Annotated in this window: 112 protein-coding genes and 1 riboswitch; of the genes, 56 read left to right on the forward strand and 56 right to left on the reverse strand. The window is 64.3% G+C overall.

Annotated elements, in window-relative coordinates; genetic code table 11:
* From AC0L2J_RS18855 to flaF, 4 genes are all read left to right on the forward strand, one after another.
* Positions 1-396 (forward strand): flagellin (locus AC0L2J_RS18855; RefSeq protein WP_473393000.1); only part of this gene is annotated, 396 nt, incomplete at its 5' end.
* Between the two features lie 326 nt (positions 397-722).
* The gene (locus AC0L2J_RS18860; RefSeq protein ID WP_473393004.1) at positions 723-3,002 is read left to right on the forward strand and encodes a DUF1522 domain-containing protein; all 2,280 of its coding nucleotides are present in this window, start codon (positions 723-725) and stop codon (positions 3,000-3,002) included.
* 215 nt (positions 3,003-3,217) lie between these two features.
* Entirely contained in the window at positions 3,218-5,506 is a 2,289-nt protein-coding gene (locus AC0L2J_RS18865; protein ID WP_007612321.1) for a DUF1522 domain-containing protein, read from the forward strand.
* A 290-nt stretch (positions 5,507-5,796) separates the two neighbouring features.
* Entirely contained in the window at positions 5,797-6,165 is a 369-nt protein-coding gene (flaF, locus tag AC0L2J_RS18870) for a flagellar biosynthesis regulator FlaF (protein WP_007612319.1), read from the forward strand.
* Positions 6,166-6,308: 143 nt separating this feature from the next.
* Here the strand turns inward: flaF and AC0L2J_RS18875 are convergent, their stop codons facing one another.
* From AC0L2J_RS18875 to AC0L2J_RS18890, 4 genes are all read right to left on the reverse strand, one after another.
* Positions 6,309-6,668: a hypothetical protein gene (locus tag AC0L2J_RS18875; protein ID WP_027518930.1), complete on the reverse strand. Its 360-nt coding sequence runs from the start codon at positions 6,666-6,668 to the stop codon at positions 6,309-6,311.
* 159 nt (positions 6,669-6,827) lie between these two features.
* The gene (locus AC0L2J_RS18880; RefSeq protein WP_063995717.1) at positions 6,828-7,325 is read right to left on the reverse strand and encodes a hypothetical protein; all 498 of its coding nucleotides are present in this window, start codon (positions 7,323-7,325) and stop codon (positions 6,828-6,830) included.
* Between the two features lie 11 nt (positions 7,326-7,336).
* Positions 7,337-7,702: a flagellar assembly peptidoglycan hydrolase FlgJ gene (gene flgJ, locus AC0L2J_RS18885; protein WP_063995718.1), complete on the reverse strand. Its 366-nt coding sequence runs from the start codon at positions 7,700-7,702 to the stop codon at positions 7,337-7,339.
* Positions 7,702-8,826, reverse strand: coding sequence for a flagellar basal body P-ring protein FlgI (locus AC0L2J_RS18890; RefSeq protein ID WP_007602120.1), 1,125 nt, complete (start codon positions 8,824-8,826; stop codon positions 7,702-7,704). The genes flgJ and AC0L2J_RS18890 overlap by 1 nt, the downstream gene beginning before the upstream one ends.
* Before the next feature lie 270 nt (positions 8,827-9,096).
* Here AC0L2J_RS18890 and AC0L2J_RS18895 point away from each other — a divergent pair, with 270 nt between their 5' ends.
* A complete protein-coding gene (locus AC0L2J_RS18895) occupies positions 9,097-9,510 on the forward strand; it encodes a flagellar assembly protein FliX (protein ID WP_007612313.1) in 414 nt (137 codons plus the stop codon).
* A 4-nt stretch (positions 9,511-9,514) separates the two neighbouring features.
* Here AC0L2J_RS18895 and AC0L2J_RS18900 read toward each other — a convergent pair whose 3' ends face one another.
* Positions 9,515-9,886, reverse strand: coding sequence for a winged helix-turn-helix transcriptional regulator (locus AC0L2J_RS18900; protein WP_473393010.1), 372 nt, complete (start codon positions 9,884-9,886; stop codon positions 9,515-9,517).
* A gap of 148 nt (positions 9,887-10,034) precedes the next feature.
* On the opposite strand from AC0L2J_RS18900, the gene AC0L2J_RS18905 reads away from it, so the two are divergent.
* Both AC0L2J_RS18905 and dksA read left to right on the forward strand, forming a co-directional pair.
* The gene (locus AC0L2J_RS18905) at positions 10,035-10,646 is read left to right on the forward strand and encodes an NAD(P)-dependent oxidoreductase (RefSeq protein ID WP_473393015.1); all 612 of its coding nucleotides are present in this window, start codon (positions 10,035-10,037) and stop codon (positions 10,644-10,646) included.
* Between the two features lie 215 nt (positions 10,647-10,861).
* A complete protein-coding gene (gene dksA, locus AC0L2J_RS18910) occupies positions 10,862-11,227 on the forward strand; it encodes an RNA polymerase-binding protein DksA (RefSeq protein WP_008554760.1) in 366 nt (121 codons plus the stop codon).
* A 284-nt stretch (positions 11,228-11,511) separates the two neighbouring features.
* Here the strand turns inward: dksA and AC0L2J_RS18915 are convergent, their stop codons facing one another.
* A complete protein-coding gene (locus tag AC0L2J_RS18915) occupies positions 11,512-11,910 on the reverse strand; it encodes a winged helix-turn-helix transcriptional regulator (RefSeq protein WP_473393017.1) in 399 nt (132 codons plus the stop codon).
* Between the two features lie 95 nt (positions 11,911-12,005).
* On the opposite strand from AC0L2J_RS18915, the gene AC0L2J_RS18920 reads away from it, so the two are divergent.
* On the forward strand, positions 12,006-13,034 hold the full coding sequence (locus AC0L2J_RS18920; protein ID WP_473393019.1) for an SDR family oxidoreductase: 1,029 nt from the start codon (positions 12,006-12,008) through the stop codon (positions 13,032-13,034).
* A 95-nt stretch (positions 13,035-13,129) separates the two neighbouring features.
* On the forward strand, positions 13,130-13,909 hold the full coding sequence (locus AC0L2J_RS18925) for a 2-keto-4-pentenoate hydratase (RefSeq protein ID WP_007612306.1): 780 nt from the start codon (positions 13,130-13,132) through the stop codon (positions 13,907-13,909).
* Positions 13,910-14,204: 295 nt separating this feature from the next.
* Here the strand turns inward: AC0L2J_RS18925 and flgH are convergent, their stop codons facing one another.
* Genes flgH through flgF form a run of 4 tightly spaced genes read right to left on the reverse strand, consistent with a single transcriptional unit; the run spans position 14,205 to position 17,692 of the window.
* Positions 14,205-14,972 carry a flagellar basal body L-ring protein FlgH gene (gene flgH / locus AC0L2J_RS18930; protein WP_063995720.1) on the reverse strand — a complete coding sequence of 256 codons (768 nt, stop codon included), beginning with the start codon at positions 14,970-14,972 and terminating at the stop codon, positions 14,205-14,207.
* A 3-nt stretch (positions 14,973-14,975) separates the two neighbouring features.
* Positions 14,976-16,115 carry a flagellar basal body P-ring formation chaperone FlgA gene (gene flgA / locus AC0L2J_RS18935; RefSeq protein ID WP_473393025.1) on the reverse strand — a complete coding sequence of 380 codons (1,140 nt, stop codon included), beginning with the start codon at positions 16,113-16,115 and terminating at the stop codon, positions 14,976-14,978.
* A gap of 10 nt (positions 16,116-16,125) precedes the next feature.
* Positions 16,126-16,914: a flagellar basal-body rod protein FlgG gene (flgG, locus tag AC0L2J_RS18940; protein ID WP_007612302.1), complete on the reverse strand. Its 789-nt coding sequence runs from the start codon at positions 16,912-16,914 to the stop codon at positions 16,126-16,128.
* Positions 16,915-16,930: 16 nt separating this feature from the next.
* A complete protein-coding gene (flgF, locus tag AC0L2J_RS18945) occupies positions 16,931-17,692 on the reverse strand; it encodes a flagellar basal-body rod protein FlgF (protein WP_007612301.1) in 762 nt (253 codons plus the stop codon).
* 380 nt (positions 17,693-18,072) lie between these two features.
* On the opposite strand from flgF, the gene fliL reads away from it, so the two are divergent.
* The 5 genes from fliL to AC0L2J_RS18970 all read left to right on the forward strand — a co-directional run bounded on the left by fliL (position 18,073) and on the right by AC0L2J_RS18970 (position 24,870).
* Complete coding sequence (gene fliL, locus AC0L2J_RS18950) at positions 18,073-18,573, forward strand: flagellar basal body-associated protein FliL (RefSeq protein WP_473393034.1); 501 nt, start codon at positions 18,073-18,075, stop codon at positions 18,571-18,573.
* Positions 18,574-18,592: 19 nt separating this feature from the next.
* Complete coding sequence (gene fliM, locus AC0L2J_RS18955; RefSeq protein ID WP_007602134.1) at positions 18,593-19,795, forward strand: flagellar motor switch protein FliM; 1,203 nt, start codon at positions 18,593-18,595, stop codon at positions 19,793-19,795.
* On the forward strand, positions 19,792-20,238 hold the full coding sequence (locus tag AC0L2J_RS18960; protein ID WP_007612299.1) for a DUF6468 domain-containing protein: 447 nt from the start codon (positions 19,792-19,794) through the stop codon (positions 20,236-20,238). Before fliM ends, AC0L2J_RS18960 begins: the two co-directional genes overlap by 4 nt.
* 9 nt (positions 20,239-20,247) lie before the next feature.
* Entirely contained in the window at positions 20,248-21,006 is a 759-nt protein-coding gene (locus AC0L2J_RS18965; protein ID WP_007612293.1) for a MotE family protein, read from the forward strand.
* A gap of 102 nt (positions 21,007-21,108) precedes the next feature.
* The gene (locus tag AC0L2J_RS18970) at positions 21,109-24,870 is read left to right on the forward strand and encodes a tetratricopeptide repeat protein (RefSeq protein ID WP_473393039.1); all 3,762 of its coding nucleotides are present in this window, start codon (positions 21,109-21,111) and stop codon (positions 24,868-24,870) included.
* Between the two features lie 237 nt (positions 24,871-25,107).
* On the opposite strand, the gene AC0L2J_RS18975 is transcribed toward AC0L2J_RS18970, so the two are convergent.
* The 3 genes from AC0L2J_RS18975 to AC0L2J_RS18985 form a co-directional block, all read right to left on the reverse strand.
* Positions 25,108-26,313 carry a multidrug effflux MFS transporter gene (locus AC0L2J_RS18975; RefSeq protein ID WP_473393042.1) on the reverse strand — a complete coding sequence of 402 codons (1,206 nt, stop codon included), beginning with the start codon at positions 26,311-26,313 and terminating at the stop codon, positions 25,108-25,110.
* Between the two features lie 197 nt (positions 26,314-26,510).
* Positions 26,511-27,272, reverse strand: coding sequence for a flagellar type III secretion system pore protein FliP (gene fliP, locus AC0L2J_RS18980; protein WP_007612290.1), 762 nt, complete (start codon positions 27,270-27,272; stop codon positions 26,511-26,513).
* Positions 27,269-28,237, reverse strand: a complete 969-nt coding sequence (locus AC0L2J_RS18985) for a flagellar biosynthetic protein FliO (RefSeq protein WP_473393045.1) — start codon at positions 28,235-28,237, stop codon at positions 27,269-27,271. The genes fliP and AC0L2J_RS18985 overlap by 4 nt, the downstream gene beginning before the upstream one ends.
* Positions 28,238-28,589: 352 nt before the next feature.
* Here AC0L2J_RS18985 and flgB point away from each other — a divergent pair, with 352 nt between their 5' ends.
* The 9 genes from flgB (at position 28,590) to atzF (ending at position 37,579) form a co-directional block, all read left to right on the forward strand.
* Complete coding sequence (gene flgB / locus AC0L2J_RS18990) at positions 28,590-28,994, forward strand: flagellar basal body rod protein FlgB (protein WP_473393047.1); 405 nt, start codon at positions 28,590-28,592, stop codon at positions 28,992-28,994.
* A gap of 18 nt (positions 28,995-29,012) precedes the next feature.
* On the forward strand, positions 29,013-29,438 hold the full coding sequence (gene flgC / locus AC0L2J_RS18995; RefSeq protein WP_473393050.1) for a flagellar basal body rod protein FlgC: 426 nt from the start codon (positions 29,013-29,015) through the stop codon (positions 29,436-29,438).
* A gap of 16 nt (positions 29,439-29,454) precedes the next feature.
* A complete protein-coding gene (fliE, locus tag AC0L2J_RS19000; protein ID WP_007612285.1) occupies positions 29,455-29,763 on the forward strand; it encodes a flagellar hook-basal body complex protein FliE in 309 nt (102 codons plus the stop codon).
* Positions 29,764-29,936: 173 nt separating this feature from the next.
* Complete coding sequence (gene fliQ, locus AC0L2J_RS19005) at positions 29,937-30,200, forward strand: flagellar biosynthesis protein FliQ (RefSeq protein ID WP_007612284.1); 264 nt, start codon at positions 29,937-29,939, stop codon at positions 30,198-30,200.
* 17 nt (positions 30,201-30,217) lie between these two features.
* Positions 30,218-30,988: a flagellar biosynthetic protein FliR gene (fliR, locus tag AC0L2J_RS19010; RefSeq protein ID WP_007612283.1), complete on the forward strand. Its 771-nt coding sequence runs from the start codon at positions 30,218-30,220 to the stop codon at positions 30,986-30,988.
* Between the two features lie 11 nt (positions 30,989-30,999).
* Positions 31,000-32,079, forward strand: coding sequence for a flagellar biosynthesis protein FlhB (flhB, locus tag AC0L2J_RS19015; protein ID WP_473393054.1), 1,080 nt, complete (start codon positions 31,000-31,002; stop codon positions 32,077-32,079).
* 154 nt (positions 32,080-32,233) lie between these two features.
* On the forward strand, positions 32,234-34,816 hold the full coding sequence (cckA, locus tag AC0L2J_RS19020; protein WP_473393057.1) for a cell cycle histidine kinase CckA: 2,583 nt from the start codon (positions 32,234-32,236) through the stop codon (positions 34,814-34,816).
* Between the two features lie 205 nt (positions 34,817-35,021).
* Positions 35,022-36,026, forward strand: coding sequence for a Tim44 domain-containing protein (locus tag AC0L2J_RS19025; RefSeq protein ID WP_473393061.1), 1,005 nt, complete (start codon positions 35,022-35,024; stop codon positions 36,024-36,026).
* A 107-nt stretch (positions 36,027-36,133) separates the two neighbouring features.
* Positions 36,134-37,579 (forward strand): allophanate hydrolase, encoded by a 1,446-nt coding sequence (gene atzF, locus AC0L2J_RS19030; protein WP_473393065.1) that lies wholly within the window; start codon positions 36,134-36,136, stop codon positions 37,577-37,579.
* Positions 37,580-37,589: 10 nt separating this feature from the next.
* Here the strand turns inward: atzF and AC0L2J_RS19035 are convergent, their stop codons facing one another.
* The 5 genes from AC0L2J_RS19035 to AC0L2J_RS19055 form a co-directional block, all read right to left on the reverse strand.
* The gene (locus AC0L2J_RS19035; RefSeq protein ID WP_473393069.1) at positions 37,590-38,315 is read right to left on the reverse strand and encodes a Crp/Fnr family transcriptional regulator; all 726 of its coding nucleotides are present in this window, start codon (positions 38,313-38,315) and stop codon (positions 37,590-37,592) included.
* 90 nt (positions 38,316-38,405) lie between these two features.
* Complete coding sequence (locus tag AC0L2J_RS19040; RefSeq protein ID WP_473393073.1) at positions 38,406-39,245, reverse strand: ABC transporter ATP-binding protein; 840 nt, start codon at positions 39,243-39,245, stop codon at positions 38,406-38,408.
* 20 nt (positions 39,246-39,265) lie between these two features.
* The gene (locus tag AC0L2J_RS19045) at positions 39,266-40,114 is read right to left on the reverse strand and encodes an ABC transporter permease (RefSeq protein ID WP_063995726.1); all 849 of its coding nucleotides are present in this window, start codon (positions 40,112-40,114) and stop codon (positions 39,266-39,268) included.
* On the reverse strand, positions 40,105-41,259 hold the full coding sequence (locus tag AC0L2J_RS19050; protein ID WP_473393079.1) for an NrtA/SsuA/CpmA family ABC transporter substrate-binding protein: 1,155 nt from the start codon (positions 41,257-41,259) through the stop codon (positions 40,105-40,107). Before AC0L2J_RS19050 ends, AC0L2J_RS19045 begins: the two co-directional genes overlap by 10 nt.
* Complete coding sequence (locus AC0L2J_RS19055) at positions 41,259-41,489, reverse strand: hypothetical protein (RefSeq protein WP_157234093.1); 231 nt, start codon at positions 41,487-41,489, stop codon at positions 41,259-41,261. Before AC0L2J_RS19055 ends, AC0L2J_RS19050 begins: the two co-directional genes overlap by 1 nt.
* Here AC0L2J_RS19055 and AC0L2J_RS19060 point away from each other — a divergent pair.
* Positions 41,479-42,159, forward strand: coding sequence for a hypothetical protein (locus AC0L2J_RS19060; protein ID WP_007612263.1), 681 nt, complete (start codon positions 41,479-41,481; stop codon positions 42,157-42,159). The genes AC0L2J_RS19055 and AC0L2J_RS19060 overlap by 11 nt on opposite strands.
* Positions 42,160-42,238: 79 nt before the next feature.
* A complete protein-coding gene (locus AC0L2J_RS19065; protein WP_473393086.1) occupies positions 42,239-42,961 on the forward strand; it encodes a glutathione S-transferase in 723 nt (240 codons plus the stop codon).
* A gap of 82 nt (positions 42,962-43,043) precedes the next feature.
* Here AC0L2J_RS19065 and AC0L2J_RS19070 read toward each other — a convergent pair whose 3' ends face one another.
* Positions 43,044-43,217, reverse strand: a complete 174-nt coding sequence (locus AC0L2J_RS19070) for a hypothetical protein (RefSeq protein ID WP_007612258.1) — start codon at positions 43,215-43,217, stop codon at positions 43,044-43,046.
* Positions 43,218-43,454: 237 nt separating this feature from the next.
* Positions 43,455-43,928: a hypothetical protein gene (locus AC0L2J_RS19075; RefSeq protein ID WP_035975114.1), complete on the reverse strand. Its 474-nt coding sequence runs from the start codon at positions 43,926-43,928 to the stop codon at positions 43,455-43,457.
* Between the two features lie 246 nt (positions 43,929-44,174).
* Between AC0L2J_RS19075 and AC0L2J_RS19080 the strand changes: the two genes are divergently transcribed.
* Complete coding sequence (locus AC0L2J_RS19080; protein WP_473248551.1) at positions 44,175-45,830, forward strand: fumarate hydratase; 1,656 nt, start codon at positions 44,175-44,177, stop codon at positions 45,828-45,830.
* Positions 45,831-45,991: 161 nt separating this feature from the next.
* Here the strand turns inward: AC0L2J_RS19080 and AC0L2J_RS19085 are convergent, their stop codons facing one another.
* From AC0L2J_RS19085 to AC0L2J_RS19110, 6 genes are all read right to left on the reverse strand, one after another.
* A complete protein-coding gene (locus AC0L2J_RS19085) occupies positions 45,992-46,912 on the reverse strand; it encodes an SH3 domain-containing protein (RefSeq protein WP_473393090.1) in 921 nt (306 codons plus the stop codon).
* A 14-nt stretch (positions 46,913-46,926) separates the two neighbouring features.
* Entirely contained in the window at positions 46,927-47,223 is a 297-nt protein-coding gene (locus AC0L2J_RS19090) for a hypothetical protein (RefSeq protein ID WP_007612254.1), read from the reverse strand.
* 107 nt (positions 47,224-47,330) lie between these two features.
* A complete protein-coding gene (locus AC0L2J_RS19095) occupies positions 47,331-47,885 on the reverse strand; it encodes an inner membrane-spanning protein YciB (RefSeq protein WP_456769170.1) in 555 nt (184 codons plus the stop codon).
* 12 nt (positions 47,886-47,897) lie between these two features.
* Positions 47,898-48,473, reverse strand: coding sequence for a hypothetical protein (locus tag AC0L2J_RS19100; RefSeq protein ID WP_473393095.1), 576 nt, complete (start codon positions 48,471-48,473; stop codon positions 47,898-47,900).
* Between the two features lie 77 nt (positions 48,474-48,550).
* Positions 48,551-48,820: a hypothetical protein gene (locus AC0L2J_RS19105; RefSeq protein WP_473393098.1), complete on the reverse strand. Its 270-nt coding sequence runs from the start codon at positions 48,818-48,820 to the stop codon at positions 48,551-48,553.
* A gap of 41 nt (positions 48,821-48,861) precedes the next feature.
* Positions 48,862-50,259, reverse strand: coding sequence for a carotenoid oxygenase family protein (locus tag AC0L2J_RS19110; RefSeq protein WP_473393219.1), 1,398 nt, complete (start codon positions 50,257-50,259; stop codon positions 48,862-48,864).
* 106 nt (positions 50,260-50,365) lie between these two features.
* On the opposite strand from AC0L2J_RS19110, the gene AC0L2J_RS19115 reads away from it, so the two are divergent.
* Positions 50,366-51,091 (forward strand): TetR/AcrR family transcriptional regulator, encoded by a 726-nt coding sequence (locus tag AC0L2J_RS19115; protein ID WP_473393101.1) that lies wholly within the window; start codon positions 50,366-50,368, stop codon positions 51,089-51,091.
* Positions 51,092-51,141: 50 nt separating this feature from the next.
* On the opposite strand, the gene AC0L2J_RS19120 is transcribed toward AC0L2J_RS19115, so the two are convergent.
* A complete protein-coding gene (locus tag AC0L2J_RS19120; RefSeq protein ID WP_473393222.1) occupies positions 51,142-51,762 on the reverse strand; it encodes a hypothetical protein in 621 nt (206 codons plus the stop codon).
* A gap of 164 nt (positions 51,763-51,926) precedes the next feature.
* Between AC0L2J_RS19120 and AC0L2J_RS19125 the strand changes: the two genes are divergently transcribed.
* Complete coding sequence (locus tag AC0L2J_RS19125; protein ID WP_007612233.1) at positions 51,927-52,487, forward strand: SET domain-containing protein; 561 nt, start codon at positions 51,927-51,929, stop codon at positions 52,485-52,487.
* A 143-nt stretch (positions 52,488-52,630) separates the two neighbouring features.
* Here AC0L2J_RS19125 and AC0L2J_RS19130 read toward each other — a convergent pair whose 3' ends face one another.
* A complete protein-coding gene (locus tag AC0L2J_RS19130) occupies positions 52,631-53,029 on the reverse strand; it encodes a hypothetical protein (RefSeq protein ID WP_007612232.1) in 399 nt (132 codons plus the stop codon).
* A gap of 38 nt (positions 53,030-53,067) precedes the next feature.
* Entirely contained in the window at positions 53,068-53,298 is a 231-nt protein-coding gene (locus AC0L2J_RS19135) for a hypothetical protein (protein WP_007612230.1), read from the reverse strand.
* Between the two features lie 101 nt (positions 53,299-53,399).
* Here AC0L2J_RS19135 and AC0L2J_RS19140 point away from each other — a divergent pair, with 101 nt between their 5' ends.
* Both AC0L2J_RS19140 and AC0L2J_RS19145 read left to right on the forward strand, forming a co-directional pair.
* Positions 53,400-54,221, forward strand: coding sequence for a helix-turn-helix domain-containing protein (locus AC0L2J_RS19140; RefSeq protein WP_007612227.1), 822 nt, complete (start codon positions 53,400-53,402; stop codon positions 54,219-54,221).
* A gap of 67 nt (positions 54,222-54,288) precedes the next feature.
* On the forward strand, positions 54,289-54,954 hold the full coding sequence (locus tag AC0L2J_RS19145; RefSeq protein WP_007612225.1) for a DsbA family oxidoreductase: 666 nt from the start codon (positions 54,289-54,291) through the stop codon (positions 54,952-54,954).
* Between the two features lie 8 nt (positions 54,955-54,962).
* Here the strand turns inward: AC0L2J_RS19145 and AC0L2J_RS19150 are convergent, their stop codons facing one another.
* The 6 genes from AC0L2J_RS19150 to AC0L2J_RS19175 form a co-directional block, all read right to left on the reverse strand.
* Positions 54,963-56,126 carry a GNAT family N-acetyltransferase gene (locus tag AC0L2J_RS19150; RefSeq protein ID WP_473393108.1) on the reverse strand — a complete coding sequence of 388 codons (1,164 nt, stop codon included), beginning with the start codon at positions 56,124-56,126 and terminating at the stop codon, positions 54,963-54,965.
* A gap of 142 nt (positions 56,127-56,268) precedes the next feature.
* Positions 56,269-57,708, reverse strand: coding sequence for a cytochrome c oxidase accessory protein CcoG (gene ccoG / locus AC0L2J_RS19155; protein ID WP_473393112.1), 1,440 nt, complete (start codon positions 57,706-57,708; stop codon positions 56,269-56,271).
* A gap of 31 nt (positions 57,709-57,739) precedes the next feature.
* Entirely contained in the window at positions 57,740-58,129 is a 390-nt protein-coding gene (locus tag AC0L2J_RS19160) for a DUF302 domain-containing protein (protein WP_007612210.1), read from the reverse strand.
* Between the two features lie 42 nt (positions 58,130-58,171).
* Positions 58,172-58,375: a YgaP family membrane protein gene (locus AC0L2J_RS19165; protein WP_007612209.1), complete on the reverse strand. Its 204-nt coding sequence runs from the start codon at positions 58,373-58,375 to the stop codon at positions 58,172-58,174.
* Positions 58,376-58,404: 29 nt separating this feature from the next.
* Positions 58,405-58,848, reverse strand: a complete 444-nt coding sequence (locus tag AC0L2J_RS19170; RefSeq protein WP_007612208.1) for a thioredoxin family protein — start codon at positions 58,846-58,848, stop codon at positions 58,405-58,407.
* Entirely contained in the window at positions 58,845-60,131 is a 1,287-nt protein-coding gene (locus AC0L2J_RS19175) for an NAD(P)/FAD-dependent oxidoreductase (RefSeq protein ID WP_473393117.1), read from the reverse strand. The genes AC0L2J_RS19170 and AC0L2J_RS19175 overlap by 4 nt, the downstream gene beginning before the upstream one ends.
* Positions 60,132-60,240: 109 nt before the next feature.
* Between AC0L2J_RS19175 and AC0L2J_RS19180 the strand changes: the two genes are divergently transcribed.
* The 4 genes from AC0L2J_RS19180 (at position 60,241) to AC0L2J_RS19195 (ending at position 65,238) form a co-directional block, all read left to right on the forward strand.
* Positions 60,241-60,540 (forward strand): ArsR/SmtB family transcription factor, encoded by a 300-nt coding sequence (locus AC0L2J_RS19180; RefSeq protein ID WP_179950103.1) that lies wholly within the window; start codon positions 60,241-60,243, stop codon positions 60,538-60,540.
* Positions 60,541-60,664: 124 nt separating this feature from the next.
* Positions 60,665-61,654 carry an efflux RND transporter periplasmic adaptor subunit gene (locus tag AC0L2J_RS19185; RefSeq protein ID WP_473393121.1) on the forward strand — a complete coding sequence of 330 codons (990 nt, stop codon included), beginning with the start codon at positions 60,665-60,667 and terminating at the stop codon, positions 61,652-61,654.
* A complete protein-coding gene (locus AC0L2J_RS19190; protein ID WP_473393125.1) occupies positions 61,651-64,872 on the forward strand; it encodes an efflux RND transporter permease subunit in 3,222 nt (1,073 codons plus the stop codon). The genes AC0L2J_RS19185 and AC0L2J_RS19190 overlap by 4 nt, the downstream gene beginning before the upstream one ends.
* Positions 64,873-64,881: 9 nt before the next feature.
* Positions 64,882-65,238: a carboxymuconolactone decarboxylase family protein gene (locus AC0L2J_RS19195; protein ID WP_007612203.1), complete on the forward strand. Its 357-nt coding sequence runs from the start codon at positions 64,882-64,884 to the stop codon at positions 65,236-65,238.
* A gap of 75 nt (positions 65,239-65,313) precedes the next feature.
* On the opposite strand, the gene AC0L2J_RS19200 is transcribed toward AC0L2J_RS19195, so the two are convergent.
* Positions 65,314-65,646, reverse strand: coding sequence for a hypothetical protein (locus AC0L2J_RS19200; RefSeq protein ID WP_473248564.1), 333 nt, complete (start codon positions 65,644-65,646; stop codon positions 65,314-65,316).
* Between the two features lie 110 nt (positions 65,647-65,756).
* On the reverse strand, positions 65,757-66,161 hold the full coding sequence (locus AC0L2J_RS19205) for a hypothetical protein (protein WP_063995747.1): 405 nt from the start codon (positions 66,159-66,161) through the stop codon (positions 65,757-65,759).
* Between the two features lie 216 nt (positions 66,162-66,377).
* Between AC0L2J_RS19205 and AC0L2J_RS19210 the strand changes: the two genes are divergently transcribed.
* Positions 66,378-66,611: a hypothetical protein gene (locus tag AC0L2J_RS19210; RefSeq protein ID WP_473393131.1), complete on the forward strand. Its 234-nt coding sequence runs from the start codon at positions 66,378-66,380 to the stop codon at positions 66,609-66,611.
* Between the two features lie 254 nt (positions 66,612-66,865).
* Here the strand turns inward: AC0L2J_RS19210 and AC0L2J_RS19215 are convergent, their stop codons facing one another.
* Positions 66,866-67,108 (reverse strand): PilZ domain-containing protein, encoded by a 243-nt coding sequence (locus AC0L2J_RS19215; RefSeq protein ID WP_007612198.1) that lies wholly within the window; start codon positions 67,106-67,108, stop codon positions 66,866-66,868.
* A 180-nt stretch (positions 67,109-67,288) separates the two neighbouring features.
* On the opposite strand from AC0L2J_RS19215, the gene AC0L2J_RS19220 reads away from it, so the two are divergent.
* Positions 67,289-67,582 carry an HdeA/HdeB family chaperone gene (locus tag AC0L2J_RS19220; protein WP_007612197.1) on the forward strand — a complete coding sequence of 98 codons (294 nt, stop codon included), beginning with the start codon at positions 67,289-67,291 and terminating at the stop codon, positions 67,580-67,582.
* Between the two features lie 116 nt (positions 67,583-67,698).
* On the opposite strand, the gene AC0L2J_RS19225 is transcribed toward AC0L2J_RS19220, so the two are convergent.
* The gene (locus AC0L2J_RS19225; RefSeq protein ID WP_007612196.1) at positions 67,699-68,163 is read right to left on the reverse strand and encodes a PaaI family thioesterase; all 465 of its coding nucleotides are present in this window, start codon (positions 68,161-68,163) and stop codon (positions 67,699-67,701) included.
* A gap of 360 nt (positions 68,164-68,523) precedes the next feature.
* Between AC0L2J_RS19225 and AC0L2J_RS19230 the strand changes: the two genes are divergently transcribed.
* Positions 68,524-68,835, forward strand: coding sequence for a hypothetical protein (locus tag AC0L2J_RS19230; RefSeq protein ID WP_007612188.1), 312 nt, complete (start codon positions 68,524-68,526; stop codon positions 68,833-68,835).
* A gap of 105 nt (positions 68,836-68,940) precedes the next feature.
* The gene (locus AC0L2J_RS19235) at positions 68,941-69,195 is read left to right on the forward strand and encodes a hypothetical protein (protein ID WP_007612182.1); all 255 of its coding nucleotides are present in this window, start codon (positions 68,941-68,943) and stop codon (positions 69,193-69,195) included.
* Positions 69,196-69,204: 9 nt separating this feature from the next.
* Here AC0L2J_RS19235 and AC0L2J_RS19240 read toward each other — a convergent pair whose 3' ends face one another.
* The gene (locus tag AC0L2J_RS19240) at positions 69,205-69,438 is read right to left on the reverse strand and encodes a DUF6894 family protein (protein WP_007612180.1); all 234 of its coding nucleotides are present in this window, start codon (positions 69,436-69,438) and stop codon (positions 69,205-69,207) included.
* Between the two features lie 91 nt (positions 69,439-69,529).
* Positions 69,530-69,736 (reverse strand): hypothetical protein, encoded by a 207-nt coding sequence (locus AC0L2J_RS19245; RefSeq protein WP_007612179.1) that lies wholly within the window; start codon positions 69,734-69,736, stop codon positions 69,530-69,532.
* Positions 69,737-70,009: 273 nt separating this feature from the next.
* Here AC0L2J_RS19245 and AC0L2J_RS19250 point away from each other — a divergent pair, with 273 nt between their 5' ends.
* On the forward strand, positions 70,010-70,267 hold the full coding sequence (locus AC0L2J_RS19250) for a DUF2798 domain-containing protein (RefSeq protein ID WP_473393138.1): 258 nt from the start codon (positions 70,010-70,012) through the stop codon (positions 70,265-70,267).
* 719 nt (positions 70,268-70,986) lie between these two features.
* On the opposite strand, the gene AC0L2J_RS19255 is transcribed toward AC0L2J_RS19250, so the two are convergent.
* Positions 70,987-71,154 carry a hypothetical protein gene (locus AC0L2J_RS19255; protein WP_473248567.1) on the reverse strand — a complete coding sequence of 56 codons (168 nt, stop codon included), beginning with the start codon at positions 71,152-71,154 and terminating at the stop codon, positions 70,987-70,989.
* Between the two features lie 249 nt (positions 71,155-71,403).
* On the opposite strand from AC0L2J_RS19255, the gene recA reads away from it, so the two are divergent.
* Positions 71,404-72,492, forward strand: a complete 1,089-nt coding sequence (gene recA, locus AC0L2J_RS19260; protein WP_007602214.1) for a recombinase RecA — start codon at positions 71,404-71,406, stop codon at positions 72,490-72,492.
* A gap of 362 nt (positions 72,493-72,854) precedes the next feature.
* Here recA and gcvP read toward each other — a convergent pair whose 3' ends face one another.
* The 3 genes from gcvP to gcvT form a co-directional block, all read right to left on the reverse strand.
* On the reverse strand, positions 72,855-75,719 hold the full coding sequence (gene gcvP, locus AC0L2J_RS19265) for an aminomethyl-transferring glycine dehydrogenase (protein WP_473393224.1): 2,865 nt from the start codon (positions 75,717-75,719) through the stop codon (positions 72,855-72,857).
* Between the two features lie 274 nt (positions 75,720-75,993).
* Positions 75,994-76,362, reverse strand: a complete 369-nt coding sequence (gcvH, locus tag AC0L2J_RS19270; RefSeq protein ID WP_473393142.1) for a glycine cleavage system protein GcvH — start codon at positions 76,360-76,362, stop codon at positions 75,994-75,996.
* Between the two features lie 11 nt (positions 76,363-76,373).
* A complete protein-coding gene (gene gcvT / locus AC0L2J_RS19275; RefSeq protein WP_473393143.1) occupies positions 76,374-77,522 on the reverse strand; it encodes a glycine cleavage system aminomethyltransferase GcvT in 1,149 nt (382 codons plus the stop codon).
* 142 nt (positions 77,523-77,664) lie between these two features.
* A riboswitch (glycine riboswitch) is annotated at positions 77,665-77,754 on the reverse strand.
* Between the two features lie 233 nt (positions 77,755-77,987).
* Here gcvT and alaS point away from each other — a divergent pair.
* Entirely contained in the window at positions 77,988-80,681 is a 2,694-nt protein-coding gene (gene alaS / locus AC0L2J_RS19280; RefSeq protein WP_473393144.1) for an alanine--tRNA ligase, read from the forward strand.
* A gap of 4 nt (positions 80,682-80,685) precedes the next feature.
* Entirely contained in the window at positions 80,686-81,912 is a 1,227-nt protein-coding gene (locus AC0L2J_RS19285; protein WP_473393147.1) for a cyclic nucleotide-gated ion channel, read from the forward strand.
* A gap of 4 nt (positions 81,913-81,916) precedes the next feature.
* On the opposite strand, the gene AC0L2J_RS19290 is transcribed toward AC0L2J_RS19285, so the two are convergent.
* Complete coding sequence (locus tag AC0L2J_RS19290) at positions 81,917-82,411, reverse strand: DUF3455 domain-containing protein (RefSeq protein ID WP_473393149.1); 495 nt, start codon at positions 82,409-82,411, stop codon at positions 81,917-81,919.
* A 98-nt stretch (positions 82,412-82,509) separates the two neighbouring features.
* Positions 82,510-83,724, reverse strand: a complete 1,215-nt coding sequence (locus AC0L2J_RS19295) for an NADP-dependent isocitrate dehydrogenase (protein WP_007612164.1) — start codon at positions 83,722-83,724, stop codon at positions 82,510-82,512.
* Between the two features lie 369 nt (positions 83,725-84,093).
* Here AC0L2J_RS19295 and AC0L2J_RS19300 point away from each other — a divergent pair, with 369 nt between their 5' ends.
* Positions 84,094-85,293, forward strand: a complete 1,200-nt coding sequence (locus AC0L2J_RS19300; RefSeq protein WP_473393151.1) for a TrmJ/YjtD family RNA methyltransferase — start codon at positions 84,094-84,096, stop codon at positions 85,291-85,293.
* Between the two features lie 113 nt (positions 85,294-85,406).
* On the opposite strand, the gene AC0L2J_RS19305 is transcribed toward AC0L2J_RS19300, so the two are convergent.
* From AC0L2J_RS19305 to mddA, 3 genes are read right to left on the reverse strand one after another with little or no spacing between them, the layout of a single operon-like run.
* Complete coding sequence (locus AC0L2J_RS19305) at positions 85,407-86,156, reverse strand: hotdog family protein (protein WP_473393156.1); 750 nt, start codon at positions 86,154-86,156, stop codon at positions 85,407-85,409.
* A gap of 28 nt (positions 86,157-86,184) precedes the next feature.
* Positions 86,185-87,162 (reverse strand): NADPH:quinone oxidoreductase family protein, encoded by a 978-nt coding sequence (locus tag AC0L2J_RS19310; protein WP_473393158.1) that lies wholly within the window; start codon positions 87,160-87,162, stop codon positions 86,185-86,187.
* The gene (gene mddA, locus AC0L2J_RS19315; protein ID WP_473393160.1) at positions 87,159-87,932 is read right to left on the reverse strand and encodes a methanethiol S-methyltransferase; all 774 of its coding nucleotides are present in this window, start codon (positions 87,930-87,932) and stop codon (positions 87,159-87,161) included. The genes AC0L2J_RS19310 and mddA overlap by 4 nt, the downstream gene beginning before the upstream one ends.
* Before the next feature lie 148 nt (positions 87,933-88,080).
* Here mddA and AC0L2J_RS19320 point away from each other — a divergent pair, with 148 nt between their 5' ends.
* The gene (locus tag AC0L2J_RS19320; RefSeq protein WP_473393163.1) at positions 88,081-89,649 is read left to right on the forward strand and encodes a bifunctional AfsR/SARP family transcriptional regulator/alpha/beta hydrolase; all 1,569 of its coding nucleotides are present in this window, start codon (positions 88,081-88,083) and stop codon (positions 89,647-89,649) included.
* 83 nt (positions 89,650-89,732) lie between these two features.
* On the opposite strand, the gene AC0L2J_RS19325 is transcribed toward AC0L2J_RS19320, so the two are convergent.
* Positions 89,733-90,413, reverse strand: coding sequence for a TetR/AcrR family transcriptional regulator (locus AC0L2J_RS19325; RefSeq protein ID WP_007612157.1), 681 nt, complete (start codon positions 90,411-90,413; stop codon positions 89,733-89,735).
* Between the two features lie 246 nt (positions 90,414-90,659).
* Between AC0L2J_RS19325 and AC0L2J_RS19330 the strand changes: the two genes are divergently transcribed.
* The 3 genes from AC0L2J_RS19330 to AC0L2J_RS19340 are packed head-to-tail and all read left to right on the forward strand — an operon-like array spanning position 90,660 to position 93,294.
* Positions 90,660-91,202 (forward strand): OsmC family protein, encoded by a 543-nt coding sequence (locus AC0L2J_RS19330; RefSeq protein WP_007612153.1) that lies wholly within the window; start codon positions 90,660-90,662, stop codon positions 91,200-91,202.
* Positions 91,203-91,235: 33 nt separating this feature from the next.
* A complete protein-coding gene (locus AC0L2J_RS19335) occupies positions 91,236-92,369 on the forward strand; it encodes an acyl-CoA dehydrogenase family protein (protein WP_007612151.1) in 1,134 nt (377 codons plus the stop codon).
* Positions 92,370-92,415: 46 nt separating this feature from the next.
* On the forward strand, positions 92,416-93,294 hold the full coding sequence (locus AC0L2J_RS19340) for a sulfurtransferase (RefSeq protein WP_007612150.1): 879 nt from the start codon (positions 92,416-92,418) through the stop codon (positions 93,292-93,294).
* A 219-nt stretch (positions 93,295-93,513) separates the two neighbouring features.
* On the opposite strand, the gene AC0L2J_RS19345 is transcribed toward AC0L2J_RS19340, so the two are convergent.
* Positions 93,514-95,448 carry a sigma-54 interaction domain-containing protein gene (locus AC0L2J_RS19345; protein ID WP_473393170.1) on the reverse strand — a complete coding sequence of 645 codons (1,935 nt, stop codon included), beginning with the start codon at positions 95,446-95,448 and terminating at the stop codon, positions 93,514-93,516.
* 160 nt (positions 95,449-95,608) lie between these two features.
* On the opposite strand from AC0L2J_RS19345, the gene AC0L2J_RS19350 reads away from it, so the two are divergent.
* The 4 genes from AC0L2J_RS19350 (at position 95,609) to cynS (ending at position 99,425) form a co-directional block, all read left to right on the forward strand.
* On the forward strand, positions 95,609-96,988 hold the full coding sequence (locus AC0L2J_RS19350; protein WP_473393174.1) for a CmpA/NrtA family ABC transporter substrate-binding protein: 1,380 nt from the start codon (positions 95,609-95,611) through the stop codon (positions 96,986-96,988).
* Between the two features lie 166 nt (positions 96,989-97,154).
* On the forward strand, positions 97,155-97,997 hold the full coding sequence (gene ntrB / locus AC0L2J_RS19355) for a nitrate ABC transporter permease (RefSeq protein WP_007612145.1): 843 nt from the start codon (positions 97,155-97,157) through the stop codon (positions 97,995-97,997).
* A gap of 5 nt (positions 97,998-98,002) precedes the next feature.
* Entirely contained in the window at positions 98,003-98,926 is a 924-nt protein-coding gene (locus AC0L2J_RS19360) for an ABC transporter ATP-binding protein (protein ID WP_063995763.1), read from the forward strand.
* Between the two features lie 16 nt (positions 98,927-98,942).
* A complete protein-coding gene (gene cynS / locus AC0L2J_RS19365; protein ID WP_007612142.1) occupies positions 98,943-99,425 on the forward strand; it encodes a cyanase in 483 nt (160 codons plus the stop codon).
* A 55-nt stretch (positions 99,426-99,480) separates the two neighbouring features.
* Here cynS and AC0L2J_RS19370 read toward each other — a convergent pair whose 3' ends face one another.
* Positions 99,481-99,804, reverse strand: coding sequence for a DUF1476 domain-containing protein (locus AC0L2J_RS19370; protein WP_473393180.1), 324 nt, complete (start codon positions 99,802-99,804; stop codon positions 99,481-99,483).
* A gap of 309 nt (positions 99,805-100,113) precedes the next feature.
* Here AC0L2J_RS19370 and purC point away from each other — a divergent pair, with 309 nt between their 5' ends.
* The gene (gene purC, locus AC0L2J_RS19375; protein ID WP_171944915.1) at positions 100,114-100,881 is read left to right on the forward strand and encodes a phosphoribosylaminoimidazolesuccinocarboxamide synthase; all 768 of its coding nucleotides are present in this window, start codon (positions 100,114-100,116) and stop codon (positions 100,879-100,881) included.
* Between the two features lie 12 nt (positions 100,882-100,893).
* Entirely contained in the window at positions 100,894-101,136 is a 243-nt protein-coding gene (purS, locus tag AC0L2J_RS19380; protein ID WP_007602264.1) for a phosphoribosylformylglycinamidine synthase subunit PurS, read from the forward strand.
* 10 nt (positions 101,137-101,146) lie between these two features.
* On the opposite strand, the gene AC0L2J_RS19385 is transcribed toward purS, so the two are convergent.
* Positions 101,147-102,163 (reverse strand): magnesium and cobalt transport protein CorA, encoded by a 1,017-nt coding sequence (locus AC0L2J_RS19385; protein ID WP_007612140.1) that lies wholly within the window; start codon positions 102,161-102,163, stop codon positions 101,147-101,149.
* Between the two features lie 165 nt (positions 102,164-102,328).
* Between AC0L2J_RS19385 and purQ the strand changes: the two genes are divergently transcribed.
* Together purQ and AC0L2J_RS19395 are read left to right on the forward strand one after the other, a co-directional pair.
* Entirely contained in the window at positions 102,329-103,030 is a 702-nt protein-coding gene (purQ, locus tag AC0L2J_RS19390; RefSeq protein ID WP_007612139.1) for a phosphoribosylformylglycinamidine synthase subunit PurQ, read from the forward strand.
* Positions 103,027-104,016 (forward strand): tripartite tricarboxylate transporter substrate binding protein BugD, encoded by a 990-nt coding sequence (locus tag AC0L2J_RS19395; protein ID WP_007612137.1) that lies wholly within the window; start codon positions 103,027-103,029, stop codon positions 104,014-104,016. Before purQ ends, AC0L2J_RS19395 begins: the two co-directional genes overlap by 4 nt.
* Here the strand turns inward: AC0L2J_RS19395 and AC0L2J_RS19400 are convergent, their stop codons facing one another.
* Both AC0L2J_RS19400 and AC0L2J_RS19405 read right to left on the reverse strand, forming a co-directional pair.
* Positions 104,017-104,919, reverse strand: coding sequence for a DMT family transporter (locus tag AC0L2J_RS19400; RefSeq protein ID WP_473393185.1), 903 nt, complete (start codon positions 104,917-104,919; stop codon positions 104,017-104,019).
* A 129-nt stretch (positions 104,920-105,048) separates the two neighbouring features.
* A complete protein-coding gene (locus AC0L2J_RS19405) occupies positions 105,049-105,528 on the reverse strand; it encodes a PaaI family thioesterase (protein ID WP_007612134.1) in 480 nt (159 codons plus the stop codon).
* A gap of 183 nt (positions 105,529-105,711) precedes the next feature.
* Here AC0L2J_RS19405 and purL point away from each other — a divergent pair, with 183 nt between their 5' ends.
* Positions 105,712-107,922 (forward strand): phosphoribosylformylglycinamidine synthase subunit PurL, encoded by a 2,211-nt coding sequence (purL, locus tag AC0L2J_RS19410; RefSeq protein ID WP_473393189.1) that lies wholly within the window; start codon positions 105,712-105,714, stop codon positions 107,920-107,922.
* The last annotated feature ends 126 nt before the right edge of the window (positions 107,923-108,048 follow it).

Raw genomic sequence — 108,048 nt, forward strand, 5'->3', positions numbered from 1 at the left:
AAGCTGGTGTTCGACGAGACCGGCAAGTCGAACCTGAGCATCACGGGCGTGACCTACAACTCCAAGGGTCTCGGCCTGGCCTCGCTGACCAGCGGTGTCGATTTCATCGACAACGCCGCCACCAACAAGGTGCTGACCAATCTGAACTCGGCGTCGAGCACGCTGCGTTCGGAAGCGTCGAGCCTTGGTTCAAACCTCACGATCGTGCAGGTGCGTCAGGACTTCAACAAGAACCTGATCAACGTGCTGCAGACCGGTTCGTCGAACCTGACCCTGGCCGACACCAACGTCGAAGCCGCCAACAGCCAGGCGCTGTCGACCCGCCAGTCCATCGCGGTCTCCGCGCTGTCGCTGGCCAACCAGTCGCAGCAGAGCGTGCTGCAGCTGCTCCGCTAACAAGCGGACGACATCTTAAGACGACTATGGCGGCGGGGCTTCGGCCCCGCCGCTTTTTTTGTTTCGTCATTTGTCATTCGAGCAGCCACGCAGCGCTCCAAAAAGTAACCAGCGGTTATGGTTAATGGAGAGTAAGCGCGGATAAAAGCCAATGATTTCAGGCTGATTGCCGGCCGGGACCACGCCTTCCCCGCGCTTATGGTGAACCCGCGCTTAATGCGGGCGCGTGTCGTTTCACCCTTTGTTAGCCATGTCGCGGCACGCTGTCCCCGTCACTCGATCCGAAGCGATCGAACGAAGACGCGTAAACCAGAAGGGTAAGAGTCATGTCCGGTATTGTTCTCTCTGCGTCGGTTCGTCAGAACCTGCTGTCTCTCCAGTCCACCGCCGACCTCCTCGCCACCACACAGAACCGTCTGTCGACCGGCAAGAGCGTCAACTCGGCCCTGGACAATCCCACCAACTTCTTCACGGCACAGTCGCTCGACAACCGCGCCAGCGACATCAACAATCTGCTCGACGGTATCGCCAACGGCGTGCAGGTGCTGCAGGCCGCCAACACCGGCATCACCTCGCTGCAGAAGCTGATCGACTCTGCGAAGTCGATCGCCAACCAGGCGCTGCAGACCACCGTCGGCTACTCCACCAAGTCCAACGTCTCCACCACCATCGCGGGTGCGACGGCCGCCGACCTGCGCGGCACGACCTCCTTTGCCAGCGCGACCGCGAGCAGCAACGTGCTCTATAACGGCACGGCCGGCGGCACCACGGCCGCAACCGGCACCACGACGCTCGGCGCCACCATCGGCTCCTTCGCCAGCACCGGCGCAACGGCCGGCGACGGCACCACGGCGCTGACCGGCACCATCACGCTGATCGCGACCAACGGCACCACCGCAACCGGCCTGTCCGGCAACGCCCAGCCTGCCGACGGCGACACGCTGACCGTGAACGGCAAGACCATCACCTTCCGCTCGGGCTCGGCTCCGGCTTCGACCGCGGTTGCGTCCGGTTCGGGCGTCAGCGGCAATCTCGTCACCGACGGCAGCGGCAACACCACCGTCTATCTCGGCACCGCGGGCACCCCGGCTGCGAACGTCAACGATCTGTTGACCGCAATCGATCTGGCCAGCGGCGTGAAGACGGTGTCCATCACCGCGGGTGCAGCGACGTTCGCCACCAGCGTCGGCCAGACCGCCTCAACCGCTGCCGGCGGCGCCGTCACGCTGAAGAGCTCGACGGGTGCGGATCTGAGCGTCACCGGCAAGGCCGACCTGCTCAAGGCTCTCGCCCTGACGACATCTTCCGGTGCAGGCAATGCGAGCGTGTCCGTCAACCGAACCACGAGCGCGGCCTCGCTGGGTGCAACCCTTACGGACGGTTCGTCGCTCAACGTCGATGGTCACACCATCACCTTCAAGAACGCGCCGACCCCGGGTTCGACCGGTGCTCCGAGCGTTCCGAGCGGGTATGGTGCGAACGGTGCGGTCGTCACCGACGGTAACGGCAACTCGACCGTCTATCTGCAGTCCGGCACCGTTGCCGACGTACTGAAGGCGATCGACCTTGCCACCGGCGTGCAGACCGCGACGATCAACGCCAACGGCACGGCGACGCTTGCGACCGCAACAGGCCAGTCGAACTCGACGATCAATACGTCCGGTCAGCTCAAGCTCTCGACCGGCATCAACGCCGATCTGTCGATCACGGGCTCAGGCAACGCACTGAATGTATTCGGGCTGGCCGGCAACACCGGCAGCGCGTCGGCATTCACCGCGGCGCGCACCTCTGGTGTCGGCGGCATTGCCGGCAAGACCTTGACCTTCTCCGCCTTCAACGGCGGCACGGCGGTCAATGTCACCTTCGGCGACGGCACCAACGGCACGGTCAAGACGCTCGATCAGCTCAACACGCAGCTTCTGGCCAACAACCTGGCTGCCACGATCGACGCCAACGGCCGGCTGACCATCACCGCGTCCAACGACTACGCGTCTTCGACGATCGGTTCGACCGTCGCAGGCGGTGGCATCGGCGGCTCGCTGACTTCGGCGCTGACCTTCTCGACGGCTTCCAGCCCCGTCCAGGATGCGGTTGCACAGACGGCTCGTGCGAACCTGGTGTCTCAGTACAACAACATCCTGAACCAGATCGACACGACCTCGCAGGACTCCTCGTTCAACGGCGTCAACCTCTTGAACGGCGACCAGCTCAAGCTGGTGTTCGACGAGACCGGCAAGTCGAGCCTCAACATCACCGGCGTGACCTACAACTCCAAGGGTCTCGGCCTCGCTGCCTTGACCGTCGGTGTCGACTTCATCGACAACGCCGCGTCCAACCGCGTGCTGACCAACCTGAACGCCGCGTCGAGCACGCTGCGGTCGGAAGCCTCAGCGCTCGGTTCGAACCTCTCGGTGGTGCAGGTGCGTCAGGACTTCAACAAGAACCTGATCAACGTGCTGCAGACCGGTTCGTCCAACCTGACCCTGGCCGATACCAACGTCGAGGCGGCCAACAGCCAGGCGCTGTCGACCCGCCAGTCGATCGCGGTCTCCGCGCTGTCGCTGGCCAACACCTCGCAGCAGAGCGTGCTCCAGCTGCTCCGCTAAATAGCTGGTATCACTGAATAAAATAAGAGCGGCGGGGCCATTTGTCCCGCCGCTTTTTTGCGTCCGGAGGCGGGCAGGGACGTTCACCGCCCATTAACCCTATCCCTTAAACCGGCGTTAACCATACTTTAAAGGACAGCCTCTAAGACTGGACAAAAGCCCGCTTCCAAGACCGCGCGGCCGATTCGTACCTGGTTCAAGAGGAAGACTCGCCAATGTCCAACATCGTTCTCTCGGCGTCCGTTCGCCAGAACCTGTTGTCGCTGCAGTCGACGGCCGACTTGCTGGCCACGACGCAGGAGCGGCTGTCGACCGGTAAGAAGGTCAACACGGCGCTCGACAATCCCACCAACTTCTTCACGGCCCAGGGGTTGGACAACCGGGCGAGCGACATCGGCAACCTGCTGGATGGCATCAACAACGGTGTGCAGGTGCTCCAGGCCGCCAACACCGGCATCACCTCGCTGCAGAAGCTGATCGACAGCGCCAAGTCGATCGCCAACCAGGCGCTGCAGACCACGGTCGGCTATTCCACCAAATCGAACGTCTCCACCACGATTCCCGGTGCGACGCCCGCCGACCTCCGCGGCACGACCTCCTATGCGAGCGCGACCGCCAAGAGCAACGTGCTCTATACCGGCGCAGCCGGTGGCGTGACCCCGGTCACGGGAACCGCCGCGCTCGGCGCCTCGCTGGGCTCAAACGCAGGCACGAATGTCGGGTTTGCCGCGACCGCGGCCGACGGCACGACTGCACTCTCCGGTACCACTACGCTGGTCGGCACCACGGCATCCACCACCTTCGGCGCGGCGCCCGCGGACGGCGACACCATCACGGTCAACGGCAAGACCATTACCTTCCGCACCGGTGTTGCCCCGGCGACGCAGCCGACCGGCTGGGGCCTCAACCCCAGCGGGCACATCGCCACCGATGGTAACGGCAATTCGATCGTCTACGAGGGAACGCCGACTGCGCCCGGCGCGACTGTCAACGACGTCCTCAGCGCGATCGACCTCGCCAGCGGCGTCAAGACCGCGGCAATCAGTGCAGGCGCGGCAACCATCACGGTCAGCGGCTCGGCCGGTCCGGTCGGCACGCTGCAGGTGGCATCGTCCGTCACGGGCGGCCAGGTCACGCTGAAGAGTTCGACCGGCGCCGATCTGAGCCTGACGGGCAAGGCCGACTTTCTCAACAAGCTGGGTCTGACCGCGGCGACCGGCGCAGGCAATGCGAGCGTGACCGCGGACCGATCGACCACCGCGGGCTCGCTCGGCTCGCTCGTTCAGGACGGCTCGACGCTGAACATCGACGGCCACACCATCACGTTCAAAAACGCCCAGTCGCCCCAGTCGGCGTTGAGCGTGACCTCCGGCGGCGTCAACGGCAACATCGTCACCGACGGCAACGGCAATTCGACCGTCTACCTCCAGAGCGCGACCCTCACCGACCTGCTCAACTCGATCGACCTCGCCACCGGCGTCAAGACCGCCAGCATCTTCAACGGCGCGGCGACGCTGCAGACCACCGCGGGCCAGATCCCCTCGTCCGTCAACAGCAGCGGTCAGCTTGCGCTCTCCACCGGCATCAATGCCGACCTGTCGATCACCGGCACCGGCAACGCGCTCAACGCGTTCGGTCTCAGCGGCAATACGGGCACGGCGACCGCTTTCGCCGCGGCGCGCAACTCCGGTGTCGGCGGTGTCAGCGGCAAGACGCTGACCTTCACCTCCTTCAACGGCGGCACGCCGGTCAACGTCACCTTCGGCGACGGCACCAACGGCACGGTCAAGACGCTCGACCAGCTCAATGTGCAGCTTCAGGCCAACCACCTGACGGCGACGATCGACGCCAACGGCGTGCTGACGGTCACCACCGTCAACGAGTACGCATCCTCGACCCTCGGCTCGAGTACCGCCGGCGGTACGGTCGGCGGTACACTCACCGGCGTGCTGGCCTTTACCACCGCGCAGCCCCCGATTCAGGATCCCGTCGCGCAGACCGCGCGCTCCGGCCTGGTCAGTCAGTTCAACAACATCCTGGCGCAGATCGACACGACGTCGCAGGACTCGTCCTTCAACGGCGTCAACCTGCTCAACGGCGACACGCTGAAGCTGGTCTTCAACGAGAACGGCAGTTCGACGCTCGGCATCAACGGCGTCGTGTTCAACGCGGCCGGCCTCGGTCTCAGCAATCTCGTTCCGGGCACGGACTTCATCGACAACGGTGCCACCAACAAGGTGCTGGCCAGCCTGAATGCCGCCTCGAGCACGCTGCGCTCCGAGGGGTCTTCGCTCGGTTCGAATCTGTCGATCGTGCAGGTGCGTCAGGACTTCTCCAAGAACCTGATTAACGTTCTGCAGACCGGCTCGGCCAACCTGACGCTGGCCGACACCAACGAGGAAGCGGCGAACAGCCAGGCGCTGTCGACCCGCCAGTCGATCGCGGTCTCCGCGCTGTCGCTGGCCAACCAGTCGCAACAGAGCGTGTTGCAGCTGCTCCGCTAATTCGCGGCGCAAGATCACTCATCGATTTCGCGGCGGGGCTAACGCTCCGCCGTTCATTTTAGGGAGATCCCTAAGGCAGGATTAGCTGAGATCGACGCACACCACGCGTGACGTGTTTACAGCGTGCACATGCGCGTCTAGCTTCACGATGACGAAGAACTCCGAGACCCGTAATAATCCGGAGTGCTTCCAAGCACACATGTAAGCAAATCTTAAGCGGTGCTGCCTAGGGTCAGGAAAGAAATCCTTAAGCGCGTTCAACGGGCTAGGTAACCTCCAGGGTGTGATTGATGTCGAATTCCGCTGCCTCGGCCTACGCGCGTGTTGCAACGACCACCGCATCTCCTCGCGACATCGAAGCGCAGACCCTGCTCAAGGCCGCGAACAAGCTTCAGGATGCGATCAACAGCGCCGAGCCGTTCAGCGAGCAGACCACGCAGGCGCTGATGTTCAATCGCAAGCTCTGGACGATTTTCTTGAGCGAGGCCATGCGCGAGAACAATCCGCAGCCGATCGACGTCCGGCAGAAGATCGCCAACATCAGCGTGTTCGTGCTGAGCCAGACCGCCGCGCTGCAGATGAGCCCGCAGTTCGATCACTTCCGTCCGCTGATCGAGATCAACCGCAATATCGCCGCTGGTCTGTCCGGCCGTCCGTGATCGAGCACGGCTCGTTCCGCTTCGGCAACATCAAGTTCATGCTGACGGATACCGGCAAGGCGCAGATCAAGAACGTCGTTACCGGTCCACCGACCGGTTCGAGCGATCTCGATGTTGCCGTTGCGAGGCTCGACGCCCGATGGTCAGGCGCTGCGGTCCGTGCTGGCCGGACGCGAGGGCTCGGATTTCAAATCCTGCGCATGGAAATAGGCCCGCCGGCGCAGCATTGCTTCGTCGGGGAACTGGTTGACGACCGCGTCGGTCCTGTCGTTGACGACCTGGAAGACGAACGACGCCGCCGCCTGGTCGAACACGACCTGGCGTGAGACGTTCTCGTTGCTTCGCAAATCATTGCGTGCAGGCGCGCTCGCATCGCCAGCGGCCACTGTCTGGCTCACCGGCAGATCGGTTTGCACGGCCTCGTTCGCCGCCGCATTCGACGTCGTTACGATCTGCACGGCGACCGGTATCCCCACCGGCCTGATGCTGAAATCTGTACTCATGGCAGCCTCCTGGTTGCCTCACGTGAGTCAAATCCCAACCCCTCTCAATACGCAACCATGGAACACCGGGATTGAACATCCGGTAAGGAAACGTGCCTAACCGCGCGACGATGTTGTCGCGCGGTTTTTCGTAAAATTGTCGCTTGTTGTTGCGCGCGCTCAGAGCGAGCGGCTGACCGCGAGCGGCGTGATGTGGCGCGGGCCGGGCGTGGCGCGTCGTCCCGCGGCCGTGTAGGTGTTCGGCACGTTGCGCTTCTGGATCTCGGCGTTGACGCCGCGCACGACGCTCTCCGACACCGCGTGAGCGGTTGCGAGCACGGTGAGGTTGACCTGGAGCATCGCGCGGAATGCATCGTGGTGCCGATGTAGCGTCGAGAGCAGCTCGGGCGCGGATTTGGCGAGCTGGGCCTGGTTCGCCTTCAACTGGGTGACGGCGCCGACATAGTTTCGCGACAGCTCCTGCTTCTTGCTCCCGAGGGTCATCGCCTCGCGGACCTGGCCGGCGCGCACGAGCTCGGTCTCGCGCTCGATCAGACCGAGCAGGGCACTCATCGCATCCATCAACTGCTCGGCGATCTTGCGCGCCTCGGCGCTGCCGGGTGCGGTGTTCGGGCGCTGCGCTTGCACCGGCTGACGCGAGGCGTTGAAGTGGTTCATCTCGTTTGACCTTATGCCGTGCGGATCGTTTTTGCCTGCTGCATGATCAGGGTGCGATAGACGTCGGTGGCGATGCCGACGCCGCCGGCGTTGGCGAAGTTCTTGGAATATTGCTCGGTCAGCATCGAGCGCCACACGCCGGTGCCAGGCGTGTCGCCGAACGGGCCTTCGCCCTTCAGGCCCGAGGTCATCTGCGAGAACATGCTGTTGAGGAACATCGCCTCGAAATCGGTGGCGATCTTCTGCGCCTTGGCCTGCTGCTTCGGCGAGACTTTTTGCAGTGCCGCCGCGAGATCGAAGTCCGGCCGGCCGTTGCGGCTCTCTACCGAGAAGGCGGAGCTGGCGACCCGTGCGGTGTTGACCATGCCGGTTTGCATCACATCACCTCGATGTCGGCTTCGATCGCACCGGCGGCCTTGATCGCCTGCAGGATGCTGATGAGATCGCGCGGGCCGATGCCGAGACCGTTGAGGCCGTCGACGAGCTGCTGAAGCGAGACGCCGTCCTTGACGACGGCAAACTTCTTGCCGTCCTCGGTGACGCTGACGCTGCTGCGCGGTGCGACCACGGTCCGCCCCCGCGACAGCGGGTTGGGCTGGCTGACCTGCGGGCTCTCGGAGATCGTGACGGTGAGGTTGCCCTGTGCGACCGCAACGGTGGCGACGCGGACGTCGCGACCCATCACGATGATGCCGCTGCGTTCGTCGATGATGATCTTGGCGGCGAGATCCGGATCGACCTGGAGCTGCTCGATCTCGGTGAGAAAGGCGACGACGTTACCCTTGAACTCCGGCGGGATCGCAAGCTGCACGGTCGATGGGTCGATCGGCTCGGCGGTCTTGACGCCGAGATAGTCGTTGATCGCGGCGGCGATCCGCTTGGCCGTGGTGAAGTCGGCATTGCGCAGCGCAAGCCGGACGTTCGGCAGGCGATTGAGCGCGAACTCGATCTCGCGCTCGATGATGGCACCGTTGACAATGCGTCCGACGGTCGGCACGCCACGCACGATTTTCGCCGCCTCGCCCTCGGCCTGGAAGCCGGAGATCGCGAGCGAGCCCTGTGCGACCGAATAGACATTGCCGTCGGCGCCGAGGAGGGGGGTGACGAGCAGGGTGCCGCCCTGGAGATTCTTGGCGTCGCCGAGCGCGGAGACGGTGACGTCCATGCGCGTGCCCTGGGTGGCGAAGGCCGGCAGATTGCCTGTCACCATCACGGCGGCGACGTTGCCGGTGCGGATGGTGGCGCCGCGGATGTTGACGCCCATGCGCTCGAGCATCGCTTGCAGCGACTGCTTGGTGAAGGGGATGTTGTTGAGGGTGTCGCCGGTGCCGTTGAGGCCGACGACGAGGCCGTAGCCGATGAGCTGGTTCTGCCGCACGCCTTCGATGTTGGCGAGATCCTTGATGCGCGATGTCGCGCTTGCAGAATTGACCGAGAGCACCAGCGCTGACAGCGCGGCGCAGGCCACCCCCACAAGTCTCACCCAACGAACGCTTGGCATCCTCTGCTCCCCGAGGCTCCTCAAATCAAAGGACCATCACGACACTCCCATGACGAGCTGGTCCGACGCTGTCCTTGCGAGCGCTGTGCCAACTCGGGGCAGCGGGGGTAGGTAGCTGAATTGGTTGAATAAATCTGTTTCGAGCGACCTCAGCCTGTGTTGTCCCTGAGGAGCGAAACTGCCGCCTGTCGGCAGATTTTGCCGGGCTGTTTACGGGCCGTTAACCATAAAACGGCGAATGTGGCGCATCGATCACCCGGATTGCTTCCGATGCGCATCTACGGACCGAACGGCACCACGCTTGGAACGCCGGCCAACCAGGCTAGGCGGACGAGCTCCGGCGGCTTCGTGCTACCCGACACCTCGTCGGCGCCGGAGACGCGAGGCGCCGCCGCACCGAAGGCGGCCGCCAACATCGACGGGCTGCTGGCGCTGCAAGGCATCGAGGAGGATCCGGTCGAGCGTCGCAAGCGCTCGGTCGTGCGCGGAAAGACCGCGCTCGACGTGCTGGACGATCTCAAGATGGGACTTCTCTCAGGCAAGCTCGACGCCTCGACCGTGATGCGGCTGCGTGACGCTGCGGCGAACCTGAAATCGTCCTCCGGCGATCCGGGCCTGGATTCGGTGCTGTCCGAGATCGAGCTGCGCGTCGAGGTCGAGCTCGCCAAGGCCGGGCAGGCGTAGCGTCTTACGCCGCTTCATCCTTCAACTGCGCGTCGTAGCGGCTCTGGGCGGCGAGCACGTCTTTCAGATTCTGTTCGGCCCAATCGCGCAGCGGATCGACGGCGGCGGCGAGCGTCACGCCGAGCTGCGTAATCGAGTATTCCACGGTCACCGGCACGGTTGCGATGGCGTGACGCTTGATCAATCCGTCGCGCTCGAGCGACTTGAGAACCTGGCTCAGCATCTTCTGCGAAATGCCTTCGATCGTCCGGCGCAACTGATTGAAGCGCATCGGCTCCTCGCGCAGCAGCAGGAGGATCAGCACCGCCCATTTGTCGCCGACGCGGTCGAGGATCTGTCGCGTGGGGCAGTTCGCTGCATAGACGTCTGGCTTCATCGTCGGGTCCTCACGATCCATTCCGCTCATTTGCCGGCGCCGCCGGTAACTCCTGTGTAATCAGGTAAGCACAAAGTGCTCTCTTAACACCAGCGATCTTTGCGATATCTAGTCACCGATAGTTACCAAAGAAGCAAAGGAGCCTTCCATGAAAATCGCAGTTGCCGGCGCCTCGGGCCGGGCCGGGTCGGAGATCACCAAGGAACTGTCCCGCCGCGGCCACGCGGTCACGGCCATCGCCCGCAACCCCGAGAAGATCGCGGCGCTGCCGGACGTCAACCCGACCAAAGGGGACGTGCTCGACCAGTCCGGCCTCTCCAAGCTGTGGGCCGGGCATGATGTCGCCGTGAGTTCCGTGCACTTCCTGGCCAGCGACGCGCTCAAACTGATCGGCGCGGCCAAGGACTCCAGGGTCGGTCGTTACCTCGTCGTCGGCGGAGCCGGCAGCCTGGAGGTCGCTCCGGGCGTCAAACTGGTGACAACTCCCGGTTTTCCGGCTCAGTACAAGGCTGAGGCGGAGGCAGGTTCGGGCTTTCTCGACCTGCTGCGGCAGGAAAAGGAGCTGAACTGGACCTTCATCTCGCCGTCGGCCCTGTTCATCGAGGGGGAGCGCACCGGCAAGTTCCGGCTTGGGACCGATCAGCTTCTCGCAGATGCGAGCGGGAAGAGCTGGATCAGCTTCGCGGATTACGCCATCGCGCTCGCCGACGAGATCGACCGGCCGGCCCATGAGAGGCAGCGTTTCACGGTCGGCTACTAGGCCGTCGGCCGCTCCCGGGCCCTCCAGGATAAACCTTCCTGTGCAAGGGCTTGGGGGCGCCGGTCGGGCGATCAGGGAAACATTGTCTGTCACAGGAGGCCGCTATATAACGCCCCGCTCAGCGGACCCTGTTCCGCGAACGAGTCGTTGCTTAGACAGATAGGCCGCCCTTGGAAAAGTTGAAAAACTACCGACCGACCGAAAAAGAGCCTTTCATGAACGACAGGCAGAAGGAGTACTTCCGCTTGAAGCTCCTCGCCTGGAAGGATGAGATCCTCAAAGAGTCCAAACTCACCCTGCAGGCCCTGCAGGAGGAGAACGTGAACCACCCCGATCTCGCCGATCGGGCATCGTCCGAAACCGACCGCGCCATCGAACTCCGTGCCCGCGACCGCCAGCGCAAGTTGATCGCCAAGATCGACGCCGCGCTCCAGCGTATCGAGGACAACACCTACGGCTATTGCGAGGACACCGGCGAGCCGATCTCGTTGAAGCGGCTCGAGGCCCGTCCCATCGCGACGCTCTCGGTGGAGGCGCAGGAGCGCCACGAGAAACGCGAGAAGGTCTATCGCGACGAATAGAGTCCGAGCCGCAGCGATGCGGCTCTTTGTTTTTTGAACGCAAGGCGCGCCTTTTCGCGCCGTGATCGGCGTTTTGCCTGTCGCTTGCAACCGCGCGTTCGGCGCGCGAGCGCAATCACGAAAAGTGAATCGCGATCAATGGGCTAGACTCAACTCCTCCGAGCTCACGTGAGTTCGGATGAGAAACAGCCTTCACTTCAGGTGCGGGACGTTTTGCGAGTCGCATCAAGGACATCAACTCGAGTGTTGAGGCACTGATCCAGCAGCTTCACGCCTTGCTGCAATCAGGCCTGATGCGACGCTGCAAGGCGCGCATCCCCATAAAGCCTGGACCAGCTCAATATTTCCTTAAACGCCGGCAGCAGGCCGTAAGCCGCATCCGTCAGCCCGTACTCGACCCGCAGCGGCTTCTCCGAGAAGGCGGTGCGCGACACCAGCCCGTCCTGCTCGAGCTCGCGCAGCTGCACGGTCAGCATGTGCTGGGTGATACCGCCGATCGATCGTCGCAAAGCGCCGAAACGAACCGCGCCGTTCATCAGCGCGAACAGGATCTCCAGTTTCCATTTGCCGCCGAAGGCATGGATGGTTCGCTTGAAGTCGGCGAGCAGGATGGGGTCGGGGCTGCAATCGCAGTCGCCCTCGCAAATGCTGGTCAGGTTTTCCATACCGGTCTCGAAATCCATTCTACTTGTTCGGCAGCAGATAGTGACCAGATGCGGCGCTGGGCAGGGCCTGCGCGGAACCAATTCGCCGGTCCCGAGCAAAGGGAAATTTGACAATGAGCACCGTTCTGGTCACCGGCGGATCCGGCTTCGTCGGCATTCATGTCGTCCTGCAACTTCTGGCCGCCGGCCACGAGGTTCGGACGACGGTGCGCCGGCCGGACCGGAAAGCCGAGGTGCGGGCGATGCTGTGCGAGGGCGGCGCGGCCTCGCCCGACAGCCTGTCCCTCTTCACCGCGGACCTCACGGCAGACCAAGGCTGGCGCGAGGCAGTTGCGGGCTGCGACTACGTGCTGCATGTCGCTTCGCCCTTGTCGACCAGCGTGCCCGCGGACGAGAACGAGATGATCATCCCGGCCCGGGACGGCACGCTGCGGGTGCTGCGTGCCGCACGGGAGGCCGGCGTCAGGCGCGTCGTCATCACCTCGTCGCTGGGCGCGATCGGTTACGGCCATCCGCCGCGCGACAAGCCGTTCGACGAGTCCGACTGGACTAATCTCGACGGCGCCGATGTGCAGCCCTACGTCAAGTCCAAGACATTGGCCGAGCGGGCGGCCTGGGACTTTGTCGCGCGGGAGGGCGGCGGGCTCGAATTGTCCGTCGTCAACCCCGCCGGCATTTTTGGCCCCGTACTGGGGCCGGATTTCTCCGGCTCGATCGAAATTGTCAAATCGCTGCTCGACGGCGCGGTGCCGGCGGTGCCGCGGGTCTATTTCGGCGTGGTGGACGTGCGCGACGTCGCCGACCTGCACCTGCGGGCGATGACGGCGCCCGAGGCCAACGGCGAGCGCTTCATCGCAGCCTCCGGCGCGACGATGTCGATCCTCGACATCGCCAAGTTGCTGCGGGAGGAACTCGGACCGGCCGCGCGCCGGGTTCCTCGGCTCCAAGCTCCGGACTGGCTGGTGCGGCTCGCCGCGAACCGGATTCCGCTGTTGCGCGCCGTGGTGCCGATGCTCGGAAGGGTCAGGCATTCCACCAGCGTCAAGGCCAGGTCGCTGCTCGGCTGGCAGGCCCGTTCCAACGATGAAGCGATCCTCGCGACGGCCGAGAGCCTGATTCGGCTCGGCTTGGTCAAGGACTGAGGGCACCCTTGGCCGTTCTTCGGCCCGCGCTTGTCACGCCCCGGCCGGGATGCTGAAGTGCCGCCCCTGATTGCGTAGCGTGGGAGCCGGCGCCGATGGACAGAATTCTCGCAGCCGCAAAGGCGATCGCGCTGGCGCGCCGCAACCATGCGCCGCTCGCGGCGCTCGAAGTTCCTCCCGCCGATGAAGCCGAGGGCTATCAGGTCCAGCGCGCGCTGCACGATCTGCTGCTGCCGCATGCGGGCCCGCTTGTCGGCTACAAGATCGGCTGCACCAGCCAGGTGATGCAGGATTACATCGGCATTCCACACCCATGCGGCGGCGGCGTGTTCCAGAAGGGCGTGCACGACAGCGGCGTGCGGCTCGCCGCTGCCGACTATGTCCGCGTCGGCGTCGAGTGCGAGATCGCGGTGCGGTTGAAGCGCAATCTCGCCGCCGGCGAGGCGCCGTTCACGGCCGAATGGGTCGGCGAAGCCGTCGAGGCCTATCATCCCGCGATCGAGATCGTCGACGACCGCTATGTGAAGTGGGAAACGATGGGGGCGCCGACGTTGATCGCCGACGATTTCTTCGCCGCCGGCTGCGTGCTGGGCGAGGTCGTGCCGCGCTCGTCGGTGCCGGACCTGAAGGCCGTCAAAGGCCGCGCCATCGTCAACGGCGAGGAGGTCAGCCACGGCACCGGCGCCGACGTGCTCGGCCATCCCCACAACGCACTCGCCTGGCTCGCCAACCATCTCGCCGCCGAGGGCAAGGGTCTTCACGCGGGACAGCTCGTTCTCACCGGGAGCCTGGTGAAGACGCTGTGGCTGAAAGCCGGCGACAAGGTGCGGATGGAGCTGGACGGGCTGGGGACGGTGGAGGCGGAGTTTACTTAGGCGCCGCGGTACTCCCCGCAGTCATTCCCCGCGAAGGCAGGGAATCCAGGATGCCGCGGCTTCTCGGCTCATCACTGACGTCTCGAAATACCGGATCGCCCGCCTTCGCGGGCGATGACAGTTGAGAGGGCGGAGAGGGGGATAGCGGCGTCGCTACAATCGCGCGTGCCTGAGCGCTGTATGCAGCCATCGCCAAAATACATGCGGCCCTCGCCAGGGGAGCTAGCGAGGGCCGCGTCGTACATCGTCGTCCGCGCCTAGATTCGCGAACACGATGTGGGAGCTCGGGAGAAGGCTAGAAGGGCAGCAGCACGTCCATGACTTGCTGGCCATAGCGCGGTTGCTGCACGTCCATGATCTGGCCGCGGCCGCCGTAGGCGATGCGCGCCTGCGCGATCTTGGTGGAATCGATCGTATTGTCGCTCTGGATGTCTTCGGGGCGGACGATGCCGGCGACGATGAGCTCGCGGATCTCGTAGTTGACGCGGATCTCCTGCTTGCCTTCGACCACAAGGTTGCCGTTGGGCAGGACCTGGGTGACGACAGCGGCGACGTTGGTCTGCAACGCCTCCTTGCGGTCCACGCTTCCTTTGCCCTCGCTGGACGCGGTCGAGTCAGCGGTGAGGATGCGGCCGGGCAACACCTTCTGCGCTTGGGCGCCCAATGTCTTGGCGCCGATGAAGTCGGTGATTCCGGAGTCTTCCTTGTTGGTGCGGCTACGCTGGGTGTCGTTTTCGATATTGGCCTTGTCGGTGATGTTCACGGCCACTGTCAGGATGTCGCCGACCTGATGGGCGCGCTGGTCCTTGAAGAAGGCGCGGCTGCCGCTGCGCCACAGCGAGTTCGGATTGTAGGAGGCGACTTCCGGCTTCGGCATCGGCATCTGCACCGGCTTGTAACCGGGCTGCGTCGTCGGATTATCGATCGCCGACAATTTCGGCTGCTCGCCGATCTGCGACAAACGGTCGATCGAGGAGCAGCCGCTCGCCAGCGCGCAAGTCGCCAGCAGCAGGGCAGAGATCGCGATGCGACGGAGACGAAAAGCCGAACTGAACCTGGACATGACTTACTCTGACTTGGCTGGAGCTTGCGAGACGCGAACTTGCGGGATCTGGGCTTGCGCGATCTGGGCCGGGGATGCCGGGGTCTGGACCAGGTTCCGGACGAGGGCTGCGGTATCGACGGGGGCGGGCGCCTCGTCGCGCTTGAGCGAGGAGGTCTGCTCGACCGCGGCCGGCATCGGCGCGGCCTGGCTGGCGCCCTGGACCGTCACCTGGCCGCGGCCGGTGACGACGCCGCTCAGGGTGCGCTTAGTCTGCAGGTTGAGCACGCTGATGGTGTCGCCCTCGGCGCCGCTCTCGATCGCCTTGCCGCGTGTGGTGAGATAGATTCCGGGGACCTGGTAGATGACGGTGACGTTCTGGTCGCGCTGCACGAAGTCGGGCTTGACGATGTCGGCGACGCGGATCGGCGTCCCCGCCCGCATCGGCCGGCGGAGTTGCATGCCGAGCGTGCGATCGCGCGAGGCGGCCTCACCGATGACCTCGGCCTTCGGCCGGCGCTCCATGGCGACGTCGGACGCCTTCAGGAGATCGACGCGATCGATATCGCGCGTCAGCACCGCCACTTCCACCGTTTCGATCGCGGTGCCGGTGAAACGCAGCTTGGTCGGTGCCGGATTGTTGTCGTTGTTGATCTCGAACGCGATGTCGAAACGGCCGCTGCGGGCGTCGTAGCGGGTTGCGACCGGCTGCAGTGCGCCGGTGTTGGAGGCATCCAACCGCATGTCGGCGATGCCACGGTCGAACGTGACGGTGATGTTGGCGGCATCGCCAAGCCCGAAGCGGCGCTCGAGCGCCGAGGCGACCGCGGTTTCGAGGTCCTTGTTCGCCAGCGTGCGGGCGAGACGGGTGACCTGGACCTCCTTGATTTCCCCGGTCATCACGCCGATCACCTGCTTTGCGCGCAACACCGCCAGCACCTGCGCGACCGGCAGCGCACCGGTGGTGCCGAGATCGGGCGAGCGGTAGAGCGGGATCAGCGCGGCCGAGCCGGCGTTGTCGATGAGATCGCCGACCCGCACCACGTCCGAGGTCACGGTGATGCTCGCGCGCAGCGTCGGCGTCGCGATGAAGTCGTCGGCGGCCCGTGCGGGCAGCGCCAGCACGAGGAGAGCGGAGATGGTGGCGAGGGTGGTGCGGATCATCGTCATCACCTCAGCGGAACAGCGCCGTGGTCGACTGCATCATCTGGTCGGCGGCGCTGATCACCTTGGCGTTCATCTCGTAGGCGCGCTGGGCGGCGATCAGGTCGCTCATTTCCGAGACGACGTCGACATTGGCCTGCTCGAGGCTGCTCTGGGTGATGTTGCCGAAACCTTCGGAGCTCGCGGTACCATCCTGCGGCGGGCCGGAGGAGGGCGTCTCCGTGAACTGATTGTTGCCAACCGGCTGGAGGCCGGCCTTGTTGATGAATCGGGTCAGGCCGATCTGGCCCTGGACGGCCGAGGTCGACGAACCCGGCAGCGTCACCGAGACCTGGCCCTGCACGTTGATGGTAAGCCCCGAGGCGTTGTTCGGGATCGTGATCGTCGGTTGCACCGGGTTGCCCTGCGCGGTGACGATGCGCCCCTGATTGTCCATCTGGAAGGTGCCGTCGCGGGTGTACTGGTAGCTGCCGTCGGGCATCAGGATCTTGAAGAAGCCTTCGCCCGTGATGGCCACGTCGAGGTCGTTGCCGGTCTGCGACAGTGTGCCCTGGGTCATGCTGCGCGGGGTGCCGACGGTCTTGACGCCGCCGCCGATGTCGACGCCGACCGGCAGGATGGTGCCCTGGTCGGACGACTGGGCGCCGACGCGGCGGACGTGTTCGTAGATCAGGTCCTGGAACGCCGCGGTCTGCTTCTTGAATCCGGTGGTGCGCAGGTTGGCGATGTTGTTGGAGATCACCTGAACGTTGAGTTCCTGTGCCGCCATTCCGGTTGCTGCGGTGTGAAGCGCCTGCATGTCAGTTCTCCCTCAATCAGGCCGGAACGTCGGCGAGCTTCTCGATCGCCGATTTGTGCATGTCACTCTGCTGCTGGAGCAGGTTGGCGATGGCGGTGTAGCTGCGCATGACTTCGACCATGCGGCTCATCTCACCGACCGAGTTCACGTTCGACTTCTCGACATAGCCCTGCTGCACAGTCGACTTGGTGTCGGCCTGCGGGACGGCGGAGCCGATGTCGTAAAGGTTGGCGCCGAGCTTGGTCAGCTTGGCCGCATCGTCGAACGAGGCCATGCGGATCTTGCCGCGGATGGAGTCGTTCTTGGCCGTGCCCTCGAGTACCGTGACGGTGCCGTCCGGCGCGACGTTGATGTCGTGGTCGGTCGGCTGGAAGGTGATCGGGCCGCTGGTGCCCAGCACGAGGTTGCCGTCGGAGGTGACGAGCTGGCCGGTGCTGTTGAGCGAGAATTTGCCGTCGCGGGTGTAGCGCTCGGCGCCATTGGCCTGAACCGCGAAATAGGCGTTGCCGCTGATCGCCATGTCGAGCGGATTTTTGGTCGGCTCCATCGGCCCCTGGCCGACGTCGCGGAAGGTGCCGCGGTCCTGCACATAGGAGACCCGGCGGTCGGAGGCGACGAAATTGTCCTCACGCGCGTTGGAGTTGAGGTACTCCTCGAACAGCGAATGATCGGCCTTGAAGCCGTTGGTGTTGGCGTTGGCGACGTTGTTGGCGATGACATCCATCTGCCGTTCCAACGTCATCTGTCGTGACAAGCCGATCAGAAGCGCGTTCTGCATCGGAAATCTCCCCTGAGTGAGATCCGCCAGCTCGCTCTCCCAAGCGCATTGGCCGATCCCGTGAACGAGACCTCGGGTTCTCCCAAACCTTGGGTCTCGGTCCTTTCTCAGCGAAACTCGTGCCAAGCAGAAATATCGCGCGATTTCAATATCTTGTCTGTTTTTCGAGGGCGCGGGGAGGCGGCAGAAAGGGTCTGTTAGCCATGTTTGCCCGGCAGATTTTTCCTAGCGAAGGCCCAATGGAAAGGTTCCGTTAACCATTATTACCGTAGCGTTTGCGGGTAAGAGGAGCACTGCGCTGGGGCATTTGTATCGCGTCATTGTCTGCCAGGAGCTTCGCTCTTTCGACCCTTTTTGAGAGATGAGCGAGCGCGGCGATCATGGCAGAGAATGAAGCGGAAGGTGGCGCAGCCACTGAGGGCGCGGCAGCCGCTCCGCCCAAGAACAAGTTCAAGCTGATGATCATGGTGGTGGGCCTGCTCGCCGTTCTCGGCGGCGGCGCCGCGACCTGGTTCTTCTTTTTCCGTCACGGCGACGACGAGCATCACGCCGAGGCGGCGCCTCCGCCGAAGCCGCCGTCTTTCGTCGAGGTTCCCGACATCATGGTCAACCTCGCCGGCGCGCCGGGCGAGCGCGTGCAATATCTGAAGCTCAAAATCGTGCTGGAGCTGAAGGAAGAGAAGCAGGTCGAGGCGATCAAGCCGACGATGCCGCGCATCACCGACATCTTCCAGACCTATGCGCGCGAGCTGCGCTCCTCCGACCTCAACGGTTCCGCCGGCATCTTCCGCCTCAAGGAGGAGCTGACCAAGCGCGTCAACGCTGCGGTCGCTCCGGTCCAGGTCAGCGCGGTGCTGTTCAAGGAAGTCGTGATCCAGTGAGCATGACGGGCTAGGGATCATGGCAGGCACCGACCAACCAGACCAGGATGCAATTGCCGCCCAATGGGAGGCCTCGCTCGATTCCGAGGATCCCGCCGAGGCCGCGAAGGCTGCTGCCGAAAACGAACTCTCCGAGACCATGGCCCTGCAATGGGCGGCCATGGTCGAGGATGGCAGCCGCGATCTCGGCGCGGGCAAGAATTCCGGCGAACGGGTGCTGTCGCAGGAGGAGATCGACAACCTCCTCGGCTTCGCGGTCGGCGACGTCACGCTCGACGACCATTCCGGCATTCGCGCCATCATCGATTCGGCGATGGTCTCCTACGAGCGTCTGCCGATGCTCGAAATTGTCTTCGACCGCCTGGTGCGGTTGCTGACGACCTCGTTACGCAATTTCACCTCCGACAACGTCGAAGTCTCGCTCGACCGTATCACCTCGGTGCGCTTCGGCGACTACATGAACTCGATCCCGCTGCCCGCCGTCCTCACCGTCTTCAAGGCCGAAGAGTGGGACAATTTCGGCATGGCCGTGGTCGATTCCAGCCTGATCTACTCGATGATCGACGTGCTGCTCGGCGGCCGCCGCGGCTCGAGCCAGCTGCGCATCGAGGGCCGGCCCTACACCACGATCGAGACAGAGCTGGTCAAGCGGCTCGTCGAAGTCGTCATGACCGATGCCGAACAGGCGTTCCGGCCGCTGTCGCCGGTGACCTTCACCATCGACCGGCTCGAGACCAACCCGCGTTTCGCCGCGATCAGCCGTCCTGCCAACGCCGCGATCCTGGTGCGGCTGCGCATCGACATGGAAGATCGCGGCGGCAACATCGAGCTCCTGCTGCCTTACGCGACCATCGAGCCGATCCGGGGCGTCCTGCTCCAGATGTTCATGGGCGAAAAGTTCGGCCGCGACCAGATCTGGGAAGGCCATTTCGCCACCGAGATCGTCCAGGCCGAGATCTCCGTCGACGCTGTGCTCTACGAAGCCGACATTCCGCTCAAGCAGTTGATGCGGCTGAAGGTCGGCGACACGCTGCCGCTGGACATGCGCGCGGATGCCAACGTCACCGTCCGCTGCGGCGACGTCACCATCACCGAAGGACGCATGGGCCGGGTCGGCGACCGCGTCGCGATACGGGTGACGAAACCCTTGCGCAAGCCAAGTACGACACTTGCGATGTTCGAAAAGGTCGACGAGCAGAACAAGATGATGGAGGCCCCATGAACCACTCCCTGGGAATGGCGATCGAGACGCTGGTGGCTATCCTGCTGATGCTGACCATCGTCTACTGCGTCACGCTCAACAAGCGGCTGACGCGGCTGAAGGCGGACGAGCATTCGCTGAAGGCGGTCATCGGCGAGCTGATCACCGCAACCGAGATCGCCGAGCGCGCGATCGGCGGGTTGAAGCTCGCCGTGCGCGACGTCAACGAGAACCTCGGCAGCCAGCTTGCGTCGGCGACCCAGATGTCCGAGCAGCTCTACAAGCAGCTCGGCGAAGCCGACAACGTGGTGCGGCGGCTGTCCAAGATCGCGATCGCCGCGCGCCCCGTGACGAACCCGGAAACGGTCGCCGCGCCCGCTGCCAAGCCCTCGTCGGCGAAGGCGGTGGCGGCTGCGGCCGAAGCCTTCTCCGAACGTCGACGATCCAACGGTCTTGCCGCATAAAGTCAGGGTATGAAGTCTTTTCGCAACATCCGCGTCATTCCGATCGTGCTGGTTGCCGTCGCCGGCCTCGCCACGCTGAAGGTGGCGGGCCTCGTGCTCAATGGCGGCTATGTCTTCGACTACAAGCCGAGCCCGACCAAGAAGTCCTGGGCGCAGGAGAATCTGAACTTCCCGGCGAGCCGCGAGGATCCCGACATCACCGGCTCGACCCATGGCGCGCCGAAGGAGGCGCCGAAGCCGGCCGCACCCGACACCAAGTCCGAAGGCGCCGCGGTCAAGGAGGAAGCCCAGCCGCAGATCTCCGCCTCGGAGCGCGCGATCCTGGAACGCCTGCAGTCGCGCCGCCAGGAGATCGAGGCCCGCCAGCGCGAGATCGACATCCGCGAGAGCCTGTTGAAATCCGCCGAGAAGCGCATCGAAAACAAGGTCGAGGAGATGAAGGCGGTAGAAACCCGTATCTCCGCGACGCAGGCCGAGCAGAAGGCCGCCGAAGCCCAGCGCATGAAGGGCCTCGTGACGATGTATGAGGGCATGAAGCCCAAGGACGCGGCGCGGGTCTTTGACCGGCTCGAGATGGGCGTGCTGATCGAGATCGCCTCGCAGATCGCGCCGCGAAAAATGTCGGACATCATGGGACTGATGTCCCCGGAAGCCGCTGAGCGGCTGACGGTCGAGATGGCCCGTCGGGCCAATGGCGGCGGCGATCAGTCCGCCTCGGCCGGCGAGCTGCCCAAGATCGACGGCAAGCCGACGCAAAAGCCGAATTGAGGGCTCATACTTAAGAAGTCCTTAATTGCCAAAATCTACAGTCTGGGGCAGGGGCCGGCACCAATACCGGCGTGGACCGTCGAACCGGAAGAAATGCCGTCAATGGCGCGAGAGGCTGCCGCTGGATTTGTGTCGCGAGCCCGCGCCCTGGCGCGGAGGCTGTCGCGTCATGTCCGCGCGGCGCCGCTGCTGGCAGCCAGCCTGCTGATCGGCTTCACGGCGCCTGTCCTGGCGGCCGACGCGATCCGGGGTGAGGCGACTTTCTCGGCCAGCGGCGGCTTTGCCCGTCTCGTGATTAAGCTCGCAGAGGACGTCCCCTCCGAGGTGACGACGGCCGGCTCCATTCTCGTCATCCGCTTCGACCGGGCGGTCGACGTCCCGGTCGACCGCGTTCCGGAAGGTGCGCCCGACTACGTCAACTCCGCCCGCCGCGATCCCGACGGCGGCGCAATCCGCCTGTCGCTGGCGCGGCGCGTCACCGTCAACACCATGAATGCCGGCGAACGCACCTTTATCGACCTCTTGCCGGAGGGTTGGAAGGGGCCGCCGCCGAGCCTGCCGATGGACGTGGTCAAGGAACTCGCCGAGCGCGCGCGCGTCGCCGAACGCGCGCTGCGCGCCCAGCGCGCCGCGGCGGAGAGCAAGAAGCGTCCGCAGATCCGCGTGCGCGCCTCGGTGCAGCCGACCTTCGTCCGCTTCGTGTTCGAGATGCCCGACGGCGTCGGTGTGTCCTCCGTGCTCAACGAGCAGAAGCTCACGCTCGCCTTCAACGCCAACCTCAATTTCGATCTGGCGGACGCGGTCGTCGCAGCGCCGCCGAACGTCGCCTCGATCAAGCAGAAGGGCGACATCGACCAGACCAGTGTCGAGATCGCGCTGATCGGCGATTCCGACGTGCATTCCTTCCGCGACGAGAAGAACTACGTCGTCGATATCTCTTTCCAGCCGGACAAGGGCAAGATGGCCAATTCGGCGGAGGCTGCGATCGCGCAGGCCAAGCCCCCCGCCCATGGACCGGCGGCTCCGCCTGAAGAGCCGGCGGCCGAGAAGCCGAAGGACGCGCAGCGCGAGATCGCGCCGCCGACGTCCGAGACGATCGCGCGCGAAGCCAGGATCGACGTCAAGCCCGAGGTGAAGGCGGAAGCGCCCGCGGCCATGCCGCCCGCTGAAGCGCCGAAATCGGTGCCGGCTCCTGCATCCGAAGCCGGACACGCTGCGCAAGCGCCCAAGGAAGCGCCGAAGGAAGTTGCAAAGACTGTCGCGCCAGTTGCAGAAACTGCGGTCGCGCCTGCCAAGCCCGTCATGGCCGAAGCGCCTCAAGCGGTCGTGAAGGAAGCTGCCAAGGAACCTGTCAAGGAGCCGGTCAAGGAAGCCGTCAAGACTGCGCCAGCAGAGGCGCCCGCCGCGCCACCACAGCCGAGTGGCGCCAGCGTTGATGTCCGTCGCGACAGCGACGGCCTGCGCGTGACCTTCCCGCTTCAGGTTGCAACGCCTGCGGCGGCGTTCCGCCGTGGCGACACCGTCTGGCTGGTGTTCGATACAGCGAAGCCGATCGACGTCGAGGCGATCCGCACCAAGGGCGGTGCGATGATCGGCGAGGTCGGCCGCGTCCCGCTCGAGAAGGGACAGGCGGTACGCATCCGTCTCACCCGGCCGCTGGTCTATTCGCTGTCGAGCGAGGAGGTCGGCAAGCAGACCAACTGGCTCTTGACCCTCGCCGACAGGATCCAGGCGACGCCGCTGCCGCTGATGATCTCGCGCAACATCACCGACCCGGCGCTTGCCAACATCGCGATCCCCTTCGCCAATCCGGGGCTCCTGCACAAGCTCACCGACCCCGATGCCGGCGACACGCTCTATGTCATCACCGCGCAGCGGCCGGTGCGCGGCTTCATCAAGCGGCAGGACCTCGTCGATCTCGCGCTGCTGGAATCCGCGCATGGCATCGCGATCCGGCCGAATTCCGACGAGGTCGGCGTCGAGGTCGGGGCCGACAAGGTCATCCTCGGCAAGAAGGGCGGGCTGACGCTGTCGCCGGTCGACATCTCGGCCGAGCGCGCGCCGACCGCAGTGCGGCCGGTCTTCAGCCCCGAAGGCTGGCGCAAGGGCCAGTCGGAAAATTTCATAGCGCGCCAGAACGAGCTGATCACTGCGATCTCCAACGTCGAACCGGCGATGCGTTCGCTGCCGCGGCTCGACCTCGCGCAATTCTACATGTCGCGCGCGATGTATCACGAGGCCAAGGCCGTCACCGAATTGATGCTGGCCGATCCCCTCAACAAGGAGGAGAGCGGTGCGCTGATCATGCATGCGATCGCGAGCATCCTGATCGGCCGGCCGGCGCAGGGCCTGAAGGACCTCGCCAACCCCGTGATCGGCAACAGCCACGATTCCCAGCTCTGGAAGGCACTCGCCTATGCGCGCCAAGGCAAATGGGCGGATGCGCGCGAGAAGTTCAAAAACGTCGAATTCGCCATCGCCTCGCTGCCGCTCGACATCCAGCGCATCGTGACGATGGAGGCAATGCGCGCTTCGCTCGAGGTGAAAGATTATGCCGGCGCCTCCAAGCGCCGCAGCGAGCTCGAGGTGGTCGGTGTCTCGCCCGAGGCCGCGCCCGGCTTTGCCGTGCTGCGCGGCCGGCTCGCCGAGGCGCTCGGCCACGACAAGGACGCGCTCGACGACTACAAGTTCGCGGTCGGCTCGTCCGACCGGCCGGCTGCGGCCGAGGCCAAGCAGCTCGAGGTCGCGCTGCGGCAGAAGCGCGACGAGATCGGCAAGGAAGACGCGCTGCGCGAGCTCGAAACGCTCGCTATGACCTGGCGCGGCGACTCGATCGAGGTCAAGACGCTCCAGATGCTGTCGCAGATGTTTGCCGAGAACGGGCGCTACCGGGATGCGCTCACCGCGGCGCGTACCGCGACAAAGCTGCAGCCGAACGCGGACGCCTCGCGCCAGGCGCAGGACCTCGCCTCCGACCTGTTCACGCAGATCTTCCTGGGACCCAAAGGCGACGAGCTGCCGCCGATCGAAGCGCTCGGGATGTTCTACGAGTTCCGCGAACTGACCCCGATCGGCCGCCGCGGCGACGAACTGATCCGACGCCTCTCCGACCGTCTCGCCTCGATCGATCTGCTCGACCAGGCCGCCGAGCTCCTGCAATACCAGGTCGACCATCGCCTCGAAGGCGCGGCGCGTGCGCAAGTCGCCGCGCGCCTCTCCATGATCTATCTCGCCAACCGCAGACCCGACATGGCGATCACGGCGTTGCGCGCGAGCCGTATCAGCGACCTCTCAGGCGAACTCAGGCAGCAACGCCTGCTGCTGGAGGCGCGTGCGCAGAGCGACGTCGGCCGCCACGATCTCGCGCTCGACATCGTCTCCAACGTTACGGGGCGCGAGGTGCTGCGCCTGCGATCCGACATCTTCTGGGCGGCGCGGCGCTGGCGTGAGTCCGCCGAGCAGATCGAGCTCTATTACGGCGAGCGCTTTCGCGACTTCAAGCCGCTCAACGCTGTGGAGAAAAGCGACATCATCCGCGCAGCCGTCGGTTATGCGCTCGCCGACGACTCGATCGGCGTGTCGCGCTTCCGCGAGAAATATGCGCCGCTGATGAGCGAGAGCGCCGATCGGCTCGCCTTCGACATCGCGAGCAAACCGACCGGCGCCTCCAGCGCGGAGTTTGCCGATATCGCCAAGCTGGCTGCCAGCGTCGACACGCTCGACGGCTTCCTGCGCGAGATGAAGCAGCGCTTCCCCGACGCCACCGCCCGCGCGCCGGCCTCTCCGCAGGCCAAGGACGAATCCGACCACACCGGCTCGCTGCCCACGATCCCCGTCGTGCGGCAGATCAAGATGACGCGGTAGGAGCCTGCGGCTTCTGGTGCTCTCGCAATGGCGGGGAGGGCCGGAGACTATCGCTTAGGGCGCGTACTCATAAACCCGAACAGTCCGCGCAGAGGTGGCCGCCCGTTCAGTCTTCGAGACCGGACATGGCCCGTTTGCCTTTGCTAATCGGCTGAGGGCTACAGGCCCCTTGTGAGAAACACCTTAGGGCGTAGAAACAGGGAAGCAGCTAAGGGCCAGCAAGCGATCTTAACGGGCTTAGTTGAGCTTTACCCGCACCTGATAAATTGCCGACCCCAAGGTCGACGCAAGCACTAGCACGAGACCAAGCCCGATCATGGGGTTCCTTGCGATCACCGCCGCAAGCGATACCCCCAGCGCTGCGGCCAACATCTGCCAGAAACCCAAAAGGGCCGAGGCAGCACCGGCGCGATCGCCGAATGGCGAAAGAGCTTGCGCGCTGCAGAGCGGATTGACCATGCCCATGCCTAGCAGGAATACGCATGCGCCGACAAGAAATGGCAAAAAGCGCCCGTCGAAAAGCGCGAACAGCAACACCATGCCGCCACCGACACAGGCCAGCGCGAGGCCGATGCAAATCGATCGGTCGAGACCAAGGTGCGGAACAATTTTTGTAGCGATAATGCCCGCGCTAAAGACGATCATGACAGTGCCTGCGAAGAACAGGCCGAGTTGCATGGGTGTGAAGTCGAGGCCTTCTATCAAGACACGCGGCAACGCCGAAAACATTGCAAACAGCGCACCTAAGATGAGGCTGACAGTTGCGGCAGGAACCAAGAAACGGCGGTCAGTCGATAGCGACCAGTAATTCTTGGCGATCGTCGAGAAATCGAACTCGGCGCGTGGCGCGTGGTGCGTTTCTCCGAAAGCCGCAAGAAATGCTGAAGCGGCGACGACGGCGAAGATCCCGACGAACACAAATGCTGAACGCCAGCCAAAAAAATGATCCAGCGCGCCACCGACCAGGGGCGAGAATCCGGGCGCCGCTGCCATCGCAACCATAACGAAGGTGAGCACGCGCGCTAGCTTTTCGCCCTGAAAAAGATCTCTTGCGATAGCTCGCGAAAGCACAGACGTGGCACATGCGCCACCGGCCTGCACAACGCGACCAATCAATAGTGCCGTCAAATCATCGGCTAACGCGCACCATATGCTACCTGCGAAAAATACAGCAAACCCGATCATCACGGGTATGCGCCGGCCGAAACGATCCGACAACGGACCGACAACAAGTTGTCCGACCGCGAACATGGCGAGGAATATGGTGATAGCTGACGTTACCTGAGCGCTGGAGACGCCTACCGCGACGGCGATACTCGGGAGCGAAGGCAACAGAATGTTGGTGGCCAACGTGCCACTCGCAGACAACGCAGCAAGAACGGCGACCTGAAGACCAAGCGGCACGATTCGAGCGAACGGACGGTTTTCGACGTTGCTGGTCATAAGCCGCTTCGGATCAATGGATGATAACCATCATATCAACGGACCATTGAATTCGCAACCTGAGCATATTCCGGTATGTCACGACCCGCCGAACGCGCCCACGGTGGCGGGCCTCCGCCTTGCACTGGTAAGCTCAAATGCACGCCTACAAGCCTTGGGCCAGAGAGGACGGGGGCGGTGACCGCTCCCCGGGCCCGCTACCCCCCGTAACTCTGCACCAGGCTCCCTGCCACCAGCGACCAGCCGTCGACCAGCACGAAGAAGATCAGCTTGAACGGCAGCGAGATGGTTGCGGGCGGCAGCATCATCATGCCCATCGACATCAGCACGGAGGCGACGACGAGGTCGATGATCAGGAAGGGAAGGAACAGCAGAAAGCCGATCTCAAAGGCGCGCTTCAGCTCCGAGATCATGAAGGCGGGGACGAGGATGCGTAAGCCGAGCTCGTCGGGAGTTGCGGGCGGCGGCTCGCCGGACAGATCCAGGAACAGCTTGAGGTCCTTCTCGCGCACGTTCTTCTGCATGAAGCCGCGCAGGGGGACGGAGGCGCGCTGAAGCGCGTCCTCGACGCCGAGCTGATTGGCGACGAGCGGACGGATGCCTTCGTCGTAGGATTTTTGCAGGACGGGTCCCATCACGAAGAAGGTGAGGAACATCGCCAGCGCGATGATCACCGAGTTCGGCGGGGCGGTCGCGGTGCCCATCGCGGTGCGAAGCAGCGACAGCACGACCACGATGCGCGTGAACGACGTCATCATGATCAGGATCGACGGGGCGATCGACAGCACCGTCAGCAGCGCGATCAGCTGGATCGCGCGCTCGGTGACGCCGCCACCGCCAGCGCCTCCACCGCCGAGATTGATGCTGATGTCCTGCGCATGCGCCGGCATCGCGAGCGAAGCCGCGCCGATCAGGACAGAAAGAAAAAAAACTCTACGCGGGAGGGCCGGCAGCCTCACGAAGACGGCTTCGGACGGCCGAGCAACGAGGCCATCTCGTCTTCGAGATTTTCAAAGCTGGTCTTTTCCGGAGCCGGCTTTGCGGGAGCGGCCGGTGGTGCCGGCGGTTCGCTGCGGGCCGCACGTGGAGGAGCGGCGGGGGGCTCCGGGGCGACCGGAGGGGCAAGCGTCTCGCCGGCGGGGCGGCGCAGCGCAGCTTCGAGTCGCTGCGCCATCTCGGCGAGATTCTGCTCGGCGCTCGATGGCGCCGCAGGAGCGGGCGCCGGCGGCGGAACGGGCGGAGCCTGCGGCAAAGGCGGAGGGGGCGCGGCTACGCGCTCGGCGCGCACTGGAGGCGCCTTCACCGGCTCGCTCTGGCGCGGCGGACGCGGCATCAGAGGGGGTTCGCTGCGCGCAACGCGCGGCGGAATAGGTTCGGGACGCAGCTCGCGCTCGGGGCGCGGCGCGATCGGCTCGGAGGGGAAGCCGCCTAGGGGCGGCTCGTTGCGGCGTTCGGCCAGGGCGGGAGAGGGCCGGCGCACTTCGTCGGCAAAGGAGGGGCGCGCGGGCCGCGGCGGCGGCTCGGGCATTTGCGGCTCGGGATGATCGAGCAGCTCGGGCCGCGGTGCCTCGTCGGCCCAGCTGCTGGTATCATGCATCGGCGCAAGACGCGGCTCGGTGGCATTGGGGCGCTGCGGGAGCTGGTCGCGGCCGGGCGCTGCGCGCACGATGTTGGGTTCGACGACGATGTCGGTGGGGCCGCCGATCATCAGAAGATGCTCGACATTGTCACGCCGGACCAGCACCAGGCGGCGGCGGCCGTCGACCGCGGCGGCATCGATCACGGCGAGCCGGGGCATCCGGCCGCGCTGGGTGTTGGCGCCGAGCCGGCTGGTTGCGAATCGGCGAACCAGCCATGCAGCGACGCCGATCAACGCCAGAACGACGATGAACGCGACGATGAAGGTGATAGGGCTGCCTTGCATACTTGTCCCCGACAAATGGCGCTGTTCTCGGGCCCGTGGTCAGATGCGCCAACCACCGGCTTACGTTGCCCCAAACTGCGATTTCTTAACGTCCCACGGCAAGTTTTGCCGTCCCCAACTCTTAATAACCCATGAATCGCTCGATCCAAAACGACTTCTTGGCCTGTGCATGCGCCGCCAAGCGGTTGGGTTAATGCCGCTTTTGGAGGCGTAGAATCACGGGGCACGCGGCATTGGTGTCCCGGCGGGGGACAACTGCCTGCGATCTCCTTAACCAGCTGTTAACCATACAGGCGGCAAATTCTGCCTAGCTTCGGACCATGGGTCCTGCGAGGCGGAAGGAGCCGCAACGATGTCCATCAACGATCTTCCGGTGCTCTCGGCGCTTCGCACCAAGATGCAATGGCACCAGGAGCGCCAGCGCGTCCTGTCCGAGAACGTCTCCAATTCCGACACGCCTAAATTCCGGCCGCGCGACCTGGTCGAGCCGAAACTGGACGAGGCCGGCGCCGTCACGGGTTCGATGGGCCCCTTGAAGCTCACCCGCACCAGCGGTTCCCACATGGCGCCGTCAGGCGCGGCCTCCGGATTCGACCAGAACAAGAATGCGGGTTTTGAGACCCGCCCCGCGGGCAACGCCGTCAATCTCGAAGAGGAGATGATGAAGGCCGCCAGCAACCAGATGGATTATGCGGCGGCGACCTCGCTCTATTCGAAGAGCCTGCACCTGCTCAAGACCGCGATCGGCAAAGGCTAGAGCTAGAGGAAGCGCATCATGGCGAATGACAGCAGTGACTTTGCCCGCTCGATGGCGATCGCGACCTCCGGTCTGCGGGCGCAGGCCGGGCGCATGCGGGTGATCTCGGAGAACATCGCAAATGCGGATTCGACGGCGCCGACCGCCGGCGGCGATCCTTACCGGCGCAAGGTGCCGACCTTCTCCTCCGCGCTCGACCGTACACTCGACGCGCAGGTCGTTACCCTCGGCAGGATCAAGCCCGACCAGTCCAGTTTCCGCACCAAATACGAGCCGAGAAATCCGGCGGCGGATGCGACCGGCAACGTCAAATATCCCAACGTGAACTCGGTGGTCGAGATGACCGACATGCGCGACGCGCAGCGGTCGTACGAGGCCAATCTCAACATCATCAGCGCGACGCGCCGGATGATCCAGCGCACCCTCGACATCCTCAAGAGCTGAACAGGACATTTGAACCATGGCAACACCGACAATTGCCGCCAACGCCTATGCAAACCTCGCCCGCGTGCTGGAGAACAGCGGTGCCGGCAAGGGCAGCGAGCCGAGCGGGCAGTCCTTTGCCTCGCTTCTGAAAGACACCGTCGGCAGCGTCCTGGAGTCCGGCCGCAAATCTGATGCGCAGACGGTGGCGATGGCCGCCGGCAAGGCCAACGTGATGGACGTGGTCACGGCGGTCGCAGACACCGACGTCGCCGTGTCCACGCTGGTCTCCGTCCGCGACCGCGTGATCGCGGCCTATGAAGACATCATGAAGATGCCGATCTGATTTTTGGTGCTCGCGCCCACCCCAATCGTCATTGCGAGCGTAGCGAAGCAATCCAGAATCTTTCCGAAGCGGCAGTCTGGATTGCTTCGCTACGCTCGCAATGACGGGGGATAGGCCTTCGCATCGCTCGCAACAGCGATGGGGAGGCGAGGAATGAACAAAGGAACTGCGAAATGACCGGACCGGAAACCCTCGACGTCGCGCGTGATGCGATCTGGACCATCGTGATCGTGTCGTCGCCCCTGATGGTGGTCGGCCTCGTGGTCGGCGTCGTCGTGTCGCTGTTCCAGGCGCTGACGCAGATCCAGGAGCAGACGCTGATCTACGTGCCGAAGATCCTGGCCATCTTTGCCACAATGCTGTTGGCCTTGCCGTTCATGGCCGACGCACTGCATTCCCACATGCTGCGGATATCGTCGCGAATCATCGGCGGCTGAGGCACAATGCGCCCGTCATGCGCATCGACGTCTCGCTGCTGCCGGCGCTTGCCGCCTCCTTCATGCTCGCCTTTGCCCGGGTCGGCGCGATGGTGATGCTGTTGCCGGGCCTGGGCGAGACCAATATCCCGACACGGATCAAACTGTCGATCGCGCTGCTGCTCACGCTGATTATCCTGCCGCTGCATCGCAATGCCTATCAGGTCGACATGGGCTCGATCGCGCCGCTGCTGGTCCTGATGCTGCATGAGATCGTGATCGGCATCGTGCTGGGGGCGACCGCGCGGGTGACGTTGTCGGCGCTACAGGTTGCCGGTGCCGTGATCGCGCAGCAGATGGGGCTCGGCTTCGTCACCTCGGTCGATCCGACGCAGGGACAGCAGGGCGTGCTGGTCGGCAACTTCCTGACGATACTGGGGGTCACGCTGCTGTTCGCCACCGACAGTCATCATCTGGTGATCGCGGCGCTGAACGACAGCTACACCATCTTCGCGCCGGGCGAGACGGTGTCGAGCGGCGATGTCGCCGCGCTGGCGACGCGTGCCTTCGCCGCCGCGTTCCGCCTGGGCTTGCAACTTTCCGGACCGTTCCTGGTGTTCGGCCTCGTCTTCAACATCGGGCTCGGCGTGCTGGCGCGGCTGATGCCGCAAATGCAGGTCTATTTCGTCGGCGTGCCGCTGTCGATTTTCGCCGGCTTCCTGGTGCTTGCCGTCGTGCTCACGGCGATGATGGGCACCTTTCTCGACTACTTCATCGGTGTCATGCACCAGATGATGCCACTCAAGTGATCGGGTGATCGATGGCGGAAGACAACGATCCAGAGAGTCAAACAGAAGACCCGACGCAAAAACGTCTCGAAGAGGCGCTCGAACGCGGTGACGTCGCCAAGAGCCAGGAGATCAACACCTGGTTCATGATCGCGGGCGCCACGCTCGTGGTCTCGAGCTTCTCGGGATCGGTCGGCAGCGGGCTGTTGGCGCCGATGCGCAACCTGCTCGCCAATTCCTGGATGATCAAGACCGACGGCAGGGCTCTGCTCGCCCTGATGCAGCAGATCGAAGTCGCGGTGCTCGCTGCGGTGGGCGTGCCGCTGCTGATGCTGGTGCTGGCGGCAATTGCCGGCAACATGCTGCAGCACCGCCTGGTCTGGTCGGCCGAATCCCTCAAGCCCAAGTTCAGCAAGCTGTCGCCTGCCGAAGGCCTCAAGCGCATCTTCGGCAAGCAAGCGGCGGCGAACTTCCTCAAGGGTCTCGGCAAGCTGATCGTGCTCGGCGCGGTCATGACCACGATCCTGTGGCCGGAGCGGCATCGCATGGAGGCGATGGTCAGGCTCGATCCGGCCGCCCTGCTCGGCGCCTCCACCAGCCTGACCATTCAGCTGCTCGGCGCGGTGGTCGCGGCGCTCGCGATCATCGCCATCGGCGACTATTTCTTCCAGTATCGCAGCTGGTTCCAGCGCCAGAAGATGTCGCTCCAGGAGATCAAGGAAGAGTACAAGCAGTCCGAAGGCGACCCGCACATCAAGGGCAAGCTCAGGCAACTGCGCCAGCAGCGCTCCAAGAAGCGCATGATGGCGGCGGTTCCCAAAGCCTCGGTGATCATCACCAACCCGACCCACTATTCGATCGCGTTGTCCTACGAGCGCGGCATGTCGGCGCCGATCTGCGTCGCCAAGGGCGTCGACAACCTCGCTTTCAAGATCCGGGAGATCGCGCGCGAGCACGACATCCCGATCGTCGAGAACGTGCCGCTCGCCCGCGCGCTCTACGCCACCGTCGAGATCGACGAGGAAATCCCGACCGAGCACTACCATGCGGTCGCCGAAGTCATCGGCTATGTCATGCGTCTGAAGAGCGGATTTGGTGCCAGCCGGCAATAAAACCCCTGAAAAGTACTGGAAATGGCCGTAATCTGGGAATCAGCGTACCTTTCGCCCCTGCTGCCCTTGCGTCTGCGGGTCCGATTCAGGCAGGGAGGACCCTGCGCGCCCTGTAGCGCGTTGATTCTCTGCCGACAGGCTGTGCCAGCTTGAGATGACTGCCGAGACCGACCACGACCTCACCCGCGAGCCCGTTGCGGCGCACGAGCCGTCGCCGCGCTCGGGCAGCATTGCGCTGGTGCTGCTGGTGGCCGCCGGCCTCGTCGCCGTTGCCGTCGGGCTGATGACGCTTGGCCGCGCGCAGGCCCAGCCTTATATTCTCGGCATCCTCGCCGTGCTGGCCATGGTCGGCCTGTTCAACCTGTTCGCCTTCGCCGCCGGCATCATCCGCTTCGTCGATCGCAATCTCGATGATCCCGTGATGGGGCGCATCGCCGACCACGCCTTCGATGGCCTCGCCGTGACCGACCCGCGCGGCCATGTGGTCTATTCCAATGCGGCCTATCTGACGCTGACCGGCGCCGCCGGCCCGCAGGACGTGCGCCCCGTGGAGCGCGTCTTCATCGGCAACCCCGACGTCTCCGAAGCGGTGTTCCGCCTGTTGAAAGCCGCGCGCGAAGGCAAGCGGCAGCAGGAGGAGGTGCGCATCTCCGGCCATGACGGCAGCCAGGGCCGCTGGCTGCGCATGCGGGTGCGGCCCCTCGGCACCGGCAAGCGCGAGACGAGATACGCGGTGTGGTCGATCGCCGACATCACCCGCGACCGCGAGCGCCAGGAGGACGTATTTCAGGAACTCCAGCACGCGATCGAATATCTCGATCACGCGCCCTGCGGTTTCTTCTCGGTCAATCCGGCCGGCGAACTCGCTTACGTCAACGCGACGCTGGCGAACTGGCTCGACTACGACCTCGCCGAGATCGGCTCAGGCGGGCTGAAGCTCACCGACATCGTCTCCGGCGACGGCGCTTCGCTGCTCACGGCGATCGTGGCGGTGCCGGGCGAGGTCAAGACGGAAGTCTTCGACATCGACCTGCGCATGCGTACCGGCAAGACAATGCCGGTGCGGCTCTATCACAAGCTCGCCTTCGGCGCCGACGGTGCGCCGGGGCCGTCGCGCACGCTGGTGATCAGCCGCGCCCGCGACGAGCGCAGCGATCCGGACCGCGCCGCCGAAGTGCGCTTCATGCGCTTCTTCGACCACACCCCGATGGCGATCGCGACGGTCGACCGCGGCGGCAATGTCGTGCGCGCCAATGCGCGTTACGCCAAGCTCGGGCAGGCACTGGGGCTCGACAGCGCCAGTAAGTCGATCTTCCGCGCGGTCAATTCGCGCGACCGGCACCTCTTGATCGCGGCCATCAACCAGGCCGCAGAGGGCCAGGCCGACGTCGCGCCGGTCGAAGTGGCGCTCGAAGGAACCAGAGAGCGCTGGGGCCAGTTCTTCGTCACGCCGGTGGACGCGGCCGAGAACGACGCGGAAGTCGCCATCGTGCACATGCTCGAGACCACCGAGCGGCGCGCGCTGGAGAACCAGATCAACCAGTCGCAGAAGATGGAGACCGTCGGCCAGCTCGCCGGCGGCATCGCCCACGACTTCAACAACGTGCTCTCCGCCATCATGATGGCGAACGACTTCCTGCTGAACGCGCACAAGCCGACCGATCCGTCGTTCCAGGACATCATGCAGATCAAGCAGAACGCGACGCGGGCCGCCACGCTGGTGCGGCAATTGCTGGCGTTCTCGCGGCGGCAGACGCTGCGGCCGCAGGTGCTCGACCTCGGCGATGCGCTCTCCGATCTCGCCATGCTGCTGCGTCGCCTGATCGGCGAGAAGGTCAAGCACGAGACCATCCACGGCCGCGATCTCTGGCCGGTCAAGGTCGACGTCTCCCAGTTCGAGCAGGTCATCGTCAACCTCGCGGTCAACGCGCGCGACGCCATGCCCGACGGCGGCAAGCTGATCATCCGCACCGCCAACGTCACCACCGAGGAAGCGGCCAGGCTGGCCTACAAGGGCATGCCGGCAGCGGACTATGTGCGGATCGAGGTCGCCGATACCGGTACCGGCATCCCTGCCGATATCCGCGACAAGATCTTCGAGCCGTTCTTCTCGACGAAGGAGGTCGGCAAGGGCACTGGCCTTGGGCTCTCCACCGTCTATGGCATCGTCAAGCAGACCGGTGGCTTCATTTACGTGGACTCCGAGCCGGGGCAGGGCACCTCGTTCCAGATCTTCCTGCCGCGCCATCATGCCGAGCCGGAGGTGCTAGTCGAGCAGCCGGCGCCGGTCGTTGGCGCCAGCAATGGTGCCGCGAAGGGGGCCGGGTCCGCGGCGGACGCCAAGCCCCGCACCGATCTCACCGGACAGGGCACCATCCTCCTGGTCGAGGACGAGGAGGGCCTGCGCGCGCTCAACGCTCGCGGTCTGCGCTCGCGCGGCTACACCGTGGTCGAGGCCGAGAACGGTGTCGAGGCGCTGGAGGTGCTGGAAGAGCAGAGCGGCGGAATCGATCTCGTCGTGTCCGACGTCGTCATGCCGGAGATGGACGGCCCGACGCTGCTCAAGGCGATGCGCGAGAAGAACCCCGACATCAAGTTCATCTTCGTCTCTGGCTACGCGGAAGACGCATTCGAGAAGAGCCTGCCCGAAGGCCAGCAGTTCGACTTCCTGCCCAAGCCGTTCACGCTCAGCCAGCTCGTGGCGGCCGTGAAGGAGACGATGGCGAAGGCGGGGTAAGGGCCTCAACGCGATGGCGACGGAAAAGCGGAATTTGCTGTCGCAAAAGCGACGGTAACCCGCGACCGCGGTTCCGTCGCATACGCCGCCAAGCTGCCGCCAAAGAGAGGCTTTTGTCACATCCCCGCGACTGAGGGCCGCAGCCATAAGTTCCGATAGTGGCTTCCTTTTTACGGAAGGCTGCCCATCTTAGGGGCACGTCCCCATGCCGGGGATCTGGGAAACGAACATGAATTTCTCGCAACGCTCCCGCAGTCTCTTCAAGACGATTGCCGTCGTGCTGGCGCTTGCGCTGCCGACTGCGCTGGCGATCTCGTCCGCCGACGCGCGCGTCGGTGGTGGCATGTCGTCTGGTTCGCGCGGTTCGCGCACCTATTCGGCCCCGCCATCGACCACGACCGCGCCGGGCTCGACCTCGCAGTTCAACCGGACCTACACCCAGCCGGGCGCAGGCATGAATTCGGCTGCCGCCGCACCCGCGCGTGGCGGCCTGTTCGGCCGGGCCGGCGGCTTCATGGGTGGCCTCGCGGCCGGGTTCCTCGGCGCGGGCCTGCTCGGCATGCTGTTCGGGGGTGGCCTGTTCGGCGGCCTCGGCGGTCTGTCGTCGATCATCGGCCTGATCATCCAGATCGTGCTCGTGGTGCTCGTGGTTCGGCTGGCGATGTCATGGTGGCAGCGCCGCCACACCCCGCAGGCGGCCTATGCCAACGCTGACGCCGGTGCTGGTCCGGGACCGCAGGCGAACAACCGTAGTGGTCTTGGTAGCGGTCTTGGCGGCGGCTTCGGCTTCGGCGCCAACAACGCACCGCTCGAGATCAAGCCGGACGACTATGAAGCGTTCGAGCGCCTGCTCGGCGATGTCCAGACCGCGTGGTCGAATGAGGACGTGGCCAAGCTGCACACGCTCGCGACGCCGGAAATGGTCTCCTATTTCGAGCAGGACCTTGGCCAGAACCGCGCGCGCAATGTCGTCAACAAGGTCAGCGGCGTGAAGCTGCTGCAGGGCGACCTCGCGGAAGCCTGGCGCGAAGGCGAGACCGATTACGCAACGGTGGCGCTGCGCTTCGCGCTCACCGACAAGACGCTCGACCGCAATACCGGCGCAATTGTCGCCGGCAGCGAGCAGCCGGGCGAGGCCACCGAAGTCTGGACCTTTGCCCGACGTCCGGGCGGCGCTTGGGAATTGTCGGCGATCCAGCAGACCAACTGATCGCGCGTATAGCGACAAACGAGGGCGTCGTGCTTCGGCACGGCGCCCTTTTTGTTTGAGCGGCACGTTTCCGGTCAGGCGGCCATTTGGGCGAAGCACTTAATTGCTTGTTGGCCGCGCAGAGCTGCCGCAATTTCGCGCCTGCCGGTTGGATGAGGAGATATTCCGTGAGCCAGTGTGTCGCGCGCCTCAGGACAAACTACGAAGGCATTGCCAGGAGTTCGTCGCTGTTGCTGGAGGCGATCGGAACGGCGTATGACCGGATCGAGGCCGAGGGCGACCGCAATTGCTGGATCTATCTTCGCCCACGGCAGGAGGCACTCGAAGAATGCCATAAGCTGGTGGCGCGCGCGCGGACGGGCGAAAATCTTCCGCTGCTCGGCATTCCATTTGGTGTGAAGGACAATATCGACGTCGCGGGAATGCCGACCACTGCCGCATGTCCGGCCTTTAGCTACACGCCCTGGCATTCCGCGCATAGCGTCGAACGCCTCACCGCAGCCGGCGCAATTTGCCTCGGAAAGACCAATCTCGATCAGTTCGCCACAGGCCTGTCCGGCGTGCGCTCGCCCCATGGCCCCTGCGCGTCGGTTGCCGATGCGCGCTATGTTGCGGGCGGCTCCAGTTCCGGGTCCGCGGTCGCCGTGGCGGCCGGGCACGTCGCCTTTGCGCTCGGCACCGATACCGGCGGCTCGGGGCGCATACCTGCCGGGTTCAACAACATTGTCGGAATCAAGCCGACCGTTGGGCTGGTATCATCACGTGGCCTGGTGCCGAATTGTCCGACGATCGATTGCGTTTCGGTATTCTGCAATACTGTCAGCGACGGCGAGGCAATCCTCGACATCATCGAAGGGTTTGATTTCGAAGATCCCTATAGCCGCCTGCCCAGAACCTTTTTCCCCGCCAACGGAGCGGCGGCATCATTCCGGTTCGGCCGCGTTGCGCCAGCAGATATCGAATGCTTCGGCATGTCGGAATGCGGCGAACTCTATGAGAGCGCTTGCGAACGTCTTGCTCATATCGGAGGAACGGCGATCGAGGTGGACTTCGCCCCATTCCGCCAGGCCGGGGAGTTGATGTTCAGCGGTCCCTGGGTCGCGGAGCGGCACTCTGCCATCGCTTCGCTCATCGACGTCGAATCCGGCGCCTTGCTTGATGTCACGAGGACCGTGCTGGGCTCGGCCGCCGGCTATTCGGCGATCGACACGTTTGGCGCCATTCACCGGCTGCACCGGCTTCGCCGCGACGCCGAAGCAATCTTTGCCAGCATCGATGCCCTGGTGGTTCCGACTGCACCGCGGCCGTTCACACTGGAGGAGATGCATCGTGATCCGATCACCCTCAACAATCGTCTGGGCTACTACTCGTACTTTGCCAATCTACTCGATCTCTGCGGCGTCGCCGTTCCGAATGCGAAATTGCCAAACGGCATGCCCATGGGGGTGACCCTGCTGGCGCCGGCCTGGCACGATCGCGCGCTGATCGGACTGGCGCGGCGGTTCGAGGCCGGCGCAGACGGATCGGCGTTCGAATTGAAATCTGGCGGCTAAAGGGCGGACATTATCCCATCGCCTGTCCGAGCGTAGAAACATCCAGGATCGAAATCATGGATCTTTCGTATCTGATCACGCCTTCGTCCTGGAGCCGCGCGAGTTGCACGGTCACCCATTGCCGGGTGGATCCGATGAGGTTGGCGAGATCCCCGTGGGTAAACGGTATGCCGACGACGATCTCACCGTCGCGCTTTACGCCGTAGACATGCGACAGGAAGATCAGCAGGCTATGCAGCCGCTCGGTGACCGAGCGCGTCCCAAGCATCTGGGCCATTGCCGAATAGCATCGCGCCTTGAATGCGAGGGCATCCAGCAAGGCGACGGCGATTGCCGGCGATTCAAGCGCAAGCCGCCGCAACGCCAGTCCGGGCATGAACGTCAACCGGCTGCGCTCGGCCGCAACCGATGTCCACATGTGCGGGCCCGTCCCGAATATGTCGGGCCCGCCGACGAAGTTGCCGGGAAACCAATAGGCGAGCGTGACTTCGCGCCCCGACGGCGCCGCATAGTAGCTGCGTATGCGCCCCTCGCTGATCAGGTAGATCCCGGCCTGTGCGTCGCCCTGAGACCAAACCAGTTGGCCGGCTTCCAGGATCTTTTCGCGTCCGATCGCACGCAAGCGATTGCAATCAGCCCGGTTGAGACCATCCAGCAAGCCGGGTAGCGGTCTGACGAGATCGTCCGACTCTGCGAGCATCACACCTGCCGCTATCGCGCTGTTCGCCCTGTGCATGGCCGGCTCCGCATGTGAGACCCGGCATCGGTTATTCAAGAACCATGCCAGCCCGCTGCGGTCCGCCTCAGACCCGCGGGCTCCGCGTCATCAGTCCGTGTCCGACTGATTGAACGCCCGCAACCCTTCTGCGCGGATGACGTCGAGACAATCCTTCTTGAGCGAAAGATATGCTGGCTCGACCATGAAAGAACTCGACCGTGGGCGCGGCAGCTTGACCGCGACTTCGCGCAGGATGCGGCCGGGTCCCGCGCTCATGATGAGAACGCGGTCGGCCAGCACGATGGCTTCATCGACGTCATGCGTCACGAATACGATGGTCGCCTTGATCCGGTCGCGCAACGCCAGCAGATTGTCTTGCATCACCGCGCGGGTCTGCGCGTCGAGTGCCCCGAAGGGCTCGTCCATCAGCAGCACACGGGGCTGATTGGCCAACGCTCGCGCGATTGCCACGCGCTGTTGCATGCCGCCGGACAGCGTGTTCGGATAAGCGTCGGCGAAACGCTTGAGGCCGACCATCGCGATCAGATCGTCGGCGATGGCATACGCTTCCGTCCTGGACTTCCCGAGCATCCTGGGACCGTGGGCGATGTTGCTGCGGACGGACTTCCAGGGGAAGAGATGCGGCTGCTGGAACACCATGCCGACATCGGGACGCGGACTGTAGACGGGCGCGCCCTCGACCAGGATCTCGCCTTCGAACGGCACTTCCAGCCCGGCGATCGTATTGAGCACCGTCGACTTGCCGCAGCCGGAGGGGCCGGCGATGCAAACGAACTCGCCAGGCGCCACGTCAAACGAAACGCGATCGACCGCGATGATTTGCCCGCGCTTGGTGTCGAAAACGATGCTCAGGTTCGAGACTTGAATGGCCGGTTGTTTTCGCGCCGATTCGACGGAGGCAGGCGAACTTGCCAGCGCCAGTTTCATGCCAGATCGAGATCCCGACATCAGCGCCACCAGACAATACGTTCGGCAAGAGCCGCAAACAGCCGGTCGGCGATGAACGACATCAACCCGAGCGCAGCGAGCCCGCCCATGACCTGGCCCGTTTGCAAATTCTGCTGCGCAATCTCTATCCTGTAGACAATGCCGGCGAAAGCGCCGGCCAGTTCAGCCGCGACAAGCGTGTAGAAGGAGATGCTGACGGCGGTGCGCAACCCGACCACAATGTAGGGAAGCGCCCCCAGCAGCACGATCTCCTGCAGCATCTGCCGTCGGGGCGTGCCGAGCATCAACGCCGCCCGAATCAGGCCACGGTCGACCTTCTGCACGCCGATGTGAGTCGAAAGCCATACCGTGAAGAATACGCCCCATACGACGAGGAACAATTTTCCCGCCTCCGACAGGCCGAACCAGAGAATTACGATCGGCACGAACGCAATCGGCGGAATTGGCCGCAAGATATGGAATAGCGGGGACAGCAAGCTCGAGATAACGGGGAATTGGCCGGTAAGAACACCGAGCAGGATGCCGAGCGCGCCGCCTATGATGAATCCTGTGGTGACGCGAAAGAGGCTGGCCAACAGATCGCTAAAGAACTGTCCGCTTCGTATCCATTCAAGCACGGCCGCAGCAACCACCGTCGGCGGCGGAAACAGCACCATGTTGACAGCCCCGGAACGGGAGACCAGTTCCCAGAGCCCAATGAACAAGGGAAGCGAAAGCGCCCCGACCAGAATATTGAGGCGGCGAAGCCGAACTGAATTCGGCCGCCGAGCGCGACCGCCAGTGCGGATGGCAATATCGCGTCCCGCTGAAGTGGCTTCCTGCATGGCCGCGCGGGTGGCTATTTCCATGACAGGGTGACGCGTGCGGGGTCGACCTTTTTCAGTGGCTCGGTGACGACGACCTTGCTGAAGTCGGGCATCGCCGCTCCCGGAGGATGGTTGCCGCTCTCGAGGCGCCATGCGGAATGGGTCTTCAGAATCTCGATCAGCCGGTCGTCGAGACGCACCCGGTAAACATAGTCGGCCCAGATGGGGGCGAGTTCGTCCCGCTTCATTCCAACCGCGTCCGCCACTGTCGTGATTGCTTCATCCGGGTGTGCCTTCATCCAGATCTCGGCATCGATCAGTGCGGCGATGAAGTTCTCGACCAGCACTGGGTTGGCGTCCAGATAGGGCTTCATGACGACGATATTGAACGTCTCGGAGTAGGTGCCCTTTGTATCTATCTCAGCGACGGCTTCGCCCAGGGCTTTCTTCGCGTTGGCGACGTGGGGCTCCCAGGTGTCGATCGCGTCGATGCTTCCGGCTGCAAGTGCCGGCAGCATCTCCTGCGGCCGCAGATTGACGAGGGTGACATCCTTGGACGTCAATCCCGCCGACTTCAGCAAGGTCGCGGTGTAAACCTCGCTACCGGTGCCGGCAGTGAAGGCGATTCGCTTGCCGCGAAGATCTGCCCTGGTCTTGACGCCGGCCTTGGCCGCGACGAGTGTCTTGAGATCGGAATATTCCATCCCGGCGACGAAGGCGATGGGCTGGTTTGCCATCGTCGAAGCGGTGACCGGCGCCTCCGCCGTCGTCGCGATGTCGGCACCGCCCCCGATCACGGTGTCCAGGCACTGCTTGCCGGACGTGAAGTTCGACACCGTGATGTCCAGTCCGTGCTTTTCGAAAATTCCCTTCGACTTGGCGACGATCGCAAGGCCGGAGATCGGTGCGAGATTTTGCGCCAGCCGGGCCTTGAGCAGTTCCGCGGCCAGGGCGCAGTTCGGACCGATGGCAAGACCGACGGCAAGGCAGCAAAGGGTGGCACGGCCGGCAATTGCCGTGATTGGGCGGGTGGTGGTCCGGTGCATGACGATCTCCCTTGCGCCGCGCGCTGCGCAGCCCCGATGTGATCGCGGATACCGCCCTGAACGGTCCCGCCACAGTCCCCGCGTCCTCCCCTGGACGACCACTTGAGGATCGGCCCATTTGGTATGCTCGCCCGGCACCATTATTCCGGGAAGCAATTAATCGACATGGCGGTCGGGAAGCGGCTGGGAATCGTCGGCGATCCCGCTGACCAACTGATCGCAGACGACATGAAGAACAAGGCGTCGTGCTTCTTGCAGGGCGCCTTTTTCTTTTGGGCGTCTCGCATCGCGGGATCGGAATAAGCGGGCCTGCGTCGGGTTGAAATCTGGCGGCCAACGACAACACAAAGGGAGGACAGGATGATCCGCATTGAGAGATCCGTGACGATTTCAGGCCTCGCGCTCGCCGCGGCCTTGCTGGCGGCGCCATCGGCGCAGGCGCAGTCGGCCGATATGACGTTCTTCGTGACTTCCAACGGTCCTGGCAAAGGCGCCGATCTCGGCGGCCTGGAGGGGGCCGATGCGCAGTGCCAGAAGCTGGCCCAGGCCGGCGGCGCCGGCAGCAAGACCTGGCGCGCTTATCTTTCGACCCAGGCAGCCGACGGCAAGCCGGCCGTCAACGCGCGCGACCGCATCGGCAAGGGACCGTGGCAGAACGCCAAGGGCGCTGTGATCGCCAAGGACGTTGCCGACCTGCACGGGGCGGCCAACAACCTCACCAAGCAGACCACGCTCAGCGAGAAAGGCGAGGTCATCAACGGCCGCGGCGACACGCCGAACCGCCACGACATCCTCACGGGTTCGCAAGCCGACGGCACCGCATTCCCCGCGGGTGACGACAAGACCTGCAAGAACTGGACGTCGAGCACGCAGGGGGCGGCGGTCGTCGGCCACGCCGACCGTCAAGGCCTGCGCGACGACGAGCCGTCGAAATCGTGGAACAGCTCGCATCCCTCGCGCGGTCCCGACGGCGGCTGCTCGCAGGCCGATCTGAAGAGCACCGGCGGCGACGGCCTGCTGTATTGCTTCGCGTCGAATTGAGACGCGGAACTCGCTCCGCCGTCATGGCGTTCGTGGTTGCGTGCTACACTCGCCACCCCCGCAATCACGGACAGTTTCCATGAAATACGAGCTCTATTATTGGCCCGAGATCCAGGGCCGCGGTGAATATGTGCGGCTGGCGCTGGAGGAGGCGGGCGCGGCTTACGTCGACGTGGCGCGTGGCCCGCGCGGCACGGCTGCGATGATGAAGATGATGGACGCGCACGAGGGTACGCCGCCCTTCGCGCCGCCGTTCCTCAAAGCCGGCAAGCTCGTCATCGGCCAGACCGCGAACATCCTGCTCTATCTCGGCGGCCGCCACGCGCTCGCCCCGAAGTCGGAAGCGGGTCAACTCTGGGTGCATCAGCTCCAGCTGACAATCACGGATCTCGTGGTCGAGATTCACGACACCCATCATCCGCTCGGGCCCTCGCTCTACTACGAAGATCAGAAGCCGCCGGCGAAGAAGCGCACGGCCGACTTCTGGGGCGAGCGCGTGCCGAAATATCTCGGCTATTTCGAGCAGCTCCTTCGGGACAATGGCGGCGCCTATGTCACCGGCCGCAGGCTGACCTATGTCGATCTCTCGCTGTTCCAGATCGTCGCGGGGCTGCGCTATGCGTTTCCGAAGCGGATGAAGGCGTTCGAGACAGATATCCCGGGCCTCGTCGGTCTGCACGACCGCGTCGCGGCGCGGCCGAACATCAAGGCCTATCTCGAAAGCCGGCGCCGCATTGCCTTCAACGAGCAGGGCATCTTCCGCCGCTACCGCGAGCTGGATGGTCAAAGCACAGCAGAGTGATGCGCGCGCTCACCGAAGTTGCGGCCGGACACGCGAAAAGCCCGATCGACCGGATCGGGCATTTCATCTTCGACGCGGCTGATCAAGCGAGCTGATCGATCCGCGTACCCTGACCCGGCGGCAGCGGCGCAGGCGGCGGCGGCTTATAGGTCGGGTCGTTGTCCTTGGTCTTGATCTGATCGTCCTGCTGCTTGGTCGTGTCGTAGCTCGGCACCACGATCGCGATCGGCGGCGGCGAAACGGTAGAAACGCTCATCCACAAATCCTCACATATGGAAACAACTGACACTGCGCCGCGAGACGCGAAATTTCCTTCAAGCCAATCGTTAAAATGCGAGGGATCCGGTGCGGTGGAATGTGCTCTCGGGCCTCTCCTCGTCATTGCGAGGAGCCCTTGCGACCAAGCAATCCAGTCTGTCACCGCAGAGACAGTCTGGATTGCTTCGCTTCGCTCGCAATGACGGAGTGCGTGGAAAGAGCGGGGTCGCCCCGCCTATTCGTCTTTGCCGCGCGTGATCGCGATGGACGCATCCGTCTTGGTGCGGGTGCATTCCATGTTGAGACGCCGGTAACGCATGCTGATCTTGTCGCCGCGCAAGAGCCCCATCCGCTTCAGGCAGCGTGTGGCGCCCGTGGTCGTATCGTCCTTGGTCACGGTGAAGACGATCGCCGCCATCGACCCTACCAGCGCAAAGAACTCCGGCTTGGGCTTGCGATCGCCCTTGGCATAGAGCTCGATGGAATATTTGTCGCCACGGCAAGCCACGGACAATTCCTTGGCCGCCGGATGAGTCAGATAGACGACATTCGCGGCGCGGAAATTCACCTTGAGGCGATCGACCTGGTTCGCCAACTCCTTGGCGCTGTCATCGCAGCGGTCCGCGCGGGCGGGCGAGGCGATGGTCACAAGGCCGGTGATGGCGGCGGCGACCAGGATCGCGCCGCGGACGTGCAAGTTCAATGTCATGATGAAAAGCCCCTTAGCGGGCGCATTCAACCGTCGTCGCAGGCGGAGCGCAAGGGGTGCGCTCAAGGTCTTCACCGGCATCATGAGGGTCTGGTGTCCGCCGACAGCCGCCGAAAATAGGTCGCCATGCCGCCGAATCGGGATGCCCCGACCGCACCAGAGCGCCTTCCCTTTGCGGCAAAAAAGCTTAGAACGCTTCTATGAAAGGGGCCATGCGAGGGCCCCAAAACCCCGAGATTCCAGCCCATGAACGCTCCCACCGCCTTCCCCGACCCCGCAAAGCCCGTTCCGCCCTACAAGCACACGCCGCTGTTTCCGCTGGGCAAGGACGAGACGCCCTACAAGAAGATCACAGCCGATGGCGTGCGGGTCGAGAAGGTCTTGGGCCGGGACATGCTGGTGGTGTCGCGTGAGGCGTTGCGGGCGCTGTCGGAAGCGGCCTTTGGCGACATCAACCACTATCTGCGGCCGGGTCATCTGAAGCAGCTCCGCGCGATCCTGGAGGACGGCGAGGCGAGCCCGAACGACAAGTTCGTCGCGCTGGACTTCCTCAAGAACGCCAACATCGCCGCCGGCGGCGTGCTGCCGATGTGCCAGGACACCGGCACCGCGATCATCATGGGCAAGAAGGGTTGCAACGTCATCACCGACGGTGACGACGAGGCGGCACTGTCGGAAGGCGCGCGTGATGCTTACCTGCGCCGCAATCTGCGCTACTCGCAGGTCGCGCCGCTGTCGATGTACGAGGAGAAGAACACCGCCAACAACATGCCGGCGCAGTGCGAGATCTACGCCGAAGGCGATGACGCCTACAAATTCATGTTCATGGCCAAGGGCGGCGGTTCCGCCAACAAGAGCTTCCTGTTCCAGGCGACGCCCTCGGTGTTGACCAAGGACCGGCTGCTCGCCTTCCTGAAGGAAAAAATCCTGACGCTGGGCACCGCCGCGTGCCCGCCTTATCACCTCGCCATCGTGATCGGCGGCACCTCGGCCGAGCTCTGTATGAAGACCGTTAAGCTAGCGTCGGCCCGCTATCTCGATGCGCTGCCGACCCACGGCTCGCCCGACGGCAACGCGTTCCGCGACGTCGAGATGGAGCAGGAAATCCACAAGATGACGCAGTCGCTCGGAGTGGGCGCGCAGTTCGGCGGGAAATATTTCTGCCACGACGTGCGCGTGATCCGCATGCCGCGTCATGGCGCCTCGCTCCCGATCGGGCTCGGCGTGTCCTGCTCGGCCGATCGCCAGGTGCTCGGCAAGATCACCAAAGACGGCGTCTATCTCGAAGAGCTCGAGCACAACCCGGCGCAGTATTTGCCGCAGGTCGAGCAATCGCTCGGCGGCGAGGTGGTCAAGATCGACCTCAACCAGCCGATGAAGGATATCCTTGCCACGTTCTCGAAGTACCCGACCAAGACGCGGGTCTCGATGACCGGCACCATGATCGTCGCGCGCGATTCGGCACATGCCAAGCTGCGCGAGCGGCTGGACAAGGGCGAGCCGCTGCCGGACTATTTCAAGAACCATCCGGTCTATTATGCGGGCCCCGCCAAGACGCCGGAGGGCTATGCCTCCGGTGCGTTCGGCCCCACCACCGCCGGCCGTATGGATTCCTTCGTCGATCAGTTCCAGGCCGCCGGCGGCTCGATGGTGATGGTCGCCAAGGGCAACCGGGCGCCGGCCGTGCGCGAGGCTTGCAAGAAGTATGGCGGCTTCTATCTCGGCTCGATCGGCGGTGCCGCGGCGAACCTTGCCGAGCACTGCATCAAGAAGGTCGAGGTGCTCGAATATCCCGAGCTCGGCATGGAAGCGATCTGGCGCATCGAGGTCGTCGACTTCCCGGCGTTCATCATCATCGACGACAAGGGCAATGACTTCTTCAAGGAGTTGAATCTGGGTTAGTTCTTCACCTCGCTCCGGAATGCCAGAAGAGCTCGGCCTGCATGGTTCGAGACGCCCGCTTTGGCGGGCTGCTCACCATGAGGGCCTGATATCTCGCCGCGAAACACGACCTCATCCTGAGGGCCCGCCGGAGGCGGGCGTTTCGAAGGATGGGCCGCAGGCTAACTGCAATTCGTGACCTGGTTGGAGCACAGCCCGCGCCACCAGCCGCGGACGCCGTCCTGGCTCTCGACAAGGCCCCAGAGGCCGCTGCAAGCAAAGATGTGCTTCGGCCCGCCGTCGGTGTCGATCGGGCCGCCAAGCTCGCGCTGGGCCGGCATCCACTCCGCATCGACGAAGGGCGCCTGGAACAGGCCGCCCATGCGTGTCGCGCCATTGGCGTAGGACGCGCCGACCTTGTTGGAGGCGACCCAGCCGCGTCCGGCATAGGGCTTCGGCGCGCTACGCGGATATTTCTTGTCGTCCTCGTAGTCCTTGCCCGGCGGCTTGGCGCCTTCAATCAGAAACCAGCCGCTCTTGAAGCCGATGATGCGGAATTCGGTGAGCCAGCCGCCATCGGGCGTGTTCTCGCTGCCGCCGAGCTTGAGCCGGTAGGGCGGCGGAAGCGTGCCGAGCACACGCGCCTTGATCGATGGTTCGGCACGCACGTTTAGGCCACCAGGATCCTTGTCGACGGACCACGCGCCGAGATCGCACGGCTCGGTGCCGTCGGGGAGCGTTGAGCGCTTGGCGGCGAGATCGGCGTGCAGCTTTGCGAAATCAGTGTCGTCGTTTTCGGGATCCGGCCCGCTACGCGGCTCCAATGCGGCTGAGACTGCGTGCGTCGCATCCGGCGTCAGCGCGATCACGAGAGCCTGGCGCGCAGCGAACACGCTTGCAGGCGACTTCGGATCGTTCGACGAGGCCGGATAAACGGCGAGGTAACCCGTGGAACCTTCGGTTCGATAGGCCATGCCGGCGACATAGCCTGCCGGGACCATGGCGAGCGCGCTTGCCCGCCACGCCGGTTCGGCATTGTCCGCGCGCGCCGCTTGTGTCGCGACACACAGGATCGTCGCCGCGATGAGACCGAGCGCGCGCACGGTTGCCGCGCGGCTTAGGCGCGCGTGCCGGTGAACGGGAAGCTGCCCATCGGACCAATGCCCATCTCACCGCTCATGCTGTCGCCGGAGACGGTTCCGATGAATTCGAGCGTCAACGGCATCGGATTGGTGATCGAGACCTTCCAGTTGACCGCATCGCCGCTGACAGTGCCGTCGAAGATCTCGGTGGTTTGACCTTCGGCGCCCTGCGTGCCCGTCAGCGTTCCGCCGGAGCTCAGGAGCGTAAGCGTTGCCTGACGCTCGCCCATCGGCGTCGTCATGGTCAGATTCCAGTTGCCGTCTACCGCCATTCCCGTCTCCCGAACAGATCCAGGCAGGCCGCGACGATCCGCAGCCAGTCCTGGGGCGAGCGTATAGCGCAACTCATGGCGGCTGACCAACGTCGCGTGAGCGGCAATCAGGCGCGGGCGGCGGCGCGCCGGCGGCTGGTGACGATGAGCCGCAGAACGACATATTGCACGGCGAAGGCGAGGATCTTGGCACCGCCCGCGACGACGGAGATGTAGAACGCCCACAGCTTCAGATCGCCGGTCGAGGCGACTGCGATCGTGCCCGCCCCGATCACGAACATCAACACGGCCCAGGCATAACCCGCGGCAGTTACATATTCAGGGACGGTCTCGGTGACGATCGGCGGCATGTAGCGCAGCATCCAGCCGCGCTTGAGCATGATGACGCCGATTGCGAAATGCGCGATCGCCGGCTTTGCCAGCATGAAGCGGGGATCATGTGTGAGCAGCGTGACCGCGCCGAGCACGATGACGAGTCCCAGACTGGCATAGGTCATGAAGCTCAGCTGCTGCCCTTTGACCCGCGCGTAGATCACCTGCGCGATCGCGCCGGCGATCGCCAACGACGTTGCCAGCACGACGTTGTCCGTGATGAGGTAGATGACCAGGAAGACGATGGCAGAGAGGAAGTCCGAGGCGAGGCGGGCGAATACGTCCTTCATCGTCGATCCTGTTCAGCGGGAGGTGTGCGTTGCGCTGGCCGGCGCACGGTACTTGATCTGCCGATATTCGGGATACCATTTTGTGAAGTAGATCGCGCTGTTGCGGGCGGCGAAGGCGACCGCAAGGCTCGACCAGAGCGGCAGGCCGGGGACATAGAGCAGCACGAGATTGGCGGCCGCCATCAGCAGCGCAGCCGCGGTCCAAGCGCCGGTGATGACGTAATTGGCATGGAGAAAGCCCGGCATTGCCGCGGTCTCGGCCGGCACGGCCTCCAGCGCGTATTGCAGCGTGAAAGGACGGCGGACCAGCATCGAGCCGAGCGAGATGACGAAGATGCCGATGTCGAGCGACAGCTTGACACCGAGCGTGCCGAGCGTCGGGTCGAACAGCGCGAGGTTGAGGCCGATTGCGGCGAATAGCAGTGCCGAGCCCATAGCCAGGATCTTCACCGAGCGACCGCGCACGACATCGATCGCGACGGTGGCGAGACAGATTGCCGAGGCTACGAAGACGCTGATCGTGGCCGAGGTCATCAGCATCAGGAAGGTGAAGGCGCCGTAGGGCGCGAGGATCAGGAAAATCGCCATGGTCCGCCTCGGTCAGGCCTTATCTTTACGATGTAAAGATCAATAAGTCAGGAGCACGACGGGGTCAAGCAAAATCTTTACAGTGTCAAAATGACGTAAGCGACTTCCAAAAATTGAATTGCTGCAACGGCTTGGTCGGCCACCTCGTCGATTAATCCGGCCCAGGGCAGGTGCGACAGCACAGGTAACGCACAGGCGATCGAAAGGACGAAGGCGAGCAAGATGCCGCCGTTGAAGATGGTTTGGCCGCTCCGCCGCGGCCAGATCATCTGGAGCGTGATCCCGGCGCAGATCAGGACCAGGATCAGGACAGCGAGGCGGTCCGCGGCGATCGAGGGCATATGCATGCGAGACCCTTTTGGTGACATCAGCGATGTCGAGAGGAGAGCTACGGCGCGCCGATCCAATTGCCGTGAAAACCGTCGGGCACGCGATGGCCGAGTTGCACCAGCGCGACGGGACCGGCCTCGACATCCGTGGCGTTGAACACGGCGAGGTCGCTGCGGTTTTCCCGCGCGCGCCAGACCACCGCCAGCAGCCAGCCGTCGCCTTCCGCGGCATCCTGCGACCGCTCGACGAAGACGGGTTCGGAAATGGTGTCGCCGACCGGCAGCAGGTAATGGCCGAGACGCTTTCCATGACCGTCGACATGGACGACGCCGGACAGCGCGCCGAACATCGGCAGCTTCGGATTGGCGCAGGCGTACCAGCCGTGACCGCTCTTCAATCCGGCGCGGCGGTCGTCGATGCGCGGGAATTCGCCGGTGAGATCGTCGAGATAGGTCTGCTGGAAGCGGTCGGTGTCGCCTGAGAGATCGAACGACCAGCGGCAATGGCGGGCGCGCGACTTCTCCGGATCGGTCTGCCGGCCGTCGGGATGCGGAAACAGCGGCGCTTCCTCGAACTGCATGACGTCGGCGATGATGCGGTTACCGTCCTCCCACGCATTCATGACGTGGAAGACGTAACAGGCTTCAGCGCGGAACCAGACGATGTCCTTCGCGCTGCCCTTGCGCTTGATCACGCCGACATAGGCGCCCTTGTCCGGTTCCCAGGCATAGGGAGGCCGCCCGCTCATCGCGCGCTCCATGCTGCCGGTGATGGGCAGGATCGGAAACAACACATGGTTCTCGGTGACGATGAAGTCGTGCACCATGCTGGCATAGGGCGCCTCGAAGCGTTCGAAGCGCGTCGCCTTGCCGGACGCATCAATCGATCCGTAAGAGAGGGCAGGCGTCAGCGGACCCGCCGCATTGTAGCCGAAGAACACCAGCTCGCCGGTGACGGGATCGATCTTCGGATGCGCGGTGAAGCTGCCGGCGATGCGGCCCTGATAATTGTGATAGCCGCGCGTCGCGAGCGTGCCCGGCTCGATCTCGGTCGGCAAATGCGCTTCCTCCAGCGCCAGCAGCTTGCCGGCATGGAAGATGATGTTGGTATTCGCAACGCCCCCATCGGTCAGGTTCGCCGGCGCATCCGGCAGCTTGCGGCCAAAGCCGCCGAACAACGCGCGGCCGGCATCGTGCTCGGCCAGCCATTTCGGCGTCCGGATCCAGCGGTTGCGATAACTGGCGCGGCCGTTCTCGAGGTGAAAGGCGTGCAGCATGCCGTCGCCGACGAACCAGTGCGCGCCGGGCGACTCGAACTGCGGATTGGGGCCGTTGCGATAGAGCGTGCCGTTCAGTTCGCGCGGCAATTCACCGATGATTTTCAGGAAGGACGCGTCGGCCTCGAACGGAATCGGACCGAGATTGTGGCGGCGTTCGGCACCTGCGTCCTGCTGCACGGCGTATCCCTCCTTCATCTTTACATCGTAAAGATGAATAGCCGTACGAGGGGTTCTCGTCAAGCGAAATCTTTACACTGTCAATATTGCGTCCTATAGCTTGCCGATGGGCAAGAGCGAAATCAGGACAGAAACCGCGCGCGGTGCGCGCGCTTCAAAGAAGGCGAGCGCGCCGGCGCGTCCCGCGCGACGACCGGCGAGCGTCAAGTCCGAGGCGCCCTATCACCATGGCGCGTTGCGCGAGGCGCTGCTGCAGGCCGCCGAACGGGTGCTGGAGCGTGACGGGCTCGCCGGCCTGACGTTGCGCGCGGTGGCGCGCGAGGCGGGCGTCTCGCATGCGGCGCCCACCCATCATTTCGGCGACCTCACCGGGCTTCTCAGTGAGCTCGCGGCAGTCGGCTTCCGCCAATTCAATGCGGCGATGGCGTCGTCCTCCAACGCCGCCACCACCCCGCTCGAGCACGCGCTGGCGCGGCCGAAAGCCTATGTCGCCTATGCCCAGGCTCATCCCGGCATGTACGGCATCATGTTCCGTACCGAGCGCCTCGACTATTCCAGGCCGTCGTTGCACGAGGCCGCCGAGGCGTCCTTTGCCGGGCTTGCCAATGCCGTCGGCATGATGCGGCAGGAGCAGATCAGCGGCGACGCGCTGACGCTCAATCAGGGCGCCGCGATCGCGCGCGCCTGGTCGATGGTGCACGGTTTTACCATGCTGCTGCTCGATGGGCGGCTGGAGGATATTCTGGGCCGCCTGCCCGAGGGGACGACGCCTGAACGCCTGCTCGAGGCGATGCTGATGTCGCCCGTGACGGGGAAGCCGCCGGGTCCCTGATTCAGCCGGGACGAACGCAACCTTTGCGGTGGTCGCGCCAAGACGAAAGCCTAGCGCATCGTCGCGAGCTCGACCGCGCGGCCGAGTGCGCCGATGATCTTCACCTCGTCCTTGCCGCAGGTAAAGCTGCGGGCGAACTCGTCCGCGGCCTTGCGCGCGAGCTCATTGGCGTTCGGGTTGGCGATCGCGTCGACATAGGCGACGTGGCAGACGGGGCCGGGTGGCAGCCGGGTCACGATCAGCATGGCCTTGGTGTTCGGCCGCCCCTGCTTGTCGGGATCGGTGCCATCGGCGATGTGCCAGCGCTGGATCATCGCAAACGGCTTGGCGGCCGCGGTGCGCCATTCGACGGTGGTCCCGGACGAGTTGAACGGAGCGAACCAGACTTTTGCCGCCGGTTCCTCGGCCGCGGCCTTGCGATTGCGGCCGACGGAGACGATTTCGCGAAGATCGTCCTCGGCGATCAGGACCACGAGGCCATCCTTGCCCTTGCACACCCGGGTGGTGCTGCCGTCGAGCTCGCTGGGCTTGCCGATCTGGCGGCAATCCTTCGGGGCCGTCGAGCTATATTGGCTGCCCACGGATTGGGCGTTGGCGCGGTCGAGACCGCTGCACATCAGCAACATGGCCAAGAGCAATACGGCCAAGGCTGCGGTGGTGATGCGGAACACGACGACACCTTTGACGAGCGGGAACTTCGTACCATCAGACGTCTTGATTGTGGGCAAGGTTCAAACAGTCTCGACAGACACCTGACAGCGGCGCGGAATCGTTCTAGAAGAGCGGCTTCGCTTGGGCTCTTTTAGCCTTGTTCGCGTCCTCGTTTTTCGTGATCATGCCAGCCACCTCCTCGAACAAACCTTATCGCGTCGGCCGCTCGAAAACCGGGCTCGGCCTCTTCGCAACCAAGCCGATCAAGAAGGGCACCCGGATTATCCGTTATTACGGACCAATCCTGGACTCCCGGATTCCCGAGCACGACGACATCGAGAACAAATACCTGTTTGAGCTCAACGGCCGCTGGACGATCGACGGCTCGGTGCGCAAGAACCTAGCGCGCTACATCAACCATTCGTGCCGGCCCAACGCCGAATCCGACGTCCGGCCGCGCGAGCGCAAGGTCTTCATCCGCGCCATCAAGAACATCGAGCCGGGCGACGAGATCAATTACGACTACGGCACGGATTATTTCAAAGCCTACCTGAAGCCGATCGGCTGCAAGTGCGAGTCTTGCGAGAAGAAACGCAAGAAGCTGCGCGCCGAGGCACGGGTCGAACGCGCCAAGGTGAAGGCGCGCGCGGAGCGTAAAGCGCAGAAGGCGGGGGCGAAGCCCGTCAAAAAGAAGAAGCTCAACGGCGTCGCTGTTGGCAAAGCCAACGGGCGCCCGCGGGCGTAGCCTGAGTTCGAGCTTCTGGCAAAACTGTCATGCCCCGCGAAAGCGGGGCATGACAGTACGCCGCGGCCTCTCCGTATGCGACGACTTCCTCTGGGATACCGGGTCGCCGGTCAAGCCGGGCGACGACAGCGAGTGATGTGGCCTCACGCGGCCAGCACACTCCCGCTCCTGCGCAATCCCACATATTGCAGTTCGGCAAACACGCCGGTCGCGATTGCCTGCGCCACGACCATGAGCTCGCCGGCAAGGTTCGGCGACACCGCGCCCGAGAGTAGCAGCGCGATGCTGCCGACCGTCCAGGCCGCGTTGCCGACCACGACCAGCACCACGAGCGGCTTTGCCACGGCGGCGCGTGAGGCAAGCCAGCCGACGAGTGCGGTGTAGGCGAGCAGGAACAGGCCGGTCTCGCGCAGCAGTGCTTCGGGCAGGTTGAACAGTGACGCGAACGCGCTGGCGCCGAAAGTGAAACCGAGAGCGGCGACGCCGCTGAAGATCGCGTCGGCAAGAAGCGCGCGGCGAAGGAAGGTGGATGCGTCGATCATCGTGGGTCTCCATGGTTGGGTTGGGCTCGAGGTGAAACTCAGTGCCATCCGCGCCACCAGGCGCGGAGCAGGCGGGCGAGGCGGAACGGACAGAGGCTCCTGCCGACGCTGTGCTCGAAGGCTGTGACCTGCGCGACGACATAGTCGCCGGTCGAATGCACCAGCGGCTCCGGCATGTTGAGGCTGCGCGCCAGCATCCGGGTTGCGAGCGCCATGGCCCAGGGAACAAGGTGGTCTGTGATGGTCCGGTAGAGCAGCAGTGCGATCATGGTCGTCTCCTGATGCGACCCAGGATGCGCCGACCCAAGGCCCAATTCGATTACCTCCGACGTAATGGAAGGGCCGAAATCTGCGTGCTAGGTTTTCGACCATGAACGCACATGCATCCGCGGCACAGGCCGAACGCAGCCAGCCGATCCATATCGGCGACCATTTGCGCGAATGGCGGCAGCGCCGCCGCATGAGCCAGCTCGATCTCGCCGGAGAGGCCGAAATCTCGGCGCGGCATTTGAGCTTCGTCGAGACCGGCCGCGCCGCACCCTCGCGCGACATGGTGCTCAGACTTGCCGAGCGCCTCGACGTGCCGTTGCGCGAACGCAACGTGCTGCTGGTCGCCGCCGGCTATGCCCCGGCCTTTCCACAGCGCCCGCTGGAGGATCCCGCCTTGAAATCAGCCCGCCAGGCCATCGACCTCGTCCTCAGGGCGCATGAGCCCAATCCGGCGCTGGCGTATGACCGGCACTGGAATCTGGTTTCGGCCAACCGCATGCTGGCGCCACTGCTCGCCGGCATTCCGCAGCGGCTGCTCGGTCAGCCCTTCAACGTGCTGAGGCTCGCCTTCCATCCCGAGGCGCTGGCGTCGCGCACGGTCAATCTCGCGGAATGGTGCGGACATCTCTTGGAGCGGCTGCACCGGCAATGCGAGGCGACCGCCGATCCCGAGCTGATCAAGCTGTACAACGACCTGAAGAGCTATCCGATCCCGGCGCGCGCGGCGCCGCTGTCGAGCGACAATGTCGCGATCCCCTTCAAGCTGCGACACGACGGGGAGATCCTCAGTTTCTTCTCCACCACCATGGTGTTCGGCACGCCCGTCGACATCACGCTGTCGGAGCTGGCCCTGGAAACCTTCTTCCCGGCCGACGAGCGCACTGCCGAGCGGCTCCGGCAAATGGCAGCAGCCATGAGTTAGCGGCCTTGCCTCGGAATGGGTTCGGCTTATCTTTGGGCACAACCCGCAACGCCCCAAGGAGGCGCTCATGAGCACCCTAAAGCCGCTCCAGATTGATGTCGTTTCCGACGTGGTGTGCCCCTGGTGCTATATCGGCAAGCACCGGATCGAGAGCGCGCTGGCGCTGGTGCCCGATGTTCCGGTCAAGCTCAATTTCCGTCCCTTCTTCCTCAATCCGTGGGTGCCGTCCGAGGGCATCAGCCGGGAGGAGTATCTCACCAAGAAGTTCGGCTCGGTCGAGGCCTATAAGGGCATTGCGGGGCGCGTCGTCGCGGCCGCGAGCGAAGAGGGGCTCGTCTATCGGCCCGAGCTTGTCGCGCGTCAACCCAACACCACCGACTGCCACCGCCTGATCCTCTGGGCCGAGGCGATCGGCAAGGCGCCCGAGATGAAGCAGCGCCTGATGGAGCTTTACTTCCGCGACGGCGGCGACCTCACCGATTTGAACGTGCTTGTGCAGGCGGCTGCCGATGTCGGCCTCGATGCCGACGACGTGCGCAAGCGCCTTGTGACCGACGAGGACGTCGCGCGCGTATCGGCGGACGCGCAGGAAGCCGCCGAGAAAGGCATCTCCGGCGTGCCGACCTACGTGTTCGCGCAAAAATACGCCGTCTCCGGCGCGCAGGATCCCAACATGCTCGCGCGCGCCATCCGCGAGGTCTCCGCGGAGATCAACGCCCAGGCGGCGGAGTAGGAGCTCTCTTATTTACGAAGCAGACGAACTGCGCGGCGCGCCGCCGCGTAGGCGATGCCGTGCGCGACGAGTGCTCCGTGAACAAGCGTCACGATGGGGTCGTTCCGCCGCAACGGTATCAGCACGTCGCCGACGGCGAAGCGCCCGCGCCAGATCGGATTGATCATGGGGTGATCGGCGCTCGCCGTGGAATCCGCGCTGGCGATGGCGGGATCGGCACAGAGGCGGCGGGTGAGCTCGAGCGTAAGCTGCACGCCCGGCGAATATCTTGCAAAGCGCTCGTCGATGCCGAGCTTGAAGAAGAAGGCGCGGTCCTGATGGCGCAGCACGATGCCGGCGGCCACCGGCGTCGCGCCCGCGCGAAGGGTGACGATCTCGCATTGCGCGGTTTCTGCCAGCGCGGGAACGGCGCGGCGGATGAAGGTTGCATCGCCGGCATGTTGGGCCAGCGCGGTTCCGCGCTTGCCTTTCCAGCCACTGGCTTCGAGCTGCAAAAATGTCTCGAGCGCCGGCCTGATCTCGTCGGGGCTGCGCGCGACGTCGAACACGGCTGCGCCATGTTCTTCGAGGCGATGCCGTTGGCGGCGTAGTTCCTTGAGCTTCTTGGTGCCGAGCGCGTCGCGTAGCAGCGTCTCGCCGTCTTGTGTCGCGTCGAGACTGGCGCGGATGTAGGAACTCAGGAGGCGCGGCCTCAGGCCGTCGCGATTCAGAACCTCGTTGAGGGCGGTCATTGCTGCCCCATCGAGCGCGACGTCGTTCAGCACGAGCGTATGGGCGCCGGTCGCGCGGGCCTGCTGCAACAGGCGCGTCGCTGCCTCGATCGGGGCATCGCGGTCAATCAGCGGGCTGCACAGCGTGCCGTAGGGATGCGCGCTCACCAGCGCGGGCAGGGGGATCTTCCATGCCCGCCAGAGCGAGATCACCGGCATCAGCCCGATCAGCCGCGATCCCTCGCATGCGGCAAGCGCCGAGGCATCGGTGCGGTCGCGCGCGGTTGCGCTGACAGCGAGTTCCCAGCCCGGCAGGTAATATCCGTTCGGCTCGATGGCGCGCTGCGCGAGGGCGCGCCACTGGCCGGGTTCGATCGCCGTGAGCGGGACGCGCGCGCGCGCGGCCGCGGCATGCTTTGCCGATGCCGGCTTGATCGCATCCTGGTGCGCGATGTCGACCACGTCCCGTCGTCCCCGTTCAGGAGGCCATGCTTAGCGCAAAGATTGGAAAATACCGTTGGGACGCCGCTTCAATTCGAGTGGTAATATTAACGTCTCGTTGAGCATCCGGCCGCGAGCCGCCGGATACCGCGGGAGACGGTGCCTAGCGGTCACCCGGTACGAAATGGTCGCGGGCGCTTGCACGTCCGCCGCCGGCGGCGTCGGTGATCCCGATGTCGATGTCGCGCGAGGTCTGCGGCAGCTGCGTCGGGCCGACCTGCACCGACAGCCGGACCTCGCGGGTTTGATCCTGCCCGACCTCGACGACGGGCTTGCCGTCAGTTCCAGCCTCGATGCCGGCGACGCGAATTGTCGCGCCCGGCAGGCCGGAGATTTCGAGCGCAAACGACCGCTGCGCGCCCTTGTTGAGGATGCGCACGGTGTAGTCGTTGCGGACGCCGCCATCGGCGAGCTGAACGAAGAGTGGATTGCGCTCGTGCAGCACGTTGACGTCCATCGTCGCGCGCGTGGCGAGCGCGTAGAGCATGATGCCGCCGACGATGGCAATGGCCGCAGTATAGATCAGGGTGCGCGCGCGGATGATGCGGTAAATCGGCGCCTTGCCCTCGCTCCGGCGCTGCATGTTGATGTCGGTATCGTAGCCGATCAGGCCGGCGGGCCGGCCGATCTCGCGCATGACGTTGTCGCAGGCATCGATGCACAGTCCGCATTGGATGCAGCCGAGCTGGATGCCGTGGCGGATGTCGACGCCGGTCGGACAGACATTGATGCACTGATGGCAGTCGATGCAGTCGCCCGCGATGTCGCCATGGCTGCGGGCGACTTCCGCCTTCTTCACCGACATGCGTGGCTCGCCGCGGTCGCGGCGATACGTGACGTTGAGTGCCCATTCGTCGGTCAGCGCCGCCTGGATGCGCGGCCAGGGACACATGTAGATGCACATCTGCTCGCGGGCGTGGCCTGCAAAGACGTAGGTCGTCGCGGTCAGGATGCCGATCCAGAGATAGGCGATGAAGGGAGCCTGGAAGGTGGCGAGCTCCTTCACCAGCGTCGGCGCGTCCGCGAAATAGAGCACCCAGGCGCCGCCGGTCCACCAGGCGATCATGATCCAGAGGAAGTGCTTGGTTGCGACCTTCCGGATGTGACCAAAGGTCCAGTAGCGCTTGTCGCCCAGCATGCGCTCGCGCCGGTCGCCCTCGACCCAGCGTTCCACTGCATAGAACAAATCGGTCCATAACGTCTGTGGGCACATGTAGCCGCACCAGATACGACCGGCCACCGCGTTCATCAGGAACAGCGCCATGGCGGCAATGATGAGCAGGCCCGTGAAGTAATAGACTTCCTGCGGCCACAGCTCGATGAAGAAGAAATAGAAGCGGCGATGCGGCAAGTCGACCAGGACAGCCTGGTCCGGCAGGCCGGGTCCGCGGTTCCAGCGAATGAAGGGCAGCAGATAATAGGTCCCGAGCGTGACGCAGAGGATCGCCCATTTGATGCGGCGGAACGGCCCGTGGACCGATTGCGGGTAGACCTTCTTCCGCTTCTCGTAGAGCGGGCCTTCGATGATGGTGTCGTCGGTCATGGTCGGCCTCTGCAATCAGTTGCGAATGAAATCACGCAATGTCGGCCACGACTTGCTTCAGCAACTCGCGAACTTGTCCGGCGACGGTGCCGAGCTTCGGGTTCTCGACCGCCGCCATCGACGCGACGGGATCGACCGCGGAAATCTCGACCTTGCCGCCGTCGTGCTGCTGGATCACGACGTTGCAGGGAAGCATCGTCCCGATCTTGTCCTCGAGGGTCAGCGCCTCGTGGGCGAGCTTGGGATTGCACGCTCCCAGGATGAGATACGGCCGAAAATCGGCCCCGAGTTTCTTGTTGAGGGTGTCCTTGACGTCGATCTGGGTAAGCACACCAAAACCATGGTGCTTCAACGCCGCAATCGTCGCCGCAACCGCCGCATCGAACGGCAGCTCGACCGTCTTCGAGAAGTGATATGTCACGGGCTGTCTCCGTCGAACTAGGTTGTCTTTGCCGCGCCGCGCTCAAGAGAACGCGCAGCCGCCTCGCAACCCGAGCTTCCGGAACACGACCGCTGCGGGGCAGAATCCGGTGAACGAGGCCTGGATCATGTTCAGGCCGGCAAAGGCCGTCAGCAGATACCAGTAGGCGTTGACGTAGGTGCCGAGCGCGAGTCCGAGCAGGACGACGAACCCCGCGAAGGCGAGAACGGCTTTGTCGACATTCATGGCAGGCTCCTCTGGAAGATATGGTGACGTCAGGAACGGGTAAGGCCGGTTTCGGTCCAGGCGACGATACTGCGTGCATCCATCGCGCCGGCGTGGCGCGCGATCTCGCGACTGCCGCGCATTAACAGCAGTGTCGGTATGCCCGTGATGGCGAGGCGCGACGAGACGGTAGGGGCAGTGTCGGAGTTGAGCTTCAGCAGCCGGACCCTCGGCTCGAGCTCCAGGGTGGCGCGCTCGAACATTGGTGCCATGGCGCGGCACGGGCCGCACCAGGGCGCCCAGACGTCGACCAGTACGGGAATGTCATTGCCGGCGACGTGGCGTTCGAAGCCATCTTCGTCGACCTCGATCGGGTGACCGGTGAAGATCGGCTGGTGGCAGGCGCCGCAACGCGCGCTGTTCGGCGCGCGCTCGGCTGGCAGGCGGTTGGTCCGCCCGCAATGTCCGCAGACGATCTGACGCATCTCGCTCATGTGCCGGTCCTGACCTCCTTGATCTTGGTGATGTTCAGCTTGTCGAGCAGGAAACGCTCATAGAAAGGCTCGCTCTCGCCGCGCCGCATCTTGCGGAGAAAGTATTTCTCGAAGGCGACTTTGGCGTAATGCACCCACTCGCCCTTCGACGACCAGTTGACGTTACGCGGCGGGATCTGCGGCTGTGCCAGGAAGGCCACGCCGGAATCGCCAAAATCCGCAAGACAGATCGCATTCCAGGTCGGCTGCGCCGTCGGCTCCTTGCCACGGAGCAGAGCTCCGATATTCAGGGCAGTCGCCGTCACCATCGACTCGATCATAAAGCCGGTCTTCGGCACACCGACCGGCACCGGCGTTGATCCGACCGGCGCGATCGCAACGCAGACGCCGACGGCGAATATGTTCTGATAGGTCGCGTTGCGCTGATGTTTGTCGACGATGACGAAACCGCGAGGGTTGGTCAGTTTCTCGATGCCGCGCACCGCCTCGACACCGCGAAAGGCGGGCAACATCATCGAATAGGCAAAAGGCAACTCGTGTGCTTTATGAGCCGTACCGTTCTCGGCAAGTTCCTCCACCGTCATCATGCCGGGCCCAACGTTGTCCACGCGTGCGTTGGTGATCCATTTGATGTGCTTCTCGCGCATCTCGCTTTCGAGCAGGCCTTTGGTATCGCCGACTCCGTCAAGGCCGAGATGTCCGATGTACGGCTCGGAGGTGACGAAGGTCATCGGCACCTTGTCGCGCAGCTTGCGGCGGCGCAGCTCGGTTTCCAGGATGAAGAGGAACTCGTAGGCGGGCCCGAAACAGGAAGCGCCCTGGACTGCGCCGATCACCACAGGACCGGGATTGGCCGCGAGCTTCTCAAACGCTTCATTCGCGCGGGAGGCGTGATCGACGTGACAGATGGACTGTGTGTGGCCTTGCGGACCCAGGCCCGGGATCTCGTCGAAGGCAAGCTCGGGACCTGTCGCGAAAATCAAGTAGTCGTAATCGATCGAGGTGCCGTCGCCGAGATCGATACGATTATGGGCCGGATGCACACGCTTGGCGCCCTGCGACAGCAGGCGGACGCCCTTCCGCTTCATGATATCTTCGAGATTGATCTCGATCTCGTCTCGCTTGCGCCAGCCGATTGCCACCCAGGGATTCGAGGGGACGAAATGATAGACTGCGCCCTGCGACACCACACTCAGGCGATCGTCCCGTCTCAATTGGGGCAGCAGCTCATAGGCCATCAGTGTTCCGCTCAGACCGGCTCCGACTACGACGATTTCCGCCATGGGTACCTCCATTGAAGATCGCTACGCCGGTTCAGTCCCGGCCGTTCTGCGCTTGACGATATATTCGTAATATCGTATATACGCAAGTATGAAAATAAATAGCCAAATCATGGAGCGGGCGGCCGACCAGGCGAGCGAATTGCTGAAGGCGCTCTCCAGCCGGCACCGGCTCCTGATCATCTGTCAGCTGATCGACGGCGAACGTTCTGTCGGCGAACTTGCCGAATTCCTGAACCTGCGGGACTCCACAGTCTCCCAGCATCTGGCGCTTCTTCGCAAGGACGGGTTGGTGTCCGCGCGACGTGACGCGCAAACGATATTCTATTCGATCGCGAGCGAGCCGGCGCGCGAGATCTTGAAAACGCTCTATCAAATCTTTTGCGCGCCGAAGTCCACGAAAGCGAAATGAAACTACATGCATTCGAGTGGCGGCGCGTTGAGCGAGATCAACACCACATTCGATCAAGCTGATCAGATCACAGAGGCGCACCGCACCCCGGTGTGACGGTTCCATGATTTTGCGGATACAGCCCATGCGACCCTTGAGATTTCTGGTCGCGCTCGCGACCGCCGCCTTGCAGGCCGGTCTCGCGTCGGCGGAAACACTGACGGTAGCCCAGCACGTCGTCGCTGACGAAAAGGCCGTCTTCGCGACCGTCGAGAGCATCAGCGTGGTGCCGGCGCGCGGGCGCATTGGCGGAACCGTGGTCCAGCTCCAGGTCAAGGAAGGGGACCGCGTGACCGCAGGGCAAGCGATTGCCACCATCGGGGACGAGAAGCTCGGCCTCCAGATGAAGTCTCTGGATGCTCAGATCGAGGCGCTGCAGGCGCAGGCCAACCAGGCGCAGATTGATTTCACGCGGATCGAGGGCCTGGTCGAGCGCGGCACACTTCCGCGCGTCAAGCTCGACGAGACCCGGACCGCGCTGAACGTGGCGGAGAACGGTCTCCGCGCCAAGACCGCCGAGCGCGCCGTGATCAACGAGCAGCTCAACCAGGGCCAGGTCCTGGCACCGACAGAGGGACGCGTTCTGAAAAGGCTCATTACGATTGGTTCTGTCGTGATGCCGGGCGATCCCATCGTCACGGTCGCACAGCAGAACTTCAAATTGCGGCTGCGGGTGCCGGAGCGCCATGCGCGCCATCTCAAGGCTGGCGACAGGGTTCGCATCGACGGCGCGGAGCTTGGCGACGAAACCGCCAAGTGGGGCGTTATCGATCTCGTCTATCCGCTGATCGAGGAAGGACGCGTGATCGCGGATGCCACCGTTGAAAGTCTCGGCGAATATTTCGTCGGCGACCGGCTTCGGGTGTGGATCGCCGGCGGCACGCGGCCGGCCTACGTCGTTCCGGCAGGTTACGTGACGACTAGGTTCGGCATCGACTACGTGCGGCTGCAAAAGGCCGGGGGGGTGCTCGACGTTCCGGTTCAGCGTGGACCGGAGTTGCCGACGCCCGCGCTTCCCGATGGTCTTGAAATCCTGTCCGGCGTTCGCGCCGGCGACCAATTGGTGAGGCCGTGAATCTCGGACTCTCGGGCAGGCTCACCAAGGCGACGATCGCGTCGCCGCTGACACCGTTGTTTCTGATCGCTGCGCTCGTCGTTGGCCTGATTGCCGTCGTCGTAATTCCGCGCGAGGAGGAGCCGCAGATCAGTGTCCCGATGGTCGATATCCGCGTCAATGCCGACGGTTTGCGCGGACCCGACGCGGTCGAGCTGGTTACCAAGCCCCTCGAAGCGATCGTCAAGGGCATCGATGGCATCGAGCACGTCTACAGCCAGACCGAGGACGACCGGGTGATGGTCACCGCGCGGTTCCTGGTCGGCACCAAGGCGGAGGACGCTATTCTCCGCGTCCATGAGAAAATTCGTGCCAATCTCGACCGCATCCCGGTTGGAATTCCAGAGCCTTCGATCGTCGGCCGCGGCATCAACGACGTTGCTGTGACAATCCTGACGCTGTCGCCGAAACCGGAGGCCGCCGGCCGCTGGACCGACAAGGACCTGTTCGAGCTTGCCGACAAGCTCCGCTCGGAGCTCGTGAAAGTCGACAACATCGGACTGACCTACCTATCCGGTGGCGCGGCCCAGCAGATCCGGGTCGAACCAGATCCCGAAAAATTGTCGCTGTTCGGCGTCACGCTGCAACAGCTCGTGGCCAAGGTGAAGGATGCCAACCGTTCGTTCCTCGCCGGCCAGGTCCGCGATGCCGGCACCGTGCGCAATGTTGCGGCCGGCCAGACGCTATCAGGCATTCCTGACATCGGATTGCTGCTGATCTCGACCCGCGACGGGCGACCGGTCTACGTCAAGGATGTCGCCACCGTCATCATCGGTCCGAATACGATCGAGCACCGGGTCTGGAACGATGCGCGAGCCGCGAACGGGCAGTGGACGCGGATGCCTGCGGTCAGCCTCGCGCTCGCCAAGCGCGCGGGCGCCAACGCGGTGGTCGTTTCCGCCGATATCAATCGCCGCTTGGAGGGATTGAAGGGACGCCTCATACCCGACGACGTCCAGGTGACGGTAACGCGGGACTATGGCGAGACCGCCAACGAAAAGGCCAACGAGCTCCTGTTTCACCTTGGGCTCGCGACGATCTCGATTGTGGTGCTGATTGCGATTGCGGTCGGCTGGCGCGAAGCAGTGGTGACCTTCGTCGTGATTCCGACCACGATCCTGCTCACGATGTTTGCGGCCAATCTGATGGGCTACACCATCAATCGGGTCAGCCTGTTCGCCCTGATCTTCTCGATCGGCATCCTGGTCGACGACGCCATCGTCGTGGTCGAGAACATCGCGAGACACTGGGGCATGCGAGACGGGCGGCCGAGACTGCATGCGACCATCGAAGCGGTGGCGGAGGTCGGCAACCCCACCATCGTCGCGACGCTGACAGTGGTCGCGGCGCTGTTGCCGATGCTATTCGTATCCGGCCTGATGGGCCCCTACATGGCGCCGATTCCGGCCAATGCTTCGGCGGCCATGCTGTTCTCATTCTTCGTCGCGATGGTGGTGGCGCCCTGGCTGATGCTGAAGCTCGCGCCGAAGGGCGACATTGCGCCGGCACATGCGGCGCAGGTCGAAGACCGGTTCGGCCGGCTCTACCGGCGCTTCGCCATGCCGATCGTACGTAGCAAGCGCTCGGCCTGGACATTCCTGCTCGGCGTAGGCATCGCGACGTTGCTGTCGATGACGCTGTTTGCGACCAAGTCGGTGACGGTCAAGCTTCTGCCGTTCGACAACAAGTCCGAAATTGCCGTGGTCATCGACCTGCCGGAAGGAGCGAGCCTGGAGGCGACCGAGCGCACGCTATTCGGCGCGGCCGAGATCGCGCGGCAATTGCCGGAGGTCACCTCGCTGCAAGCCTATGCCGGCACGCCTGCGCCATTCAATTTCAACGGCCTGGTGCGGCATTACTATTTGCGGGAGCGGCCCGAGCTCGGTGAGGTGCAGGTCAACCTCACTGCGCGCGGCGAGCGCAAGCGCGCGAGCCACGAGATCGCGCTCGATCTGCGCGGGAGGCTGAAGGCGCTCGACAGTCCGAAAGGCACCAGCATCAAGGTCGTCGAGGTCCCGCCGGGACCACCCGTGCTTTCGACGCTGCTGGCCGAGGTCTACGGTCCCGACGCCGCGACGCGTCGCGCTGTCACGACTGAGCTCAAGAAGATTTTTGCTGAGATTCCCTTCATCGTCGATATCGACGACTCCATCGGCGAGAAGCGGCCGCGGTTAAGGCTGTCGATCGATCAGGACCGGCTCGAATTCTTCGGCGTCGAGCAGCGGGACGTTTACGAGACGATACAGGCGCTGTTCGGCGGCATCTCGATCGGCTATTCGCATCGCGGCGAGGACCGCAACCCGATCGAAATCGCAGTGCATTTGGGCAAGCGCGATCTGGTCTGGGACGAGGCGCTGGCCTCGACGCCAGTACCCGCCAACACCCTTCCCGGCAGCAAGACAATTGTCGAACTCGGACAAGTCGTGAAAGCGACCGTGGAGGAGGGCTCGCCAACCATCTTCCGACGCGATGGCCGCTTCGCCGACATGGTGATGGCCGAACTTGCTGGTCGTTTCGAGGCCCCGCTTTACGGTATGCTCGCAGTTGCCGACCGCGTGGATGCGCATGACTGGGGGAGGCTGCCGAGGCCCGCGATCAGCCTGCACGGCCAGCCGGCGGACGAGTCGCGGCCCACGCTGCTTTGGGACGGCGAATGGGAAATTACCTGGGTTACCTTCCGCGACATGGGCGCGGCCTTCGGTGCGGCGATCCTCGGGATCTACGTGCTCGTCGTTGCCCAGTTCAAGAGCTTCCGCCTGCCGCTGGTCATCCTGACGCCGATCCCACTGACGCTGATCGGAATCCTGATCGGGCACTGGCTGCTCGCGGCCCCTTTCACCGCAACCTCGATGATCGGGTTCATCGCGCTCGCCGGCATCATCGTGCGCAATTCGATCCTGCTGGTCGATTTCATCCGCCACAGCGATGGCCGGGACAAGTCGCTGCGCGAGGTGGTGCTTGAAGCCGGCGCCGTGCGCTTCAAGCCGATTCTTCTGACCGCCCTTGCGGCAATGATCGGAGCTGCGACCATCCTGTTGGATCCGATCTTCCAGGGGCTTGCAATCTCGCTTCTGTTCGGTTTGGCGTCATCGACGCTACTGACCGTGCTCGTCATTCCCGCGATCTACATCGTCTTGCGCGCGCCGCGCGAGGCATCCACCAAGATCAAACCGGGTTAGAGAGGCACGATGGACAAGAATTACCCCGAGATCACCCGCCAAATCTCCGCCAACCTGCGCAAGCTGCGCAGTGACATTCCCGACACCATGAAGGGATTTTCCGCGCTTGCGCAGGCCGCCACGCGCGACGGCGCGCTGGACAAGAAGACCAAGGAGATGATTGCGCTCGCGCTCGGCGTTGCCGCGCATTGCGACGGCTGCATCGGTTTCCATACCGAAGCCCTGGTCAAGCTCGGTGCAACGCGCGAGGAGGTCGAGGAGACGCTCGGCATGGCCGTGTACATGGGCGGCGGGCCGTCGCTGATGTATGCCGCGGATGCGATCGCCGCCTACGAGCAGTTCCAGCAACAGACAGTTGCCGCCTGACGTCTGTGGTCCGAATCGCATGGGCGGGACCGGACGAGTCGTCTCGCCCGGTCCCGTCTGTCATGGCTTCATCGATTACCAGCGGTCCCGGCCGACACCGACGCCAATACTGACGCCGGGCGCGCGGATGCCGACGCCGCCGCGCGGACCATCGTCCCAGTCGCGATAGGTGCGGCGCTCATAGTAGCGGTCGCGCGGCATGGTCGCGTAGGAGTCGCGCACGATCACGCGCGAGCCGCCGCGGCTGCGATAGCAATTGCCGGAATCGTCGCAGACCAGCCGCACTTCCTGGACGAGATCGGGGCTGGTGTATTCGCTGGTCGTATAGACGTCGGCGGCCTTCGCGCCGCTCACCGCTGCCAAGGCTCCGACGCCAGCCAGCAATGCAATCGTGAATGTCCTCATCATGTCCTCCTCGAAACTGCCCTTGGCGGTAACAAGAAAGGGAGGCGATGATCGTTCCCGGCGGTCTTGCTGGTTTTTCCCGGAGCCGGATCGCATGTCGGCGTGATTTGTTCCTAGATCGGCTCGTAGCTTTCCGACCCGCAGATGTCGTCCGCCTCGGCGCGGCGGCGATCGACCACCTTTCCGCCTGATATGGTCACGATGTAGGTCTGTGGTCCGAGCGGCGATCCCGTCGCCGAGGTGAGCTGGGCCCGGACGCAAGCTGTCCAGCCCGGTCCCCGTACCTCACGATGGGGTGTGGCGACGTGCACCTCGCGCGGATAGGACGTGCTGAGGAAGACGAATTCGATCTGCTCGCGCACGACGCGTTTGACGTCGGGGGGCGCTTCCGGCGGCGGCTGCTCGGCCTCCTTCATGCGCATGAACTCGGGCACCGGTGCGCGGCTGTCGGCAAAGCCGCAGGCCCCGAGCGCGAGCGCGCTGGCCAGCAGCGCGGCGTGAGCAATAATCCGTAACATCCGTGAAGATCCCCTGCGGGCCAAAACATAGGCACGAATGCGATCCGACGAAGACCCGGCCGATCAAGATTCGCTGAAGCCAGGATTTCTTGAAGCCAGGATTTCTTGGAGCCAGGATTTCCTGAAGCCAAGATCTCCTGAAGCCCTGGAGCCCGCGGCATTGGCTATTCCATCATTGCCGGCTAGTTTGTACCCCAGACGAGGGGGATTGCGCCCATGAGGATTTTGGTCATAGCGGCCGCCGTGCTGGCGCTGGCGGTTGCCCCCGCGCAGGCGCAGATGGGTGGTGGCAGGCGTCAGCCTAACGAGGGCGGCCAGAAGGCGGACAACAAACCCAAGGTCGACGAGAAGGCCTACAAGGCCGCACTCGAGCGCATTCCCGAGTCCAAGGAGAAGTACGATCCGTGGAGCGGGGCGCGTCCGCCTGAACCTGCCAAGAAGCCGAAATAGGTGAGGCGGGCGTTGGCGAGCCGCCCGTGCTATTTGGCCGCTCTCATCACGCTCCTCGCATCGTCACCGCAGCCAAGCATCGGGCGGCAAACGGCTGGCCCATAGCGGGCCCGCTGGGCAGGCGAGGTTTCGTCGTCGTGCTCGACCGCGACACCGGCAAGCCCATGTGAGTCTGCGCGAGCCGTCGCCGTCGCATCAAAGCAATCATCATCGTGTTGTGGATGTGATGCGAACGATCATTCACATCATGTGCACTACTGTACGAAAGCGAGGCCGATGCGCTTCTCGCTGCGCCAGACGGCGCGGCATTTGCGCACGAAATTGTCGCGCGCGATCGCGAGCGTGAACGATTGCGGCAATGTGACGGTGGCGTCGAGGTCGATTGCGGCTCCGTTCGCCGACATGTTTCGCACCGTGCACGTGATGCCGCTGTTTTCAAAGGTGATCTTTCCACCCTTGAAAACCCGGTAACGCTGCGCTGCACGCTTCTCGATCATCCACGTTAATCCATAATGATCTTTGTGATGTAGTGCATAGAAATTACGTTGAACTAAACTCAATACTGGCGCTACTTGCATAGTGCTTCAGATTTCGTTTACGACGTCGAAGCGGAAGTCACTCCGCCCATTTTTCCCCAAGCCGTTCCTTTGTGGCGCTACACGCCGATGGAGATATTGATGAAGACCACGTTCTCGCTTCTGTTCGCCGCAGCGCTCTCGCTGTCGTCCATGCCCGCCCACGCCACCAAGCTCGATCTCGCGACCATGAGCTGCAAGCAGTTCCTGGAGAGCGGCGACGACACCATCAAGATGGTGCTGACCTGGATGGACGGCTGGTACAAGGGCGATGAAGAGAACGCGATCATCGACACCGACGTGTTCGTCCAGAACGCCAAGCAGTTCGGCAGCTATTGCGGAAAAAATCCGAACGTCAGCATCGTCACCGCGGCTGACGAAGTGCTCGGCAAGTAATTTCTCCGCGTGACGGCGCGACGCGAGATCACAACCGCGTTTCCCGGTCTCGACATGACGCCATCGAGAGCCGCGGTGCGCTTTGCGCTCATGCGGCTTTCTTCTTTCGAAGATGCTCACCCCGGCAGCATCGCGAACGCACTCGACACCATCGCCACCGGTTTGTTGTCGGTGGCCGAGAGCAGCGTGACCCGGCCAAAGCTCATGGTGCGCCCGAGTCGCACCACGCGGGCGTCGGCCAGCACGTCCGACGAGGAGACGGCGCGCATGAAATGCGTGGTCTGGTCGACCGTCGTCATCGGACGATAGCCGCGGTTGGCGGCAAGGTTCGCGATCACCATCGCGGTGTCGGCGAGCGCCATCAGCGCCTGGCCGCAGACCACGCCGCCGTTGCGGCACAGCCGTTCCGAGAACGGCATCCGCAGAAGCGCTGCGGGCTGCCAGTCCGGCACGTCCGGCGGCGGCAGGTGCTCGATGCGCTCGACCGACAGGTTGAGATCCTGGACCCAGGGCGCAAAGACCTCGCCGAGGATGCGTCGGGCCTCGGTGATGCCGAACTCGGCTTCTGGCTGCGATGGCATTGCTGTCGTTCCCTCCGTATTGTCGGATGTTCGGCATTCCGAGCGGGCCGGCGCGGCAAAGTCACCCGGTCTGCCGCGGGTCCCGTCGGCTTGAAAATGCCTGACTTCGCCCGGTATGATGCCACGGAGTGGGTATGGGTGGGTGATGTTGCGTCGGTATGTCCTCGTGTTTTGTCTGGCCGGGCTCGGCCTGTTGCTGAACGGGTGCACCAAGTGCGGCCCGATCTGGGACGACTGGCTCCACGCGCCGAAATCGTGCCGATCGGACCGGCTCTAGCGGGCCGAGCGGCCCCTGCGGTTGTGACAGGGGTGACAAGGCGCGGGCGACCCGCGCCGTCATGGATGATCAAGGAGTCAATGATGAAGCTTTTCCGTGTGGCCGCGGTGCTGGCTGTTCTGGCGGGACCGACCGTGCTGGCGGGACCGGCCTCTGCGCAACTGCCCAATATCAATTTGCTACAAGACGGGCCTAGCAAGACCCCGGAGGAGAAGGCCGCGGAAGCCGAGCGTGACAAGGCCTACAAGGAAACGCTGAAAAAGATTCCGGATTCCAAGGCGTCCAGCGATCCCTGGGGCGGCATGCGCTCCGACCCGCCGAAACAACCGGCGCCGCCAAAGGCGTCGGCCGCAACCGGGGCGCCGAAGAAGAAATCCGGCACGACTGCCAATTGACCTTCCGGCCGATCGGAGGCGGCTGGCGCCTTCGGCCGGGACTCCTCTTTGATCGGCCTGCTTCCTACATTGCGCGGGAGCGCATTGCGTCGAGGAGGACAGGGCATGGCCGATCGTCCGCGGGATCTCGCCGAGCGGATGGCGCGCCGGCGCAAGATGGGCGGCAAGCCCGGCCCGACGGCCGGCGACGGCTATCTGCGCGAGACCTTCACGCTGCCGCGCGCGGCGGCGCGGGAGAGGGCGCAGGCTTTCTTCGCCCGCTACCCCAAGGCCGGCTATATGAGCGCGGTCGAGACCTGGCGCGAGCTGCCCGGCGGCGACATCGAATTCACGATGCGGCGGCTGCCCAGCGCGGACTAGCGCCGGCCCCTATTCGAAGGTTTCGGACGTGATGCGGATCCGGAACACGGGCTCCTTGGCCTCGTCCAGCAGCTCCATGTGCCATTCGGAATTTTCCTGGAGCTTGCGGGCGATGCCGGCGGCCATGTCGGCGCAGAGGCTGGTCATCTCCCTCCAGGCCAAATCGCGATTTGCAAATTCCGACGCCTGGTCGGCACAGCCGGAATAGCTGCCGTTCCGGATTCGAAAAAAGTAGAGCGGCATGGTTCGTACCGATCGCGCCTGATGGCTCAGTCCCCACGGCCATAATCGCGGCAGTCCAATCCCAAACCATCGGCAGATCAATTCCGGGCGGCTACGGAATAGCCTCCCATGGACGCGGCTTGCGACCGATCGCCTTCAGCTCCCGATCGATGCGCAGCTGCACCCGCCGGATCGCCAACAGATCGATCTTGGTCTCGGTCCTGCCGGTCTTGATCTGCTCGCCGATCCGGAACTGCCACCGCCAGATCCCGGGAATTGCCGTCTTGGCGACGGTGAACTCGATGCCCCTGTGATTCATGGCCACCTCCCACGATTCACTTCCATCACTGAGAACATGCTGGGGGGCATTATATTCCAGCGAAAGCTAAATCTGTCGGTAAGTCCCGGATAGCCCACGGCTATCTCGCAAGCGTACGCACTTCCGAACGCCGGCCGCGCTCGGTGGCGCGAGACCTCATGCCCGTGGTTCTCCGACCAAGAACAGAGTTCCTGGGATGGGTAAGGGCGCCTTCCGGAACGCGGCGGCATGTGGCTTGCTTGGCCCGATGACGGTCAGCAACATGGGCGCGTCATGCTGGGCATTCCCCGCCGCTATTCTCATTTCGTGTTCGGAATCATCCAGTCCGGATTGACCTCGCTGGTCGCCGCGGGCATCGCCAGCCTTCCCGTGGGGAACGCGCTGGACTTCCTCGCGCACTGGCTGACGTCGTGGCTGATCGCATGGGCGGCGATGCTGCCGATCGTGTTGCTCGCGGCGCCGGCGATCCGCGCCTTCTCGCTGCGCCTGACGCGGGAGGAGGGCGGTTCGCAAACCGGCCGGCCGGCATGAAAATCGGCAAGAAAATTTGCAAGAAGATAAGCATGAAAAAACCCCGCTTGGGAAAGCCAAGCGGGGAGAAAGTTATTGGAGGCTGAGGTGCTGGGCTGCAACACCATAGCCGGACGACCCTAGCCGGCTCAGCTTACGACAGCCTGACAAGGCCCGACGGCGGCAGCGAAAGCCAGAGCTCGGGGGCCGCACACTGGCCCTGCACCGGTCCCAATTTCGACATCCGTTCGCACAACTCAGGACACAACGGCAGGCGAGATTTCGCAGCGACGGTGCTGCCATGGGGGAAACGTGGCGTGCCGGCAACGGGGTGGCATCATGGACAACGTAGAGCGGTCATTCGCCGCCGCGACGGCGGCTGGCTTCGTCGTGCTGGTGATTGGGATCGGGTTGCTGGTTCTGCTGTAGGCGGTGTTGGCTGCGGGAGACGGCTCGGGGTGGAAGGCCCATGCGCGCCTTTCAAAACACGAAAACAACCCCATGCACAGTAGCCCGCCTACAAATTCCACCATGAAATCAATGGCCTACTGGTAGTATTTAGATACCTCATCGGCTCGGACTCACCTCCATGGCCATCCGAATCTCGATCCCCGTGCCGATTCCATGAGATCAACGGACGGCCGCTCCGGCACCGTCGCCGGCGCGTTGCCGCTGGCGAACACCGCCACGCCTGACGCGTCGGCCGGCTGGCCTCGGCTCCGCCGCCCTCGTCCCGGCGGCTAATGAACCTTGATCGCGTCCAGCGGCAAATGGAGTTCGGCGGCACGCTCTTCGCGGTCTTTCTTGCGGAACTCGTTTTCCTTGCGCTCGAACTTGCTCATCTCCTCCCGCGCCGCCTCCAGCAGCGGAATGCGCCGGATCGTATCGTGATGCATGTTGTCCGTCATGACTGAGGTCCCCAGAGTTGCGGTCCCGTCCAAGAGAAGACCGCAGACCGCGAAAGGTTCGGTGCCGCAGGATTACGGAATTCTGACGGCGCGCGGCTCATCCGTCTTTGATGCGTGTCAGGCAAGACCAAAATCGCAAAAGAACATATTGCGAACCTAGAACAAATGGGGTACATTGGTTTTATCGCCGCGCCGCCTCGCCAATCGTTTGTCCCTCACGCGAATCCTCGTCATAAGGAGCACGACCCGATGTCCACCACTGCCCTGCGTATCGTCGAAGGATCCTCCATGGACAAGAGTAAAGCTCTGGCCGCCGCACTCTCCCAGATCGAGCGGCAGTTCGGCAAGGGCTCGGTGATGAAGCTCGGCAAGAACGACCGTTCGATGGATGTCGAGGCGGTGTCCTCGGGGTCGCTCGGGCTCGATATCGCGCTCGGGATCGGCGGCCTGCCGAAGGGGCGCGTCGTGGAGATCTACGGGCCGGAATCCTCGGGCAAGACCACGCTGGCGCTGCACACGGTGGCGGAAGGGCAGAAGAAGGGCGGCATCTGCGCGTTCATCGACGCCGAGCACGCGCTCGACCCGGTCTATGCACGCAAGCTGGGCGTCAATATCGACGAGCTCCTGATCTCGCAGCCGGACACCGGCGAGCAGGCGCTGGAAATCTGCGACACGCTGGTGCGCTCCGGCGCGGTCGACGTGCTGGTGATCGATTCGGTCGCGGCGCTGGTGCCGAAGGCCGAGCTCGAGGGCGAGATGGGCGATGCGCTGCCGGGTCTGCAGGCCCGTCTGATGAGCCAGGCGCTGCGCAAGCTGACGGCCTCCATCAACAAGTCCAATACCATGGTGATCTTCATCAACCAGATCCGCATGAAGATCGGTGTGATGTACGGCTCGCCGGAAACCACCACCGGCGGCAACGCGCTGAAATTCTATGCCTCCGTCCGCCTCGACATCCGCCGCATCGGCGCGATCAAGGAGCGCGACGAAGTGGTCGGCAACACCACGCGCGTCAAGGTCGTCAAGAACAAGCTGGCGCCGCCCTTCAAGCAGGTCGAGTTCGATATCATGTACGGCGAGGGTGTCTCCAAGATGGGCGAGATCCTCGATCTCGGCGTCAAGGCCGGCATCGTCGAGAAATCCGGCGCATGGTTCTCCTATGACAGCCAGCGTCTTGGCCAGGGCCGCGAGAATTCGAAAGCGTTCCTGAAGGCCAACCCCGACATCACCGCCAAGATCGAGACCTCGATCCGCCAGAACTCCGGCCTGATCGCCGAGCAGATTCTCGCCGGCAGCCCCGAGCGTGACGCCGACGGCGAGGAGCCGGGGGACGAGTAAGCTTCAACAGTAAAGTTTTTCGCGAGGAGCGGGCGCTGAGGACGTTGAGTTGCCGACGTCTTCGGCGCCTGTTTCGTTTGGGTTTGGTCGCGCTCGGGGGTCGCGATGAAGCGGTTGCGCCCGAAGACGACATGTGGCGCCACAACCGGATCTATCGCTGGCGGGGTGGCACGGAGCTGACCAACGAACGGCTGTGGCGATGGGATCGCGAAAGCCGATTGCTGGTTGGGCCTTAGATAAATAAAATCGTGTGCCGTAGGCTGTAGGATGGGTAGAGCGAAGCGAAACCCATCGCACTTTCCATCCTTAGAACGGAATGCAGTGATGGGTTTCGCTACGCTCTACCCATCCTACGCAGCGTGTTACTCCGCCGCTTCCGCATAATCGCTCACCGGCGGGCAGGAGCACACCAGATTGCGGTCGCCATAGACGTTGTCGACGCGCCCGACCGGGGACCAGTATTTGTCGGTGCGCGAGGTGCCCGCGGGGAAGCAGCCCTCGGCGCGGGTGTAGGCGCGCTTCCAATCGTCGTCCGCGATGTCGTGCACGGTGTGGGGGGCGTTGCGCAGCGGGGACGCCTCGATCTTGAAGCGGCCAGCCTCGACCTCGGCGATTTCCTTCCGGATCGCGATCATGGCGTCGCAGAAACGATCGAGCTCCGCCTTGGATTCCGATTCGGTCGGCTCGATCATCAGCGTGCCCGGCACCGGGAAGCTCATGGTGGGCGCATGGAAGCCGTAGTCAATCAGGCGCTTGGCGATGTCGTCGACGGTGACGCCGGACGTCGTCTTCAGCCCGCGGGGATCGACGATGCACTCATGTGCGACGCGGCCCTTTTCGTTCTTGTAGAGCACCGGGAAGTGCGCATCGAGCCTTGCTGCGACGTAGTTGGCGTTGAGGATCGCGATCTCGGTGGCGCGCTTGAGGCCTTCGCCGCCCATCATCAGGATGTAGATGTAGGAGATGGTCAGGATCGAGGCCGAGCCGAACGGTGCGGCCGACACGGGCCCGACCGGCGCTTTCCCATCCGTCACGGGGTGGCCCGGGAGGAACGGCGCGAGATGCGCCTTGACGCCGATCGGTCCCATGCCCGGGCCGCCGCCGCCATGCGGGATGCAGAAGGTCTTGTGCAGGTTGAGATGGCTGACATCGGCGCCGTAGTCGCCGGGCCGCGACAGCCCGACCTGCGCGTTGAGGTTGGCGCCATCGAGATAGACCTGGCCGCCATGGCCATGCACGATGTCGCAGATCTCGCGGATGTGCTCCTCGAACACGCCATGGGTCGAGGGATAGGTGATCATGACCGCGGCGAGGTCGTTCGAATGCTTCTCGGCCTTGGCGCGGAGATCGTTGACGTCGACGTCGCCGTTCTTCTGGCAAGCGACCACCACCACGTCCATGCCGACCATCGCGGCCGAGGCCGGGTTGGTGCCGTGGGCGGAGGAGGGGATGAGGCATATCTTGCGATGGCTCTGCCCACGCGCCGCGTGATAGCCACGGATGGCCAGAAGCCCGGCATATTCGCCTTGCGCACCGGAATTCGGCTGCAGCGAGATCGCGTCATAGCCGGTGATGTCGCACAGCCACTTCTCCAGGCGCGCGAACAGCGCGTGATAGCCGCGCGCCTGCTCGCGCGGGGCGAAAGGATGAAGCGAGCCGAATTCGGGCCAGGTCAGCGGCATCATCTCGGTGGTCGCGTTCAGCTTCATGGTGCACGAGCCGAGCGGAATCATCGCGCGGTCGAGCGCGAGGTCGCGGTCGCTGAGCTTGCGCATGTAGCGCAGCATCTCGGTTTCTGAGCGATGCGCATGGAAGACGGGGTGGGTGAGGAAAGAGGTCGCGCGCTTGAGCGCCTCCGGCAGCGCCTCACGCGTGGTGGCGTCGATCTCGGCATAGGCAAGCTGGCCGCCGAAGGCGCGCCAGACTGCTTCCACCGCCGCTGGCGTGGTGGTCTCGTCGAGCGCGATCCGCAATGCGGTTTCGCCGACGCCAAGGTTGATCTTTTCGGCAGCGGCGCGCGCGACGATCTCGGCACGTTTGCTACCTGCATCCACGCTGAGCGTGTCGAAGAAGCTATCGGACTGCAGCGCAAAGCCGAGCTTGCGCAGGCCTGCAGCCAGCACGGCCGCGCGGCGATGCACATTGCGTGCGATCTGCGAAAGGCCTTCGGGGCCGTGATAGACCGCATACATCGAAGCGATCACGGCGAGCAGCACCTGCGCGGTGCAGATGTTGGAGGTCGCCTTCTCGCGACGGATGTGCTGCTCGCGGGTCTGCAGCGCGAGGCGATAGGCAGGCATCCCGCGCGAGTCCACGGAGAGGCCGACGATGCGGCCGGGCAGCGAACGCTTGAGCGCATCGCGCACTGCCATATAGGCCGCGTGCGGTCCGCCATAGCCCATCGGCACGCCGAAGCGCTGGGCAGAGCCGATCGCGATGTCGGCGCCGAGCTCGCCGGGCGAGGCGAGCAGTGTCAGGGCAAGGAGATCGGCGGCGATGATGGCGAGCGCGCCCTTGGCCTTCAGGCTGGCGATCGCGGGCCTGAGGTCGCGCACAGCGCCTGAGCTGCCCGGATATTGCAGCAGCGCACCGAGCACGTCGGTCTTGTCGAGATCGGTGAGGGGATCGCCGACGACCAGGGTCCAGCCCAGGGGCTCCGCGCGGGTGCGCATCACGGCGAGCGTCTGCGGATGCACGTCCTTGTCGACGAAGAAGGCTCTTGCTTCAACTTTCGAGTGTCGCTCCGCGAGCGCCATCGCTTCGGCGGCAGCGGTGGCCTCGTCGAGCAGCGAGGCGTTGGCGACGTCGAGCCCGGTGAGGTCGCAGATCATGGTCTGGAAGTTGAGCAGAGCCTCGAGGCGGCCCTGGCTGATCTCGGGCTGGTAGGGCGTGTAGGCCGTGTACCAGGCCGGGTTCTCCAAAATGTTGCGCTGGATCACTGCGGGCAGGATCGTGCCGGAATAGCCTTGGCCGATCAGGGAGGTGAAGACCTGGTTCTGGGCGGCGAGCTCGGCCATATGCGCGATCGCCTCGGTCTCGCTGAGCGGCTTGCCGAGATCGAGTGGGGCGGCCTGCCGGATCGAAGCGGGCAGCGTCTGCGCCATCAGCGCGTCGACGCTGTTCGCGCCGACGGCCTCGAGCATCGCGGTGACGTCGCGTGCCGAGGGACCGATGTGGCGGCGTACGAAGCCGGTGGTGTCGCCGTTGGATTTGCGGTGCGCGGTCATCATGGGTCCTCGCTTTAGGTCATCTGTCGTCGTCACGCCCGCAGGCGCAGGGGCAATCGCATAAGCGGATCACGTTGCTTCGGCACGTCCGTGCCACAAACTCGTCATGCCCGGGCTTGTCCCGGGCATCCACGTTCTTGGTGTCGCGCGAAGGCTGTGGATGGCCGGGACAAGCCCGGCCATGAGTGGAAATATCCCGTACACTCTCGTGCGATAGCCCTGCGCCTTCGCGGGGCATGACAGTGAGTGTGTGGAGACGGATCGTCTCATATCCTCACGCCGTGTGAGCCTTATACGCCGCTTCATCCATGAGGCCGCCGAGCTCGCTCTTGTCGGCCATCTTGATCTTGAAGAACCACGCCTTGCCCTGCGCATCCGAGTTCACCAGCGCCGGCTCGCTCGCGAGCTCGGGGTTGGTCTCGAGCACCTCGCCCGTAACAGGCGCGTAGACGTCCGATGCGGCCTTGACCGATTCCACGACGGCGGCGGCTTCGGTCTTCTTCAGCGTGCGGCCGAGCTTGGGCAATTCGACGAACACGACGTCGCCGAGCTGCGACTGCGCGTAGTCGGTGATCCCGACGGTGGCGACATCGCCGTCGATCGCGAGCCATTCGTGGTCGGAGGTGTAGAGCGTCGTGGTCATTTTCTCGGTCCTCAGCGTTTGTAGGTGTTTTTCACGAAGGGCATGGCGGCGATTTGCACGGCCAGGCGCTGGCCGCGCACTTCGGCGAAGAGTTTTGTGTCGATCGCGCTCGATGCGGTGGGCACATAGCCCATCGCGACCGGCGCATTCAGGCTCGGGCCGAAGCCGCCCGAGGTGACCTTTCCGATCGGCTCGCCGGAGGTCGCGTCCGCAAACAGCAGCGCGCCCTCGCGCACCGGCGCGCGGCCCTCGGTGCGCAGTCCGATGCGGCGGCGGGATGCGCCGTGGTCGAAATGGGCCAGAATCTTTGCCGCGCCGGGAAAGCCGCCGGCGCGCGCGCCGTCGGTGCGGCGGCTCTTCTGCACCGACCATTCCAGCGCGGCCTCGACCGGCGTGGTCGCGGTGTCGATGTCGTGGCCGTAAAGACAAAGCCCGGCCTCGAGCCGCAGGCTGTCGCGGGCGCCGAGCCCGATCGGCATCACGTCCAGATTGTCCAGCAGCGCCCTGGCGAGCCGTTCGGCATCGCCGGCAGGAATCGAAATCTCGAACCCGTCCTCGCCGGTATAGCCGGAGCGCGAGACGAAGCAGTCGAGGCCGGCGACCCTGTGCGGGCCGGAATCCATGAACTTCATGGCGGGCGCCTTTGCACATAATTTCGCCAGCGCGGATTCCGCCTTCGGCCCTTGCAGCGCGATCAGCGCGCGGTCGGCAAGCTGCTCGATCATGCAGTCGTCCGAGAGATTCGCGCGCAGATGCGCCTCGTCCTCGGCCTTGCAGGCGGCGTTGACGACCAGGAAGAGGTGATCGCCGAAATTGGCGACCATCAGATCGTCCAGAATCCCGCCCTCGGCATTGGTGAACTGGGCGTAGCGCTGCCGGCCCGGCGCAATCGCCAAGATGTCCTGCGGCACCAACCGCTCCAGCGCACGGGCGGCGTCCTCGACTTTGCCGGACTTCGGCCTGAGCGCGATCTGACCCATGTGGGAGACGTCGAACAGGCCGGCCGCGTTGCGGGTATGAAGGTGCTCCTTCAGGACTCCGGCCGGATATTGCACCGGCATGTCATAGCCAGCGAACGGCACCATCTTGCCGCCGAGCGAGACATGCAGGTCGTAAAGGGGGGTGCGTTTCAGGGAGTCTTTGTCGTCACGCGCAAGCATCGGGGGGCCCTCGGCGGTTCCCCGGGAACGATTTCCCGTGGACACCAGTCGAAGCCCCATCTGTCGCTGTGCCTGAGAGTATTATCCCGTCGGCGGACGCTATCCGGGTTAAGCCCGTCGGCGCCTCTTTCCAGATGCTGTCAAAGCCACGCGGTCCTTTTGCCTGAGAGTTTCCGGGGCGGTTGCTCCTTCGGCGCCGGCTACCAGTGCCGGTCTCTCCCGACGTGGCCGTACGATACAGATAGGTAAAGACCACAGGCCGGCCAAGCCTGTCAACGCGGCATCGGCGGCTTTCCAACGGATTGCAAGGGGATTGCAAACCTGCGGCAACGCCTTGATCTGTCTGCACAGTTTCTGGACAGCGAAGCTGGCCTTGTCTAAAAGCGCTTTGACCCGCAGATATCAGCCCAAACTCGCGGTTTGGATGGCTGGAAGGCGGGTGCAAGCACACCCGATTGGATGAACATGAGCGGCGTCAACGAGATCAGGTCGACCTTTCTGAACTTCTTTGCCGAGAACGGCCACGAGATCGTGTCGTCCTCGCCATTGGTGCCGCGCAACGATCCGACGTTGATGTTCACCAATGCCGGCATGGTGCAGTTCAAGAACGTCTTCACCGGCGTCGAGAAGCGGCCCTATCAGCGCGCCACCACCTCGCAGAAATGCGTGCGCGCCGGCGGCAAGCACAACGACCTCGACAATGTCGGCTACACCGCGCGCCATCTCACGTTCTTCGAGATGCTCGGCAACTTCTCGTTCGGCGACTATTTCAAGGAGCGCGCGATCGAGCTGGCCTGGAAGCTGATCACCAAGGAATACGGGCTCAAGAAGGACAAGCTGCTCGTCACGGTCTACCACACCGACGACGAGGCGGCGGACCTCTGGAAGAAGATCGCCGGCTTCTCCGACGACCGCATCATCCGCATCCCGACCTCGGACAATTTCTGGGCGATGGGCGACACCGGCCCGTGCGGCCCGTGCTCGGAGATCTTCATCGATCGCGGCGAGCACATCTGGGGCGGGCCTCCGGGCTCGCCTGAGGAGGACGGCGATCGCTTCCTCGAATTCTGGAATCTGGTGTTCATGCAGTACGAGCAGGTGACGAAGGAGGAGCGCGTGGCGCTGCCGCGTCCCTCGATCGACACCGGCATGGGGCTGGAGCGCATGGCCTGCATCATGCAGGGTGTCGATAGCGTGTTCGAAACCGACCTGTTCCGTCATTTGATCGACGCAACGGCATCCGCTCTCGGAAGCGGACCGAACGAGCAGACCGTGGCCTCGTTCCGCGTCATCGCCGACCATCTGCGTTCCTCGGCCTTCCTCGTCGCCGACGGCGTGCTGCCCTCGAACGAGGGCCGCGGCTATGTGCTGCGCCGGATCATGCGCCGCGCGATGCGCCATGCGCAGCTGCTTGGTGCGAAAGAGCCGCTGATGCATCGGCTGGTCTGGGCGCTGGTGCGCGAGATGGGCCAGGCCTATCCGGATTTGATGCGCGCGGAAAATCTGATCGAGGAAACGCTGCGGCTGGAAGAAACCCGCTTCCGCAAGACGCTGACGCGCGGCCTCGCCATTCTCGACGAGAAGAGCGCGTCCTTAAAGAAGGGCGACATGTTCGACGGCGACGTCGCCTTCACGCTGTACGACACTTACGGCTTCCCGCTCGATTTGACGCAGGACGCGCTGAAGTCGCGCGGCATCAGCGTCGATCAGGCCTCCTTCACCGACGCGATGGAGCGTCAGAAGGCCAAGGCGCGCGAGTCCTGGAAAGGGTCTGGCGAAGCTGCTTCCGAGGCGATCTGGTTCCCGCTGCGTGAGAAGCTGGGCGCAACCGAATTCCTGGGTTATGAGACCGAGAGCGCCGAAGGCGTGGTGACCGCGCTGGTCAAGGACGGCAAGGAAGCGACGAGCCTCAAGGCCGGCGACACGGGCGCGATCGTGCTGAACCAGACGCCGTTCTACGCAGAATCCGGCGGGCAGGTCGGCGACACCGGCGTGTTGACCGGCGAGGGCGGCATCAAATTCCGCGTCACCGACACGCAGAAGAAGCTCGGCGATTTCTTCGTTCACGTCGGCACGGTCGAGAGCGGCGAGCTCAAGCTCGGCACCGCGCTGCAGCTCGAAGTGGATCACGGCAGGCGCTTTTCGATCCGCGCGCATCACTCGGCCACGCATCTCATTCACGAGGCGCTGCGCCAGGTGCTCGGCGATCACATCGCCCAGCGCGGCTCGATGGTCGCGCCGGACCGTTTACGTTTTGACTTCGTGCATCCGAAGCCGATCAGCGCGGAAGAGCTCGCGCGCGTCGAGGACATCGCCAACGACGTGGTGCTGGAGAATGACGAAGTCTCGACCCGCGTCATGGGCGTGGACGAGGCCCGCGAAGCCGGCGCACGCGCGCTGTTCGGCGAGAAATATGGCGACGAGGTTCGCGTCGTCTCGATGGGCCGGACCGCGCGCGAGCGCGGCGCCAACGCACTCGGCTGGTCGGTCGAGCTGTGCGGCGGCACGCATGTGAAGCGCACCGGCGACATCGGGCTGATCACGCTGACGGGCGAGAGCGCGGTCGCCTCCGGCGTGCGCCGCATCGAGGCGCTGACCGGCAACTACGCGCGAAAACACGCCAACGACACCATGGCCCTGGCGAAGACAGCGGCCCACGAGCTGCGCACCTCGATCGACGACGTCCCGGCGCGCATTGCCGCGCTGATGGAGGACCGCAAGAAGCTCGAGCGCGAACTCTCCGACGCCCGCAAGAAGCTGGCGATGGGCGGCGGTGCAGCTTCGAGCAACGGCGCGGCCTCCGGCGTGCGCGAGGTCGGCGACGTCAAGCTGATGGCGCGCGCGGTCGAGGGCATCGAGATGAAGGATCTCAAGAGCCTTGCCGACGACGGCAAGAAGCAGATCGGCTCCGGTGTCGTCGCCATCGTCGGCGTCACCGAGGATGGCAAGGCCGGCGTCGTGGTCGGCGTCACCGCCGACCTCACCTCGCGTTTCAATGCGGTCAATCTGGTGAAGGTCGCCTCCGAAGCGCTCGGCGGCAAGGGTGGCGGCGGGCGGCCCGACATGGCGCAGGCCGGTGGCCCCGATGGCGCGAATGCGGCCGCGGCGCTCACGGCGATCGAAAAAGCCATGACTGAACAAAAATCGGCCGGCGCGTAAGCAGGTGCGCCCCGTTCCGCGAGGACGTGGCTCAACCGATCCCGATCTGAGGGATCGCCTCTACGAATTGCTGGAGCACGATCCGCTGGCCTACTCGGTCGGATCGCGCTTCATCCAGCTGATCATCGGCGTCATCGTGCTCGACGTCGCTGCGATGATCCTTGCCTCGGTGCCGGAGCTGGACGCGCAATTCGGCGCGCTGTTCGCGGGCATCACCATCCTGTCCGTGATCGTGTTCGCGCTGGAATATGCGGCGCGGCTGTGGACCGTGGCGGGCCATACCCAGCGCACGGCGTCCGCGCTGTCGGACCGGCTCGGCTATGTCTTCTCCGCGCTCGGCATCATCGATCTCCTCGCGTTCCTGCCGGCCGCGATCGTGCTGGCCACCGGCCGGCATGCGACGCTGGCAGCGCTCGGCGTGCTGCCGTTCTTCAAGCTGGTGCGCTACTCGCCGGCGATGCGTTCGCTGCTCGCGGCCGTCCATGCCGAGCGGCGGGCGCTTATCGGCTGCATCGTCATCCTGATCGGCGCGGTTCTGACGTTTGCCTCGCTGCTCTACGCCATCGAGCGCGACGTGCAGCCGGACAAGCTCGGCACCATTCCGCAGGCGATGTGGTGGGCGATCGTGACGCTCGGCACCGTCGGCTATGGCGACGTCGTGCCGGTGACGGCGTTTGGAAAATTCATCTCCGTCTTCACCATCATCAGCGGATTTGCCATGATCGCGCTGCCGGTCGCGATCATCTCGACGGCCTTTGCGGAAGAGGTGAAACGGCGCGACTTCGTGGTCACCTGGGGCATGCTGGCGCGGGTGCCGCTGTTCTCGCATCTCAGCGCGTCCGAGATCGCCGACATCATGCGGCTGCTGCGGGCGCGCACGATCGAGCAGGGCGAGATCCTGGTGCGGCGGGGCGATGCGGCTTCGTCGATGTATTTCATCACCGCCGGCGAGGTCGAGATCGCGCTGCCGAACCAGCAGGTGCGGCTCGCGGATGGCACCTTCTTCGGCGAGATCGCGCTGCTGCACAAGACCAAACGCAGCGGCACGGTGACGGCGACGCGCAAGACCCGCCTGCTGGTGCTCGACGCCCAGGATTTTCACGCTTTGATCGAACGCATGCCGACGCTCGCCGCGCATGTCCACAAGACGGCGAAGGCGCGGCTGGAGGGCAGCGGCGACCTTGCGGTGGCGGAGCTGGCGCAGGCGGAGCGCGAAGGCACCGACCGCTGAGGGCTCAGCTCTTCTTCAGGAAAGCATACTCGGCCGAATAGGGCGCGCTCTTGAAATCGCCGGCCTTGTCGCACGCGCCGTCGAGCTTGCCGCCGTGGGTGTTGATGCGCTGAACCGTGGTCACGGGCGTGAGGACGCCGCTGCCGCGGTGGGCGGTGACTTCCAGTTTCAGCAAGGGAATGTCGGCCGCGGTCGCACCCGGCGCGTTGCCGGCGACCTTGGCGGCCACGGCGCTGCCGTCGGCATGCTCCCAGTTCGGCCCGGCATAGTGCCGGCCGATCGTCTTGCCCTCGGACAGCAGGGTGGCAATCGGCTCGCGAAAAGCCCAGGCGAGCTTGCCGTCGGTGCCGGCCTTGCACTCATAGACCTGCGCGCCCTCGGCGTGGACGCTGAGCACGATGCTCTCGCCGGGCGCGGCGATGGCGTCGGGGAGCGGGTCGGCGGCCAGAACCGGTCCAGCGAGCAGCAACAGGCAGGGGACGGCAAGCTTGATCGACATGGTCGCATCTCCGCGCAAAGGTCTCAAAAAGAACGGGCCGCGCTTGCGACGCGGCCCGTGATGATGTCCGACCGCAGTCGGGCGAAATTGCGGACAGCTTACGCCGCCAGCGCCTTCCCGAGGTTCTCGGCGACCTTGTCGAGGAAGCCGGTGGTCGAGAGCCAGCGCTGGTCGGCGCCGACCAGGAGCGCGAGGTCCTTCGTCATGTAGCCTTCCTCGACGGTGTCGACGCAGACCTTCTCCAGGGTGTTGGCGAACTTGGCGAGCTCGGCATTGTTGTCGAGCTTGGCGCGGTGCGACAGGCCGCGGGTCCAGGCGAAGATCGACGCGATCGAGTTGGTCGAGGTCTCCTTGCCCTTCTGGTGCTCGCGGTAGTGGCGGGTCACGGTGCCGTGGGCGGCTTCGGCTTCCACCGTCTTGCCGTCGGGGGTGAGGAGGACCGAGGTCATCAGGCCGAGCGAGCCGTAGCCCTGCGCCACCGTGTCGGACTGCACGTCGCCGTCATAGTTCTTGCAGGCCCAGACATAGCCGCCGGACCATTTCAGCGCCGAGGCGACCATGTCGTCGATCAGGCGGTGCTCGTAGGTCAGGCCCTTGGCGTCGAATTCCTTCTTGAACTCGCGCTCGTAGATGTCCTGGAAGATGTCCTTGAAGCGACCGTCATAGATCTTCATGATCGTATTCTTGGTCGAGAGATAGACCGGGTAGTTGCGCAGCAGGCCGTAGTTGAGCGAAGCGCGTGCGAAGTCGATGATGGAATCGTCGAGATTGTACATCTGCATGGCGACGCCGGCGCCGGGCGCCTTGAACACTTCACGCTCGATCACGGTACCGTCCTCGCCGACGAACTTCATCGTCAGCGTACCCTTGCCCGGGAACTTGATGTCGGTGGCGCGGTACTGGTCGCCATAGGCGTGGCGGCCGATGATGATTGGCTTGGTCCAGCCGGGAACCAGGCGCGGCACGTTCTTGCAGATGATCGGCTCGCGGAAGATCACGCCGCCGAGGATGTTGCGGATGGTGCCGTTCGGCGACTTCCACATCTGCTTGAGATTGAACTCCTTCACCCGGGCCTCGTCGGGGGTGATGGTGGCGCACTTGACGCCGACGCCGACCTTCTTGATGGCCTCGGCGGCGTCGATCGTCACCTGATCGTTGGTCTCGTCACGGTATTCCATGCCCAGGTCGAAATAGAGCAGCTCGACATCCAGGAACGGGTTGATCAGCTTGTCCTTGATGTACTGCCAGATGATCCGGGTCATCTCGTCGCCATCGAGTTCGACGACGGGGTTGGACACCTTGATTTTTGCCATGATCGGGGAAGCCTCTTGGGAACGGCGCTTGTGGCGCGCCACGGGAATATCCGCCGCCTCTTAGCACCGGGACGCGGCCGGCGAAAGCCAAGGGATTATGCACTTTTAGCTCATCCAGCCCCCGCAGATGGGGGGCGGGAGCAGCCCTGCCGCGGGGACCGGGCTGAGGTTTCAGACGAGATTCAAAAGTCGAATCCAACCCGTTATTTCCCTTGAGAATTTCGTCAGGACAGGCAAACGACAGGCGGACGGTCAGCCGGCCCGAGAGCAGGTCGAGACCGGGTCGAGACCAGGCCAGGAATGGCCTTGAATCAATTCATGAAGAGCGCCTCTCCAAGGCCTTGAGAACCAGTGTGAAAGCGAAGCGCGATGTCGGGGACTGACAAGAGCAAGGCGGGCCTTTCCCTCGACGGTCCCATCGTGATCCTGGTCGAGCCGCAGCTTGGCGAAAACATCGGCATGGCCGCGCGCGCCATGGGCAATTTTGCGCTTTCAGCGCTGCGCATCGTCAACCCGCGTGACGGCTGGCCGAACATCGCCGCCCAGCGCGCCGCGGCCGGGGCCGACTATATTCTGGACAAGGTCGAATTGTTCGACACGGTCGGTGAGGCCGTCGCCGACCTCGACCTGCTGTTCGCCACGACCGCGCGCCCCCACGACCAGGCCAAGCCGGTGGTGGGGCCCGAAGCCGCAGCTAGCGAGATTTCCGGGCACGTCGCGGCGGGCGGCAAGGCCGGTATCCTGTTCGGCCGGGAGCGCTGGGGCCTGACCAATGAGGAGGTCGGGCTCTCCAACCGCATCATTACCTTCCCGGTCAATCCGGGCTTTGCCTCGCTCAACCTCGCCCAGGCGGTGCTGCTGGTCGGCTACGAATGGTTCAAGCGCGCGACCTCCGGCGAGCTGCCGCACGCCATGCCGGAGCGCTCCGAGCGCGCCTCGCAGCACCAGATGCAGGCCTTCTTCGACAATCTGATCCGCGAGCTCGACCGGGTCGAATTTCTGCGCCCGGCCGAGAAGCGCGACACCATGCTGGTGAACCTGCGCAACATCTTCACCCGGATGGAGCCGACCAAGCAGGACATGCACACCCTGCATGGGGTGGTGATGGCAATCGCGGAAGGGCGCAAGGGCCCGGCCAAGGGCGGCGTGCTCGACGGCGAGCAGGCCACGCGCCTGCGCGCGCTTTTGGCCGAGCACGGGCAGGGCGGCGGCGTGCCCGACAGCGGCTCCACCGTGCGCGGCCTCGCCCGCCTGCTCCGCCGCAACCCGACCGACGCCGAGCGCCTGCTCTGGCAGGCGCTCACACGCGATCGCCGTTTCGCAGGAGGATTCAAGCGCCAGACCCCTGTGGGGCGGCACATCCCGGACTTCGTCTCGTTCCCGCACCGGATCGCGATCGAGCTGGTGAACGCGGGTGAGAACGAGGCGATCGTCGCGGATCGTGTGGCGAGGCGAGCGTGGCTGGAGGCGCGGGACTATCGGGTGATCGAGATGCGGGCGGCGGACGTGGAGCGGGATATCGAGGTGGAGCTGGTGCGGCTGCAGGGGATGATCGAGCAGAGCGCGTAGGCTTCGTAGGGTGGGCAAAGCGAAGCGTGCCCACCATGTTGCGCAACGAAGCTGAGACGGAATGGTGGCACGGCGCTACGCGCCTTTGCCCACCCTACGAGATCGAGTTTACATCATCCGCGCCCGAGCTGCACGTCGCGATCAACTGCAATCCATGTCGTCTTCGCAACAGCCAGCAATCTCCCCGCTCCATCATGCACCGCAGCCTCGGCCATGCGCTTGCGGCCGTCGCGGCCCGTCGGCCAGGCCGTGATGATGCAGCGTTCTCCCGGGCGCGGGCGGGCCTCGATCCGCGCCGACATCCGCCCCAGCAGCAACGGTGCTTTGTCGAAGCTGCCGCTGTCCTGATCGCAATTGCAGGCAAAGCCGGTGGGGCAATCGAGTGCCGACCAGAGGAATTCGGGGGCGACCAGGCCATCCTCGGCGGCCAGATTCTGATCCGGGGTCCAGCTCGCCGCGAGAACGGCCTTCTGCGTATGACCTGCAAGCGAGCCCGCGAAAATGCGCAAACCATCTCCCTTCGCCCTTGCGGGACCGCACACGAAACATGTCGGCAGCGGATGCTCGTGCGGCTCGATCGGGGTCAGCAATTCGGCGGCGCAGGCCTCCTCGAAGCTGGCTGTCTCCACGCGTGCAAGCTCCACGCTTGCCGCTCGCCCGGTCGCGACGATCTTGTCGCCGTCGCGAAGCTCCCATGTGCCGTCGCTCGCGACCACATCGAGCGGCGTGTCCAGCGGAGGCGGTGCGCGCAGCGTCACCTCCGCGGCGCCGGGAATGTGGCGGGCGAGCCGGCCACAGACATAGCCGCCGTTGCCGGAGTTCGGAGGACCGCAAAAGCGTTTGTCGATGATGATCTGTGTCATCGGTTTTGTTCTCTCTTCCCGGCTCACCTTACCTGATCTTGAGGACAATTCGGCCCTGAACTGTTCGGTTGGCCACGGCACGCATTGCTTCGCCGGCATCCTCCAAGCGAAGGACGCGATCGACGTGCGGGCGGATTTTTGCGCCGGCCAGCAATTGCATCAGCGCGTCGTTCATGCGCGCGGCTTCCGCGGAGAATTTTTCCGCCCAGGCGCCGACGAAGACGCCGAGGATGGAATAGTTCTTCAACAGCGGCAGGTTCATCGGGAGCTGCGGAATTTCGCCGCTGGTGAAGCCGATCGGCATCAGCCGTCCGCCCCATTTCATCGACCGGGCCATCTGCTGGAATATCTCGCCGCCGATAGTGTCGAAGCCGATATCGATGCCTTCGCCACCGGTGATCGCCTTGATCCGGTCGCGCAGATTCTCGGTGCGATAGTTGATGATCTCGCTGGCGCCGTAACTCTGGACCAGGGCAGCCTTGTCATCGGAGCCGACACCGGCGATGACACACAGGCCCAGATCACGGCCGAGATCGACCGCGGCAAGGCCAACTCCGCCGGCAGCACCGGTGACGAACAGCGTTTCGTCGCGCTGCGCCCGGGCCCGCTCGACCAGCGCACAATAGGCCGTGCCGTAATTGTGCAGGACCGTCGCCGCTGCTTCGAACGCGACGCCTTCAGGCAGACGGACGCACTTTGAGTCCTTCGCTATCATCCGTTCGGCGTAGCCGCCGGTCCAGGCGCTGCAAGCCACGCGGTCGCCGGGCGTGAATGTCGTGACCTGGTCGCCGACCGCGACGACGATTCCGGATGCTTCCGTGCCGGGCACGAAGGGCGTCGGCGGCCGCATCTGGTAGAGGCCCGAGACCATCAACTGGTCCATGAAACTAACCGAGGCCGCATGGACGTCGATCAGAATCTCGTCGCCGGCCGGCTTCGGCTCGTCGATCTCGCCGACGCACAAATCCGCAGGGCCAGTGAATGAACTGCACAGAATCGCTTTCATCGGGGTGCTCCGAAAAGACGAGGCAGCAGCATGGGAACGCGTCGGCGATAGTCCTGATAGGTCGCGCCGAATTCGGCGATCAGGTCGCGCTCCTCGAACTGAAGCGCGGCCAGGATGTAGGCGGTGTTTGCGAGCGCAAACAGAAGGTGGCCAACGGTCATCTCGGGCGTGGCCCAGAACGCGAGCAGAAAGCCGAGCATGATGGGATGGCGCACGATCTTGTAGAGCAGCGGGGTCCTGAACGATTGACCTGGGATCGCGCTTCCGCGGAACGCGACGAAGGCCTGGCGGAGGCCGAACAGATCGAAATGATCGATCATGTGGGTCGACGCGAATGCGATCAGCCAGCCGAGCCAATGCACGCCGATCAGCAACCAGGCCGCCATTCCGCTCGTTTGCCAGACCGGCGTCGGGATCGGACGCCATTGCCAGAACAGCAACAGCAGGATCAGGCTGGAGAGCAGCACATAGGTGCTGCGCTGGCAGGCGAGGGGAAGGAATGTGGCCGACCATCGTTTGAAAGCCGGCCGCGCCATCACGCTGTGCTGGATCGCAAACAGGCTCATCAGCAGCAGGTTGACGACGATGGCCACGCTCAGGTCCGTCGGGCTGCCGACGCCGATTGGCATATCGATCGACTTATCAATCGGCATATCTATCGATTTGGGCACAACATAATTGCCGACGAAACCGAGCGCATAGAGAAAGGAGACCGTGAAGATGACGTAGCTCACGATGGCGTAGAGCAGGATCAGGAGGCGCGAGATCATGTTTTTTCCTATTGTGCCTGATGCAGCCGTGCCGCATGCAGGAGCCTGAATTGCTCGCCGGCGAGCAGGCTGGATCTGCCCCGACTGCTATCGCTGGACCGTCCCCTGTGCGTCCCCCGGGGGCGCCGCGAGGGGAGGGAGGACTTTCATGACGGCTTTCTCGCTGGGGACGTTCGGGTTCCCGGAGGTCCACGCCGACGGCCACCCGATCAAATTGGCCCTACGCAAGGGCCTCGCGCTGCTGGTCTATCTCGCGGAGGCCAAGGGCGCTGTGGCCCGCGATGTCGTGTCCACGCTGCTGTGGCCTGAAACTGACCGCGAGACCGGCCTTGCGCGATTGCGGCGGCTGCTTCACCGCATCGAGCTGACGCTCGGTCAGCAGGTGTTCGAGACCGATCGGACCAGCCTGCGATGGTCTCCGGCAGTCGCGCTGCAGGTCGATGCACATCTATTCGAGAGCGCCTGCGATCGCGGTGACTTTGACGAGGCCTGCCAGATCTATCGGGGAGATTTCCTCGCAGGCTTCTCGCCGGAGGACTGTCCGGAATTCGACGACTGGGCGTTCTTTCGCCGCGAGGCGCTGCGCGGACGGCTGATGCACGCGCTGGAGCGCCTGGTGCAGGACAAGACCACCGCCGGCGACTACTTTGCCGCGGCCGCGCATGCGACCCGTCTGGTCGAGCTCGATCCTTTGAGCGAGGTCTACGGCCGGCATCTGATCCGCAGCCTGCTGCTGGCGGGTGACCGCAGTGCGGCAGAGCGGCACCACGCGGCACTGACGCAGCGGCTGCGTGACGAGCTTGGTGTTACGCCCGAAGCCGCGACCGAAGCGTTGATGAGTCCGGCGGCGGCACATGCGATTCCAGCGACGCGCTATGTCAAGGGCGCCGGCGTGCATCTGGCGTATCAAACCTATGGCAGCGGTCCGCTCGATATCCTGGTCATGCCGGGCTTCGTGTCGCATGTGGAACGCGCCTGGGAGCATCCCGCGAGCCGGACGTTTCTGGCCTCGCTGATGAAGCTGGGACGTCTGATCGTGTTTGATCGTCGCGGCATCGGGTTGTCCGACCGGGTTGGATCTGCGCCCGGTATCGACGTCACCGCGGAGGATATCGGCACCGTGCTGCGGGCCGTGGATGCGCGCCGCGTCGTGCTGTTCGGCGCATCCGAGTGTGGACCTGCCTGCATCAAATTTGCGGTGGACGAGCCACGTCTCGTGGCCGGGCTCATTCTGTTCGGTGCATTGGCCAAGGGCTGCTGGTCGCAGGACTATCCGCACGCGTTGCGCGCCAGCCAGTACGACGCCTGGAGCAAGCGCCTCATTGCGCAATGGGGAGGTCCGGTGGAGATTGAAACCTTCGCGCCGAGCCTAGCCGGCGATCCCCAGGCCCGCGCCTGGTGGGCCGGGCTATTGCGCGCGGCGTCCAGTCCCGGCGGCATCTCGGCGGTGCTCGAGGCGTTTCGCGACGCCGACGTGCGGCACCTTCTGCCGCAGATTGCCATGCCGACATTGGTGCTGCATCGTCGGGACGACAAGGCGGTACGGATCGCGGCCGGCCGCGATGTGGCGAGCCGGATCAAAGGTGCGCAATTCGTCGAGCTTGACGGCCACGATCACTGGTTCTTTGCAGGCGATCAGGGGCCGGTGCTCGATGCGATCAAAAGATTCATAGATCTGTTGCCGCGGGAGGCGAGAGCGGGCCGTAAGGTGCTGTAGCCCGGATGGAGCGGAGCGCAATCCGGGACGGACAGTGCCCCCGCATTGCGCTCCGCTCCATGCGGGCTACGAAGATAGAGCGATCACACCGCCTCGAGCTGGTCCGCCGCGCGCTTCTTCTTTGCCTTGGGCTGGCTGAGCAGGGGACCTGCCGTCAGCGCCGCCGTATCCGCCACGCCTGGATCGCGCGACACCATCGCGGCGACGATCGCGCCGTCGATCAGGAGGCCGAGCTGGTGCGCGAGCACGACGGGCTCGTTCGATCCGAGCTCGCCGGCGAGCTTCTCGATGTGGCCGAGCACGATCTTCTTGTGCTTCATCGCAATGTTGCGGAACTGCTTGGCGTCCTTGTCGTGCTCGCCGACCGCGTTGATGAAGGGACAGCCGTAGAAGCGCTCTTCCGCGAACCAGCTCTTCAGGGCCGGGAAGATGCGCGTGAGTTTGGCTTGCGCGTCGCCGCCGCCTTCTTCCATGGCGCCGATGAACCATTCGCGCCACTGCTTGCCTTCGCTCTCCAGTACCGCGTTGACCAGATTGGTCTTGGAGCCGAACAATTTATAGAGCGTGGTCTTTGCGGTGCCGGCTTCCGCGATGATCGCGTCGATGCCGGTGGCGTTGATGCCGTTCTTGCAGAACAGATGCGTGGCCGCGCTGAGCAGGCGCCCGCGTGCGGACTCGTCGTCACCCGCACCGGCGTGCGGCGACTGAGACTTCTGCTTAGAAGTCTTGTTCGGTGAGGGCTTGTTCAGTGAAAGCTTGGCCATGGGATGCAACTTAATCGCAGCCGCGCCGCATCAGCAAGCCGCATCTGTTCTGCGCTGAAAAGATTCGCACGGGAAAGCTCATCTGCATCGCCTTTGAGCAGACGGCCGCTGATCAATCCGCAGGCAGCGTTCGCTAAGCGGCTCCAATGCTTCGCCTTTTGATTTTGGCTGGGTCTGGCACGCTCCATGCAAGGAAACAGACCGTTCGGTATCCTACCGATTTCCACTTCTGCCAGGGAGAAGATGATGACTGCCGTCGTTCAAAAGACAGTGCTGACGGGTTGCCTCGCGCCCATCGACAAGAATGGCCTCGAGCAACTGATCGCCAACGGCAAGGCCAATCCGAAGGTCATCAAGACCTTGAAGTGCAAGACGGTCGCGGAAGGAAAATTCCGCCACGCCAACTACATCCGCAATTTGCAGCCCTACATCGTCGACGAGCCGCCCGGTCTGCTCGGCGACGACACTGCGCCCAATCCGTCCGAGGCCTCGCTCGCCGCGCTGGGCTCCTGCCTCGCCGTCGGCCTGCACGCCAACGCCGTGCATCGCGGCTGGATCGTCAACAAGCTCGAGCTCGAGCTCGAGGGCGATCTCAACATCACCGCGGTCTGGGGCACCGGCGACGTCTCGGACAAGCCGGTCGGCTTCACCGACGTACGCGTCAAGGTCGACATGGAATGTGAGGGGATCTCGCCGGACGAGATCAATGCGCTGGTCGCCCATGTGAAGCAATGGTCGCCGGTCGCAAACACCTTCACCCGCCCGGTCAATCTCGAGGTCGGCATCTAGTAGACGGCAACAGGAAAGGTGCGGGAGACGATCATGGGTTCACTGGCTTTATCACGGGCCGAAGTTTTGGATCAGCCCGCACCGTCCATTGCAGGCGAGGTGGCGCGGATTGCACGGGAGCAGCTCGCGCCGCTTGCCGCCGGCATCGATGCCGGCACCGTCTATCCGGCCGAGGTGCTGCGCCGATTCGGCGAGGTCGGCGCCTGGGGCAGTCACGTGCCGCACGAGGGGCCCGCTGACCTGCGCTGTGCCATCCAGGCCATGTCGGCGATCGGCGAGGTCTGCGGCAGCACCGCCTTCATGGCGTGGTGCCAGAACACGCTGGTCTGGTACGCCGCCAACTCGACCAATATGAAGCTCGCCAAGCGCTTCGGCGATGCGTTCTCGACCGGCCGCGTGCTCGGCGGCACTGGGCTCTCCAATCCGATGAAGAGCTTTTTCGGCATCGAAAAGCTCAAGTTGAAGGGGCGCAAGGTCGACGGCGGCTACATCGTACGCGGCGCGCTGCCCTGGGTCTCCAATCTCGGCCCCGACCATTACTTCGGCACCATCTTCGAACGCGAGGACGAGCCGGGCATCGCAAGTGGCGAGCCCGGCCAAGTGATGTTTTTGGCGGACTGCTCGGACCCCGCGATCACGCTGACGCCATGCAAGCCGTTCCTTGCCATGGACGGAACCGGCACCTACGGCGTGCAGTTCCGCGACGTCTTCGTGCCTGACGAGCTGATCCTCGCCGATCCCGCCGCGCCTTTTGTGAAGAAGATCCGCGCCGGCTTCATCCTGCTGCAGGCCGGCATGGCGCTTGGCCTCATCAAGGACTGCATCAACATCATGGACGAGGTCGATAATCCCCTCGGTCACATCAACCGCTATTTGCCGCAACAGCCGGTGCACTTCCGCGATCTCGCCGCCGAGCTCGAGGCCGAGACCATGGCGCTGGCGCGCGATCCCTACAACGAGGAGGAGACCTACTGGCGCAAGGTGATTGCGCTCAGGCTTCGCGCCGGCGAGGCCAGCGTCGCGGCGGCGCATGCGGCGATGCTGCATTGTGGCGCGCGCGGCTATCTCAAGTCCCACCGCGCGCAGCGCCGGCTGCGCGAGGCCTATTTCGTCGCGATCGTCACGCCTGCCACCAAGCAGTTGCGCAAGATGCTCGCCGATTCCTGAGTTCTACGAGCCCACCCACCATCTAACCTCAACGGAGAGGCTGCCAATGACGGACGTTCTGATCTCTGCCAGCGAACTTGCCGATCTCTTGAAAACCGAGCCCTGTGTCGTGATCGACACCCGCAACCCCGACGCCTATGGCGCCGGGCACCTTCCCAACGCCGTGAACGTGCATGAGATATTCACGTTCCTCGCGACCTCGACGCCGGAGGGCATGGCCGAGCTGAAGACCAAATTCGCCGACGCATTCGGCGCTGCCGGTCTCTCCGGCAAGGAGACGGCCGTGATCTACGAGCAGTCGATGAACTCCGGCTTCGGCCAATCCTGCCGCGGCTACTACCTGCTCACCATGCTCGGCTATCCCAAGATCAAGGTGCTGCATGGCGGCTTCGACGCCTGGGCGGCCGCAGGTCTTCCGGTGACGAAGGATGTGCCGGCGCCGGCGAAGGCGTCGTTCTCGATCGTGCCTGAAGCGGGCGAGATCCTGATCGACGCCAAGACCATGCTCGCCGCGGTCGGCAAGCCCGGCATCGCACTCCTGGACGTGCGCGATGTCGACGAGTGGATCGGCGACAGCTCCTCGCCCTACGGCAAGGATTTCTGCCCGCGCAAAGGCCGCATCCCCGGCGCGGTGTGGCTGGAATGGTATCGCATGATGAAGCCGACCGCCGAGGGCCCGCGCTTCAAGTCCAAGGACGAGATTCTGGCGGAATGCGCCACCGTCGGCATCTCGCCGTCCACGCCGGTCTATCTCTACTGCTTCAAGGGGGCGCGCGCCTCGAACACGTTCCTGGCGCTCAAGAACGCGGGCGTGAAGGACGTGCGGATGTATTTCGGCTCCTGGAACGAATGGTCGCGCGATCCGTCGCTGCCGATCGAGCAGGGATTGCCGATCGCATCGGAGGTGACGACCAAGGCGGCGTGATTACCGCTAACCGGCGGCCCGCGGACTCGGTACCCCTTCTCCCCTTGTGGGAGAAGGTGGCGCGGAGCGCCGGATGAGGGGTCTCTCTCCGCGATTCAAATCGGCGTCGGACTCGCGGAGGCAGACCCCTCACCCAAGCGAGTCTGCGTCTACCGGCGTCGCTGCCCTCTCCCACAAGGGGCGAGGGCACATCAACATGCATTCCAATCTCGCCGTGCTCTAACCGTTCGCGCCGGCCCGCGGACGGGGCGCGATTCCCAGCGCCTTGATCCGCGAGGCCAGCGTGGTCGGCTTGATATCCAGCATCTCGGCCGCGCCACCGGGGCCGAACACTTTTCCGGCGCAGCCCTCGAGCGCGGCCAGGATGTTGGCGCGCTCGTGGTCGCGCATTTCGGATGACGTCATCACAACGGGCCGTGCGTCAGCCTTCTGCCGCGTGGCGCCGGCTGGGGCCTGCGTGCCGGAGGAGTCGGGCAGATCGATCCGCAAACGGCCGTTCTGCGACAGGATCGCGGCGCGCTCGATCACGTTCTGGAGTTCGCGGACATTGCCCGGCCAGTCATACCGCGCCAACCGACGCGCATCGCCTTCCGACAGGCGCAGATTCGATTTCAGCGCCTTGCTCTCGCGGGTGAGGAAATGCTGGGCGAGCAGCGGAATGTCCTCGCGCCGTTCGCGCAGGGGCACCGTCTCGATCGGAAACACGTTGAGGCGGAAATAGAGGTCCTCGCGAAAACGGCCGCGCTGCACCTCCTGCTTGAGGTCGCGGTTGGTCGCGGCGATGACGCGGACGTCGACCGCGCGGGTGCGTTCCTGGCCGACGCGCTCGAAATTGCCCTCCTGCAACACCCGCAGCAGCTTGCCCTGTAATTCGAGTGGAATCTCGCCGACCTCGTCCAGGAACAGCGTGCCGCCATCGGCGAGCTCGAACCGGCCGATGCGGTCGCGCGTCGCGCCGGTGAAGGCGCCGCGGACGTGGCCGAAGAATTCGCTCTCGAACAATTCGCGCGGGATCGCGGCGCAATTGACGCGGATCAGCGGCCGGTCGCTGCGGGTGGAATCCTCGTGGATGGCGCGCGCGATCAGCTCCTTGCCGGTGCCGGACTCGCCGGTGATCATCACCGCCGCGCTGGTCGGCGCCACCAGCTTGACCTGGCGCAGCGTCTTCTGGATTGCTTCGCTGCCACCGATGATGCCGCGCGGATTGGTCTCGATGCGGATTTCTTCCTGGAGGTAGGCGTTTTCGAGCTCGAGACGTTCGCGCAGGCGATCGACCTCGGCGAGCGCGGCGTGCAGCTTCTCGTCGGCCTCACGGCGCTGGCTGACGTCGCGAAACACCACGACGGCACCGACCACCACGCCACGGTCGCGGATCGGTGTGGAGGTGTATTCGACCCAGGCCGGCGAGCCGTCCTTGCGCCAGAACACCTCGCCGTCGACCTGGTGCACGGCGCCGTCGCGGAACGCCGCATAGATCGGGCAATCATGGTTGTGATAGTGCCGCCCGTCATGGTGGGTGTGGTGCATGATGGGATGGATTTCCTTGCCGACCAGCTCCTCGGCCGTCCAGCCCAGCATCCGCTCGGCGGCGGGGTTCACGAAGGTGGTCTTTCCTTCCGCGTTGACGCCGTAAATGCCTTCGCCGGCGGCGCGCAGGATCAGCTGGTTCTCGCGCTCGATGTCCTGGAACACGCGCTCGACTCGCTGCCAGGTCGAGATGCCGCTGCGCATGTGATCTTCAGCGGCGGCATCGACATTGCGGCGGCGGCGCGCTTCGAGATCGGTCAGGGTGATCTGGACCAGCGTGCGCCCGTCATGGGGCAGGACGCAGCCGGCATATTCGAGCCGGAGGTTTTGCCCGGTGGCATGGCGCGGGTTGAGCGCCGTGGTCCAGTAGGCCCCCTTGTGCAGCACGGCCTGGGTGAACACGGTCAGCGCCGGAAGCTCGCCGGCATGCAGCGTGCTCGCCCTGGTCTGGCGCAGCAGCGCGCGGTCGTAGCCGAGCAGGGCGCAGGCGGCGGGATTGGCATCGACGATCTGGTCGCCGAAGGGGTCGACCAGCAGCGTCGCCTCGACCGAGGATTCGAAGGCCGCGACGCGCGGATCAACGGTCGTGGCCACATCGTCGTGGGCGAGTATTGGCGTCGTTGCCATTACGAAATCTCGTTATTCAACTACGAAATATCGTTTATCACGAATTTTCGTAATGACCAAGTGTGAGCGAAAATGCTGCGTCATCAAGGCACTGGCCGGCCTGAGGGTGGTGGCATGCTCCTTGCGTAATTCTCCTCGCAAATGACGCGCAGGAGGTCCGATGTCCACTTTCGACAATCCGTTTGATCCCGATCGCAACCTGCGAGCCGGCTGTGCCTGTGGTCAGCATCAATCCGCGGCGGAGCATGAGCAGGCCACCGCGTTGCGCTGTGCGCCCGTCGAGAGCGACGAGAAGCGCTACGAGGGCGTGGTCGCCTCTGCCGTGATGCGCGCGATGTTTCCGCAGGACGTTGCGCGACGCGCGTTCCTGAAGTCGGTCGGGGCCTCCACCGCGCTGGCTGCGCTGTCTCAGTTCTTCCCGGTTCAGACCGCGACCGAAGTGTTTGCGCAGGCCGGCGCGCCGGAAAAGAAGGACCTCAAGGTCGGCTTCATCCCGATCACCTGCGCCACGCCGATCATCATGGCGGCGCCGCTGGGCTTCTATGCCAAGCACGGCCTCAACGTCGACGTGGTGAAGACCGCCGGCTGGGCCGTGGTCCGCGACAAGACCATCAACAAGGAATACGACGCCGCGCACATGCTGGCGCCGATGCCGCTGGCGATCTCGCTCGGCCTCGGCTCGAACCCCATTCCGTTCGCGGTCCCAGCGATCGAGAACATCAACGGGCAGGGCATCACGCTTGCCATGAAGCACAAGGACAAGCGCGATCCGAAGGACTGGAAGGGCATGAAGTTCGCCATCCCCTTCGACTATTCCATGCACAATTACCTGCTGCGCTACTATCTCGCCGAACATGGGATCGACCCCGACACCGACGTGCAGCTGCGTTCGGTACCGCCGCCGGAAATGGTGGCAAACCTGCGCGCCGACAACATCGACGGTTTCCTCGCGCCCGACAACATCTGCCAGCGCGCGATCTATGACGGCGTCGGCTTCATGCATCTTTTGTCCAAGGAAATCTGGGACGGCCATCCCTGCTGCAGCTTCGCCGCCAGCCGCGAGTTCATCACCACGGCGCCGAACAGCTTTGCTGCGCTGACGCGCGCGATCGTCGATGCCACGGCCTATGCCTCGAAGGCGGAGAACCGCAAGCAGATCGCGGAAGCCATCGCGCCGGCGAACTACATCAACGCGCCGGTCACGGTGTTGGAACAGGTCTTGACCGGCACCTATGCCGACGGCCTCGGCGGCGTGAAGACGGATGCCAAGCGCGTCGATTTCGATCCGTTCCCCTGGCAGTCCTTTGGGGTGTGGATGCTGACGCAGATGAAGCGCTGGGGCCAGATCAAGAACGACGTCGATTACAAGGCGATCGCCGAGCAGGTCTATCTCGCCACCGACACCAGGAAGCTGATGACCGAGATGGGCCTCGCGCCGCCAGCCGGCAGCTACAAATCGTTCGCGGTGATGGGCAAGACTTTCGATCCAGCCAAGCCGGAGGATTATTTGGCGGGCTTCAAGATCAGGAAGGCGTCGTGAGCGGCCGCGCTTTTTTTTCACCTCGCCCCGCTTGCGGGGAAAGGTCGGATTGCATCGTTAGATGCAATCCGGGTGAGGGGGACTCTCCGCGAGTTCGTCTCTCACCGAATATGCGGAAGCATGCCCCTCACCCCAACCCTCTCCCCGTAAGAACGGGGAGAGGGAGATGACCACCGCCTCCCTCCGTCTCCGCGCCGGCCTGGTATCGATCGTGCTGCTCGTCGCGTTCCTCGGCGTCTGGCATCTCGCCGTGCGCTCGACCGCACCGGTGGCCACGATGAGCGCGGAATACGCCAAGCTGATGGGCCTGACCGCGACGCAGGGCAAATCCGCCATGCCCGGGCCGTTCGATGTCGGCGCAAAGCTCTGGGAGCATTTGAGGAGGCCGTTCTACGACAACGGGCCGAACGACAAGGGGCTCGGCATCCAGCTCGGTTATTCGATCGCGCGCGTCGGCGCCGGCTATCTGCTCGCCGTGCTCGTCGCCATCCCGCTCGGCTTCCTGATCGGCATGTCGCCGCTGCTCAGCCAGGCGCTCGATCCCTTCATCCAAGTGCTGAAGCCGATCTCGCCACTGGCGTGGATGCCGCTCGCGCTCTACACCATCAAGGATTCCTCGATCTCGGCGATCTTCGTCATCTTCATCTGCTCGATCTGGCCGATGCTGCTCAACACCGTGTTCGGGGTCGCGAGCGTACGCAAGGAATGGATCAATGTCGCGCGAACGCTCGAGGTCGGAACGATCAGGCGCGCCTTCACCGTGATCCTGCCCGCGGCTGCGCCGACGATCCTGACCGGCATGCGTATCTCGATCGGCATCGCCTGGCTCGTGATCGTCGCGGCCGAAATGCTCGTCGGCGGCACCGGCATCGGCTATTTCGTCTGGAACGAGTGGAACAATCTGTCGATCACCAACGTGATCATCGCGATCCTCTTGATCGGGGTCGTCGGCATGCTGCTCGACCAGATCCTCGCGCGCTTCACGCGCATGGTCACGTTTCCGGAGTAGGGCCGTTGACCGAAAAATTCATCTCCATCGAAGCCATCGCAAAGCGCTATCCGGGCGCGGACGGCGCGACAACGGCGGTGTTCGAGAATCTGTGGCTGTCGATGGCGCGCGGCGAGTTCTGCTGCGTGATCGGCCATTCCGGCTGCGGCAAGACCACGGTGCTCAACATCCTCGCCGGCCTCGATGCGCCGAGCGAAGGCGCGGTGATCGTCGACGGGCAGGCCATTTCAGGGACGAGCCTCGATCGCGCCGTGATCTTCCAGAGCCATGCGCTGCTGCCCTGGCGCACCGTGCTCGGCAACGTTGCCTACGCCGTGAGCTCGAAATGGCGGAGCTGGGATCGCGCCAAGGTGAAGGCGCATGCGCAGAAGTTTATCGATCTCGTCGGCCTGACGGGTTCGGAACACAAGCGTCCTTCCGAGCTTTCCGGCGGGATGAAGCAGCGCGTCGGCATCGCGCGTGCACTGTCGATCACGCCAAAGATGATGCTGATGGACGAGCCGTTCTCGGCACTCGACGCGCTGACGCGCGGCACGCTGCAGGACGAGGTGCGGCGCATCTGTCTGGAGACCGGGCAGACCGCGTTCATGATCACCCATGACGTCGACGAAGCGATCTATCTCGCCGACAAGATTTTCCTGATGACCAATGGACCCGGCGCGGTGCTGGCGGAAGTGGTCGAGAACCCGTTGCCGCGGGATCGCGGCCGCACCGATTTGCACCGCCATCCGCTGTACTACGCGCTGCGCAACCACATCGTTGATTTCCTGGTGACGCGCAGCAAGACTTTCGCGGCCGAGACGCCCGGTCACGATCCGCGCAATGTACCGGTGGTGCATATCGGCAAGCCCGGACTGACCGTCGCGTCCGGTGGCGACGAGCAACGACAGACCTGGATACCCGGGACGAGTCCCGGGCTGACTGCTTGAAAAAGGAGACCCTGACATGAAACGCGAAGACCTCACCGAGAAGCTGCTCGACATCAAGCGCGAGAAGGGCTGGACCTGGAAATATATCTGCGAGCAGATCGGCGGCTATTCCGAGGTGCTGATAACAGGCGCGATCCTCGGCCAGATGAAATTGACTAAGCCGCAGGCCGCCAACGCTGCTGAGCTTTTCGGCCTGACGAAGGCCGAGACCACGATGCTGAACGAGACGCCGATGCGCGGCATGCCGATGCCGCCGACCGATCCCTTGATCTACCGCTTCTACGAGCTGGTCATGGTCAACGGTCCGGCCTGGAAGGCGCTGATCGAGGAGGAGTACGGCGACGGCATCATGTCGGCGATCGACTTCGACATGGTGATGGAGCGCCTGCCCAACCCGAAGGGCGACCGTGTCAAGATCACCATGAGCGGCAAATTCCTGCCGTACAAATATTACGGCGCCAGCGGCAATGTGCCGGAATATGGCTTCAAGGAGGGGTAGCTGGTTGGCATTCCGGGGGCGCGTCGCAGACGTGCCCCCGGAATGACGCTTCGTCCTATTTCCCGGCCTTCACCTCGGCCGCCGCCACCGCGATCAGCTCGTTCATCTTGGCCCGAATCGCCTGTTCGGTGACGGCCACGTTCTTGGCGGCGAAATCGGTCATGACCTTGCGCAGGACGTCGGCATCACCGGCTTCCTCGAAATCGGCCGCGACCACCTCCTTGGCATAGGCCGTGGCGGCATCGCCGGCGATGCCGAGCTTTTCGGCCACCCACAGACCGAGCAGCCGGTTGCGGCGGGCTTCCGCCTTGAATTTCTGCTCCTCGTCGAGGGCGAACTTCTTCTCGAAGCCTTCCTCGCGCTTGTCCAACGTGCTCATGCCTTTTCCAATTCCCTGCTGACTGGACCCGGCTGGCCCTCGTTGCGAGAGCCCCGGTGCATGCCTAGATAGGGGGCACGAATCGGCAAAACAACGAGCCGTTAAGCCGCAGGCAAGACGGTATAAGTTTGATGCCGGACGGCCGGATCGATTGTGCTGGGACAGCCAATCGGATAGGTTGCCTAAGGCTGGGTTCCCGTTCTGTTTCTTGGGGTTCCGGGCCGTTCACGGCAGCTCCGCTGTGGGTCGTAGTCTCGTCAACCGGAGCACACCAGATACATGGATTTCAACAAAACACGGTACATCCCCATGAGCCGTCGGCGTCGCATTTATGAAGGCAAGGCAAAGGTTCTTTACGAAGGTCCGGAGCCCGGTACCCTGATCCAGCACTTCAAGGATGACGCCACCGCGTTCAATGCGAAAAAGCATCAGGTGATCGAGGGCAAGGGTGTCCTCAACAACCGGATCTCGGAGTACCTGTTTCAGCACCTCAACGACATCGGGGTGCCGACCCATTTCATCCGTCGCCTCAACATGCGCGAGCAGTTGATTCGCGAGGTCGAGATCGTGCCGCTGGAAGTGGTGGTGCGGAACGTTGCCGCCGGCTCGCTGTCGCAGCGCCTCGGCATCGAGGAGGGCACGCAGCTGCCCCGTTCGATCATCGAGTTCTACTACAAGAACGACCAGCTCAACGACCCCATGGTGTCGGAAGAGCACATCACCGCTTTCGGCTGGGCGACGCCGCAGGAGATCGACGACATCATGGCGCTTGCCATCCGTGTCAACGACTTCCTCACCGGTCTCTTCCTCGGCATCGGCATCCGCCTCGTCGACTTCAAGATGGAGTGCGGCCGGCTGTTCGAAAACGACATGATGCGGATCATCGTCGCAGACGAGATCTCGCCGGATAGCTGCCGCCTGTGGGACATCAAGTCGAACGAGAAGCTCGACAAGGACCGTTTCCGCCGAGATCTCGGTGGGCTGCTCGAGGCCTATACCGAAGTCGCCAAGCGTCTCGGCATTCTCATGGAGAACGAGCGTCCGGCGGGCTCAGGCCCGGTGCTGGTGAAGAGCTAAGAGGGATCTGACGTGAAGGCACGTGTTACCGTGACGTTGAAAACGGGCATCCTCGATCCGCAAGGTAAGGCGATCGAGGGTGCATTGAAGTCGCTCGGCGTCGACGGCGTCGCCAGCGTCCGGCAGGGCAAGGTGTTCGACATCGAGCTCGCGGGCGCGGACAAGGCGAAGGCGGAGGCGGCGTTGAAGGACGCCGCCGACAAGCTGCTGGCGAACACCGTGATCGAGAATTATCGGGTCGAGCTGATCGGGTGAACGGGATGGCTCACAGCCATCCGACCCGACGAAAACGCCAGTAAAGCGCGCCGCACGCCGTCAGCATCACGCCGAGCAGCGTGTAATAGCCGTACTCCCAGTCCAGCTCCGGCATGTGCTTGAAGTTCATGCCGTAGATTCCGGCAAGCGCGGTGGGGATCGCGATGATCGCGAGCCAGGAGGCAAGCTTCTTGGAGACCGCCGTCTCCTGGGCCTGGCCGACCAGCAGGCTTGCTTCGAAGGCGAAGGCCAGCACCTCGCGCATCGAATCGATCCGCTCCTGGATGTTCCTGACGTGGTCGGTGACGTCGCGGAACAGCGGTTGCATCGTTGCGCGCACCATCGCCAGCTCGTCATGCTCGAGCCGGCGGCAGACCTCGACCAGAGGGCCGATCGCAGTCCGGAGCCGCAAGAGGTCGCGGCGCAGCATGTAGAGCCGCTCGATCTGCGCCTTGCTGATCGCCTTGGAGAGCACGTCATCCTCGATGCTCTCGACCTCTTCGTGAATGCTCTCGAGCACGGGCGAGTAGTTGTCGACGATGAAATCGAGAATGGCGTAGAGGATGTAGTCCTCGCCGCGCGCGAGCGCTCGCGGGCAGCTTTCGCAGCGTTCGCGCACCGGCGTGTAGGACGTCGACGCGCCGTGGCGCACCGAGACCAGATAGCCTTCGCCGACGAAGATGTGCGTCTCGCCGAAGGCGATCCGGCCCTCGATCAGTTGCGCGGTCCGCGCCACGATGAACAGGGCCTCGCCATATTGCTCGATCTTCGGTCGCTGATGGGCGTGGTTGGCGTCCTCGATGGCGAGTTCGTGCAGGTCGAACTGCTTCTGCACCGCGGTGAGCAGCGCCATGTCAGGCTCGTGCAGCCCTATCCAGACCACGTGGCCGGGCTTCGCCCGCCAGCTCGAGGCCTCGCTGATGGCGATATTGGCGACGCGCCGGCCGTCGACATAGGCGCCGGCGGCGATGACGCCCTCGGTGGACACTGGCTCGGAGAGGGATGCGGGCAGCGAGGGGACATTCATGGCTTCAATCCCGGGCGAATCGATCGGCCGAATGGCGGGCTATGGCCTGTGCACAACGCTCGCGAGCAAGGCTAGCACTGGTAAAATCCCCGTCAAATGGATATGTCTGCTGCCGATTTGGCAGCCGTGCCAGCCCCATTCCAATCCTCGTTCGGAACCTCTGCCATGAAAGCCGCCATCCTCGTCTTTCCCGGAATCAACCGCGAGCGCGACATGGCGCGTGCCTTGAGGCTGATCTCGGGCAGCGAGCCCGCGATGGTCTGGCACGCCGAGACCTCGCTGCCTGCGGGGACCGATCTCGTGGTCGTCCCCGGCGGGTTCTCCTATGGCGATTACCTGCGCTGCGGCGCGATTGCGGCGCGGGCGCCGGTGATGGACGCGGTGCGCGACTATGCGGCCAAGGGCGGCCTCGTGCTCGGCGTCTGCAACGGATTTCAGATCCTCTGCGAATCCGGCCTCTTGCCCGGCGTCCTGATGCGCAATGCGCGGCTGAAATTCATCTGCCACGACGTGCATCTCCGCGTCGAGCGGTCCGACACGCCGTTCACGCGCGGCTACAATGCGGGGCAGGTGATCCGCGTGCCCATCGCGCATGGCGAGGGCAATTATGCGGCGGACACGGAGACCATCAAGCGGCTCGAGGGCGAGGGTCGCGTGCTTTACCGCTATTGCTCGGCCGACGGCGCGATCGACGATATCAGCAACATCAATGGCGCCGCGCAATCCATCGCCGGCATCGTCAACGACAAGGGCAACGTGCTCGGCATGATGCCGCATCCGGAAAACCACGTCGAAGACATCATGGGCTGCACCGACGGCCGCGGCCTGTTCGCCGGCCTCACCGCGCATCTGGAAAAAGCCGCGTGATTGCGTTCGTGCTGAAGCGGCTGTCGGCCGCTGTCGCCGTCGTTGCGCTCTCGACGGCCGCGTTCGCGACGGCGGCGTTCGCACAGGATTTCCCAAAGCGTCCCGTCACCATGATCGTGCCGTTCGCGGCCGGCGGCACGTCCGACGTGATCGCGCGCACCGTTGCCGAGCAGATGGGCATCGCGCTCGGCCAGACCATCGTGATCGAGAACGTCGCCGGCGCCGGCGGCTCGACCGCACTGGCGCGCGCCTCTCGCGCCGAGCCCGACGGCTACACCATTGCGATCGGCAACGCCGGCACCAACGCCGCGACCTATACGATCTATCCAAAGCTGCCGTTCACGCCGGATTCCTTCGTGCCGATCGCCATGGTGGCGAAAACGTTCGGCATCATCGCCGTGCGCAAGGATTTTCCGGCGAAAGACCTGAAAGAGTTCATCGCCCACGCCAAGGCCAATCCGGGCAAGATCAATCTCGGCCATGCCGGCGTCGGCTCTTCGAACTACCTGATCTGCAAGAGCTTCATCACAGCCGCGGGGATCGACGCGACGCTGGTCGGCTATCGCGGCGCCGCGCCCGCGCTCACCGATGCGATCGGCGGCCAGATCGACGGCGTCTGCGATGCGGCAGCCTCCGTCTCGCAGTCGATCAACGAGAAGCTGGCGCGCGGGCTCGTGGTCGGCTCGACCGTGCGGCTCGCGACAGTGCCGGATCTGCCGACGTCGGCCGAAGCCGGCCTGCCCGAATTCGAAGCGCAGGGCTGGAACGGCCTGTTCGCGCCCAAGGGCACCCCGCCGGCGGTCATCGCCAAGCTGAATGCCGCAGCACGCACGGCGGTCGAAACCGACGCGGTGAAGAAGCGGTTCGCCGACCTCTCGACCGTGGCCCCCGATGCCGACGAGCACACGCCCGAGGTGCTGCAAAAGGTCGTGACGCGCGACGTCGAGAAGTACCGCAAGATGCTGGCGGAAGACTCCAAGCCATAGCTAGCGTCGTTTCAGCCGTTCCGTCGGCACCGTCATCGCTGCGACGCCCGCCATGACCAGCACCAGTCCCAGCGCCAGGTTCGACGGCACGCTCTCGCCGAGCAGCAGCACAGAGAGGCCGACGCCGATCGGGATGCGCAAATAGCCTTGTGCGTTCGTCGTCAGCGTGCCGAGCCGTCCCAGGCACATGTAGAACAGCATCAGCCCCAAGGCGCTGGAGACGATGCCCATGACGATGGTGGCTGTGATCGCGGTCGGCGTCGGGTGCAGCGTCCAGGGCTGGTCGATGATCAGCGAAGGCGGCAGCAGCACGAGGCCGCCGAACAGCAGCGAACCGGCCGACACCACCATCGGATCGTACTCGGACAGTCGCAGGCCGAAGATGGTGGCGCAGGCGAACGAGATGGTGGCGAGCAGGATCGCGATCTCGGCCACGATCTCGCTACCGAAGCCGCGCAATGCGTCGAGGCCAACGATGACGATGGTGCCGGCAAGGCCGAGGATCGCGCCCGCGAGCTTCAGCAGCGTGGCCGGCTCATGACGCGTGATCAGCGAGGTGATCAGGAAGGCGAAGATCGGCGTGGTCGAAGCCAACACCACCGTGTTCGACGCCGGCACATATTGCTGCGACCAGGTGATGATCAGGAACGGAAAGGTCGAGTTGATCAATTGCTGGGTCGCGAACAGCTTCCAGGCCTTCGCATCGGTCGGGATCCTGACGCCGCGCATCCACAGGATCGCGAACAGGAAGGCGGCCGCGATCAGCGAGCGCGCCGAGATGAAGGTCACGGGCGGGATCGTATCCAGCGCGAGCTTGGCCAGCGGATAGGTGGAGCTCCAGCAGCAGGCGAGCGCGACCAGCAGCGCATAGTCGCGCCAGTTGCGCGCGCCGGATGCGGACATGGACGGCAATTGCGAGGCCGTGGCGCGAGCCGTCGGCGGTGTGCTCTGCGGTACCTTGATGTTGCTCCCCGGCGCGACAGCGCTCGACATAAGTCTGGGCGAGAGGGCGCCAAAAGGGAAGGCGGCGAGCTATGCGTTTGGCTGCAGTGCCGGCTTCCGCTTCACCCGCTTGATCGTGCCGGAGAAGGTGAACAGGGGCCGCCCGCCTGATGTCAGCTTGCCGCGCAGGAAGATCAGCGAGCCGCCGGCGCGGGAGACTTCGCCGACGCATTCGATCAGCTCGCCTTCGCGCGCCGCGTCGAGGAAGTCGCAGGCGAAATTGGTGGTCACGGCTGGGCCATCCAGCTCGTGGGTGGCGATCGCGAACAGGCAATAGTCGGCAAACGCCATGAAGCAGCCGCCATGGACGTTTCCGGAGCCGTTGAGGTGCTTTTTCTCGACTCGGAACGCCGAGCGAACGCTGCCGTCGTTCTCGATCTTGTGCCAGAACGGGCCGATATGGCTCTCAAAACTGTCGCGAATCCAGGTTCGCCAGCCCTGGAATTCCCCGTCGGTGGCGACGTGGAGGTCGGGGCGGCGAGGCGGGGGCGCTTTGGTCAATTCATGCAAGGAAATGGGCCTTCAATTGCGGGTCTTTTGCCCTTAAATCCGATCTGTCCGCGCTGTGCAATTCCTGTTCCCGCAGCCCCCGGCCGCAAAACGTGGGACAGCGGGAAAATGCGCCATAAAGGGCTTTTCCAAGCCGCCCGATGTTCCTAAGAACGGCCAACTGCTGCCGAAAGCCCAAATTCCATGAAGAACGAACCCAAGATCACCCCCGAGCTGATTGCCGCCCACGGGCTCAAGCCCGACGAATATGAGCGCATCCTGAAGCTGATCGGCCGGGAGCCGAGCTTCACCGAACTCGGCATCTTCTCGGCGATGTGGAACGAGCACTGCTCGTACAAATCCTCGCGCCTCCATCTGAAGGGCTTGCCGACCAAGGCGCCTTGGGTGATCCAGGGCCCGGGCGAGAATGCCGGCGTGATCGACATCGGCGACGGCCAGGCCGTGGTCTTCAAGATGGAGAGCCACAACCACCCGAGCTACATCGAGCCATACCAGGGCGCGACCACCGGCGTCGGCGGCATCTTGCGCGACGTCTTCACGATGGGCGCGCGGCCGATCGCCTGCCTCAACGCGCTGAGCTTCGGCGCTCCCGAGCATGCCAGGACGCGTCATCTCGTTTCCGGCGTCGTCGCCGGCGTCGGGGGCTATGGCAATTCCTTCGGCGTGCCGACGGTCGGCGGCCAGGTCCGCTTCCACACCCGCTATGACGGCAACATCCTCGTCAACGCGATGGCGGTCGGCCTCGCCGATACCGACAAGATCTTCTATGCGGCCGCCTCCGGCGTGAACATGCCGATCGTCTATCTCGGCTCCAAGACCGGCCGCGACGGCATTCACGGCGCCTCGATGGCCTCGGCCGAGTTCGACGACAAGTCCGAAGAGAAGCGTCCGACCGTCCAGGTCGGCGATCCCTTCGCCGAAAAGCTGCTGCTCGAGGCCTGTCTCGAGATCATGGAGAAGGGCTGCGTCATCGCGATCCAGGACATGGGCGCGGCGGGGCTGACGTGTTCGGCGGTCGAGATGGGCGCCAAGGGCGACCTCGGCGTCGACCTCGATCTCGATGCGGTGCCGACGCGTGAGATCGGCATGAGCGCCTACGAGATGATGCTCTCGGAGAGCCAGGAGCGCATGCTCATGGTGCTCAAGCCCGAGAAGGAGAAAGAGGCCGAGGCGATCTTCAAGAAGTGGGGCCTCGATTTCGCCGTGGTCGGCTACACTACGCCGAGCAAGCGCTTTGTGGTCAAGCATGGCGGTGACGTCATGGCCGATTTGCCGATCAAGGAGCTCGGCGACGAGGCACCGCTCTATGACCGTCCGCATGTCCCCTCCGCCGCGCTGCCGGTTGTGCATGCGCGCGAGGTGGCGGCGCCGATCGGTCTCGGTGCCGCGCTCGAAAAGCTGATCGGCACGCCCGACATGTGCAGCAAGCGCTGGGTCTGGGAGCAGTACGACCACGTCATTCTCGGCAACACCATGCAGCGTCCCGGCGGCGATGCCGCCGTGGTGCGCGTGCAGGACGGCCCGAAGGGCTTGGCGCTGACCGTTGACGTGACGCCGCGTTATTGCGAGGCCGATCCTTATCAAGGCGGCATGCAGGCCGTGGCGGAAGCCTGGCGCAACATCACCGCGGTCGGCGGCAAGCCGCTTGCGATCACCGACAATCTCAATTTCGGCAATCCCGAGCGGCCCGAGATCATGGGACAGTTCGTCGGCTGCCTGAAGGGCATCTCGGAAGCCTGCCGCACGCTCGACTTCCCGGTCGTGTCCGGCAACGTCTCGCTCTACAACGAGACCAATGGCCGCGCGATCCTGCCGACGCCCTCGATCGGCGGCGTCGGCTTGCTCGATGACTTCACCAAATCGGCCTCGCTCGCCTTCAAGGCCGAAGGCGAGGCGATTCTCCTGATCGGCGACACCCATGGCTGGCTCGGCCAGTCCGTTTACCTGCGCGACATCTGCGGTCGCGAGGAGGGCGCGCCGCCGCCGGTCGACCTCGCCGCCGAGAAGCGCAACGGCGACTGCGTGCGCGGCATGATCCATGCGGGCACTGCGACCGCCGTGCACGATCTCTCCGACGGCGGCCTGCTGATCGCGCTTGCCGAGATGGCGATGGCGAGCGGCATCGGTGCAAAACTGCTCGCGGCGCCGACTGCGCTGGTGCCTCAGGCCTATTGGTTCGGCGAGGACCAGGCGCGCTATCTCGTCACCGTGCCTGAAACCGAGGCCGGCCGCGTGCTCGCCAAGATGCGCGGCTGCGAGGTGCCCTGCGTGCGGATCGGCACCACCGGCGGCGACGCCGTCGCGATCGCGGGCGAAGCGCCTGTAACGATCGAGGCGCTGCGGACCTCGTTCGAGCGCTGGCTGCCGGAGTATATGGACGGCAAGGCGGCGTAAGGCGCTGAACTTGTAGCCCGGATGAGCGAAGCGACATCCGGGGTTTTCGCCCGAGGTTTGCCCGGGGGGGGTGTGGGGATACGGGGGTCGGGGGGGGTTGCGGCCAACACCGGGGGCGCCCCCCGG

It is taken from the genome of Bradyrhizobium sp. MV1.5 (assembly GCF_055807615.1).

Bases quoted from the DNA above. Each gene is read 5' to 3' on its own strand.
- purC (WP_171944915.1), top strand. From the start codon at position 100,114: ATGAGCCGTCGGCGTCGCATTTATGAAGGCAAGGCAAAGGTTCTTTAC.
- AC0L2J_RS19115 (WP_473393101.1), top strand. From the start codon at position 50,366: ATGGGCAAGAGCGAAATCAGGACAGAAACCGCGCGCGGTGCGCGCGCT.
- AC0L2J_RS19035 (WP_473393069.1), bottom strand. From the start codon at position 38,315: ATGCACAGGGCGAACAGCGCGATAGCGGCAGGTGTGATGCTCGCAGAG.
- flgF (WP_007612301.1), bottom strand. From the start codon at position 17,692: ATGCAGAACGCGCTTCTGATCGGCTTGTCACGACAGATGACGTTGGAA.
- AC0L2J_RS19040 (WP_473393073.1), bottom strand. From the start codon at position 39,245: ATGAAACTGGCGCTGGCAAGTTCGCCTGCCTCCGTCGAATCGGCGCGA.
- AC0L2J_RS18865 (WP_007612321.1), top strand. From the start codon at position 3,218: ATGTCCAACATCGTTCTCTCGGCGTCCGTTCGCCAGAACCTGTTGTCG.
- AC0L2J_RS19225 (WP_007612196.1), bottom strand. From the start codon at position 68,163: ATGCCATCGCAGCCAGAAGCCGAGTTCGGCATCACCGAGGCCCGACGC.
- AC0L2J_RS19070 (WP_007612258.1), bottom strand. From the start codon at position 43,217: ATGAGCGTTTCTACCGTTTCGCCGCCGCCGATCGCGATCGTGGTGCCG.
- AC0L2J_RS19170 (WP_007612208.1), bottom strand. From the start codon at position 58,848: ATGAGCGAGATGCGTCAGATCGTCTGCGGACATTGCGGGCGGACCAAC.
- AC0L2J_RS18960 (WP_007612299.1), top strand. From the start codon at position 19,792: ATGAACCACTCCCTGGGAATGGCGATCGAGACGCTGGTGGCTATCCTG.
- AC0L2J_RS19235 (WP_007612182.1), top strand. From the start codon at position 68,941: ATGGCCGATCGTCCGCGGGATCTCGCCGAGCGGATGGCGCGCCGGCGC.
- AC0L2J_RS19140 (WP_007612227.1), top strand. From the start codon at position 53,400: ATGAACGCACATGCATCCGCGGCACAGGCCGAACGCAGCCAGCCGATC.
- fliE (WP_007612285.1), top strand. From the start codon at position 29,455: ATGGCAACACCGACAATTGCCGCCAACGCCTATGCAAACCTCGCCCGC.
- AC0L2J_RS18985 (WP_473393045.1), bottom strand. From the start codon at position 28,237: ATGCAAGGCAGCCCTATCACCTTCATCGTCGCGTTCATCGTCGTTCTG.
- AC0L2J_RS18970 (WP_473393039.1), top strand. From the start codon at position 21,109: ATGGCGCGAGAGGCTGCCGCTGGATTTGTGTCGCGAGCCCGCGCCCTG.
- AC0L2J_RS19250 (WP_473393138.1), top strand. From the start codon at position 70,010: ATGCTGGGCATTCCCCGCCGCTATTCTCATTTCGTGTTCGGAATCATC.
- AC0L2J_RS19180 (WP_179950103.1), top strand. From the start codon at position 60,241: ATGGAGCGGGCGGCCGACCAGGCGAGCGAATTGCTGAAGGCGCTCTCC.
- flgJ (WP_063995718.1), bottom strand. From the start codon at position 7,702: ATGCAAACCGGCATGGTCAACACCGCACGGGTCGCCAGCTCCGCCTTC.
- AC0L2J_RS18895 (WP_007612313.1), top strand. From the start codon at position 9,097: ATGCGCATCTACGGACCGAACGGCACCACGCTTGGAACGCCGGCCAAC.
- AC0L2J_RS18890 (WP_007602120.1), bottom strand. From the start codon at position 8,826: ATGCCAAGCGTTCGTTGGGTGAGACTTGTGGGGGTGGCCTGCGCCGCG.
- AC0L2J_RS19165 (WP_007612209.1), bottom strand. From the start codon at position 58,375: ATGAATGTCGACAAAGCCGTTCTCGCCTTCGCGGGGTTCGTCGTCCTG.
- AC0L2J_RS19230 (WP_007612188.1), top strand. From the start codon at position 68,524: ATGAAGCTTTTCCGTGTGGCCGCGGTGCTGGCTGTTCTGGCGGGACCG.
- AC0L2J_RS18875 (WP_027518930.1), bottom strand. From the start codon at position 6,668: ATGAGTACAGATTTCAGCATCAGGCCGGTGGGGATACCGGTCGCCGTG.
- recA (WP_007602214.1), top strand. From the start codon at position 71,404: ATGTCCACCACTGCCCTGCGTATCGTCGAAGGATCCTCCATGGACAAG.
- AC0L2J_RS19205 (WP_063995747.1), bottom strand. From the start codon at position 66,161: ATGTTACGGATTATTGCTCACGCCGCGCTGCTGGCCAGCGCGCTCGCG.
- AC0L2J_RS19340 (WP_007612150.1), top strand. From the start codon at position 92,416: ATGACGGACGTTCTGATCTCTGCCAGCGAACTTGCCGATCTCTTGAAA.
- AC0L2J_RS19210 (WP_473393131.1), top strand. From the start codon at position 66,378: ATGAGGATTTTGGTCATAGCGGCCGCCGTGCTGGCGCTGGCGGTTGCC.
- AC0L2J_RS18905 (WP_473393015.1), top strand. From the start codon at position 10,035: ATGAAAATCGCAGTTGCCGGCGCCTCGGGCCGGGCCGGGTCGGAGATC.
- AC0L2J_RS19025 (WP_473393061.1), top strand. From the start codon at position 35,022: ATGCCGGGGATCTGGGAAACGAACATGAATTTCTCGCAACGCTCCCGC.
- AC0L2J_RS19175 (WP_473393117.1), bottom strand. From the start codon at position 60,131: ATGGCGGAAATCGTCGTAGTCGGAGCCGGTCTGAGCGGAACACTGATG.
- AC0L2J_RS18920 (WP_473393019.1), top strand. From the start codon at position 12,006: ATGAGCACCGTTCTGGTCACCGGCGGATCCGGCTTCGTCGGCATTCAT.
- AC0L2J_RS19065 (WP_473393086.1), top strand. From the start codon at position 42,239: ATGAAATACGAGCTCTATTATTGGCCCGAGATCCAGGGCCGCGGTGAA.
- AC0L2J_RS19215 (WP_007612198.1), bottom strand. From the start codon at position 67,108: ATGATCGAGAAGCGTGCAGCGCAGCGTTACCGGGTTTTCAAGGGTGGA.
- AC0L2J_RS19350 (WP_473393174.1), top strand. From the start codon at position 95,609: ATGTCCACTTTCGACAATCCGTTTGATCCCGATCGCAACCTGCGAGCC.
- alaS (WP_473393144.1), top strand. From the start codon at position 77,988: ATGAGCGGCGTCAACGAGATCAGGTCGACCTTTCTGAACTTCTTTGCC.
- fliM (WP_007602134.1), top strand. From the start codon at position 18,593: ATGGCAGGCACCGACCAACCAGACCAGGATGCAATTGCCGCCCAATGG.
- AC0L2J_RS18925 (WP_007612306.1), top strand. From the start codon at position 13,130: ATGGACAGAATTCTCGCAGCCGCAAAGGCGATCGCGCTGGCGCGCCGC.
- fliQ (WP_007612284.1), top strand. From the start codon at position 29,937: ATGACCGGACCGGAAACCCTCGACGTCGCGCGTGATGCGATCTGGACC.
- AC0L2J_RS19095 (WP_456769170.1), bottom strand. From the start codon at position 47,885: ATGAAGGACGTATTCGCCCGCCTCGCCTCGGACTTCCTCTCTGCCATC.
- flgA (WP_473393025.1), bottom strand. From the start codon at position 16,115: ATGATCCGCACCACCCTCGCCACCATCTCCGCTCTCCTCGTGCTGGCG.
- flhB (WP_473393054.1), top strand. From the start codon at position 31,000: ATGGCGGAAGACAACGATCCAGAGAGTCAAACAGAAGACCCGACGCAA.
- cynS (WP_007612142.1), top strand. From the start codon at position 98,943: ATGAAACGCGAAGACCTCACCGAGAAGCTGCTCGACATCAAGCGCGAG.
- flgG (WP_007612302.1), bottom strand. From the start codon at position 16,914: ATGCAGGCGCTTCACACCGCAGCAACCGGAATGGCGGCACAGGAACTC.
- ntrB (WP_007612145.1), top strand. From the start codon at position 97,155: ATGACCACCGCCTCCCTCCGTCTCCGCGCCGGCCTGGTATCGATCGTG.
- AC0L2J_RS19220 (WP_007612197.1), top strand. From the start codon at position 67,289: ATGAAGACCACGTTCTCGCTTCTGTTCGCCGCAGCGCTCTCGCTGTCG.
- flgH (WP_063995720.1), bottom strand. From the start codon at position 14,972: ATGTCCAGGTTCAGTTCGGCTTTTCGTCTCCGTCGCATCGCGATCTCT.
- AC0L2J_RS18900 (WP_473393010.1), bottom strand. From the start codon at position 9,886: ATGAAGCCAGACGTCTATGCAGCGAACTGCCCCACGCGACAGATCCTC.
- cckA (WP_473393057.1), top strand. From the start codon at position 32,234: ATGACTGCCGAGACCGACCACGACCTCACCCGCGAGCCCGTTGCGGCG.
- fliL (WP_473393034.1), top strand. From the start codon at position 18,073: ATGGCAGAGAATGAAGCGGAAGGTGGCGCAGCCACTGAGGGCGCGGCA.
- AC0L2J_RS19300 (WP_473393151.1), top strand. From the start codon at position 84,094: ATGTCGGGGACTGACAAGAGCAAGGCGGGCCTTTCCCTCGACGGTCCC.
- gcvH (WP_473393142.1), bottom strand. From the start codon at position 76,362: ATGACCACGACGCTCTACACCTCCGACCACGAATGGCTCGCGATCGAC.
- AC0L2J_RS19075 (WP_035975114.1), bottom strand. From the start codon at position 43,928: ATGACATTGAACTTGCACGTCCGCGGCGCGATCCTGGTCGCCGCCGCC.
- AC0L2J_RS19200 (WP_473248564.1), bottom strand. From the start codon at position 65,646: ATGATGAGGACATTCACGATTGCATTGCTGGCTGGCGTCGGAGCCTTG.
- AC0L2J_RS19255 (WP_473248567.1), bottom strand. From the start codon at position 71,154: ATGACGGACAACATGCATCACGATACGATCCGGCGCATTCCGCTGCTG.
- AC0L2J_RS19335 (WP_007612151.1), top strand. From the start codon at position 91,236: ATGGGTTCACTGGCTTTATCACGGGCCGAAGTTTTGGATCAGCCCGCA.
- fliR (WP_007612283.1), top strand. From the start codon at position 30,218: ATGCGCATCGACGTCTCGCTGCTGCCGGCGCTTGCCGCCTCCTTCATG.
- AC0L2J_RS19330 (WP_007612153.1), top strand. From the start codon at position 90,660: ATGACTGCCGTCGTTCAAAAGACAGTGCTGACGGGTTGCCTCGCGCCC.
- flgC (WP_473393050.1), top strand. From the start codon at position 29,013: ATGGCGAATGACAGCAGTGACTTTGCCCGCTCGATGGCGATCGCGACC.
- AC0L2J_RS19305 (WP_473393156.1), bottom strand. From the start codon at position 86,156: ATGACACAGATCATCATCGACAAACGCTTTTGCGGTCCTCCGAACTCC.
- AC0L2J_RS19060 (WP_007612263.1), top strand. From the start codon at position 41,479: ATGATCCGCATTGAGAGATCCGTGACGATTTCAGGCCTCGCGCTCGCC.
- AC0L2J_RS19345 (WP_473393170.1), bottom strand. From the start codon at position 95,448: ATGGCAACGACGCCAATACTCGCCCACGACGATGTGGCCACGACCGTT.
- AC0L2J_RS19145 (WP_007612225.1), top strand. From the start codon at position 54,289: ATGAGCACCCTAAAGCCGCTCCAGATTGATGTCGTTTCCGACGTGGTG.
- AC0L2J_RS19310 (WP_473393158.1), bottom strand. From the start codon at position 87,162: ATGAAAGCGATTCTGTGCAGTTCATTCACTGGCCCTGCGGATTTGTGC.
- AC0L2J_RS18915 (WP_473393017.1), bottom strand. From the start codon at position 11,910: ATGGATTTCGAGACCGGTATGGAAAACCTGACCAGCATTTGCGAGGGC.
- AC0L2J_RS18880 (WP_063995717.1), bottom strand. From the start codon at position 7,325: ATGAACCACTTCAACGCCTCGCGTCAGCCGGTGCAAGCGCAGCGCCCG.
- AC0L2J_RS19130 (WP_007612232.1), bottom strand. From the start codon at position 53,029: ATGATCGACGCATCCACCTTCCTTCGCCGCGCGCTTCTTGCCGACGCG.
- AC0L2J_RS19135 (WP_007612230.1), bottom strand. From the start codon at position 53,298: ATGATCGCACTGCTGCTCTACCGGACCATCACAGACCACCTTGTTCCC.
- AC0L2J_RS19125 (WP_007612233.1), top strand. From the start codon at position 51,927: ATGCCAGCCACCTCCTCGAACAAACCTTATCGCGTCGGCCGCTCGAAA.
- AC0L2J_RS19320 (WP_473393163.1), top strand. From the start codon at position 88,081: ATGACGGCTTTCTCGCTGGGGACGTTCGGGTTCCCGGAGGTCCACGCC.
- AC0L2J_RS19370 (WP_473393180.1), bottom strand. From the start codon at position 99,804: ATGAGCACGTTGGACAAGCGCGAGGAAGGCTTCGAGAAGAAGTTCGCC.
- AC0L2J_RS19050 (WP_473393079.1), bottom strand. From the start codon at position 41,259: ATGGTGCCGGGCGAGCATACCAAATGGGCCGATCCTCAAGTGGTCGTC.
- AC0L2J_RS19295 (WP_007612164.1), bottom strand. From the start codon at position 83,724: ATGGCAAAAATCAAGGTGTCCAACCCCGTCGTCGAACTCGATGGCGAC.
- AC0L2J_RS19185 (WP_473393121.1), top strand. From the start codon at position 60,665: ATGCGACCCTTGAGATTTCTGGTCGCGCTCGCGACCGCCGCCTTGCAG.
- AC0L2J_RS19400 (WP_473393185.1), bottom strand. From the start codon at position 104,919: ATGTCCGCATCCGGCGCGCGCAACTGGCGCGACTATGCGCTGCTGGTC.
- AC0L2J_RS18965 (WP_007612293.1), top strand. From the start codon at position 20,248: ATGAAGTCTTTTCGCAACATCCGCGTCATTCCGATCGTGCTGGTTGCC.
- AC0L2J_RS19195 (WP_007612203.1), top strand. From the start codon at position 64,882: ATGGACAAGAATTACCCCGAGATCACCCGCCAAATCTCCGCCAACCTG.
- AC0L2J_RS19325 (WP_007612157.1), bottom strand. From the start codon at position 90,413: ATGGCCAAGCTTTCACTGAACAAGCCCTCACCGAACAAGACTTCTAAG.
- mddA (WP_473393160.1), bottom strand. From the start codon at position 87,932: ATGATCTCGCGCCTCCTGATCCTGCTCTACGCCATCGTGAGCTACGTC.
- gcvP (WP_473393224.1), bottom strand. From the start codon at position 75,719: ATGACCGCGCACCGCAAATCCAACGGCGACACCACCGGCTTCGTACGC.
- flaF (WP_007612319.1), top strand. From the start codon at position 5,797: ATGTCGAATTCCGCTGCCTCGGCCTACGCGCGTGTTGCAACGACCACC.
- AC0L2J_RS19045 (WP_063995726.1), bottom strand. From the start codon at position 40,114: ATGGAAATAGCCACCCGCGCGGCCATGCAGGAAGCCACTTCAGCGGGA.
- AC0L2J_RS19080 (WP_473248551.1), top strand. From the start codon at position 44,175: ATGAACGCTCCCACCGCCTTCCCCGACCCCGCAAAGCCCGTTCCGCCC.
- dksA (WP_008554760.1), top strand. From the start codon at position 10,862: ATGAACGACAGGCAGAAGGAGTACTTCCGCTTGAAGCTCCTCGCCTGG.
- AC0L2J_RS19290 (WP_473393149.1), bottom strand. From the start codon at position 82,411: ATGTCGATCAAGCTTGCCGTCCCCTGCCTGTTGCTGCTCGCTGGACCG.
- AC0L2J_RS19100 (WP_473393095.1), bottom strand. From the start codon at position 48,473: ATGGCGATTTTCCTGATCCTCGCGCCCTACGGCGCCTTCACCTTCCTG.
- purL (WP_473393189.1), top strand. From the start codon at position 105,712: ATGAAGAACGAACCCAAGATCACCCCCGAGCTGATTGCCGCCCACGGG.
- AC0L2J_RS19055 (WP_157234093.1), bottom strand. From the start codon at position 41,489: ATGCGGATCATCCTGTCCTCCCTTTGTGTTGTCGTTGGCCGCCAGATT.
- AC0L2J_RS19385 (WP_007612140.1), bottom strand. From the start codon at position 102,163: ATGAATGTCCCCTCGCTGCCCGCATCCCTCTCCGAGCCAGTGTCCACC.
- AC0L2J_RS18975 (WP_473393042.1), bottom strand. From the start codon at position 26,313: ATGACCAGCAACGTCGAAAACCGTCCGTTCGCTCGAATCGTGCCGCTT.
- gcvT (WP_473393143.1), bottom strand. From the start codon at position 77,522: ATGCTTGCGCGTGACGACAAAGACTCCCTGAAACGCACCCCCCTTTAC.
- AC0L2J_RS19090 (WP_007612254.1), bottom strand. From the start codon at position 47,223: ATGGCGGTAGACGGCAACTGGAATCTGACCATGACGACGCCGATGGGC.
- ccoG (WP_473393112.1), bottom strand. From the start codon at position 57,708: ATGACCGACGACACCATCATCGAAGGCCCGCTCTACGAGAAGCGGAAG.
- AC0L2J_RS19105 (WP_473393098.1), bottom strand. From the start codon at position 48,820: ATGCATATGCCCTCGATCGCCGCGGACCGCCTCGCTGTCCTGATCCTG.
- AC0L2J_RS19245 (WP_007612179.1), bottom strand. From the start codon at position 69,736: ATGAATCACAGGGGCATCGAGTTCACCGTCGCCAAGACGGCAATTCCC.
- AC0L2J_RS18860 (WP_473393004.1), top strand. From the start codon at position 723: ATGTCCGGTATTGTTCTCTCTGCGTCGGTTCGTCAGAACCTGCTGTCT.
- AC0L2J_RS19240 (WP_007612180.1), bottom strand. From the start codon at position 69,438: ATGCCGCTCTACTTTTTTCGAATCCGGAACGGCAGCTATTCCGGCTGT.
- flgB (WP_473393047.1), top strand. From the start codon at position 28,590: ATGTCCATCAACGATCTTCCGGTGCTCTCGGCGCTTCGCACCAAGATG.
- purQ (WP_007612139.1), top strand. From the start codon at position 102,329: ATGAAAGCCGCCATCCTCGTCTTTCCCGGAATCAACCGCGAGCGCGAC.